General features: G+C 35.6%; 110 protein-coding genes and 1 pseudogene (2 of these 111 cut by a window edge). 24 read left to right on the top strand and 87 right to left on the bottom strand.

The window, feature by feature from the left end; translation table 11 throughout:
• On the top strand, positions 1-749 hold the 3' portion of the coding sequence (locus ACLBXA_RS16935) for a DUF3900 domain-containing protein (RefSeq protein ID WP_000345047.1). 343 nt of this gene lie to the left of the window's left edge; the window shows 749 of its 1092 coding nt (coding positions 344-1092); its start codon lies beyond the left edge, outside the window; it ends in the stop codon at positions 747-749.
• 253 nt (positions 750-1002) lie between these two features.
• Here ACLBXA_RS16935 and ACLBXA_RS16930 read toward each other — a convergent pair whose 3' ends face one another.
• The 9 genes from ACLBXA_RS16930 to ACLBXA_RS16890 form a co-directional block, all read right to left on the bottom strand.
• Positions 1003-1350, bottom strand: a complete 348-nt coding sequence (locus ACLBXA_RS16930; protein ID WP_000566111.1) for a hypothetical protein — start codon at positions 1348-1350, stop codon at positions 1003-1005.
• A 31-nt stretch (positions 1351-1381) separates the two neighbouring features.
• The gene (locus ACLBXA_RS16925; RefSeq protein WP_000387294.1) at positions 1382-1543 is read right to left on the bottom strand and encodes a hypothetical protein; all 162 of its coding nucleotides are present in this window, start codon (positions 1541-1543) and stop codon (positions 1382-1384) included.
• 192 nt (positions 1544-1735) lie between these two features.
• Positions 1736-2581, bottom strand: a complete 846-nt coding sequence (locus ACLBXA_RS16920) for an exonuclease (protein ID WP_000786425.1) — start codon at positions 2579-2581, stop codon at positions 1736-1738.
• A 187-nt stretch (positions 2582-2768) separates the two neighbouring features.
• A complete protein-coding gene (gene cspB / locus ACLBXA_RS16915; RefSeq protein WP_001179150.1) occupies positions 2769-2969 on the bottom strand; it encodes a cold shock-like protein CspB in 201 nt (66 codons plus the stop codon).
• A gap of 215 nt (positions 2970-3184) precedes the next feature.
• Positions 3185-4084: a WD40/YVTN/BNR-like repeat-containing protein gene (locus tag ACLBXA_RS16910; protein WP_000449483.1), complete on the bottom strand. Its 900-nt coding sequence runs from the start codon at positions 4082-4084 to the stop codon at positions 3185-3187.
• Positions 4085-4100: 16 nt separating this feature from the next.
• A complete protein-coding gene (locus tag ACLBXA_RS16905; RefSeq protein ID WP_001062758.1) occupies positions 4101-4544 on the bottom strand; it encodes a flavodoxin in 444 nt (147 codons plus the stop codon).
• A 308-nt stretch (positions 4545-4852) separates the two neighbouring features.
• Positions 4853-5473, bottom strand: coding sequence for an acetate uptake transporter (locus ACLBXA_RS16900; protein ID WP_000070938.1), 621 nt, complete (start codon positions 5471-5473; stop codon positions 4853-4855).
• A gap of 86 nt (positions 5474-5559) precedes the next feature.
• Positions 5560-5955 (bottom strand): NUDIX hydrolase, encoded by a 396-nt coding sequence (locus ACLBXA_RS16895; protein WP_447617328.1) that lies wholly within the window; start codon positions 5953-5955, stop codon positions 5560-5562.
• Entirely contained in the window at positions 5952-6293 is a 342-nt protein-coding gene (locus ACLBXA_RS16890; protein WP_001268365.1) for an ASCH domain-containing protein, read from the bottom strand. The genes ACLBXA_RS16895 and ACLBXA_RS16890 overlap by 4 nt, the downstream gene beginning before the upstream one ends.
• A gap of 110 nt (positions 6294-6403) precedes the next feature.
• Here ACLBXA_RS16890 and ACLBXA_RS16885 point away from each other — a divergent pair, with 110 nt between their 5' ends.
• The gene (locus tag ACLBXA_RS16885) at positions 6404-6961 is read left to right on the top strand and encodes a CatB-related O-acetyltransferase (protein ID WP_000966311.1); all 558 of its coding nucleotides are present in this window, start codon (positions 6404-6406) and stop codon (positions 6959-6961) included.
• Positions 6962-7010: 49 nt separating this feature from the next.
• On the opposite strand, the gene ACLBXA_RS16880 is transcribed toward ACLBXA_RS16885, so the two are convergent.
• Complete coding sequence (locus ACLBXA_RS16880) at positions 7011-14483, bottom strand: DUF7507 domain-containing protein (protein ID WP_447617327.1); 7473 nt, start codon at positions 14481-14483, stop codon at positions 7011-7013.
• Between the two features lie 116 nt (positions 14484-14599).
• Here ACLBXA_RS16880 and ACLBXA_RS16875 point away from each other — a divergent pair, with 116 nt between their 5' ends.
• Complete coding sequence (locus tag ACLBXA_RS16875) at positions 14600-15349, top strand: (S)-benzoin forming benzil reductase (protein ID WP_001271058.1); 750 nt, start codon at positions 14600-14602, stop codon at positions 15347-15349.
• A 35-nt stretch (positions 15350-15384) separates the two neighbouring features.
• Here ACLBXA_RS16875 and ACLBXA_RS16870 read toward each other — a convergent pair whose 3' ends face one another.
• From ACLBXA_RS16870 to ACLBXA_RS16845, 6 genes are all read right to left on the bottom strand, one after another.
• Positions 15385-16218 (bottom strand): GNAT family N-acetyltransferase, encoded by an 834-nt coding sequence (locus ACLBXA_RS16870; protein WP_000615511.1) that lies wholly within the window; start codon positions 16216-16218, stop codon positions 15385-15387.
• 66 nt (positions 16219-16284) lie between these two features.
• Positions 16285-17793 carry an argininosuccinate lyase gene (gene argH, locus ACLBXA_RS16865; protein WP_014895313.1) on the bottom strand — a complete coding sequence of 503 codons (1509 nt, stop codon included), beginning with the start codon at positions 17791-17793 and terminating at the stop codon, positions 16285-16287.
• Between the two features lie 101 nt (positions 17794-17894).
• On the bottom strand, positions 17895-19004 hold the full coding sequence (locus tag ACLBXA_RS16860; protein ID WP_081143774.1) for a serine hydrolase: 1110 nt from the start codon (positions 19002-19004) through the stop codon (positions 17895-17897).
• Between the two features lie 117 nt (positions 19005-19121).
• A complete protein-coding gene (locus ACLBXA_RS16855) occupies positions 19122-20054 on the bottom strand; it encodes a nucleoside hydrolase (protein ID WP_000756464.1) in 933 nt (310 codons plus the stop codon).
• Positions 20055-20176: 122 nt separating this feature from the next.
• A complete protein-coding gene (gene panF / locus ACLBXA_RS16850; protein WP_001104822.1) occupies positions 20177-21610 on the bottom strand; it encodes a sodium/pantothenate symporter in 1434 nt (477 codons plus the stop codon).
• 3 nt (positions 21611-21613) lie between these two features.
• Positions 21614-21892 carry a YhdT family protein gene (locus tag ACLBXA_RS16845; RefSeq protein WP_000656243.1) on the bottom strand — a complete coding sequence of 93 codons (279 nt, stop codon included), beginning with the start codon at positions 21890-21892 and terminating at the stop codon, positions 21614-21616.
• A 273-nt stretch (positions 21893-22165) separates the two neighbouring features.
• Here ACLBXA_RS16845 and dhaS point away from each other — a divergent pair, with 273 nt between their 5' ends.
• Positions 22166-23650 carry an aldehyde dehydrogenase DhaS gene (gene dhaS, locus ACLBXA_RS16840; protein WP_000080306.1) on the top strand — a complete coding sequence of 495 codons (1485 nt, stop codon included), beginning with the start codon at positions 22166-22168 and terminating at the stop codon, positions 23648-23650.
• A 50-nt stretch (positions 23651-23700) separates the two neighbouring features.
• Here the strand turns inward: dhaS and fabG are convergent, their stop codons facing one another.
• Positions 23701-24441, bottom strand: a complete 741-nt coding sequence (gene fabG / locus ACLBXA_RS16835; protein WP_000395038.1) for a 3-oxoacyl-ACP reductase FabG — start codon at positions 24439-24441, stop codon at positions 23701-23703.
• Positions 24442-24573: 132 nt separating this feature from the next.
• Here fabG and ACLBXA_RS16830 point away from each other — a divergent pair, with 132 nt between their 5' ends.
• Entirely contained in the window at positions 24574-24723 is a 150-nt protein-coding gene (locus tag ACLBXA_RS16830) for a YfhD family protein (protein ID WP_001035815.1), read from the top strand.
• 73 nt (positions 24724-24796) lie between these two features.
• Here the strand turns inward: ACLBXA_RS16830 and ACLBXA_RS16825 are convergent, their stop codons facing one another.
• The 17 genes from ACLBXA_RS16825 to fdhF form a co-directional block, all read right to left on the bottom strand.
• Positions 24797-26650: a terpene cyclase/mutase family protein gene (locus tag ACLBXA_RS16825; RefSeq protein WP_000928149.1), complete on the bottom strand. Its 1854-nt coding sequence runs from the start codon at positions 26648-26650 to the stop codon at positions 24797-24799.
• Between the two features lie 99 nt (positions 26651-26749).
• Positions 26750-27175, bottom strand: coding sequence for a divergent PAP2 family protein (locus ACLBXA_RS16820; protein ID WP_000447819.1), 426 nt, complete (start codon positions 27173-27175; stop codon positions 26750-26752).
• Between the two features lie 79 nt (positions 27176-27254).
• A complete protein-coding gene (gene rarD / locus ACLBXA_RS16815; protein WP_000535541.1) occupies positions 27255-28196 on the bottom strand; it encodes an EamA family transporter RarD in 942 nt (313 codons plus the stop codon).
• Positions 28197-28288: 92 nt separating this feature from the next.
• Positions 28289-28537, bottom strand: a complete 249-nt coding sequence (locus ACLBXA_RS16810; RefSeq protein ID WP_000871349.1) for a DUF1294 domain-containing protein — start codon at positions 28535-28537, stop codon at positions 28289-28291.
• A gap of 182 nt (positions 28538-28719) precedes the next feature.
• Entirely contained in the window at positions 28720-29118 is a 399-nt protein-coding gene (locus ACLBXA_RS16805) for a hypothetical protein (RefSeq protein WP_081143771.1), read from the bottom strand.
• Positions 29119-29160: 42 nt separating this feature from the next.
• A complete protein-coding gene (locus tag ACLBXA_RS16800) occupies positions 29161-29385 on the bottom strand; it encodes a hypothetical protein (RefSeq protein WP_000752380.1) in 225 nt (74 codons plus the stop codon).
• Positions 29386-29400: 15 nt separating this feature from the next.
• Positions 29401-30450, bottom strand: a complete 1050-nt coding sequence (locus ACLBXA_RS16795; RefSeq protein WP_081143770.1) for a P-loop NTPase — start codon at positions 30448-30450, stop codon at positions 29401-29403.
• A gap of 72 nt (positions 30451-30522) precedes the next feature.
• On the bottom strand, positions 30523-30759 hold the full coding sequence (moaD, locus tag ACLBXA_RS16790) for a molybdopterin converting factor subunit 1 (protein ID WP_000628473.1): 237 nt from the start codon (positions 30757-30759) through the stop codon (positions 30523-30525).
• 4 nt (positions 30760-30763) lie between these two features.
• Positions 30764-31228 carry a molybdenum cofactor biosynthesis protein MoaE gene (locus ACLBXA_RS16785; RefSeq protein ID WP_081143769.1) on the bottom strand — a complete coding sequence of 155 codons (465 nt, stop codon included), beginning with the start codon at positions 31226-31228 and terminating at the stop codon, positions 30764-30766.
• Positions 31209-32516, bottom strand: coding sequence for a molybdopterin molybdotransferase MoeA (locus ACLBXA_RS16780; protein WP_000442187.1), 1308 nt, complete (start codon positions 32514-32516; stop codon positions 31209-31211). The genes ACLBXA_RS16785 and ACLBXA_RS16780 overlap by 20 nt, the downstream gene beginning before the upstream one ends.
• Before the next feature lie 17 nt (positions 32517-32533).
• Complete coding sequence (locus ACLBXA_RS16775; protein ID WP_447617326.1) at positions 32534-33550, bottom strand: molybdopterin-synthase adenylyltransferase MoeB; 1017 nt, start codon at positions 33548-33550, stop codon at positions 32534-32536.
• 24 nt (positions 33551-33574) lie between these two features.
• Positions 33575-34354: a formate/nitrite transporter family protein gene (locus tag ACLBXA_RS16770; RefSeq protein ID WP_000863998.1), complete on the bottom strand. Its 780-nt coding sequence runs from the start codon at positions 34352-34354 to the stop codon at positions 33575-33577.
• Positions 34355-34545: 191 nt separating this feature from the next.
• Entirely contained in the window at positions 34546-35562 is a 1017-nt protein-coding gene (moaA, locus tag ACLBXA_RS16765; RefSeq protein ID WP_000844115.1) for a GTP 3',8-cyclase MoaA, read from the bottom strand.
• Between the two features lie 16 nt (positions 35563-35578).
• Entirely contained in the window at positions 35579-36376 is a 798-nt protein-coding gene (fdhD, locus tag ACLBXA_RS16760; protein WP_000802662.1) for a formate dehydrogenase accessory sulfurtransferase FdhD, read from the bottom strand.
• 16 nt (positions 36377-36392) lie between these two features.
• Complete coding sequence (locus ACLBXA_RS16755) at positions 36393-36737, bottom strand: DUF2294 domain-containing protein (protein ID WP_000039580.1); 345 nt, start codon at positions 36735-36737, stop codon at positions 36393-36395.
• 115 nt (positions 36738-36852) lie between these two features.
• Entirely contained in the window at positions 36853-37335 is a 483-nt protein-coding gene (locus ACLBXA_RS16750) for a DUF1641 domain-containing protein (protein ID WP_000729897.1), read from the bottom strand.
• Positions 37336-37347: 12 nt separating this feature from the next.
• The gene (gene fdhF / locus ACLBXA_RS16745; RefSeq protein WP_000999389.1) at positions 37348-40287 is read right to left on the bottom strand and encodes a formate dehydrogenase subunit alpha; all 2940 of its coding nucleotides are present in this window, start codon (positions 40285-40287) and stop codon (positions 37348-37350) included.
• 298 nt (positions 40288-40585) lie between these two features.
• Between fdhF and ACLBXA_RS16740 the strand changes: the two genes are divergently transcribed.
• From ACLBXA_RS16740 to ACLBXA_RS16730, 3 genes are read left to right on the top strand one after another with little or no spacing between them, the layout of a single operon-like run.
• Entirely contained in the window at positions 40586-42124 is a 1539-nt protein-coding gene (locus ACLBXA_RS16740; RefSeq protein WP_000534546.1) for a spore germination protein, read from the top strand.
• Positions 42121-43218: an endospore germination permease gene (locus tag ACLBXA_RS16735; RefSeq protein WP_000166526.1), complete on the top strand. Its 1098-nt coding sequence runs from the start codon at positions 42121-42123 to the stop codon at positions 43216-43218. The genes ACLBXA_RS16740 and ACLBXA_RS16735 overlap by 4 nt, the downstream gene beginning before the upstream one ends.
• A complete protein-coding gene (locus tag ACLBXA_RS16730; RefSeq protein ID WP_001250481.1) occupies positions 43219-44355 on the top strand; it encodes a Ger(x)C family spore germination protein in 1137 nt (378 codons plus the stop codon).
• A gap of 77 nt (positions 44356-44432) precedes the next feature.
• Here the strand turns inward: ACLBXA_RS16730 and ACLBXA_RS16725 are convergent, their stop codons facing one another.
• From ACLBXA_RS16725 to ACLBXA_RS16705, 5 genes are all read right to left on the bottom strand, one after another.
• A complete protein-coding gene (locus ACLBXA_RS16725) occupies positions 44433-44567 on the bottom strand; it encodes a hypothetical protein (protein WP_001116178.1) in 135 nt (44 codons plus the stop codon).
• A 57-nt stretch (positions 44568-44624) separates the two neighbouring features.
• Complete coding sequence (locus ACLBXA_RS16720; RefSeq protein WP_447617325.1) at positions 44625-47987, bottom strand: tubulin-like doman-containing protein; 3363 nt, start codon at positions 47985-47987, stop codon at positions 44625-44627.
• Positions 47988-48066: 79 nt separating this feature from the next.
• Positions 48067-50166 (bottom strand): vWA domain-containing protein, encoded by a 2100-nt coding sequence (locus ACLBXA_RS16715; protein ID WP_447617324.1) that lies wholly within the window; start codon positions 50164-50166, stop codon positions 48067-48069.
• A gap of 257 nt (positions 50167-50423) precedes the next feature.
• Positions 50424-50762: a VOC family protein gene (locus tag ACLBXA_RS16710; RefSeq protein WP_000511532.1), complete on the bottom strand. Its 339-nt coding sequence runs from the start codon at positions 50760-50762 to the stop codon at positions 50424-50426.
• Between the two features lie 71 nt (positions 50763-50833).
• Entirely contained in the window at positions 50834-51169 is a 336-nt protein-coding gene (locus ACLBXA_RS16705) for a hypothetical protein (protein WP_000842916.1), read from the bottom strand.
• Between the two features lie 136 nt (positions 51170-51305).
• On the opposite strand from ACLBXA_RS16705, the gene ACLBXA_RS16700 reads away from it, so the two are divergent.
• A complete protein-coding gene (locus ACLBXA_RS16700) occupies positions 51306-51698 on the top strand; it encodes a hypothetical protein (protein WP_000555008.1) in 393 nt (130 codons plus the stop codon).
• A 40-nt stretch (positions 51699-51738) separates the two neighbouring features.
• On the opposite strand, the gene ACLBXA_RS16695 is transcribed toward ACLBXA_RS16700, so the two are convergent.
• The 10 genes and pseudogenes from ACLBXA_RS16695 to ACLBXA_RS16650 form a co-directional block, all read right to left on the bottom strand.
• Positions 51739-52458, bottom strand: coding sequence for a class I SAM-dependent methyltransferase (locus ACLBXA_RS16695; RefSeq protein WP_447617323.1), 720 nt, complete (start codon positions 52456-52458; stop codon positions 51739-51741).
• An 82-nt stretch (positions 52459-52540) separates the two neighbouring features.
• On the bottom strand, positions 52541-54235 hold the full coding sequence (locus ACLBXA_RS16690; protein WP_000823460.1) for a peptide ABC transporter substrate-binding protein: 1695 nt from the start codon (positions 54233-54235) through the stop codon (positions 52541-52543).
• Positions 54236-54608: 373 nt separating this feature from the next.
• Positions 54609-56341 (bottom strand): annotated as a pseudogene (locus ACLBXA_RS16685) (peptide ABC transporter substrate-binding protein).
• Positions 56342-56649: 308 nt separating this feature from the next.
• Complete coding sequence (locus tag ACLBXA_RS16680) at positions 56650-58353, bottom strand: peptide ABC transporter substrate-binding protein (protein WP_000730154.1); 1704 nt, start codon at positions 58351-58353, stop codon at positions 56650-56652.
• A 349-nt stretch (positions 58354-58702) separates the two neighbouring features.
• Positions 58703-59965 carry a dicarboxylate/amino acid:cation symporter gene (locus ACLBXA_RS16675; RefSeq protein ID WP_001216974.1) on the bottom strand — a complete coding sequence of 421 codons (1263 nt, stop codon included), beginning with the start codon at positions 59963-59965 and terminating at the stop codon, positions 58703-58705.
• Positions 59966-60164: 199 nt separating this feature from the next.
• Positions 60165-61202: an LCP family protein gene (locus tag ACLBXA_RS16670; protein WP_000526731.1), complete on the bottom strand. Its 1038-nt coding sequence runs from the start codon at positions 61200-61202 to the stop codon at positions 60165-60167.
• A 21-nt stretch (positions 61203-61223) separates the two neighbouring features.
• Entirely contained in the window at positions 61224-62210 is a 987-nt protein-coding gene (locus tag ACLBXA_RS16665) for a hypothetical protein (RefSeq protein WP_000376636.1), read from the bottom strand.
• A 12-nt stretch (positions 62211-62222) separates the two neighbouring features.
• A complete protein-coding gene (locus tag ACLBXA_RS16660; RefSeq protein WP_000864724.1) occupies positions 62223-62756 on the bottom strand; it encodes an RNA polymerase sigma factor in 534 nt (177 codons plus the stop codon).
• A 195-nt stretch (positions 62757-62951) separates the two neighbouring features.
• On the bottom strand, positions 62952-63758 hold the full coding sequence (locus ACLBXA_RS16655) for an ABC transporter permease subunit (protein ID WP_001041417.1): 807 nt from the start codon (positions 63756-63758) through the stop codon (positions 62952-62954).
• Positions 63751-64644, bottom strand: coding sequence for an ABC transporter ATP-binding protein (locus tag ACLBXA_RS16650; protein ID WP_000626558.1), 894 nt, complete (start codon positions 64642-64644; stop codon positions 63751-63753). The genes ACLBXA_RS16655 and ACLBXA_RS16650 overlap by 8 nt, the downstream gene beginning before the upstream one ends.
• Before the next feature lie 155 nt (positions 64645-64799).
• Here ACLBXA_RS16650 and ACLBXA_RS16645 point away from each other — a divergent pair, with 155 nt between their 5' ends.
• A complete protein-coding gene (locus ACLBXA_RS16645; RefSeq protein WP_003309799.1) occupies positions 64800-65402 on the top strand; it encodes a TetR/AcrR family transcriptional regulator in 603 nt (200 codons plus the stop codon).
• Positions 65403-65494: 92 nt separating this feature from the next.
• Here the strand turns inward: ACLBXA_RS16645 and ACLBXA_RS16640 are convergent, their stop codons facing one another.
• Positions 65495-66463, bottom strand: a complete 969-nt coding sequence (locus tag ACLBXA_RS16640; RefSeq protein ID WP_044783433.1) for a helix-turn-helix transcriptional regulator — start codon at positions 66461-66463, stop codon at positions 65495-65497.
• 59 nt (positions 66464-66522) lie between these two features.
• Here ACLBXA_RS16640 and ACLBXA_RS16635 point away from each other — a divergent pair, with 59 nt between their 5' ends.
• A complete protein-coding gene (locus tag ACLBXA_RS16635; RefSeq protein WP_447617322.1) occupies positions 66523-66966 on the top strand; it encodes a VOC family protein in 444 nt (147 codons plus the stop codon).
• 56 nt (positions 66967-67022) lie between these two features.
• Here the strand turns inward: ACLBXA_RS16635 and ACLBXA_RS16630 are convergent, their stop codons facing one another.
• The 8 genes from ACLBXA_RS16630 to ACLBXA_RS16595 all read right to left on the bottom strand — a co-directional run bounded on the left by ACLBXA_RS16630 (position 67023) and on the right by ACLBXA_RS16595 (position 78165).
• The gene (locus ACLBXA_RS16630) at positions 67023-68054 is read right to left on the bottom strand and encodes an oxidoreductase (protein ID WP_000719768.1); all 1032 of its coding nucleotides are present in this window, start codon (positions 68052-68054) and stop codon (positions 67023-67025) included.
• Between the two features lie 406 nt (positions 68055-68460).
• The gene (gene parC / locus ACLBXA_RS16625) at positions 68461-70884 is read right to left on the bottom strand and encodes a DNA topoisomerase IV subunit A (protein ID WP_001147460.1); all 2424 of its coding nucleotides are present in this window, start codon (positions 70882-70884) and stop codon (positions 68461-68463) included.
• 1 nt (position 70885) lies between these two features.
• Positions 70886-72850 carry a DNA topoisomerase IV subunit B gene (gene parE / locus ACLBXA_RS16620; protein ID WP_001062195.1) on the bottom strand — a complete coding sequence of 655 codons (1965 nt, stop codon included), beginning with the start codon at positions 72848-72850 and terminating at the stop codon, positions 70886-70888.
• A 375-nt stretch (positions 72851-73225) separates the two neighbouring features.
• Entirely contained in the window at positions 73226-73639 is a 414-nt protein-coding gene (locus ACLBXA_RS16615) for a CoA-binding protein (protein WP_000151394.1), read from the bottom strand.
• A gap of 79 nt (positions 73640-73718) precedes the next feature.
• On the bottom strand, positions 73719-74960 hold the full coding sequence (locus tag ACLBXA_RS16610) for a S1C family serine protease (protein WP_000542642.1): 1242 nt from the start codon (positions 74958-74960) through the stop codon (positions 73719-73721).
• Positions 74961-75163: 203 nt separating this feature from the next.
• Complete coding sequence (locus ACLBXA_RS16605; protein ID WP_001044679.1) at positions 75164-75841, bottom strand: response regulator transcription factor; 678 nt, start codon at positions 75839-75841, stop codon at positions 75164-75166.
• A gap of 18 nt (positions 75842-75859) precedes the next feature.
• Positions 75860-76312 (bottom strand): anaerobic ribonucleoside-triphosphate reductase activating protein, encoded by a 453-nt coding sequence (gene nrdG / locus ACLBXA_RS16600; RefSeq protein ID WP_000867078.1) that lies wholly within the window; start codon positions 76310-76312, stop codon positions 75860-75862.
• Positions 76309-78165 carry an anaerobic ribonucleoside triphosphate reductase gene (locus tag ACLBXA_RS16595; RefSeq protein ID WP_000940083.1) on the bottom strand — a complete coding sequence of 619 codons (1857 nt, stop codon included), beginning with the start codon at positions 78163-78165 and terminating at the stop codon, positions 76309-76311. The genes nrdG and ACLBXA_RS16595 overlap by 4 nt, the downstream gene beginning before the upstream one ends.
• Positions 78166-78390: 225 nt before the next feature.
• Between ACLBXA_RS16595 and plsY the strand changes: the two genes are divergently transcribed.
• Complete coding sequence (plsY, locus tag ACLBXA_RS16590; RefSeq protein ID WP_000258974.1) at positions 78391-78987, top strand: glycerol-3-phosphate 1-O-acyltransferase PlsY; 597 nt, start codon at positions 78391-78393, stop codon at positions 78985-78987.
• Between the two features lie 108 nt (positions 78988-79095).
• A complete protein-coding gene (locus ACLBXA_RS16585; protein WP_001054452.1) occupies positions 79096-79386 on the top strand; it encodes a HesB/YadR/YfhF family protein in 291 nt (96 codons plus the stop codon).
• Positions 79387-79412: 26 nt separating this feature from the next.
• Here the strand turns inward: ACLBXA_RS16585 and ACLBXA_RS16580 are convergent, their stop codons facing one another.
• On the bottom strand, positions 79413-79832 hold the full coding sequence (locus ACLBXA_RS16580) for an acyl-CoA thioesterase (RefSeq protein WP_000495808.1): 420 nt from the start codon (positions 79830-79832) through the stop codon (positions 79413-79415).
• Between the two features lie 109 nt (positions 79833-79941).
• On the opposite strand from ACLBXA_RS16580, the gene ACLBXA_RS16575 reads away from it, so the two are divergent.
• Entirely contained in the window at positions 79942-81234 is a 1293-nt protein-coding gene (locus ACLBXA_RS16575) for a glycosyl hydrolase family 18 protein (RefSeq protein WP_000614855.1), read from the top strand.
• An 86-nt stretch (positions 81235-81320) separates the two neighbouring features.
• On the opposite strand, the gene sspN is transcribed toward ACLBXA_RS16575, so the two are convergent.
• The 4 genes from sspN to ACLBXA_RS16555 all read right to left on the bottom strand — a co-directional run bounded on the left by sspN (position 81321) and on the right by ACLBXA_RS16555 (position 83420).
• The gene (gene sspN, locus ACLBXA_RS16570; RefSeq protein WP_000527987.1) at positions 81321-81455 is read right to left on the bottom strand and encodes an acid-soluble spore protein SspN; all 135 of its coding nucleotides are present in this window, start codon (positions 81453-81455) and stop codon (positions 81321-81323) included.
• Positions 81456-81498: 43 nt separating this feature from the next.
• A complete protein-coding gene (locus tag ACLBXA_RS16565; protein WP_001254699.1) occupies positions 81499-81642 on the bottom strand; it encodes an FbpB family small basic protein in 144 nt (47 codons plus the stop codon).
• Between the two features lie 139 nt (positions 81643-81781).
• The gene (locus ACLBXA_RS16560; RefSeq protein ID WP_000528760.1) at positions 81782-82729 is read right to left on the bottom strand and encodes a 3'-5' exonuclease; all 948 of its coding nucleotides are present in this window, start codon (positions 82727-82729) and stop codon (positions 81782-81784) included.
• Positions 82730-82844: 115 nt separating this feature from the next.
• Positions 82845-83420 carry a redoxin domain-containing protein gene (locus ACLBXA_RS16555; RefSeq protein WP_000269061.1) on the bottom strand — a complete coding sequence of 192 codons (576 nt, stop codon included), beginning with the start codon at positions 83418-83420 and terminating at the stop codon, positions 82845-82847.
• A 252-nt stretch (positions 83421-83672) separates the two neighbouring features.
• Between ACLBXA_RS16555 and ACLBXA_RS16550 the strand changes: the two genes are divergently transcribed.
• A complete protein-coding gene (locus tag ACLBXA_RS16550) occupies positions 83673-83930 on the top strand; it encodes a hypothetical protein (protein ID WP_001083890.1) in 258 nt (85 codons plus the stop codon).
• 32 nt (positions 83931-83962) lie between these two features.
• Here ACLBXA_RS16550 and ACLBXA_RS16545 read toward each other — a convergent pair whose 3' ends face one another.
• Together ACLBXA_RS16545 and acnA are read right to left on the bottom strand one after the other, a co-directional pair.
• Complete coding sequence (locus ACLBXA_RS16545; protein WP_097825796.1) at positions 83963-85603, bottom strand: ABC transporter ATP-binding protein; 1641 nt, start codon at positions 85601-85603, stop codon at positions 83963-83965.
• Positions 85604-85720: 117 nt separating this feature from the next.
• Positions 85721-88444 (bottom strand): aconitate hydratase AcnA, encoded by a 2724-nt coding sequence (gene acnA / locus ACLBXA_RS16540; protein WP_000238552.1) that lies wholly within the window; start codon positions 88442-88444, stop codon positions 85721-85723.
• A 291-nt stretch (positions 88445-88735) separates the two neighbouring features.
• Between acnA and sspO the strand changes: the two genes are divergently transcribed.
• Entirely contained in the window at positions 88736-88885 is a 150-nt protein-coding gene (gene sspO, locus ACLBXA_RS16535; RefSeq protein WP_000518060.1) for a small acid-soluble spore protein O, read from the top strand.
• A 41-nt stretch (positions 88886-88926) separates the two neighbouring features.
• On the opposite strand, the gene pdaB is transcribed toward sspO, so the two are convergent.
• A complete protein-coding gene (gene pdaB / locus ACLBXA_RS16530; protein WP_000917689.1) occupies positions 88927-89652 on the bottom strand; it encodes a polysaccharide deacetylase family sporulation protein PdaB in 726 nt (241 codons plus the stop codon).
• A 46-nt stretch (positions 89653-89698) separates the two neighbouring features.
• A complete protein-coding gene (locus ACLBXA_RS16525; protein WP_001146295.1) occupies positions 89699-89962 on the bottom strand; it encodes a hypothetical protein in 264 nt (87 codons plus the stop codon).
• Positions 89963-90083: 121 nt separating this feature from the next.
• Here ACLBXA_RS16525 and ACLBXA_RS16520 point away from each other — a divergent pair, with 121 nt between their 5' ends.
• Together ACLBXA_RS16520 and ACLBXA_RS16515 are read left to right on the top strand one after the other, a co-directional pair.
• The gene (locus ACLBXA_RS16520) at positions 90084-90206 is read left to right on the top strand and encodes a small acid-soluble spore protein P (protein WP_000042142.1); all 123 of its coding nucleotides are present in this window, start codon (positions 90084-90086) and stop codon (positions 90204-90206) included.
• Positions 90207-90330: 124 nt separating this feature from the next.
• A complete protein-coding gene (locus ACLBXA_RS16515; RefSeq protein ID WP_000516758.1) occupies positions 90331-90711 on the top strand; it encodes an Hsp20/alpha crystallin family protein in 381 nt (126 codons plus the stop codon).
• Positions 90712-90759: 48 nt separating this feature from the next.
• Here ACLBXA_RS16515 and ACLBXA_RS16510 read toward each other — a convergent pair whose 3' ends face one another.
• Both ACLBXA_RS16510 and ACLBXA_RS16505 read right to left on the bottom strand, forming a co-directional pair.
• Positions 90760-91998 carry an MDR family MFS transporter gene (locus tag ACLBXA_RS16510; RefSeq protein ID WP_002082353.1) on the bottom strand — a complete coding sequence of 413 codons (1239 nt, stop codon included), beginning with the start codon at positions 91996-91998 and terminating at the stop codon, positions 90760-90762.
• A gap of 69 nt (positions 91999-92067) precedes the next feature.
• Complete coding sequence (locus ACLBXA_RS16505; protein ID WP_000965134.1) at positions 92068-92475, bottom strand: hypothetical protein; 408 nt, start codon at positions 92473-92475, stop codon at positions 92068-92070.
• A gap of 137 nt (positions 92476-92612) precedes the next feature.
• On the opposite strand from ACLBXA_RS16505, the gene ACLBXA_RS16500 reads away from it, so the two are divergent.
• Positions 92613-93815, top strand: a complete 1203-nt coding sequence (locus ACLBXA_RS16500; protein ID WP_017763506.1) for a serine-tRNA(Ala) deacylase AlaX — start codon at positions 92613-92615, stop codon at positions 93813-93815.
• Positions 93816-93859: 44 nt separating this feature from the next.
• Here the strand turns inward: ACLBXA_RS16500 and ACLBXA_RS16495 are convergent, their stop codons facing one another.
• Entirely contained in the window at positions 93860-94303 is a 444-nt protein-coding gene (locus ACLBXA_RS16495) for an NUDIX hydrolase (RefSeq protein ID WP_000432582.1), read from the bottom strand.
• A 104-nt stretch (positions 94304-94407) separates the two neighbouring features.
• Here ACLBXA_RS16495 and ACLBXA_RS16490 point away from each other — a divergent pair, with 104 nt between their 5' ends.
• Positions 94408-94989, top strand: a complete 582-nt coding sequence (locus ACLBXA_RS16490) for a DUF6434 domain-containing protein (protein WP_001247749.1) — start codon at positions 94408-94410, stop codon at positions 94987-94989.
• 8 nt (positions 94990-94997) lie between these two features.
• On the opposite strand, the gene ACLBXA_RS16485 is transcribed toward ACLBXA_RS16490, so the two are convergent.
• From ACLBXA_RS16485 to ACLBXA_RS16460, 6 genes are all read right to left on the bottom strand, one after another.
• On the bottom strand, positions 94998-96089 hold the full coding sequence (locus ACLBXA_RS16485) for an acetyl-CoA C-acyltransferase (protein ID WP_097825798.1): 1092 nt from the start codon (positions 96087-96089) through the stop codon (positions 94998-95000).
• Positions 96082-97545, bottom strand: a complete 1464-nt coding sequence (locus ACLBXA_RS16480; protein WP_079245825.1) for an acyl-CoA synthetase — start codon at positions 97543-97545, stop codon at positions 96082-96084. The genes ACLBXA_RS16485 and ACLBXA_RS16480 overlap by 8 nt, the downstream gene beginning before the upstream one ends.
• Positions 97546-97610: 65 nt before the next feature.
• Entirely contained in the window at positions 97611-98186 is a 576-nt protein-coding gene (locus tag ACLBXA_RS16475; protein WP_447617320.1) for a biotin transporter BioY, read from the bottom strand.
• Between the two features lie 123 nt (positions 98187-98309).
• Complete coding sequence (locus ACLBXA_RS16470; protein WP_136804238.1) at positions 98310-99923, bottom strand: long-chain fatty acid--CoA ligase; 1614 nt, start codon at positions 99921-99923, stop codon at positions 98310-98312.
• 168 nt (positions 99924-100091) lie between these two features.
• Positions 100092-100880 (bottom strand): helix-turn-helix domain-containing protein, encoded by a 789-nt coding sequence (locus ACLBXA_RS16465; RefSeq protein ID WP_000505609.1) that lies wholly within the window; start codon positions 100878-100880, stop codon positions 100092-100094.
• Between the two features lie 442 nt (positions 100881-101322).
• Positions 101323-101577, bottom strand: coding sequence for a hypothetical protein (locus tag ACLBXA_RS16460; protein WP_003260719.1), 255 nt, complete (start codon positions 101575-101577; stop codon positions 101323-101325).
• A 101-nt stretch (positions 101578-101678) separates the two neighbouring features.
• Here ACLBXA_RS16460 and ACLBXA_RS16455 point away from each other — a divergent pair, with 101 nt between their 5' ends.
• Both ACLBXA_RS16455 and ACLBXA_RS16450 read left to right on the top strand, forming a co-directional pair.
• Positions 101679-102491: a GNAT family N-acetyltransferase gene (locus ACLBXA_RS16455; protein WP_136804239.1), complete on the top strand. Its 813-nt coding sequence runs from the start codon at positions 101679-101681 to the stop codon at positions 102489-102491.
• Positions 102492-102653: 162 nt separating this feature from the next.
• Positions 102654-102866: a CsbD family protein gene (locus tag ACLBXA_RS16450; RefSeq protein ID WP_000160410.1), complete on the top strand. Its 213-nt coding sequence runs from the start codon at positions 102654-102656 to the stop codon at positions 102864-102866.
• A gap of 22 nt (positions 102867-102888) precedes the next feature.
• Here the strand turns inward: ACLBXA_RS16450 and ACLBXA_RS16445 are convergent, their stop codons facing one another.
• Genes ACLBXA_RS16445 through ACLBXA_RS16435 form a run of 3 tightly spaced genes read right to left on the bottom strand, consistent with a single transcriptional unit; the run spans position 102889 to position 104446 of the window.
• Positions 102889-103137, bottom strand: coding sequence for a DUF2164 domain-containing protein (locus tag ACLBXA_RS16445; RefSeq protein ID WP_000981064.1), 249 nt, complete (start codon positions 103135-103137; stop codon positions 102889-102891).
• A gap of 19 nt (positions 103138-103156) precedes the next feature.
• A complete protein-coding gene (locus tag ACLBXA_RS16440) occupies positions 103157-103609 on the bottom strand; it encodes a peptidoglycan recognition protein family protein (protein WP_000403998.1) in 453 nt (150 codons plus the stop codon).
• A gap of 15 nt (positions 103610-103624) precedes the next feature.
• Entirely contained in the window at positions 103625-104446 is an 822-nt protein-coding gene (locus ACLBXA_RS16435) for a protein phosphatase 2C domain-containing protein (RefSeq protein WP_002162635.1), read from the bottom strand.
• Positions 104447-104572: 126 nt separating this feature from the next.
• On the opposite strand from ACLBXA_RS16435, the gene ACLBXA_RS16430 reads away from it, so the two are divergent.
• A complete protein-coding gene (locus ACLBXA_RS16430; protein ID WP_000251344.1) occupies positions 104573-105382 on the top strand; it encodes a YitT family protein in 810 nt (269 codons plus the stop codon).
• A gap of 19 nt (positions 105383-105401) precedes the next feature.
• On the opposite strand, the gene ACLBXA_RS16425 is transcribed toward ACLBXA_RS16430, so the two are convergent.
• Positions 105402-105773 (bottom strand): VOC family protein, encoded by a 372-nt coding sequence (locus tag ACLBXA_RS16425; RefSeq protein ID WP_000800779.1) that lies wholly within the window; start codon positions 105771-105773, stop codon positions 105402-105404.
• A gap of 236 nt (positions 105774-106009) precedes the next feature.
• Here ACLBXA_RS16425 and ACLBXA_RS16420 point away from each other — a divergent pair, with 236 nt between their 5' ends.
• The gene (locus ACLBXA_RS16420; protein ID WP_000087650.1) at positions 106010-107542 is read left to right on the top strand and encodes a BA3702 family sensor histidine kinase; all 1533 of its coding nucleotides are present in this window, start codon (positions 106010-106012) and stop codon (positions 107540-107542) included.
• 43 nt (positions 107543-107585) lie between these two features.
• Here ACLBXA_RS16420 and ACLBXA_RS16415 read toward each other — a convergent pair whose 3' ends face one another.
• From ACLBXA_RS16415 to ACLBXA_RS16385, 7 genes are all read right to left on the bottom strand, one after another.
• Complete coding sequence (locus ACLBXA_RS16415; protein WP_000975496.1) at positions 107586-108194, bottom strand: alpha/beta hydrolase; 609 nt, start codon at positions 108192-108194, stop codon at positions 107586-107588.
• 24 nt (positions 108195-108218) lie between these two features.
• On the bottom strand, positions 108219-109157 hold the full coding sequence (locus tag ACLBXA_RS16410) for a ring-cleaving dioxygenase (RefSeq protein ID WP_000163260.1): 939 nt from the start codon (positions 109155-109157) through the stop codon (positions 108219-108221).
• A 340-nt stretch (positions 109158-109497) separates the two neighbouring features.
• On the bottom strand, positions 109498-110976 hold the full coding sequence (gene putP / locus ACLBXA_RS16405) for a sodium/proline symporter PutP (RefSeq protein WP_000687593.1): 1479 nt from the start codon (positions 110974-110976) through the stop codon (positions 109498-109500).
• 298 nt (positions 110977-111274) lie between these two features.
• The gene (locus ACLBXA_RS16400) at positions 111275-111763 is read right to left on the bottom strand and encodes a cytochrome c biogenesis protein CcdC (protein WP_001183916.1); all 489 of its coding nucleotides are present in this window, start codon (positions 111761-111763) and stop codon (positions 111275-111277) included.
• Positions 111764-111875: 112 nt separating this feature from the next.
• Positions 111876-113450 (bottom strand): glutamate synthase-related protein, encoded by a 1575-nt coding sequence (locus ACLBXA_RS16395; protein WP_242297594.1) that lies wholly within the window; start codon positions 113448-113450, stop codon positions 111876-111878.
• Positions 113451-113517: 67 nt separating this feature from the next.
• Positions 113518-114645 (bottom strand): alkene reductase, encoded by a 1128-nt coding sequence (locus tag ACLBXA_RS16390; protein WP_000204594.1) that lies wholly within the window; start codon positions 114643-114645, stop codon positions 113518-113520.
• A 563-nt stretch (positions 114646-115208) separates the two neighbouring features.
• Positions 115209-115343, bottom strand: partial view of a CarD family transcriptional regulator gene (locus ACLBXA_RS16385; protein ID WP_170264802.1) — the 3' portion only. It continues 327 nt past the right edge of the window; only the last 135 of its 462 coding nucleotides appear in the window; the start codon falls outside the window, past its right edge; its stop codon occupies positions 115209-115211.

Raw genomic sequence — 115343 nt, 5'->3', positions numbered from 1 at the left:
TTGACACAAGCGCTGTACGCGGTGGTGTATTTTTAATTGCTCAGGCAAAACTACGCAAATACTTTGATGATCCATTCGTATTTGTAATGAAATGCGACTTCGAACCAAAGGTGGCTTCTATTTCTGATGAATCAACACTGATTCGTAACGTTGAAATGGCCATCACAACAAAGAATATGAAATCTATCCAATATCCGTACATGCCTGAAGAAGGTATGGTCGAAGTGGGCGAATTAAAAATTCACCAAGCATCACACGCCCGCTACTTTGAAGACTTCTTAAAATTCGTCGAATATGAACGCTCTATGCCTGAAATTATGAAAACACAAGTAATGGACATGGTATACGACCAAATTGAAGATGTATTTGAAGAAGGTACAGAAGAACGCGAACAATTCGACCAAGCGATGGAAGTATGGGCTGCCAGTCCGAAACGCGAAATTATGGAACAATTTTCAACCGAAGAAGTAATGGAAGCTACCGCTCAAATCGTTGAGCATGCTCCTGAAGTGGAATTAAAGCTAAAAGCAGACCATATTTCTGTGAAGGCGTTACTTGCTGATTTCGGGGATCAAATACATATTGCGAAGGTAAATGACCGATATGTACTTATGATTGAAGCAGACACACTTACATTTGAAAAGGGCTTCTCTCCTATTGAGTTTCTGAAGCCAGATGAGCTGCAAGATGTGATTGAGCGGATTGAGAATAAGCAACAGTATTCGTATGATCCGAACGGGATTGAATAAATCCTTCCATATATCTGTTTTTATTGGGCGCTTTTAATAAGCGCTCTTTTATTTTGAGCTTAGTTGATGTTTATATTAAAAAACGATTCTTAATAGAATCGTTTTTCCTGATTTATAACAAAAATATGCTTATTTTTAAAAATTATTATTGATTCAAGATATCAATTGTCGCAGAATCAAGTAAATTCCTTCCTTGTTGTGCAAGCGTATTTCCATTAGAGTAGTCACTATGTATGTTGGTAAAATGAAAACTTCACTTCACTACCTCAAATTTATTATACTCGTAAAAAGATAATTGAAAACGATATTCCGGATGCTCTCTCACCCAATCGTAGGCTTCTTCTAAAATTTCCATTTTGTTTTGCAAGTCATTAAGTTCACTACATTTGTCCTTTTTCTGTTTGCACAGAGGGCAGAATCCATTTACTATGTCGGCACTTGTCGCCCTAATAGTTTTACTTTTTAAGTCAACTACTAAACGAAGAAGAAGAGAATGCTCAGCTTTTGTAGTCACCGTCATTTCAGCAACCCCATCCTCATTCCAAAAGACACCGTTTAATTCCATCTGTACGGTGACGTCTTTAATATCCAAGTCTATCACTATCACACCTCCCTTGTATAAAACTCATATTTTACTCTTCGATTTTAATCTTTAATACACCACGCTTTAAAGATATATTAAGCTTTTTCCAATTCTTCTTCTTTGCTATGAAAGGAAGTATAATTACTGCTGATAGCGTGGTAAATATTATCCCCAAAACTACAACTGTTACAATGTTAAAGATTGCTTCCATTTAACTGTATCCTCTTTCATTTCTATGGGCTCTAATTTTATGAATGTATTTAAAAATTCTTACCGCCCCTTAATTTTCAAAGCAATTATAATGGCCCAATCACAACAAATCAATTCCTATTTAATATGAATACTTTATTCATCCATCAATATAATGATGTTAAATTTATGTAGCTAGAAATAAAGGAGAATGTCATTTAACCTCTACATTCTCCTCCATCTCAGCCAAATACCTAATCTGCCGTTCTGCTTTTCGCACTGCCGTACGAAAATGTTTTTTCAGCAGTTCTACTGTATTTTCACTTATATAATATCTTTCCGTAATACTTTCCCACGTGTCACTACTTTCAAATGTACTCCATTCAAAAGAGCGTTCTGTATTTTTCTTTAGTTCTTTAAACACCCATTTTCGCATCTTTTTTTTCGCTTTTTCCGTTAGTTTCCCGTCCTTTACAAGTTCCAGTTCGCCATGTCTTTTGTACCGTTTATGAATATCTCTCTCGCTATATACTTTAAGAAGTATATTTGCTGTATTCTCAGCATCTGCTAGAGCTCGGTGCTGTTTCCCTTCCCATGTTAAACCGAGCTGTTCTACTGCAAATTGTAAACTTGGCGTATGTTCAAATAATTCTTCATACGCTTGGAAAACAAATTTTTGCAAATCAATTCTATTTTCTTTTTCTATACTTGGGCATTCAACACCATGTAATGCACAATCATGAGATAGAAAGCGATAATCTTCTTTTCCCCATGAAACAAATATACAATCTTCGCCGATGAACTGAATAAATTTCTCTACAATTTGAGGGAATTTTTCTACACCAATTAAATCTTCCTTTGTAATTCCAGTCAATTTTGTCGTATGACGAGTTAATCGTGCACTTGGTTTTACTAACTCCGAAAACTCTTCAATTATCTTCATTGTACCTATTTTTATTTTTACAGCTCCGATATCAACTATTTCTGACGGATCTTCTGATTTATACGGTCTGAAATTCCTCTCAATATCAAACACAATGAAATGTGTAGCGTTTTTCAATTTATTTACCTCTTTCTAAATTCCTTTTCACACAAACACTCTATTTTCAGTATTTATTTATTCATGTACTTTATACAAAAATACTCCGAATAAATAAATGAAAATTCAGTCTCGTTATGATATGTAAGTAGGAGGACATCTATAAAAATGCAAAAAAAAGAAGGGCGAGCCCTTCTTTTTTCAAAAATTACTTCTTGTTTACGTTAGTAGCTTGAGGTCCACGGTTACCTTGTTCTACTTCGAAAGTAACTTCTTGACCTTCTTCTAAAGTTTTGAAGCCTTCGCCTTGGATAGCTGAGAAATGAACGAATACGTCTTCTCCGCCTTCAACTTCGATGAAACCGAAACCTTTTTCTGAGTTAAACCATTTTACTTTACCGTTTTGCATGAAAAAAATCCTCCTACAATGTACCTATATGTACATATTCATTTTCAACCACCTTACAATAATAAGCCAGATATTAAAAAACTGCAACCCCTGAGGAGATTTAACATTGCTATCCTCCTCGGAAGTTACAGCTCATTTAAATCTCTATATTATTAAAAGTAAAATGGTTTAAATACACTATATCATATCAATATAATAAAAGTAAAGTTTTTTTCTTAAATTATTTTTTGTTCCCACTGCATTGCTTTTAATTCGCCTGATCCGGCTACTACATAACCATCTTTTTGATTAACAATGCGCCATCCGTGCCCTTTAACTGAATCACATACTGTAACAATACCTTCGTCAAGAAGCACACGGCACACACTACTAATACCCGCCTTATTTTGTGTTGAAGTTGTATATAAAACATGTTGATCTACACTTAAGTCTAAATAACTACTTGCTTTCTGCTCACTTTGACATGTATGCCAATATATTTTTTCACTCGCAATACTTTCATCTATTTTACAATAAGAAATATTCCCGCTAACTCCCTTGCACGATCCACTTGCCGCTACTAAATAAGAATTGTGTAAAGTCAACGCGGAGATCATTTGATTCATCGCAATTTTAATCCTCTTTAATTTACGTGTCTTCAAATCAAAGAGCCAAACACCACCATATTTAGCATGTATTTTCGTACCAATAAATAAGTAATGCTTATATAAAAATAACGATCGAATAGACGGTGCCGCACTGCCATACTCAAGAAACGGATGAATAGTCTCCCATGTCGAACCGAAATTATTAGAAAGATACAGCGTTTTTTCTCCATGAGCAATGACAGTTCCTTGTACATTGCTACATACATTCCAACTCGTTGCTTTTGTTGGAAAACGCTGAATTGTCCAGTTCTCTCCACCATTCATACTACGAATAAAAATCCCTTCGTCACCTACACCATAAACTACATTATCTTCGCTATGTAAATCCCTAATTCGTTTTTGAAAACCATTTAAAATTCGTTTCCATTCTCCGTCTTGTTCAATAAATAAGCCATTATATGTAGTAGCTAACAACAGTTTTCCATCTCTTAACTTTGCAATAGCAGTTGCACTTAACATTGTCTCCACGTTGACACTCCCATTCTTAGAACTTCTCAGCAAATGCAATTGCAAAATTACTGCATTTTTCAACATCCTCTTCATCTTCTGGAGCTAATTCAATTTTCAGCCCTTCTTGTACAAGCTCTGCACCGCGTTCTACAAGACGTTCTTCAAATATCGTTACCGCTTCACAAAATAGTTCATACGCCGTATCACCTGATCCGAATACCGCTACCTTTTTCCCAGCTAAATCTATATTTTCTAAGTCCTCATGAAAATCTTCCGCTTCAAATGGTAATTCACCATCGCCCCACGTATAAGATCCTAAAATGATTCCATCATAAGCTAATAATTCTTCAGCATCCATGCCTTCCATTTCTTGCAATACTACTTCATGATCAAAAGCATCTAAACTAACTTTAATTAAATCAGCAATACTCTCTGTATTTCCTGACATACTTGCATAAGCTATTAAAATTTTTGCCACTTTGGCATCCCCCTCTAACAATAAATGATTCTCATTCTCATTATATTAATAATGAGAATCAATTTCAATTGATTTTTTCTACTTTTATTTATATTACTTATTTCAAATAAAGTGAAACTTTAATGAGTGGGAGTTTTGTTCATCCCCCACTCATTATTAGTTGAACCAATCGGACTTTTACGGGCAGCAGGGCCCTCACCTAACTTCTTTGCTTCCACTGAATTTTGAGGTGGGGGGTCTTACTGCCCGGCAAATAGCGGGATAAATAAAAAAGCACAGATGACTATACAATCATCTGTGCTTTTTTATTACTTTTTAAAAATACCAAAAGGCTTTCCTACTGGTAAAACAACTTTTCCAAAGTGTGTATTTAACACTGCTGCTGCTGAACCGTAGAAAGATAATAATGAAATAAGAAGTTCAGAATATGCTGCTAAATTATGCATTGCGTGCGGCATAACACCTAAAGTACTTAATGAAAGACCAATAAATAAGAAATCAATAAGGACAAAGATCATAAATAATACTTTATGTGTTTCCATTGCACCAATCGTCATAAAGATTGTGAAAATCAAATATCCGATAAAGGCTACACCAAGCTGTTTTGAATCTGCAGCTTGTGCTAATTTTTCGCCAAATACTCCAAGTTGAATTAACCAAGTCATTCCAACACCTAACCAAAATAGGCCGTACGCACCAAATGCTGTCGTACCGAATGTATTGTTATGCTTTGCATCGTGAATGCAAGCAAAGATTTGTGCAAATCCTCCTAAAAAGATTGCCCATGGTAATACAAGTGAAACGCCATCTGTTAAGCCTAACTTTTGAGATGATGCTACAAGTGTTACCATTGCTAATCCAAATAGACCAATTCCAGATGGATCCGCTGTTGTCATTTTCACATGATGTGTAGTAGTTTGATTGCTCATATAAACCTCCTGATTATAAACATACTCGAATACAATACTTAAATCAGAAGCCTATGTCAATGGTTTTTTTTGTATGTTGTCAGACGTTATATTTTATAATGATTAAATATATTTCCGACCACTTCATAAGGTTTTATATTCACTTTTTCCAACTCGTTTATCGGTAGCCATAACGGAATATAACTTCCTCTACCTTCCCGCTGAAATTCCTCAGCTGTTCCACTTCCGAACACTCCGCCTGTAATATAGGCACCATAATAATATTCATTTCCTTTATATTTTACCTTTGCAATAAGGTGCTCCACTTTTATATGTAGCCCTAATTCTTCATATACCTCTCTTTTCGTTGCCTCTTCAGGCGTTTCACCTTCCTCAACCCCTCCGCCAGGAAAAACATAATATGTTTCCTCTTCTCGAATACGTTTTATAAGAGCAATTTTCCCTTCGTGTACAATGATAGCCGCCCCGCGATTTCTTATCATTTTATTTCCTCAATACGAATCGCGACTGTTCCCCACTCTTTTTCTTGTTCTTTCGTATATATTTTGTATGTACTTTCTAACATTTCCTCTAAACTATCATTCTCACAATCCAATAATTTTTTATCAATTTGTTCATACATAGATTTAAAGCTCTCGTATCGCTTTATTTCCGTTACTTTTACCGTCATCATTTCTGTCGTCGTAAGATTCGTAAATACGATTTCATCGCCTTTGTTTATTAGTTGACGTTTTTTATCGTATAGGCGTACTTCATATACTTTTTTTCCTGATTGAATTGACTGAAACGGTTTATTATATAAACCCATTTCGTATCGCATACATCCCACTCCCTTTTTTTCATTTCACCTATTAATACAGTTCACATTACTACATCTTGCATATAATATTCCATACGTATCGCTTAATTGAGAAAGGAGGCTGAAGAAGCATGTTATATTTAAATCAAAAACCTGAATATAATAAATATGATATTGGTGATTATACTTATAGTAAAGTAGGGCCAACCATTTTTTCTTGGAACGATGAAACAAAATTAAAAATAGGTAAGTTTTGTTCATTAGCAGAAGAAGTCGTTTTCATACTCGGCGGTGAACATCGCGCAGACTGGATAACAACTTATCCATTTAATGCACTTTTTGATGAAGGAGCACATATTACTGGTCACCCTTCTTCAAAAGGTGATATCGTAGTCGGCAATGATGTATGGATCGGTTATCAATCCTGCATTTTATCTGGTGTTACAATTGGTAACGGGGCCATTATCGGCGCCAGAAGCGTTGTTACAAAAAACGTACCCCCGTATGCAATTGTAGCTGGTAATCCTGCAAAATTTGTTCGATATCGTTTCCCACAAGAAACGATTGACAAACTAGAGAATCTCGCATGGTGGGACTGGGACATTTCTGTTATAAAAGGAGCCATTCCATTACTACTCTCCGACAAAACCGACGAATTTTTCACCTCACCCGAAAATGAATCTATATGATTAAAACAGAAAGAGCATCCAATTATTTTTCAGGATGCTCTTTCTGTTTTTATTTTTTATGTCCATGCAAATGATTACACGGAGAACATTGAAATGGAATTTTATCTAAGCAATTAAAGTTTGTTTCACAAATTTGTTCAATCGTTGGAACAAATGGAATGACAACTATGTTACTTTCTACTATTTGTGTAACAGGTGGCAATACTGTGCCTACTTGATGTTCAAAACGAATACTCGCTTGATTTATATAATTTCCTGAGCCATTTGGCGCGCTCTGTACTGCTACTTGGAACGAAACTGTCCTTGCTTCACCAGGATTTAAAATTCCGATAAGAAACCCTACTGCCGGGCTTACATTCGGCACTGGCCTATTATCAACCGTTACACTTCCAGGAACAAATCGAACACTACTATCTAACATATCTTGAAAACGAATATTTTGCATTACAGTATCACCCGTATTTGTGATGACTGTCGTAAACGTAATGACATCTCCAATTGTTGCTGCCTGTAAATCTGCCGTTTTTACGACTGTCGTTGAGACATTTTGAGGAATAAACGGGATAACAACTGTATTACTATCACCTTCAACTACTACTGGCGGCTCATTCGGATTTACAGTTGCGAGCCCATTCGCTGTAGCGGTATTTGTAACTAAATTATTTACTTGCCCTCCTGTTATTACAACTTGGAAATTAATAATTGCTGCATCATTTGGCTGAAAATCACCTAACGGAATACCAGTATTCGGATTAGCAAATGGAAGAGGTACATCATTTACCGTTACCGTACCATTTATAAATAGCGTATTCGGATCAATGATATCTGTTAACACAATATTGGTCACAGGAACTGTACTATCATTTATAACAGCGATTCCGTAAGTGACAACATCCCCTATCATTGCTACTTCAAAGTTTGCTCCTTTTGCAACAAATAAGATTGCAGTATTTACCGTTACAATAACTGTATTGCTCGTGTCCATCACTGTAACTGGCGGCTCTCCTGGTACTAAAATATATTCTGCTAACGCTCCAGCAACGTTTACTACTGTTCCACCATCCGGAAAACTTGTAATCGTAGCTTCATATGTTACAAGTGCCGTCTCACCAACTGGTATATCAGGTATCGTAAATCCAATCTGCGGATTTAACCCCGGTTGCGGAACCCCATTTATCGTTACACTATTTGGAATGAAATCAGCTTCCTGAGATAGCACATCGATAAATTGAACATTCATTGCATCAGCAGTACCAGTATTTAATATACGAACAGTATACGTTACCGTTTCTCCTACACCAACAACTGAATGGTCTACTTCTTTTAGCATATCTAAGCTGCCTCTATTTACCGGCGTAACCGTCGTATTACTTGAATTTGTAATTGTAGACGGAGGTTCTCCTGGAATCAATTCGAAATCTCCCGTTACTCTTGCTGTATTCATAATGCTACTAGAAGGCGGAACTGCGATTACATTTACTTCAAATGTAATTAATACACTATCCCCTACTGCAAGATCAGGCAATGCAAAGCCTACAAATGGATCTAAACCTACTTGCGGAACCCCATTTATTTGTACACTTCCAGGAACGAATTCTAAACTAGGTGATGGAACATCGATAAACTGAACATTCGTTGCTGTTACCGTTCCCGTATTTGTAACTTGCACACTATACGTTAACGTATCTCCTAATCGTGTCGCTTCTTTATTTATAGATTTTATAACGCTGAATCGTCCTCTATTCACTCTAGTTATCGTCGTATTACTCGGCTCTGTTACTATAACTGGTAGTTCTCCTGGCACTAAAGTAAAGCTTCCTGTTATATTTGCAACGTTCGTAATTGTTCCTGATGACGGGATGTTTGTAACTGTCGCTTGAAACGTCACTATGACTGTTTCACCTACCGGTATATCTCCAACTCCAAATCCAGTAATTGGATTTAAGTTTGGTTGCGAGGCTCCATTTATCGTTACACTATTTGGTACAAATGACGCCCCTGCTGAAATGGTATCAACAAACTGAACAGCATTAGCTGTTACTGTTCCTGTATTCGTTATTTGAACCGTATACGTTAATATATCTCCAACGAGAGTAGCAACCCTATTTACTTGTTTAATAACATTAAATTGCCCTCTATTTACAGTTGTAAGTGTTGTATTGCTCGGCTCTGTTACTATAACTGGTGGTTCTCCTGGTACTAATACAAAACTTCCAGTTACATTTGCCGTATTGGCAATTGTTCCGTTTGATGGCGCACTAACAACGGTTACTTGGAAGGTGACTTCTACACTTTCACCTGGATTTATATCTGGAAGCGGGAATCCGTTATTCGGATTGAATCCAGGTTGTAACACACCATCTATCGTTACACTGTTCGGCACGAATGCTATAGAGGAAGGTAATACATCACTATATTGAACATTCGTTGCTGGCACTGTTCCTGTATTTTGAACTACTGTTGTATATGTGATTGTATCGCCTACTGCAACAACCGGCTGACTCACTGATTTTAAAACATTCAAACCAGGCTCATTGATTTCTGTTAATGTCGTATTACTTGTCGTTGTTTCCGTAATAGGCGGTTCTGTTTCACTTACAGCAAATGTAGCTGTAACGTCTACAAAATTAACAATCGTTCCACCTTCTGGTATGCTTGTAACCACTTCCTGATATGTGACAAGTACAAAATCATCGACAGGTATATCTGGAACTGTAAAACCAATGAAAGGATCTAATCCTGGTGCTGGTACCCCGTTTATGCTCACACTTCCTGGTACAAATGCTACACCCGCGGAAGTAGTATCGATAAATTGAACATTCGTCGCTGGCACTGTTCCGAAATTAAAAATCAATACATCATACGTTAATATTTCTCCTACCGTCGCTACTTCTTTATCTACTAGTTTCAATGGAAAAATAAACGCTATATTAATTGTCGTAACGACTAAATTTGTTAATATCGTTTCCGTAATCGGTGGTTCCTGCGGATTTGGTTGTGAAGTAAATGTAACATCTGCATCATTTAATATGACTTCATTATCTGGAATTTCTGTAATCGTCACTTGGAATGTGACCTCAATACTTCCACCAGCGATTAATAATGGAGTAACTGTAAATCCTATTTCTGGATTTAAACCAAGTTGCTGCACTCCACCTATCGTTACACTATTGTCAACAAACGTCGTTCCTTCTGGTATGACATCTTGGAAGAACACATCTGTAACAGGGATAATTCCTACGTTTGAAATGAGCACAGTATACGTTAATACATCCCCAACGGCCCCAGTTGCAACATCAACTGTTTTTGTTGCTGTTACTTCACCAGGAGGAGGTAACGGTATTGTAACTACCGTTGTATTACTTGAATTCGTGGTTGTTACAGGTGGTTGTAAAGGATTTAATAAGAAAGTGGCTGTAGCAGATGCTGTATTTAATACTGCTCCACGTGTAGACGGTGCAACTACCGTAACTTGGAACGTTACTGTCAATGATGTTCCAGCAGCAATATTAGGAAGCGGGAAACCAACATTTGGGTCAAATCCAGGTTGTAGCGTTCCATTTATCGTTACACTGTTTGCTACAAATGTTGTTTCTAAAGCAATTGGATCAAGGAAAGAGACATTCGTTGCTGTTACTGTACCGTTATTCCGAATGACAACAGAATACGTGTAAGTTTCTCCAAGTGCTGCTTGTTGTACAGATGAAGATTTTTGTATATTTAACTGTGCTGTGTTTACTTGCGTCACAACAAAATTACTATTTGTAACAGTCGTTATTGGAGGGTTTGCTGGATTTATAAGAAAACTTGCAGTAACGTTCGATTGGTTTCTTATATTTCCACCGCTCGGAACACTCGTCACTGTAACTTGAAACGTAATCGTAGCCGTTTGCCCGACCGGAATATTTGGTACCGGGAAACCTAGCATAGGATCCGCACCTTGCTGAACAACTCCATTTATCGTCACACTATTTGTTACAAACGCAGTACCAGACGGAATTGGATCTTGAAAAACAATATTTGTTGCAGGAACAGTTCCTGTATTTTGAATAAGAATCGTATACGTTAACGTATCTCCTACACCGGCTTGTGGTGTATTTACACTCTTCATTACATTAAGTGATCCTACATTCACTCGCGTCACAACAATATTACTAATCGTTACAATTGTAATTGGTGGCTGGAGAGGACTTACTTGGAAATCAGCAGTTACATTCGCATTATTCGGAAGAACTCTATTTGGTGGTACACTCGTGATTGCCACTTGAAAAGTGACCGTCACCATACCTCCTACTGGAATATTAGCAAGTGGAAATCCAATTGTCGGGTTTAAACCTGGTTGAGGTGTCCCGTTTATTGTTACACTATTCGCTACAAAAGTGGTTCCAACTGGAATCGGATCAAGGAATGATACATTTGTCGCTGTCACCGTTCCACTATTTTGTATACGAACTGTATACGTTAACGTATCTCCTACACCGGCTTCAGTAGCACTTACACTTTTCATTACATTTAACCCTGAAGAATTCACAATCGTCATAACAGTATTACTTGGTACTGTTACAGTAATCGGTGGCTCTGTTGGATTTACAAGGAAATCTCCAGTTACATTCGCATTATTTACGACATTATTCCCTTGGGGAATTTCATCAATTAATACTTCAAACGTAACAATAACACTCGCGCCAGTAGGCAAATCATTTAATTGGAATCCAAGTTCTGGATCTGCCCCTTCTTGTAAAACACCATTCACAACTACACTATTTTCAATAAATAATGTCCCTTGTGGAATTGAATCTTGGAAAAATACATTTGTAGCTGGTACACTACCTGCATTTATAACTTCGATTGTATATACTAAAATATCCCCTACAGTTGCAACAGCCGTATTCACTGATTTCACAACTTCAAAGTTCCCTGTTTGTACTGTCGTATTCACAACATTACTCGGAACATTGATGGTTACTGGTGGTTCACTCGGATTCACTTGAAAACTTGCTGTTACATTTGCTTGATTTAAAATATCTTCATTTTCTGGATCCTGTACAATTAATACGTCAAATGTGACTACAACTGTTTGAGCCGCAGGAATATTCGGAAGAGAAAATCCTGTATTCGGATTCAATCCACTTTGCGATACTCCATTAATTGTTACAGAATTTGCAACAAATGAAACAGCAGAAGAAATAGGGTCTTGGAAAAATACATTTGTTAACGGAACGTTTCCTGTATTTTGGACGGCAATTGTGTATGTTAAAGTATCCCCTACCGCCGCTTGCGTTGTATTCACTTCTTTTATTACATTTAAACCGCCTGTATTAACTTGTGTCACAACTGTATTCGTTTGTCTATTAATTGTTATCGGTGACTGATTCGGAATAACGACGAAATTAGCAGACACATTTCCGCGATTCGCAATCGTACCTCCCGATGGTGTAGATGTAACTCGTACTCGAAATGTAACAGTCCTACTTCCGCCAGGAGATATATTAGCTACTGTAAACCCAGTTGCTGGATTTGCCCCAGGTTGTGAAACCCCGTCCACAGTCACACTATTTGCGATAAATGTCGTTCCAATTGGGGTCGGATCTTGAAAAATAACGTTCGTCGCAAGTACATTTCCTGTATTTTCAATTGTAACAGTGTACGTAAGAACATCATTTACCGTCGCAAAAGCTCTATCCACTGTTTTTCTCGTTCTTATATCAGCTATGTTAACGGTCGTAACTACAGTGTTACTTGTCGCTTGCCCTGAAACTGGTTGTTGACCAGGCACTGGAGTAAAGGTAAATGTAGCACTTGCACGATTGGGAATTGGATTGACAAGAGGATTAGATGTTACTCGAACTTGAAAGCGCACTATAGTCGTTTGCGAAGCATTAATACTTCCAAGATTTATACTACTTGCTGGATTCGCTCCTGGGCGTGCTACTCCATTCACTGTAACGCTATTTGGAACAAATGTTGTTCCAGCAGGTATACTATCAACAAAAATAACATTGTTTGCAGTAACGTTCCCATTATTTGTGACATTAACTGTGTACGTTAATACATCATTAAGCGTTGCCGTCTGTAAATCTACAGATTTTTGCATACTTATAGTCGCTTGATTCACTGTCGTTTGTACTGTGTTTGAAGAAGACGTACTTGTAATAGGAGGACTACTAACGAAAGGACGGAATTGATATGACACCATTGCACGATTTAAAATAGGATTTGGGTTCGGAAACGATGTTATTCGTACTTGAAATGTAACAATTCTTTGCGTGTTATTTGGGATTGTGCCTAAATTAATTCCATTAGCAGGGTTCGCATTCGGCTGTGTTACTCCACCTACTGTTACACTACCTGTAACAAACGTCGTTCCGTTCGGAATACTGTCTTGTAATATAACATTTTCTGCACTTCCTGTACCTGTATTAGGAACTGTAATTGTGTAGGTAAGAATATCTCCAACTCCTGCAACTGTTCTATTGACCGATTTAACAGGATTAATAATTGGCCCCGTTGCATCAATTTGAACCCCAAAACCAGCTGCAGCGTATCCATCTCCATTAGTAACGAATCGAACCGTTGCTGATGTTTGATTGTTTACTAAAGATGAGGAGGCATCTACATTTGTAATATCCCACCCCTGTCTTCGGACGGCCAAAGCTATCCCTAACGGCTGATTCAAATCTCCAAACGTGCCACTCGTATCTAAATTTCCACTGTCATTACAAATTTGTGACTGAAAAAAATTATTCGCAGGATTTCTCGGTCCGAATAATGCAACTGTAGCATTTGCATTCGGTCCAAAGCGAAGTTGATCTCCAACAATGTTAGAATCACCTTCTTGAGCAGTTACGAGCACTCGTCCTGTTACAGCTCCTGTAGCTGGAGTAGCAAATCCTGAAATAGTGGCATCAACTGGTGGTGATGAAGCATCAATAATTTCTTGACCTGCATATACTGACAAATTTCGAAGTGGTAAATTGGCATTTTGATACACAACCTCAAGCGTCCATCCAGCTGAACGACTGATTGTTGGGTCGGCTGAAGTTCTTGCAGCTGGCACAGCACCCGTTGTATATGTTCCTGCTCCACCTGCACTAACAAGATTCGTTACATTGGCAGAGCGAGCATAATAAAACTGGTTTCCTACTGAACCTTGCTGCGCGGTAACAGGATCTGGCGTAACAGAAAACGTCCCTGCTGGCGTTGTAAATGTAATGTTATCATTTAAAAATGATAACACATCTTCCGTATCAGTCCGGAACGTACCAGCCCAAACTAATTCTGCATATAACACACTGCTTCCCGCTGGAAGATTTAAAATTGCACTTGAAGAATTCAATTCCCATTCATCTGTTGTCCCTGCTGGGAATCCTGGTACTTGCAATGCTGTATTTACTGTCGTAAACACAGCAAGTGTACCAAAAATATTACCTGGTGCAGGTGATGTAGGACTAAGTCCCAGTGTATTCCCAGTGAACGTGACGGCACCAGGTACTGTTGTCGTAAAACGATTTATAAAAGGCACACAATCATCTCATTTCATTTATAGTAAAAAGTGCTCTATACTATAAAATGTAGACAACCTATGGGATGTACGTTGTCCAACAAAATTCCGCACATATGAGAGGAGTTTATAAAACTATGCGCTATGTTATTATAACAGGAACTTCACAAGGTTTAGGGGAAGCTATTGCCACGCAATTATTAGAAAAAAATACAACTGTCATCTCTATTTCTAGAAGAGAAAATAAAGAGCTTACTAAACTTGCAGAACAATATAACAGCAATTGCATTTTTCATTCCCTAGATCTTCAAGATGTACATAACTTAGAAACTAACTTTAAAGAGATCATTTCATCTATTAGAAAAGAAAATGTATCCTCTATTCATTTAATTAATAATGCGGGTACAGTTGCACCTATGAAGCCAATTGAAAAAGCTGAAAGCGAACAATTCATTACGAACGTTCACATTAATTTACTTGCACCTATGATTCTTACATCTACGTTTATGAAGCATACGAAAGGCTGGAAAGTAGATAAACGCGTTATTAACATTTCATCTGGTGCAGGAAAAAATCCTTACTTTGGCTGGGGCGCTTATTGCACAACGAAAGCTGGTGTAAATATGTTTACACAGTGCGTAGCAACTGAAGAAGTAGAAAAAGAATATCCAGTAAAAATCGTCGCTTTTGCACCTGGTGTTGTTGATACAAATATGCAATCACAAATTCGTGAAACAAATAAAGAAGATTTTATAAATTTGGACCGCTTCATTGCATTAAAAGAAGAAGGAAAACTATTATCACCTGAATATGTTGCGAAAGCTATTCGTAACTTACTAGAAACTGAGGACTTCCCTCAAGGCGAGGTTATTAGGATTGATGAATAATAAAAAGGCGTGCTATTTTAGCACACCTTTTTGTTCTACTTCTCTAAAAATATAAGCACAGACTCCGCAATTTGCTCATAACCGATTTCTTGATAAATTTTATTAGATGTCGGATTCGCTAGATCAGTATATAACGTAGTCGTCTTGTACCCTTCATCTAACATACATTGACTAAGTGCCGCTACACAATTAGATGCGTATCCCTTTTTCCTTGCTTCTTTCGGCGTATATACAAAATTAACTGTTATATTATTTTTAGTTGGTCTCGTTTTTGCAGCTACAGAAACGAGTTTCCTATCCACTTCCAAACCAAACAGTCGATTTGTAGTTATTAATGTATGCGCAGTTTGTTTTGCTTCTTCTTTCGTAGTAGGAAGCTTTACATCTTCACAAAATTGATATATCCACTGTTCTATTAATGGTAATTCATCATTATTTACTGCCCGGAAAAGTCCGTTCGCATTACACCTCTTCTTTACTTTGTTCAGCTCATACACACCTTGCTCCATTGCAACATTCGTTTTCTTATTTTCTAATACCGCAATCTCTTCCGCTAATTTCTGTACAATTTTCTTATTACCGATCAATCCAGGAATATCCGGGTATACTTTCGTTAACTCTTTTGCAAGTTCCTCAATAGCTACTCCTGCAATTTCAGAAGTTGCAACAATGATTTGTTTCTTCTCTTCTGTTTGCAGAAATACAACGGCAATTTCTTCTCCTTGTTTCGCTATCCCCATAAATATCGGTTCTTGGACCATTTGTAATACACCTAATATGAGATTGTTTTCCTGCTCATTCTTTTCTAGAAATGTTGTAACATCTTCTTTAAAATGAAAAATCTCTTCATATACATATAATTGAATCATCGACAATCTCTTCTCTCTATTTATAGTTTCATAAAGTATTGGCGATTAATTCACTAAATTCCTCTTTTACGATTCAACAATATTCAAAGTTAATGAATTCAAATTCGTTTCAGCTTGTAAAATTCTTTGTTTTTCCCTTTCAAATACCTCTTCTTCATTTTGAAATGACTCTTTTCGATTTTTAATCATGCGCTCCATTTCTTTTTTACTCGGTCCACCGTATACATTTCTTTTTTGAATAAAAGCTTCTGGCGATATAATTTCTTTCCACTCTTTTTCTAATAAATTTATTTTAAAATGTTCTTGCAAATACATATTTACATCTTTGAAGTGTAATTCATGTAGTTCTTTTTTCTGCTCCAATGACATATTTGCAATAGCACTTGCTGCATGATGAGCATGCCGAAATGGAATGTCATAATTTTTTGTTAAAACATCTGCGAAATCAGTTATCGTAATTGCATGTTTATAGGAACGACTTTTCAACGTTTCTTCTTCTACTTTCATCGTTCGAACAACTGCATTCATCATACAAAAAACACGAATGGTCTTTTCAATTCCTTTATATAAATACGGCTGCAAGTCATCTTCCGTATCGACAATATCACCAAATGGCGTATTATGGATCATTTGAAATACTGTAAATGCTTCTCCTAAAGCACCACTCGTAATTGCACGAGCGTGTTCAATTGAAACTGGATTTCGTTTTTGCGGCATTATACTACTGATTTGTACATATGGCTTTGCAACAGTAATACCGTCATATTCTTTCGTTGCTAACAACAAAAAGTCATGAATCCATCTACTCGTGTTCGTCATCATTACCATAAGTAGCGAGCTAACTTCCAATAAATAATCCGCCCCGGCAACAGCATCATATGAGTTCTCAATTACATTTGTAAATCCAAGTAGATGAGCAACTCGTTCTCGTTTAATCGGGAAACTTGTTGTAGAGAGTGCAGCCGCCCCCATTGGAGACTGATTTAAAAGTTGGTACGTTTTTTTCATTCGTTCTAAATCTCTTTGCATCGTATCATAAATTGCTAAAGTATAATGACCAAATGTTGTTGGCTGTGCTGGTTGTGTATGTGTATAAGCTGGCATAATCGTTTCCTTGTGATTATCGGCAAGTTGTAATATACTTTCTTGCAATAACAAATGATGCTCCATTAACCGTAGTACATATCGCCTTAAACTCATGCGATACATCGTTACACCCATATCATTTCTACTCCTACCAATATGCATATTACTTACAAAATCGCATTTCGCTTCTTGAGAAATTAAATGTTCGACTAAAAAAAAGAGGTCTTCATGCTGCTCTGTATATACCAATTTATCTTTTGGTATTCGCTCTACTTTTCTAAGTGCGTTTAATATAACTTTAGCTTCTTCTATTTTCATTAAACTTTCTTCAGTCAACATCGTAATATGTGCTTTATGCACTTGAAACATATCTTTCAATAAGTAATTTCGTTGAAAATCAAATACATGTTGTAATACACAATCCACATATGTTTTTCCAGGGAAATCAGCGCCTTCACTCTTTATAAACTCTTCCTTACTCTGTTTCATCACCTTTTCCCCTCTCACCTAAGTATTACTACCCATCATACCCAGAGATAGAAAAAAAGTGCTTGTACATAAAAATAAACTCGGTGCTCTCTGCACCGAGTTTATTTAATAAAAGTCGCATCATACTTATCACTTTGCAACACTTGGAAATGTAAGTTTGCTAAATGTTTCCGTATTTCTGCACTATCGTCTTCATTTAAATTATTCGCTAAAAACACAATTTCTGTACAGTTTCCACGTTTATCCATAGCGTAAACTGCTTTTGTCACCGTCCATGGTGTGTAACCATTCTTTTGCCCAGCATGTCTAAATGTTTTACGGTATTTCTTGGCACTCATGTCTGTTTCAACGATATTTGCCCATACTTTTTCTTCAGCCTCTGTCAAGCCGCCTTTATGGTTTGCTTTTTGAAGTAATACCATATAATCATTTGCGGAAGCTGCTGGTAATCTATCTGACCAAATTTTGTCGTAACGTTCCTCTAAATAAAGCGGAATTTCCTTCTGTAATAATGGTCCCTTCTTCTTTAAGCGTTCATGAATATTCATCGCATATTCACGATATTGCTCTTGAGACATTTCTTTTAACTTTTTTTCTATTTTATATTTTGGAACATGCAATTCTTTATGCAAATATCCCGGGATATATAAAGATGAAACGATTGGAAATAGTGGTTGATGTGCAGGAAGTGATAAACTTTGTAAATTCCGATTAATGTTATCTAATCCTAACAATTCCATTAAGTATTCAGCATTCGCATTCGAACTAAACTTAACCATTCCTTTTGCCACTTCTTCTAAAGAAACCGCTCCTTCAGTTATCTTGCCTGTCTTCTCCAAATACTTTTGCCATCTATCTTGTGCACCTCCATCTGTATTCGGAACATAATAACGATTCACATCATTAATCGAAACTAAACTAGACGAATCAATTTTCCCTTCAGTAACTTGTTTCGTATATTCAAGCGCCACAATTAATTTCATCGTACTAGCGACTGGCAATACAACATTGGGATTTACAGAATAAACAACTTTATCATTTCTCTTTACTAGAAGTGCACTATTTTTTTCATCTTTATGTTCTTCAATAAAAGATGCAATATACTGTGCATCATCATTATTTGAACTCCATACTTTTTTCACTAAAAAGTTACCCGATATTAGCAAAACGAAAATACCCACAATTACTGCGCATACTATAGTTTTTTTCAAGTAAAATTCCTCTCCTATTGTGTAACTCTTCTCTATTTATCATTAAAAAACAAATTAATGGAGATGGTCATTTAAATAACCATCTCCATTATTTTAACTTGTATGCTCCCATTATGTCTACGTCATAAATTTCACAAAATCCTCAAGAAACTTTTTATAATGTAACGACCAACCAATTCGCACCCAATTTTTTAATGCTTTTGCATCAGGTTGAGGCCGAAAATCAGCAATACTCTCTCCTTTTGCAATTCCAACTGTATCTACATCGACACGACGATATACATAGTCTAAAAGGGATGGATTTGCCGCAACCATCATTGTAACGACGTCATGTACTGGGCTTCCTTTTATTTTCGGATTTAACTTTCTATAAGCTTTATAATAATACGTAAATATCGGCTCGATTAACTTATTAAAACTCGTTTTAGAGTGTTTCGTAATATATTTTACCATTTCCGGCGTAATAATTGCTTCAGATGTAACGTTAAGTGGTACTAATGTCACATTTTTAGCATTTTGCATAACTAATTGCGACGCAATCGGATCACCATGAAAATTCGCCTCTGCGACTGGTGTTACATTGCCAGGCATTAAGAAAGCACCGCCCATTATATAATATTCTTTCACATACTTCATCATCGGCTTTTCTAAAATAAATGCCGTCGCTAGTGTTGTTGATCTACCAGCATCGACTATTATTAATTCCCCTTTATATTTTTCAAGAAGATCAAAAAATGCACAAAAAGGCTTTATATTTGGCAAAAAAGTTTTTGGAGGTTTAATTGGCCCTAAACCGTCTGCCCCATGAATTTCTGGATAATACGTTGTAACATCTCCGGATAAAGGAATTTTCGCACCATTAATAACAGGTATATCTTCCCGTCCTGCCATTTGCAATAAATATGCGGCATTACTTGTCGCCTTTTCTTGTGTTACATTTCCATATCCCGTTACTACCCCAACAATATCAATATCAGGATGCAACAATCCATACATAATTGCTAAAGAGTCATCAATGCCTGGGTCTCCTAAAAATAACACTTTTTTCATCGACCTCAACTCCATCCCCTCAGTTGTTATTAATTTATGAATAAACGTGGATATACAGAATAAAAAAGAACAAATTCATACGAAAAAACGCAGTCCTATAAGGACTACGTTCTTCAGCTAACCTATACTGTTTTTTTTACAGCACTCATACTTCCAATAACATAAGCGATAAACGCAAAACAAATTGGGAAGACAACTGTATGTATACCGAACGGATTTGGATAGAAAAGATGAATACACATATATGAACCTACTCCAACGAAAATGGAAGCAAGCGCTCCTGTAGCATTTCCTTTCCTCCAATATAACCCTAATACGATTGGCCAAATGAATGCTGCTTCTAATCCACCGAAAGAAAATAAATTTAGCCATATTAAAAAATCTGGTGGTTTAATCGCCGCTGCATAAACGAGTAGTCCTACAATACCAGTAATCCACAAACTTCCTTTTTTTATCGTACTGTCTGCTGCATCTTTCTTTATGTAATTTACGTATATATCTTTAATAATTGACGAGCTTACAAGTAATAATAAAGAGTTTACTGTAGACATAATCGCTGCCATTGGTGCGGCTAAGAAAACTCCAGCTAACCACGGTGGCAACACTTCCATCGCAAGTAGCGGCATTACTTTATCTGGTACCGTTATACCTGGAAGTACTACTCTTGCAAATACACCTGTTAAATGCATACCGATCATAATTGTACCAACGACAACTGTTCCAATTATTAAAGCTTGGTGCATAGCTTTTGAATTTTTATAAGACATGGCACGCACGCTAATTTGCGGTAAACCTACAACGCCAATTCCAATTAAAATCCAAAATGATGTAACATATGATTTCGTTAAACTGCCATCTGCTCCGAATGGTGTAATTAAATTTGGATTAATTTGAACAAGTTCCTGCATAATCTTTTCAATTCCACCACCAGCAATGACAGTAGCAATTAAAATGATTGTCGTTCCAACTAACATAATGATTCCTAATAATGTATCTGATAGCGCGACTGCACGAAATCCACCAATTAATACGTACACAAGTACAGAAAAAGTAAATAAAAATAGTGCTGTTGTATACGATAGACCCGTTAGTGACTCAATTAATCGTCCACCGCCGACCCACTGGGCTACTGTCGCCGAAAATAAAAAGATAATAATACATAACGCAGAGAGTATAACAACTGCTTTATTATTGTATCTCCCTTTTAAATAATCGATAAGAGTAATTGCTTCCATCTTCCTAGCGATAATTGCAAACTTTTTACCGATAACCGTTAAAACGATATACCCTGTTACAACTTGAATCGCAGATAACAGTACCCATCCAAGCCCCATATTGTAAGCAATACCAGGGCCACCAATAAAGCTACTTGCACTACCGTACGTAGCAATCATTGTCATCGCTAATAATAAACCGCCTAGCTCACGCCCACCTAGAAAATATTCTTGTAAAAATTTATTATGAGCAGTTGCTTGCACGCGTCTTGAAGCATATACACCAATTAAAAATACAACGATAAACGAAATTATCATTGGAATGATTACATACCAATTCATCTATTATTCCTCACTTTTTTCTTCCTCATCGAGTGAAATATCTTGAAATACAAAACGAACAACTAAACTAAGTAAAATAACCATAACGATAAATCCAACGATACAGCTATAAAAAAACCATGTGGGAAAACCGAATACATATGTATATTCACTCGGATTTTTACTACCAAGCCCATAAGCGAATCCGTACCATATTATAAAATTAATAATAGCAAGTCCAAGACCAATTAACGCTTCTCTATGGGCTATTCGAAAGCGTGGATCATCATGATAATCTTTCATTTTTCCCCCTCCTCTCACGATGTATTATTGTACCATTGTTCTTCTAGTTTTTCCTACTAGAAAGCAAAAACAAGCAGGATTTTTTACAATCATATAGAAGGTTCTGTTACATTACATATTTTTTACAATTGTAACACAAATGAAATTTGAATTTTCAGTATTTATTAATTATGATTTTAATTAGAGGCTTTCCATCTAGTTTCCACATCCTTGATTTCGGAATAAGCGCCGTCTCGTACTGCGTTTACATTATATTTTCAAGGGGGTTATACAATGAGTCAACTAGCTGTAAATCTTCATGAAAAGGTAGAAAATTTTCTTCAAGGTACAAAAAAGTTATATGTGAATGGATCTTTCATTGAAAGCGCTTCCGGAAAAACATTTAAAACACCTAACCCAGCAACTGGTGAAACACTTGCCGTCGTTTCTGAAGCTGGTCGTGAAGATATTCATAAAGCTGTAGTCGCAGCTCGTATGGCTTTTGACGAAGGTCCTTGGTCTCGTATGAGCACTGCTGAGCGAAGCCGTCTCATGTACAAGTTAGCTGATTTAATGGAAGAACATAAAGAAGAGCTTGCACAGCTCGAAACATTAGATAACGGAAAGCCAATCCGTGAAACAATGGCAGCAGACATACCACTTGCAATTGAGCATATGCGCTATTACGCTGGCTGGGCTACGAAAATCGTTGGTCAAACAATTCCTGTTTCCGGTGATTACTTTAACTATACACGCCATGAAGCTGTTGGTGTCGTTGGTCAAATTATCCCTTGGAACTTCCCGCTTCTTATGGCAATGTGGAAAATGGGAGCAGCGCTTGCTACAGGATGTACAATCGTTTTAAAACCTGCAGAACAAACTCCACTATCTGCTCTATACTTAGCTGAATTAATTGAAGAAGCTGGATTCCCGAAAGGTGTTATTAATATCGTACCTGGATTCGGTGAATCAGCTGGACAAGCTCTCGTTAATCATCCACTCGTTGATAAAATTGCATTTACCGGTTCTACTCCTGTCGGTAAACAAATTATGCGACAAGCATCCGAATCATTAAAACGCGTTACACTTGAGTTAGGCGGTAAATCACCAAATATCATCTTGCCAGATGCTGATTTATCTCGCGCGATTCCTGGTGCACTTTCTGGTGTTATGTTTAACCAAGGACAAGTATGCTCTGCTGGATCACGCTTATTTGTTCCGAAGAAAATGTATGATAATGTCATGGCTGATCTCGTCCTTTATTCTAAAAAATTAAATCAAGGCGCTGGTCTAAGTCCAGAAACTACAATCGGTCCTCTCGTTTCCGAAGAACAACAAAAACGTGTAATGGGCTTCATTGAAAAAGGGATTGAAGAAGGCGCTGAAGTACTTTGCGGAGGAAATAATCCATTCGATCAAGGCTACTTCGTTTCTCCTACAGTATTCGCTGACGTAAATGACGAAATGACGATCGCAAAAGAAGAAATTTTCGGTCCAGTTATTTCTGCAATACCGTTTAACGATATTGATGAAGTAATTGAACGTGCGAATAAATCTCAATTTGGCTTAGCTGCTGGTGTATGGACAGAAAATGTTAAAACTGCACACTATGTTGCAAGTAAAGTACGTGCAGGTACAGTATGGGTAAACTGTTATAACGTCTTTGATGCAGCATCTCCATTTGGAGGATTTAAACAATCTGGTCTCGGCCGTGAAATGGGATCTTACGCATTAAATAACTATACAGAAGTGAAGAGCGTTTGGCTTAACTTAAATTAATGAGAAAGAACCTGACTTACCTGGTCAGGTTCTTTTCATTATGTATTCCTTTAAACTTGCAGTCCTCCGCTCACATTTAATACTTCACCTGTAATATAAGATGCGTATTCTGATGCTAAAAAGGCTGCTGCGTTCGCAATATCTTCTGGCGTTCCAATTCTACCAACTGGAATAGCGCCCACCATCTTTTCTTTCACTTTATCTGGTATCGTTTTTGTCATATCTGTATCCATAAACCCCGGACAAATCGCATTACAAGTAATACCGAAACTTCCAACTTCTTTCGCTGCTGTTTTTGTTAATCCTACAACTCCTGCCTTTGTAGCCGCATAATTTGCTTGACCTATGTTTCCTTCTCTACTAATTGAAGATATGTTAATAATGCGTCCATACCCTTGTTGTCTCATGTAAAGAAGCGCTGGTTGCATACAATAAAAAACTCCAGTTAAGTTCACTTGTAATACTTGTTCCCAAGCAGACTTCTCCATTTTATGTAACATTGCGTCTCTTGTAATTCCAGCATTATTCACCAAAATATGTAATGTACCAAATTTTTGAACCGCATATTCAATTAACGACTTTGCTTCATTTTGATTACTCACATCACATCGATATGAGCACACTTCATATCCTTCATCTGATAACTCACGTGTCGTCTTTTGTAGATTCTCTTCATTTACATCGCTAATTAATACTTTCGCCCCTAGTTTTGCATAAACCCTTGCAATCTCTTTTCCAATTCCCTGTGCAGCTCCTGTTACAACAGCTGTTTTCCCATTTAAAAACTCCATTCCTATCCCCCATTTCTATTACTTATACTGTATATTTCGGCTTTTTGCTTTCCAATTCCTCTTTGTATAAAAAAGTCTATTTGTGTCAAACTAACTTTGCAACGTCGCATAAACGCAAGGAGATTGTGTCGAATGAACAAAAAGAATTTCAAACAAAGCAAAGCAACTGATGGCATTGATGTTGAGTTCTCTCGCGAACTCGCTGACCACAATGACTTAGAAGCAAACGCACGTGCAAATGCCGCTGATGCACGTCAAAAACGCCAGTCAACCGAAAAATAAGGTACATCACAACCTTATTCTTTTCAAAAGGGACCTACTACCCAACAAAATAAACCGAGAGACATCTCTCGGTTTATTTTCTATATTTTTTTGTATAATGAGCCAAAGTAAGCAACGGATATATATGAGCATAACTATGATAACGAATATAAAACCCACCTGGTAAACCTGTTCCAGTAGGATATTTTTCATTTACATAAGGGTTGGAGAGCAAATATGAAATACCTTTTCGAATGATTGGTGTTTCTTTTTCATAGTAAGAAATGAGAGCATCTAACGCCCATGCCGTTTGTGATGGTGTACTAAACGGCAAAGTAACAAATCTTTTTTCCACACTACTTTGGCAAGATTCTCCCCAGCCACCATCTTCATGCTGTATATGTTCAAGCCATAAAGCTGCTCGTTTTAATGATGGATCGCTAGATGGTATTCCTAGTGACCGTAAACCAGTCAACACTGCCCATGTACCATATATATAACAAATTCCCCATTTCCCATACCATGATCCATTTTCCTCTTGTACATTCATTAACCAATTTATCGCACTTTGTTTTTGTTTCTCGGGCAATTCATTTTGCGCATATGTCCCAAAAAACTCTAGCACTCTTCCTGTAATATCTGGTGTAGAAGGATCTGTAATCATATCACTTGCATTTTCGATTGGTAAATTTGCTAATATACGGCTCGTTACCCCTTTTTCAAAAGCTCCCCAACCACCATCATTATTTTGCAATCCTTTAACCCAATTAACCGCTCTCTTCCAAGCATTATCTACATTTTCGTCCCCTCTACTTCGCGCCAGTGCTCTTAACACAGCAGTTGTATCATCAATATCTGGAATCATCGTATTCACATCCGAAAAGCCCCAACCACCTGGGAATAGATTCGGTGCATGTACACTCCAATCTACTTTCTTCGTTTGCTGTTTTCTTAGTAAATACGCTGATGCATTTTGAATCACTTTACTTGCTTTCGGAACTTGAGCTTCTTGCAAAGCATAACTGAGTAAAGCTGTATCCCATACAGTTGACGGAGAGTTTTGCAAATGGCTCCCTCTCTCCATCTTCCATATATAAGATGCGATTCCCGTTATAGCCTTCTGAATAATTGGCGATTGAATAGAATGCCCTAATGCAAGTAAAGCATAAATCATATAAAACGAGGCAGTTGCGTAACTATATAATGTTCCATTTTCATCAATACGCTCTTTCATAAAACGTTCTACTTCCTCATATCCTTTATGATGCAAAGAAAGTGGATACGTTATAATTTTCTTCACCTCACTTAATAACGTTTGAAAAACTGGAGACCGATCCTCCCGAAACCATTCTCCGCCCCCGCCTGCAATGTGATTTAAATTTGGCAATAACTTTTTCCCTACTCGAAATCTTTTATTTAAACACAACATCATCGGAATTAAATGGATACGTGCTGAGCTACTCAATTCAAATATACTGAGGGGGGAATCGTTCTGCAGAAACATTATTGGTGTTGGCAAATGAAAGAGAGAAGGATATTCATATTCTCCATGAATCGCTAATAAAAACTTCGTCATAAAATGAGCACGCGCCACCCCCCCGCGCTCATTTATAAACATTTCCGCTCGCTTCATATTCGCATCTTCTTTTGTATATTTTTCCGATGCAAGTAAGGCAGCATAAGATTGAATTGTAGCAGATAAATTACCACCCACTTCATCTTCATACAATTTCCATGTTCCTTCATTTGTTTGGAGTGATGCTAATCTTTTTACAAACGGTTCTATCTCTTTATCTCTACCTAATAATTTTAATAAAAAAATCATATGACAATCTGTTAGTGGCGCTCCTTCAAAACAAAACCGCCACGTACCATCTTGCCGTTGCATCGTTTGAAGTGCAGTTGTTCTTCTCGCTATTTCTTCATGCACTTTTTCATATAATAACAAGTTACTCACCCACCCTTTCGAAATCCGTATAACGATATTCAAAAAGGTAGCTGAATATGTATGAAAACAAAGAAAAGCAGAACATATAAAATGTTCTGCTCATAAACAATATCCTACTCCGACAATAATCCCTAATAAAGCACCGACTACTACTTCATACGGTGTATGCCCAACAAGTTCATTTAACTTCTTATATTCTGTTTCTCTACCGTGAAAAAAGTCATTCAATATTTTTGCTTGTTTACTTACTGCAAGCCTTACTCCTGAAGCATCATACATAACAATAATGGCAAAAATAGCAGCAACCGCAAACATCGAGCTTTCCACACCTTCCACAACTCCAACTCCTGTAGCAAGCGCTGTAACTGTTGAAGCATGAGAACTTGGCATCCCACCTGAAGCAAAAAACTTTGCAAAATCAAATTCACCCGTTTTAACTAATTTAAAGACTACTTTCGTTAATTGTGCTAAAAACCATGAAATTACAGCTGCCATAAGCGGATCATTATGTAAAATTGTTTCCATGTTCTCAGCTCCTTACTGACTATAATGGAAATTCTATATAATATAAGTATAAAGAAAAATGCGTAGAAAATACTACGCATTATGATACTTTTGCTGATTTATTTTTTATAAATTTCGGTTGTTTCTGCACTAAAAACTTTGTTTTCGCTACCGAGAATACAAATAAAGCAACCCATATACAGAAAAATGCAATCATATGTGTAGATGTGAAATGTTCACCAAATACAAATACACCTAAAATTAAGCTAATTGTTGGCGCAATATATTGTAAAAATCCCACCATATAAAGCGGAATAAGTTGCGCTCCTTTTGCAAAATAAAATAGTGGTAATGCTGTTACAATACCTGCTCCTATTAAAAGTAACGTTGATAACATTGAAATAGATCCAAATGAGCCGAAACCATGTGCTCCTGTCATAACAAGATAAATGATCGCAAACGGCGTCACTAACATGGTTTCCATCGTAAGTCCAATTGTAGCATCATAGTTTAATAGTTTTTTCGTTAATCCGTATAATCCAAATGAAAAGGCAAGTGAAAGAGAAACCCACGGAATAGATCCGAAACGTACTGTTAAAATGACAACCCCTACTCCTGCTAAACCAACTGCAACATATTGCCAAAAGTTTAACTTTTCCTTTAAAACGACTGTACCAAGTAAAATACTAATAAGCGGATTAATATAATAGCCAAGACTCGCTTCAATAACATGATTATGATTAACGGCCCATATGTAAACAAACCAGTTTCCGCTAATCAAGACTGAAGCTATTGTTAATGACATTAATAATTTAGGTCGTTTAAAAAGATTCACAAATTCCCCAATAAACTGGCGAAACCTCTTCGTAACACCTAATACAAGTAACATAAAAACAAATGCCCAAACGATGCGGTGCGCTAATATTTCATCTGCTGGAACTTCCTCAACCCATTTCCAATAAATCGGTAGAATTCCCCACATCGTGTAAGCACCAGCCGCATATAGTATCCCTTTTTTTTGCTCTGCTGATTGACTCCCCATCTTCCTTTTTCTCCCCTTCTCATTTTTTCTCCATTATACGGTCTCACATGCTCACTTTACCAATAATCAATCTGCATTTCTTTCGACATTTCTCATACAACGAATAATAAACATACCGTTATTACAACAAGTAACGGTATGCCGAAAACAAATTTCTTTTTATGAGTTTTATGATGAAACATATACATGCCGATCCAAGCTCCAACTGCTCCTCCAGCTGCCGCCGATAAAAACAACGTACTTTCTGGCGTTCTCCACTGTTTCTTCTTTGCTTTTCGTTTATCAAGCCCCATAAGGCTAAAAGCTATAACGTTAATAATAAGAAAATAAATCCATTTCATCGCTTTCTCTCCTTATGAAAAATTCGATTAATAGTAACACGAAAAAACGACGGAAACAACTGAAGAACTCTTTTTATCCAACTAGTTTCATTCCTTTTTCTTAATTAATTGCCTTCATATTTATATAACCAACTAAAATCGCAATTAAAGCATTTAAATAGAAAAACGTTATGAGCAGAATCTTATATTTCATTACATTCACCCACTACCATATCATCAAAAAAATTGCTCTCAATCACTTTCTCATCAAAATGAAGAACTACAATTAGCCCTACATATAAAGAAACAAAATTTAGAAACCATTCCCCATTCTCATCTTTCTTAGCTAAGCATTTAAATATCTCTTGAAATTGCATACGCTCGTCTGCAGCAACAACCAGACGCACACCAAAATATTTCAATACGAGATTCAGCTTCAGCTGCACGGATAATGATAAAATATATTTTAATAACTCCGTATACTCTGCACAATCTTTTTGACTATACAACTTCACAAGCTTTTGATGTAAAGTAGAAATCGATAATTCTTCGTCAGTCACTTTAGTTGCTTCTACCATTTCAATCATCTTTTTCATATTCATTACATTCACCCCTTCTGAAAAAATTCTAAAGCCAAAGAGTACTTAATTCAAAATGTACAATAATTGTGCGTTTCTCGTCTCTCGTTCTTCCTCACTGACTAAATCATACTTTTTTAGGAGGTGAAAAACATCATTTAATAATTTCTGTGAATGAATACCTTGCAAAAAACTCTTTAACTCTTTAAAGATCCCTTCAGGTAAAAAACTCTTTTGACTTTCAAGCTTATTCATCACATCTTCAATAGAATGATCAATGTTACATGCCATATTAAACTTCCCCCTCTATCCTCTATAAATAATATCCTCAGCTAACGATGTAAACACTTCTCCTACAAGAGAGTCTTCATCATATACAGATGAACCGTTATTTTCTTCTCGTTTTGCAAAAGGTATTTGCGCGATCACTTCTGTTTGCAATTGTTCTGCAAGCATTTCGCCGCCACCTTTTCCGAAGAGATAGTTTTTCGATCCATCTTGCTCTTCATAATAAGCCATATTTTCTACAATCCCTAAAATCTCGTGTTTCGTATGCTTTGCCATAACTCCTACTCTAGATGCTACGAACGAAGCTACATTGTGTGGTGTTGTAACGATAATTTCTTGCGCCTGCGGGATCATTGCTGCAACATCAATAGCAATATCTCCTGTACCAGGTGGTAAATCAAGAAGTAAATAATCTAATTCTCCCCAGTGCGTATTCGCAAGGAAATTTTGAATCCATTTATTTAACATCGGTCCGCGCCACATAACCGGGTTATTTCCTTCCGTAAAAAATCCCATCGACATAATTTTAACACCGTGACTAACGACCGGAATTGCTGTTTGATCAATCATCGTTGGTTTCTTATTCGTTTCCATCATAGCTGGAATGCTAAAACCATATATATCTGCATCTAATATCCCCACTTTTTTGCCCATACGAGCTAGTGCAGTTGCAAGATTAATTGTCACCGTTGATTTTCCAACTCCACCTTTTCCACTCGTTACAGTAATAAACCGTACTCCTGAATCAAGGCGAAGCATGCTCGGCATACCAGTTTCTGTTCTACTATTTTTCTTTAACTTCTCTGTTAAAGCTGCACGTTCTTCTTGTGTCATAGAACCAAATGTTACATCCACTTTAGAGGCACCAATTGGGTGAAGTGATTCTTCAATATCTTGTTGAATTTTTGCTTTTAACGGACAACCTTGTATTGTTAGTACTACTTCAAGTTTAACCTCTGTTCCGTTCATTTGTATATTTCTAACCATATTTAATTCTACAACACTTTTGTGTAACTCTGGATCCTCTACATGTTTTAATGCATTTATTATTTGTTCTTGAGTAAGCATAGAACTCATCCCTTCTCTTATTCTAATTTATATACAACATCTTCTCGGCGCTTCATCTGTTGAAAAAGCTTATTACCCTCCGCTAACGGGCGGGATTAATGCGACTATATCTCCTACTTTTATCATCTCTTCATTCGTTACAAACTCTTCATTAATTGCAACCATTACTGTATCCAAGGATTGCAAATGATAACTATCTTTCAACCATTCTTTTAATTGCCCAACAGTCATTTCTTGTTTTTCTGAAATTATTAATTGATCCAATCCGACTTCCTCACGCAAATTTGCAAACAATAAAATTGTAATCATTTTCTCATTCTTCCTTCTTTGGTTTTCCTTCTGGATATGGTGTGTTTTCAAGTTGATCTCCAACCCACATCGTTCCATCTTCCCGAAATTCTTTTTTCCAAATTGGAACGATTCGTTTTATACGTTCAATCGCGTACTCATTCGCTTCATAAGCTACTTTACGATGCGGTGATGAAACTGCAATGACTACCGCAATATCCATGATTTCTAGCCGCCCTACACGGTGCGTAATTGCTACTTTTGCATCCGGCCATCTTTCACTAATTTCTTCACCAATTCTCATAAGTTGTTTTACTGCCATCGGTTTATATGCTTTATACTCTAAATGTAGCGTTCGTTTTCCTTTTGTAAGTTCTCTCACGGTACCAATAAATGTTGTAATCGCACCCACTTCCCTTCTTGCGACTTTATTCGTTACTTCTTCAACTAAAATCGGATTATCTACAATCTCAAATAACACTTGTCCCATTAGAACCACCTCTCACTTTATGAAATGTCCAAGGCCATTCACTACCTTCGTTATCTTCTAATAAAAGAACATCGACAAACATATCTTTTTTATATCCTCTTGTCCCGCCCGGCAATACGATAAACACGTTTGATTCTGCCAATGAGGAAACTGAGCTAGATTTATCAAAACCTGATGGATAAGCTATTAATTTCCCCTCATCATATTGCAATTTCGCTCGTACAAATCTTGTAAATGGATTCGGTTTTAGAAAATCTTCTCCTAATAACGCTTTTTCTCTTTTTAAATGTACTTTTTCACTAAACATATACGCCCGAATACACGGTCTTACGAATAATTCAAACCCTACATAACAAGCTGATGGATTTCCTGATAAACCAAATAATAACTTGCCATTTAATTGTGCTACAGTCGTAACACTCCCTGGCCGCATTGCAACTTTATTGAAAAGAACAGAGGCACCTAACTTTTCGTAAATAGCTGGTAAATAATCGTAATCTCCTACTGATACACCGCCCGTTGTAATTAACATATCCACTTGCCCAAGCGCTTCTTTCACAGCTGTAAAACATGTATTAAAATCATCACTAAACTTCCCAAAATATTTTACTCTGCCGCCTGCTCTTCGAATTTGAGACAATATCATATACGTATTACTATTTCGGATTTTCCCTGGCTGTAATGAATCATCGACATCAAGCAATTCACTCCCAGTCGCTAACAGTCCAATTACAGGCTTTCTCGCAACTGGCACTTCACTATAACCGAATGTAGCAAGAAGAGCTGAAATACCTGGATTAATGTACGATCCTTTCTTTGCAAGAACCGTTCCTTTACGAGCATCTTCACCTTGAAAAGAAATATTGTCGCCCTTTTTGAATGATCGCTTCACTTCCATATAATTGTTGCCATTCTTCTCATATTGACGAGTCAGCTCTAACATAACAACCGCATCACACCCATTCGGAATTTGTGCTCCCGTCATAATTCGAACTGCTTGAAACGGACCTACTTTCTCATGAAATAGCGATCCTGCACCAATTTCACCCACTACTTCAAATACAATTGGCGTTTCATAACTTGCTAAATTAGTATCTTCTGCTCGAATAGCAAATCCGTCATACGGCGAACGATTAAATGACGGTACATCATGGTCAGCTATTAAATCCTCTGCTAATATACGTCCATAAGCTAATTCAATTGGTAATAGCTCCTTTAAGCCTTTATCAGCAAATCCCATCACTTTACGAACAGCTTCTTCAACCGTAATTGGCACTCTTCTTTCCATTGTTGACACCCTCTCTATTAACCGAATACGCGATAATATAGTTGTTTCGCTTTCGAAATATCATTTGTACCATGAATAAAAACACGACCATCTCGAAAAACAACCACGCGGTAATCATCGAATTGGCAAGATAGTAAATACGGATTCCGATCTACTTTCCCCAGTTTTTGTAATACTTTTTCTATATCATCAAAATTGTATTTCCTATTGTCTACTGTTCTAATTTGAACTGTATTTCTTCCGCATAAAACAGCTGCTTTCGTTTGATTTTCGTATGATAAATAAGGATAAGTTCGATTCAAACCGCATGAGAGACAAGCGTCTGTTTTTATTTTCCCTAATTTTATAAAATGATTTTGATTACTCCATATATCAAACATGAAAAATGTTTTTCTAATTGCTGAGAAATCTTCCACTAAAATTTTGAGTGCTTCTGCCAATTGATATGCTGCGACGATTTGAACAGTCGGGCTAATAATTCCAGCGGTATCACATGTCACACCTGTAACAGGAATATTTTTCAGCATACAATGTAAACACGGTGTCTCTTGCGGAATAATTGTATAACTCATACCATACGATTCAACGCAAGAACCATATACCCAAGGAATATTATGTTTTTGTGATAAATCATTTATTACAAATCGAATATCAAAATTATCTGTTGCATCAATGATTACATCTACATTTTTTAATAGACCTTCCATATTTTCTGAAGTTGCATCCATTACGAAAGCATGTATTTGTACTTCCGAATTAATTTGTTCTAACCGATTTTTTGCAGCAATTGCTTTCGGCATTTTCTCTCTCGCATCTTGTTCAGAGTACAATTGTTGCCTTTGTAAATTACTCCATTCAACGTAGTCACGATCAATAATCGTCAACTTGCCAACACCTGCACGTACGAAACTTTCGGCACTTGCACTTCCTAATGCGCCTGCCCCTACAATTAACACATGTTTATTTCGAATTTTTTCTTGTCCTTTACTCCCAATTGGTTTGAACAACTGTTGTCGTGAATACCGATCAGCCATTACATACCCTTCCTCTCAAGAACTCTATTTCATATTAGAATGTTGTTTCTGATAACAAGCAAAGTAAGCAAAACCAACAAACCCAGCTCCTCCAATTACATTTCCGATAAAAACAGGAACAAAATTTTTAGCCAAATCCATCCACGTTAGATGACCAGCAAAAATAACAGCGGAAATGACAAACATATTTGCTACTACTTGCTGAAATCCAATCACTACAAATGCCATAATTGGAATCCAAATTCCGATGATTTTTCCGACAAAATCACTCGTCCCGTAAGCGAGCCAAAGAGCAAGACAAACGAGCCAATTACAACCAATTGCTAAAATTAAAGTTCTTCCAAATGATTCATGTAACTTCCCTTCCGCTATCGCTACTGTTTTATTTAAATACTCTCCCTCTGTTAATCCGCCAAGATGTCCAAAGCAATACGCAACGAAAATTGCCCCAATAAAATTCATGAGAGTAATCCAAACCCAGTTATTCAGTACACTTATCAATGTAATTTTCTTTGCATAAAGCGCCATAGACAGTGACATCATATTTCCCGTAATTAATTCTCCTCCTGCTAATACTACGAGCATAAGTCCAACAGGAAATACCGCTCCTCCTAAAACATTCACTAGACTCCCCCAGCGCTCAGGTAAATTCCCTAAAACTCGAATGTTAAGTAAAAAACCTATCGCAATAAACGCTCCTCCTAAAAAACCGAGAATAAGCATCGCTGGCAATGTCTGTCTTACTTTTTGAACACCGGCCTCAATGACAAGCTCAGCAATTTGTTCCGGCTTATGAAATGCCATTACCCATTCCTCCATTTTCTCCAAATAAAAAAGCAGCTTCAAAAAACCTCCTCAAAATAAAGGTTTTTGAATGCTGCTTAATTTCTCTGCACATCTTTTACAGAGATATCAATCATCACTTTTACTATAAAATAGAAAATCCACAACTCTTGTAAATTCCCCATTTTTCACTATGACGCTAGCTTTATATATTAACCACCGATATGTGACATTTCAATTTTAGGTATTGTATTCTTATTTTTATGATTTAAGCGTTCATCTGAATAACGATCTTCCCTATTATTCCATATATCGCGTACTACATCTGTAATGTCCTCATCTGTATGTTCAGAACGAAGCAATTCTCTTAAATCATTTCCTTTAGAAGCAAATAAGCAAGTATATAATTTTCCTTCTGCAGAAATACGAGCTCTCGTACATGATGAGCAAAAAGAATCTGTTACCGATGAAATAATACCTATTTCCTCGTCGCTTCCTATATAACGATACCTAGTAGCCACTTCACCAGAATAATTTGCTTCTATCCGTTCTAACGGCATAACTTGATGAATCGTATCTACTATTTCTTGTTTAGAGACGACCTCTTTTAAATCCCAACCATTATAATTTCCAACGTCCATATACTCAATAAAACGAAGAATATGCTTGTTTTCCTTAAAGTATTGCGCCATCTGCAAAATGTCCTGTTCGTTTTTTCCCTTTTGAACGACCATGTTTATTTTAATTTTCATTCCAACTTCAGCTGCAGCCTGTATTCCTTCCAGAACCCTTTGCACTTTGCTCCTATTACCATTTAAATAGAAAAACCGCTCTTCTTCTAAGGAATCTAAGCTAACTGTTACACGTGATAGTCCCGCCTTATATAAATCAGGAGCAAATTTTTTAAGTAACGATCCATTGGTTGTTAAACCGATATCTTCTACACCATCTATTTTATGAAGCCGCTCAATAAGCTTTGGAAGCCCTCTTCTAAGTAACGGTTCTCCGCCTGTAATCCGTAATTTTCTCACACCTAAAGAAACGAAAATACGTGTTATCCTTTCAATTTCATCAAAAGATAAAATTTTGTCATTAGACAAAAACGAGTAATCAGGACCAAATATTTCTTCTGGCATACAATATCGACAGCGAAAATTACAGCGATCAGTAACTGAAATACGTAAATCCTTTAACGGACGTTGCAACTTGTCTAATGTAACTGATTTCATCTTCATTGCCTCACTTTTATTTTATATTTAAAACACGCTCTGGATGGGTATACACATTTAAGGAGTGATTACGAATAAATCCTATTGTCGTAATACCTAAATCTTCCGCTAGTTGCAAAGCTAACTCAGTTGGAGCTGATTTTGATAGTATAATTTCACAACCGATTTTTGCAACTTTCAATAATATTTCCGAAGAAATACGACCACTAAAAACAATGATTTTATCTTTTATAGAAATATCGTTTTTTAAACAATAACCGTAAATTTTGTCTAGTGCATTATGCCTACCAATATCCATTCGGCTTAAAATAATACCATTCACATCACATAAAGCTGCATTATGAACCCCGCCAGTATGATGAAACGTATCCGCAGATTGCTGCATTTCTTTCATTAACCGAAAACAATCATCGGCAGCAACCTGTACATGGACACCCTTCATCTTTTTTGCACTTAGTGCATCATTTGCAAAAACAAATCCTTGCCTACTCATACCACAACAAGACGTAATATATCGTTTATTTTGCATTTGTTCATAATACGGATTTACTTTTGTCGTTGTTACATGTACAAATCCTTCTTTCTCCTGCACCCATACACTATCAATATCTTCATACTTTCGAATGATTCCTTCAGATGCTAAGAAGCCTATTACCATATCTTCTATATATTCTGGAGTACTAACCATTGTAACAAACTCCTGTCCGTTCATTTTAATGGTGACAGGAAACTCTGTTACAATGCTGTCCTCTATATGCTTAAATACCTCTTGTTCATAACGAAAGATTTCTCTTTCTACCTGTATCGGTTTCACGATCAGTATCCTTCTCTCACGTTATATTTTTATCAAAAACAAATACCGAAACTGCAATATCTTCTTCTACTTTCATATCTGAAAACAAATTCACTAATTTCGCGCCAACAAGTTCCTCCAAATGTTCACGGGAATTCGCAGCATACACTTCTTGAATCATTTTTGTTCTAGCCAGATGAACCATTTCCGCACCGTCCATCGTACTTGAAATAAATTTTTCAGTAGGTGTTAAGTTTCCATAAAGAGTCGCTATAGCCATATTTTCTGCAAAAACAGTATGAATTCGTTCCGGTCCTTTTCCGAAAAGTTCCTTTCGAAGTTTTCGGATCATATCATTAAATTCATGTACTTTTTTTGACATACAATTATACCTCCCAAAAGCCTCATTTTACTTTATTATATATTTTACCAAAATGAGCCTTCCGCCCAAACTATTTCGTACAAATATTTGGGCGAAAAGGTTCACTTCATGAAGTTTATTCGTCTTTTAACCCTTTCCCCATTCCTTTTAAGAAATGAAGCCCAAACCCGATCGCACGGTTAATATCTGGGTCTTTCAATACTTTCATAAGATCGAATACCCCTACTTTTTTATTACTTTCTAGATGTTCATTACCTTCTTCTAGCCCGACTAATAAACTACCTATAAGCTTTTTCGTAAGTTCTGGGTCAAGTTCAGTTAACGCACCTGCAGCGCCCATCATATTATTAATTAAATTTGTAACAGGCTCACGAGTTACTTGACCTAGAACAATCTTCGCAATTGGTTCTTTCGCTTTTAGCATAGAATTTGCAGCTTCTAGCATTCCAATGTCATTTAATTCCCCTACTATATTAAACATCTGATTTAGAGCTTCTTCATTATTAGTTAGAAGCTCTTTTAAATCATCTAACTTTTGCTGTTTTATTTCTTCCTCAGTTAATTCTTGTTTTTGAATCATTTTTATAGGTGCAGCCATAGTTTTCTCCTCCTACTTATCCGTTAAATGCACATACCCTGTACGTGCCCACTTACGATGTACCTCAATTCCAGCTTGAGGGTGACGTTTTTTATTGCGTGGGTTCGCTTTTGGCATCGGATTTTCGCCATCAACTTCTAACACTTCCATACGTACTTTCGTTTGTTTATACGCAGGTGTATTCGTACGTACATCCACAGCAGGACCTGTTAAGAAATTAATTGCCGTTTCGTTATCTGTAGAGTTCATCGGTAAATATAACTCATTCGCTTTTACACGATCTGTAACGAGTGCACGTAATTTTAATGCTCCAAAAGGAGAGACAAGACGAACTAACGAACCTGTTTTTACGCCACGTTCTTTTGCAAGGTCTGGAGAGATTTCAACGAAAACACCAGGTACTTTCGTTTGAATACCTGTTGATTTATTTGTCATATTCCCTTCATGGAAATGCTCAAGCATACGACCGTTGTTAATGTGAAGGTCAAACTCGGCTGGAAATTCAGCTGGACGTACCCAGTCAGCAATCGCAAAACGAGCTTTTTTATCTGGGAAGTTAAATCCATCTTGGAACAGAAGTGGTGTATTCGTTCCATCAAAACTTCCCCAATGGAAACTGTTCCATCCTTCAAGCACTTCATAGTTCGCTTGCGAGAACAATGGTGATAAACTTGCCATTTCAGCAAAGATTTCACTTGGGTGGCTATAATTCCAGTTTGCACCTAGTTTATTCGCAACTTCCTGGACGATCCACCAGTCTGGTTTCGCATCTCCTAGCGTAGGAAGAACTTGATATAATCTTTGGACACGGCGCTCTGTATTTGTGAAAGTACCTTCTTTCTCAAGAGATGGCGCTGCTGGTAATACAACATCTGCATATTGAGCAGTTTTAGAAAGGAAAACATCTTGCACAACGAAGAAATCAAGGCTCGTTAACACTTCATGTACATGATTTGCATTAGAATCTACAAGAGCCATATCTTCTCCGACAAGATACATTGCTTTCATTTTTCCTTCGTCAATTGCGTGAAGCATTTCAATATTATTAAGACCTGGTTCACTATCAATTTTCACTCCGTAAGCAGTTTCAAATTTCGCACGTTCCATTTCGTTAGTAACGTGCTGATATCCTGGAAGCCATCCTGGTAAAGTACCCATATCACAAGCACCTTGTACGTTATTGTGACCTCGAAGTGGGTATGCACCTGCTCCTGGACGACGATAGTTCCCTGTTGCAAGAAGTAAGTTTGAAATCGCAGCGGAAGTATCAGAGCCACCTGTATTTTGCGTTACTCCCATCCCCCAAAGGATACATGTACCATCTGCATCACGAATCATTTCAGCCATTTGAATAAGTGTTTCTTTTGAAATACCAGTCATTTCTTCTCCATATTCAAGTGTATATTCTTTCAGGCTCTCTTTGAAATCTTCAAAGAAGTTTACATTCTCATTAATAAATTCTTGATCATGCCAACCTTGATCAATCATATATTTCGTAACAGCCATTAACCATACTTGATCTGTTCCTTGTTTTGGACTAATAAAGACATCTGATCGCTCTGCCATTTCTGTTTTACGAAGATCAGCTACAATTAACTTTTGTCCGTGTAATTTATGTGCACGTTTAATACGTGTAGCTAAAACAGGATGACCTTCTGTCGGATTACATCCTACAATAATAACAAGACCAGATTGCGCAATATCTTTAATCGTTCCTGCATCACCGCCCATACCAATTGTACGGAACAAACCATCCGTTGCTGGTGATTGGCAATAACGTGAGCAGTTATCAATATTATTCGTTTCAAATACTTGTCGGGCTAGTTTTTGAATAACGTAATTGTCTTCATTCGTAATTTTAGATGAAGAAATAAAACCGATAGCATCTTTACCATACTCTTCTTTAATCGATCCTAATTTACTTGCAACTACATTCAATGCTTCTTCCCATGTAGATTCAACAAACGTTCCATTTTTACGAATTAAAGGTTTTGTAATTCGTTCTTTAGAATTTACGAAATCCCAACCAAATTTCCCTTTTACACAAGTGGAAATTGCGTTAACTGGTGCATCTGAAGATGGCTGTACTTTAAGGATTTTACGCCCCTTCGTCCACACTTCAAACGAACAACCTACACCACAAAATGTACATACTGTTTTCGTTTTCTTCGTACGAGTATCACGCATGGCCGCTTCCACTTCTGATACCGCAAAAATACCGCTATATCCAGGCTCAACTTCTTTAATTAAATCTACCATCGGTTCAAGAATATCTGGTTTTAATCCCGTCATAAATCCAGCTTCACCGAGCATCGTTTTCTCCATTAAAGCGTTACAAGGGCAAATCGTTACACATTGACCACAGCTAACGCATGAAGAATCATTAATATTTACTCCTTCATCCCAAATAACTCGTGGGCGTTCCGCTTCCCAGTCTATCGATAACGTTTCATTTACTTGTAAGTTTTGACACACCTCAACGCATTGACCGCATGCAATACATTGATTAGGGTCATAGCGATAAAACGGATGCGTCATATCAACTTCACTTACATCTACTTTCGGTTCATAAGGATATTTTTGATGTTCGATTTCCATTAATTCTGCTGTATTATGCAGTTTACAGTTCCCATTGTTATTGTCACATACTGTACAGTATAATAAATGATTTTCTAGTAACCGATCCATCGCCTCTGTTTGTGCTTCTTTTGCGCGAACAGAAGCACGTTCAATGTCCATACCTTCCGTTGCTATCGTCGAACAAGAACGCATTAACTTTCCGTCAACTTCTACAATACAAGTGTCACATGTTTGAATAGAATCTACTTCTGGCACGTAACAAATTTGCGGATGTTCAATCCCGTTCTCATTAATCACACCCAATATCGTTGAACCAGGCTCCGCTGCATACTTTTTTCCGTCAATTGTAATATGAACCATGTTGTCATTCATGGTCTTTCCCCCTTTTTGAGAATAAAAAAACTCCACCACGAAAATATACGCACCACATTTTTGGCACGCTATTATCATGGTGGAGTAGTTTATTAGCACATCTTGCTAAAATACCAATCCATTTATTCATAAATAAAACGATAGATTCATAACAGGTCATATCACGATTCCATCTTTAACACTATAATTATAGCGTTAAATGTACAAATATACAATATAAATTTTAAACTGCGCATATGTCTGTATGTAACTATCCATAATAACCCATATAAAGTTCAACGAGGAATAAGGTGAATATATGGGTTCTTTTCGAAAATGGATAAGGGGCGAAAAATCTTTCTCTACACACGAGCAATCTGAAACTGTATTACATAAAGAAATTTCTTCCTCCATGCCGCTTAATCTTAAACACTTATCCAAATTATTTAGTGGTATTCCAGAATTAATTACACGCACTTTCCCGTTAAAAAACGGAAAAGAAGCTGCTCTTATATATATGGAAGGACTTGTAGATAAAACTGTTATTAATGTAGATATTCTTCGGCCTCTCTTATTTAAAGAATGGAATGAAGACGATTTTTGGGAATCTTCTGTTTCTATAGGGAATATTAAAAAAGTTCAGAAGTGGATAGACATTGAGCAATCTCTCTTACATGGCAAAAGTATTTTATTTATAAACGGTCAATTATCGGCTTTAGAACTAGATACACAAGCGGCGCCAAAAAGGAGCATTGAAGAACCTACAACAGAGACTTCCATAAAAAGCTCACACGAAGGATTTAATGAAGTGGCAAGTGATAGTATCGCACTTATTCGTCGCTATATTCCAAATCGCGAATTAAAAGTGAAGGAATTCACTGTTGGCGAACGAGCAACCTCTAAAGTTTTTTTACTTTATCTTGCAGATGTTGCAAACGAAGATGTTGTACAAGATATGGCATGCCGCATCGAATCAATCAAAGTAGATGCTATTCTTACTACCGGTGAATTAGAAGGATTTGTTGAAGATAATTCCTATACTCTCTTCCCACAATTGTCTATCACTGAACGTCCTGACACAACGGCACATCATATTTTGAATGGGCGAATCGCTGTTGTTGTAGATCGCTCACCAGGCGTATTAATAGGACCTATGACCTTTTCATCCTTTTTTCAGACGATAGATGATTACAGCTTCAGACCTATGATTCCATCTTTTATACGACTTCTTCGTTTCACTGGGCTATTTATTGCAATATTTGCTCCTGCTCTTTATATTGCTATGATTTCCTTCCATTATGAAGTAATTCCGCTCAAATTGTTGTTAACGATTGGAGAATCTCGAGCCAAAATTCCTTTCCCCCCCATATTAGAAGCTTTATTAATGGAATTAGTTCTCGAAATGCTCCGAGAAGCAGCGATTCGGCTTCCTGGGCCTGTTGGACAAACAATCGGCGTCGTAGGAGGAATTGTAATTGGACAAGCTGCGGTTCAAGCTGGGATTGTTAGTAACGTTATGGTTATCGTCGTATCAATTACTGCGGTTGCCTCTTTCATTATTCCTAACTTAGAAATGTCAGCAGGAATTCGGCTTCTTCGATTCCCAATGATGATAGCAGCCTCTTTATTTGGCGTCATTGGAATTATGGTTGGAATGGCAATCATTATCATCCATATTCTTTCTATGGAATCACTTGGTGTGCCATATGGTAGTCCTTTTTCTCCGTCATATGCCTCGGACTTAAAAGATACCCTTGTACGTTTCCCATGGAAAATCATGAAGAAACGGCCACTATCTCTACAATTAAAACAAAATAACCGGCAAAGCGATGTTGAGGAAAAGGAGGAGAATAAGTGACAAAACGTGCAAAGAGGGAAATCACTTTATTTCAATACATTTTAACTATTAGTGGTGTTCAAGTCGGATTCGGCGTACTTACACTCCCGCGTGAAGTTGCACAAGGGGCGAATACAGATGGCTGGATGTCTATTATTATCGGATGTGTCATTACTACTTTAGTCAGTCTATGTATTGTAAAAATTATGGAAAAACATCCAGGATATACTTTACTTGATGTGCTGATACGCTATCTTGGAAAATGGCTAGGAAGAGTAGTAATGATTTTTTGGATTTTATATGCTGTACTCGCAGCTGTTTCCTTAATTTTTTCCCTCTTATACGTTATTCACATTTGGATTTTACCTAGATCTCCTATGTCTTTAATTATGATTTTGCTATCTATTCCAATGCTTATGCTTGCATGTAAAGGAGCACTTATTATTAGTCGTTTTGCTGTTTTCACTGTCATCTTTACACTTTGGATGCCATTATTATTATTTATTCCTCTTAAAGATGGGCATTTTATATATCTACTTCCTCTTATCAAGGAAGGATGGCTACCAATTATAAACACCGTGAAATCAACTATCATTGCGTTTCTCGGATTCGAGTTTTCGTTTGTCCTTTATCCTTATTTAACTAACAAAGCATCTGCAAAAAAAGGAATCGTTATTGCGAATTTGATTACGTTATTTATTTATCTTCAAATCACGTTCGTTTCTTTTATTTATTTTAGTCCAGATGGTATAACAAAGTTTTTATGGCCGACACTTTCTCTTGTTACACCGTTTCACTTCTCATTTCTTGAGCGATTTGAAATTATCTTTTTGTCATTTTATCTCTTTATTATTTTTGATTCCTGTATTCCTTATATTTTCACTGCTTCAGATGGAATTAATCAATTACTTAACAAAAAAGGCAGTTCATTACCTATTTATTTTTTATTATTCGGATGTATTTTCATCTTATTCTTTTATATCCCTTCTTCTTATCAGATAAGTGCGTTGCGGGAATTTTGGGGAACTGCTAGTTATTTTATCGTTTTTCTATTCCCAGTGGTATTTCTCTTATACATGACACTTTATCAGCATTGGAAAAGGAGAAAAATTTAAATGAGACGTTGTATTCATTTTATTATATTTTGTTTCCTCATAATTTTTTTAGTAGGCTGTGAAGATCGGCTTGATTTAGAAAAACAATCCATCTCATTAATTTACGGTTTTGACGCAAAACCAAAAGGAAAATTAATTGTGTATCACGTAAACCCTATTTTTAATGAAGATGTAGAGAAAAAGTACGAAATTCATGAAGCGAAAGTACATACACCCCGAGAAGCAAAAGATACGTTTAACAGTTCAAGCAGCGGTTTAGTGTCCACAGAAAAGTTACAGCTCATATTGTTTAGCACAAATTTTTTAAAACAAGAAGGAGCTATGCCTTATCTGGATGTTTGGTATCGCGATCCTAAAAATACAGGAAATATGCGCATGGTTGCAGTAGATGGCCCCATTTCTTCTGTTATATATAATAATTTCAAAGATAAGCCTGCTCTTCCTGAATATTTAACAGATTTAATTAATACGAACAAACTATACAATCGGACCGTGTTTACGACATTCCATGAATTTCATAGACAAACTTTTAATAAAGGCGTAACTCCTGCTATTTCAGAAATAAAAAAAGGGAAGAAAGATGTTATTGTTACCGGTTCGGCACTATTAACTTCTCGTGGAACTTATAAGATGTCTTTAAATCGCTATGAAAGTGCCCTTCTTCTTATGGTGCAAAAGAAAGCTAATATACCCGTTTCACTTACAATGAAAATCCCCTCTAATTTAGTTGAAAGTAATAGCCATCTAAAAGATACAAAAGGCGACGATTTCATAACAATAAACGTTCTTAGTATGAATCATGATATCGATACAGACTATAGCGATAACCGCTTCAAATTTAATATTAAAATGGATTTAAAAATTGCCGTATCTGAACTTACATTCAACATGGATATAGATAAAGATAGAAAGAAATTAACTTCTCTTATTACAAAACAACTAAACAAAGATTTAAACGAATTAATCTACAAAATTCAAAAACAGCAACTCGATCCATTCGGATTTGGTGATTATGCGAGAGCATTTCACTATAAAGAATGGAAACAAGTTGAAGATGATTGGCCACGTGCCTTTTCAAAAGCTAATGTGAAAGTAGCACCAACTATTAAAATTTTAGAAAATGGGATTATTAAATAGAAAAAACACGCTACTTGCTCTTATACGTTTAAAGAGCAAGTAGCGTGTTATCATTTTTTATTTTGAAGCTTATGCAGTTACGCTTCTGTTTCTGGTTCTTCGTTTTCCGCTTGTTCCAACCTTTGCTGCTCCGCAAGTTCAGCTGAAATCATTCCATAATAAATTTCTGGATATAATCCAAATATTTGATATACACTTCCTAAAAACGGCATCAGAATCCCTCTTTTCTAAAGTTGTATTGCCACTTTTAAGGATTCCCTTTTCATTCATTATACATTCGTTTTTGGCGTTTCTTCTTCATCTTGAACACTTAATAAATTTTGCCATTTTTTATACGGAGCGCTATTTGGATCTACATATCCTTTTGCATGCGAGCGATCCCACAATTGTTTAATAAACATTTCTTTCTCTTTCTTTGCCACCATATCGGCACCTGTACCGTAATAGTTCTGGAAATACAACTCGATTTCATCAAGGAATAGTCTTAATAATTCATCTGATGTTTCTTCTAACGTCGGATCATACTTCGCTTCACGGTCATACATTAAAATCATGTCTAAAAGATTGTGGACATGTTCTTTTCTAAGCCATCTTACATCTTGGGCTCCTAATACGAACGGATGTGTATATAAATGTCCACCTTGTATCATCGCCTTTTCTTGCTCTTCTTCAAATCGTGACAAGATGTTTTCATAAATAAACGGATTATGAAGCAATGCTCTGTGTAATTTATAACTTTCGCTTGAAATATTTTTCCCCATCGACTGAATTAAAAAGCTACGTCCCACACCGTTATATTGATACACAAACTGTCCATCAACAGCAACTAAACTAATCCAGCGATACATATATGCGTATAGTAATGCACGATTACATTTATCATAATCTAATTTTGTTTGAGTCGCGTTTAAATCTGGCATAAAGGCTGGTAAGTGCCAATACTTATCTAAATGCGGCGTTAAACTAGATTTTTTACTATTTAATTTGTTTACACGGCGATAATACGATTGGAAATAGTCACCTTTATCATTCATAAATCCGTTTGAAATATGTCCTGATGATAATTTAGGAAAGTCTTGCAGCGATAAGCCGTAATGTGCTCGATAACAGATCACTTCAAATGGCGAAAAGGCTTCATGTACTGTATCTTTTTCTTTAAACATTTCTTGAATTAATTCCTCTTGCAGCTCTTTCTTTAAAGAAGGATGTATACCCCAATATTGTAATTCCCTATGATGAGCAACTTTCGGAACGAATGGACTCGCTAAATGGAACAGGTCTTCAATTTTTTCACGAACGTATTCATCGCGATCACGTTTCTTATAATCCGCTTCTTTTCGCAACGCCTCAATGATATTCAGTTCTAATTTATCACGATAGCGTACTTGCAGTTCGTCATAACAATAGCTCAGTATATGTTCTCGGTAGAAATCCTCTACCTTTTTCGACTGAATCTCTTCTGTTTTCGCATCACGACAATATTCCCCGTACAAACTCATATAAATTTCCGCTGATATATCTTTCGGTAGTACACCTAAATTTAAATGTTGCTGCATATCTTGCCATATCTTTTCTTGCAGCTGTTCCTCAGCTAATACATATACATTCGTCGGGTTTGTTTTCCCTTCAAATTCCTTACTGCGCTTTTGGATTTCAAACAATAAATTTTCACGTGTTTCATGTAAATTATCAAAAAACCTTTCCCAATATTGAATCATTTTATTAACTGTTTGATATAGCGATTGATACACAAGTTCTAATAGCATTTCTTTTCGATATTCATTTAATTTGTGTACATATTGCGTTACGATGTCTTCAAATTCTCTTTTGAATAAACGTTGCTGATTATTAATCATTTTTCCAAACCAGCCTTGTTGTTGAGCAATTTCTACTCGGCGTACAGCCGTTACCGTTCCATCGATATTACCCACATTAAATTTTTTATCGTAGTTTTGAATTACATTACGCTTTTGTTCATTATTTTCATGTAGTCGATTCATTTTTTCTACTAACTGCTTTCGAATTTCATATAACATAAAACGTGCTGCTACTGGGTGAACTGGATCTGTTTTCTTTAAAAACCATGTATTTAGTTGATAGGACTGCCCTTCAGAACCACTTGGTGAAAAGCGGTCTGATTCAATCATGTCATATAAAAGTGTCGTTACATGTTCATGTACACGGCTCGGAATCGCATACGCATATAAACGCACCGCATGATCCACTCTTGCCACTTCACCTTTCATTTGTTCCATCATTTTCAGCTTCGCAGCTGAAATTTTACACTCATGTTGCAGACGATTTAATTCCTCATCTTTTTGCACCGTGCGTTGTACATAACTTTCTACAGCTTCTAAAAACAGTTTTGATTTCGCAACTCCGAGCTTACCACCCTCTGCTCCTTCACGCGTTTCATTGTACATTTGTCTATAGAAAATATGAGCTTGCTCTGGACGGGTAGCAAGATGTTCCAAGTCCTCTAAATAACTTTTACCTCTCTCCGGCTTTTCACGCTGCATCCCACGTTTTACATCTTGGTCATATCTTTGCTTCTTCTCTTGAAACAGTTGATCTAAATGAAGCCACGATTCATCTAAACCTTGCACAGCCCATTTTAAAGCACAATATTTTAACACATGCTCATACGGATAAATGAGTTTTGCCGTTCCTGCCCCGCAATATCGTCCTTTTCCGCTTGATTCTGCTAATTGCTGAATTTGATTGTCTTCCTGTGCAAAATGATTTGTAGACATCGGGCTAAATAACTGTAAATAAATTGTATTTGCCATTTGCTCCATATAATCTGATAAATTGTGCAAATGGTGTCCATGTAGGTTTTCGTAGTCGTATAAGAAACAATAATTGTACGGTAAATGATGTTGTTTAATTGTATGATTCGTTCTTCCGTCTTCATCTACTTGATCAGGGCGATACTCTAATTCAATTGTTACCCCGCCGCGTTTTGATAATTCTCCAGTAGAACCGAGCGTAATAGCATGTAATTCTTTTAACGATGCATATCCGTTTGCTTGCACCGTCTCAAACTCTTTCGCACTAACTGTTCTCGTCTTTACTAAAACATCAGGCATTAAAAACGCACCGCGTATTAAAATGTTATGATGCTGCAATTTTTTCCGAAGCATTTCACGTAAATATAATGCAATTTGTAGAAACATCCCCGAACCTGTTCCGCCTGCTAGTGATGTTACTATAATGACACGCACACCATATTCTGTTTGATCACTTGTAACTGGAAAAATTTTCTCGATTTCTTGCCAAAAAGAGGTCAATTTATCTTCTTTCATCGCAGCACGTAACGCTAAACGTGAAATGACACGTAACTGTCCTGCTCCTTCTGTTAATGGTTTATCAAGTATAGTCGGATCCATCGGAAACCACTCTGGAATCGTTGGATCTCCCGCAATATACTCCCTAGGCGTTTTACTAGAACTTGTTTGTGTCTTAAACTTTCGAATATGATCAAATTTACTCAAAGTATTCACATCTGTATCAAATACGTGCATTGCTACCTTTTTTCGGCGCTCTTCAGGCAGTTTTCCATATATTTGATGCGTCACAGTACTACCGATTCCACCTAAACCAATTAATATTGTTGGAACTTGTAATGTCATGTGAACCACCTTCCTATTCTTGCTTGTTTGAAAAAAGGGAAAGAGAATCAATACTCCATCCCCTTCTTTTCCCTATCTACTATTCACATTCGTATTTGTAAATCTCCTTACCATATCCTCTATCAATTAGTAAAAGTTCATTTGGATATAGTGTCTTATGCTCCATTCCTACTTCTTCCTCTGTTATAAACATCCCATCAATAATCATTCCTACTACTTGTGACTCTTTCGCTACAAAGACAGATTTCGAACCTTTCTTGGCTATAAACGTAACGGATTGCACAGTTTTTCTTTCTGCTCGAAATGGGATACCAAAATAATGTTTCCACCATTTATTTCGAAGTAATTCTGGTTCAGATTGATATAACCAATCTTTCGCTACTTCTTGATCCCATTCGTAATACAATAGCGCTTTCCGGTGAAATCTTGGACGAACAATCCATCCTAAAACGATTATGCCTACTACTAGCAGCAATAAAGTGATAGGAATGACAAACTTAAAAATAAGCGCATACTTTTCATAAAACGGCGCACTTTGAATATGGAGTGATATTTGCTTCTTTACTTCTTGTAATTTCGCATCTTGTATAACGATGGTAGCTTCTACGGTGCCAGTATCTGTGAAATTGAATGTGTCGGAGTAATAAGGACGAGGATAAACGTAAATTTGATTACCACGTTGTTTTATTTCATAGTTGATTGATTGTTTAGATGTGACACCAGTAGATTTTAATAGTTTCTTTACAGCCCCTTCTGTCATCGGCTTACCATCTAACTTTGGTTGTAAAATAAACGGTTTACTATTCTCTAAATTCGTTACTTTTTCTTCATAATCTTTCGTAACAGTTTGAAGTGATAATTTTGGCTTTTCTGTTGTTTCAATTTTGAATTCTTTCGTCTGTCTGTAAAATCCCTTTATATTCATATGAACTTTTCCACGTACTAACCCTTTACCAATCTTCGTTTCGTAATAAAACACATGCCTCTTATCGTTCCACTTCATCGGATATTGTTTTCCGTCTATTTCTACTTCTGCTTGAAAGTAAGAAGACTGAATTGGTAACTCAGTAGGCTTTGCTTCAATAACAGCAGTAACACCTTCGTACATTTGTTCAACATTTTTTTGACTATTATCATCTTTGTCATAAGTAGAAACCGTATAGTTAAGCGCTGGTTCAACAAGTACTTGCAATTCTTCTTTCTCAATATCCCGATCCACTTCTATCGTATATGTTCCTGGTTTAATGACTTCCTGATTTTCCGTGCTTATATGAACTATATTTCCGAATAATTTCGCTTCTCCGGGTGCATGTATGGAAAAAGAAGACTGTAACTGTAATGGTTTCGAAATTTGTGTGACCTGATAATTAGACAGCGAAGGCGATTGTCGTACAAGCGTCATACGCTTTAATGGGAACGGCGTTGTAATCTCTACTTTCTTTCCTACTACTTTCGTTTTTACAATCGATTCAACGGAGGAGAATGGATCACGATTCGCAACTAATGCTGCCACTTGATTTACACTTTTTACAATGCCATCCTCTCCGCTTGACGGCATCGTAACTCCGTTTATCTCTTTCTTCCATATTTCCTTGAACGTATTTAGTTGTTCTTTTTCTTGTTGTCCTAAATCTTCTTCCATCGTAATTAAGACTGGATGTAACGATATCTTTTTTGCATCCATTTCTTTCTTAAACTGGGCTAATTTCTGTGTAATTTGTTCTTTTCCGCCAACTTTATCTTTTTCTAGATCATTAAATGCCCCGTCAGTTAATACAATAAGCCAAAATTCACGTTTTCCATCTATATCTGCTTCCTTTTTTATAGATTGCATCGCCGTCTCTACTGCGCTAAAAGGAGTATTTAAATACGTTTTCCACGCTCCAATTCCTTCAATTTCTGTTTGCCTTTTATCCTTCGTTAACGAAATGTTTAACGGATTATTCGGCTTGCTCATTGGAACATAAGAAAATGTATCTTTTTCATCTAATAGCGCAACTAAACTTTGCAAAGCGTAATTGGCATATTTCCAGCGATCGTTATTTCTCATGCTGCCCGAATCATCATATACAAGTGAAACGACCCTTTCCTTTGCCTCCTCTCCTTTTGCAAAAGTCCAATAAGGATGTAACCATATAAATAGAAACAACATGAATGTGGCACAAATTCGAATTTTCATGATGAGGCTTCGCCACCTTTGTAGACAAATTCCTATGTTTAAATTTATGAGAGGAAACAAGATATATGACTTGTATTTTAGGACAACTAACCCACCATAACTTTATTATGTAAACATATATATACACTTGGTAATATTCTTTATAGCATTTTCTATCCAATTATATAAGCAAAAAAGCCTGTCTAAGCTTCATACTTAAAACAGACTTTTCCTACTTTTCATATTAAAAACACACAACAAAAAGTTTGATTTTTCAATTAGCACATTACTTCAATTGTAAATCCACCAGGTGCTTCAACGTAAAATGTATATGCATGGGCATGCTTAGGAGGCTCCACCAAAAATCCATCTTTCTTCAATCTTTGATTTATCTTATCTACTTGTTCTTCACTTCCTTGTGGAAATCCTACATGAAATGTTTTTGGATACTGAACTTCTTTTCCCTTCATTAAAGTTAGTATAAATCCATCATTATCACGCATAACTACAAAGGCATTCCCCCTTGTTCCACTACAAATTAAACCAAAATACCTCTCTAAAAACTCTCTAGATGCTGTTACATCTGTAACTGTTAAATTAAGATGTTTAATTCCCAATCCTCCACCTTCTTTCTCAATTTTCTAATATTTTATCATACAAATAAAAAACACGCCTTTCACAGCGTGTTTCATTGCTTCACATATACTTCAACAATTGGATTATCTTTGTTATCTGCATGTAAGCGTATATTCGCTTCACTCGTATTATAAATGCTGGCTAATAGCATAATTGTTAACAAATTAGGAGTCTTAGCATCACTTCCGTATTTTCTTTCAAGCGCTTCTTTATATTCAAACTCTAAATCCCCCTGTATATATGTATACACTTCAAATCCATCCTCTAAATTGCAAACTACTGTATCAATAATATCCGCTCCTACTTGTTTCTTCATTTCATCTCGCAATGCTTCTATAAATTCTTTCCACGGTACTTCGTATGTTTGAAACTGATCTGTAGATTTCATTGCCTTTCCCTCCTTACTATATCCTTTCTCTATATTTCCCCTTTCATATAACAATTATGATAGGTAGGTCATTCGTACAAGCCGCACTTGTCCCCCTTACATATCGTATTACTGTAAGGGGGAAGGAGGACAGAACATGCATAGACAAAGATGTTATGATACGTGCCGACGTTATTTCGGTAAAGTTGTTCGAATTGAAGATCGCGATGGTCGCATTCATTTAGGCAAAATAATCGATGTGACAAATGAATCTGTATGGATCGAACCAATGCAACAGCGCTCATCTTTTGATACAGGATTCGGATACTATGACGCATATGCAAACGGTGGTTGTGATCTTTGCGGCGGCATTAGCAGGTGTGATAGTTGCGGATTTGGTTGCGGTGGTGGATTCAGTAGCTGTGGATGTGGCGGTCGTGGTTGCGGTAATTGTGGTGGCGGCGGCTGTGGTGGCGGTTGTGGCTGGGGCGTTGAACTTGGATTTGGTTTCATCTTCGGAATTACTTTAGCTGCATTATTTTTCATTTAACATAGTAAAGAGTTGACTACCTTTAGCCAACTCTTTTTCTTTATTTTTCACATATAAAAATACGATGCCCTAAAATATGTTGGTACATAAGCCGTACATTTTCATGCTGTACCCATGCCTCATATAACTCATTCGGAATATATGTTGATACATTCCATTCCGGCTCTTCTATATAGCTAGATATCGTTTCTGCAATTGTACCACCGCCAGCAATTGTAATTTTTTTGAAATTTGCTTTCTGAAATAGTTGTACCCACTCATTCTCAGTTAATAATTCTTTCATGCCATATAATTGGGCAATTTTTTCTTCCTCACTCTTCTCAATATGTGTATTAATAATCATTTCAATGACAACAAGCTTACCATCCTTCTGTAATACACGATAGCACTCTGATATAACCCTTTCTTTATCTGTAAAAGCGAGTATCGATTCCCCAAGCACAAACTCAAATGAATCATTTAAACAAGGTAATCGCTCTGCATCACCTTGAATCAATTGTACATTCAATCTTTCAAACAACCATCTATCTTTCGCTTTTTGAATCATAATTTCATTCTTTTCAACCGCTGTTACTTTATAACCGAATTCTTTTGTCATGTAAGCCGCTGTTTTCCCTGTACCACAACCTATCTCAAGGACATCCGCTCCTTGTCTAAGAGGCAGTTGTGCTAGCAATTGTTTTGTTAACGTAAAACCACCAGGATGAGCACTTCCTATTCCGTAATAAGCTAAGAAATCGATGTAAGTATTTCGTTCCATGGGATTCTCCCTTTTTTATTTTATATATTCAAGGAAGAATGAAAAGTGCATAAAAAAAGGGCGCATCACGCGCCCCCTCAGCTTATTTTTCCTCACCGATATATGCCCATTTGTAGCTGTAATCTCCACCAACTGGGTGGTGAACAATTCCTTTTACTTTTGCTCTTTGAACAATTGCATCACCACGTTGATATAATGGTGCAATTGCTGCATCTTCCAGTAACATTTTCTCCGCTTTCAGTAAGCTATCCCAACGATCTTTCGTTTTCGTTAATAGCTCGCCTTTACCTTTTTGCACAATTTCATCATATTTAGGATTTGAATATCCTGTTTGGTTATGAGGCCCATTTGTAACGAACATATCAATGAACGTCATTGGATCTAAGTAGTCAGGGCCCCAACCAGCGTAAGATAAATCATAATCTAGATCTGATTCTAATTTTAACTTTTGTTTAAATGGCTGGTTTTTCAAATTCACTGTTAAGCCTGGTAAGTTTTTCTCAAGTTCTCCTTTTAAGAACTCTCCTACTTTTTTCGCACCATCACCATCATAGTTTAATAGTTCTACTGTAATTGCATCTTTTCCAAGTTCTTTTTTCGCTTTTTCCCAATGCTCTTTTGCCTTTTTCACATCTGTTTTTAAAATATCTCCATTTTCTTTACGGAAGTCTTTTCCATCTGGGCTCTTAGCAAATTCTTTTGGTACTAAGTAATCTGCAGGTGTAGAACCATCATTTAAAATTACATTCGTTAAGCCTTTTTTATCATACGCTTTTGCAATCGCTAAACGTAAATCTTTGCTCTTTAGCACTGTATCTTGCCCACCACGTTTTTGGTTTAAGCGTAAGAAGTACGTTGACGGTGTTTTTTGTGTAAAGAAATCGGGGCTTGATTTATATTTGTCAACAAATTCAGATGTAAGTCCTGAGCGATCAATTTGTCCACTTTCATATAAATTGACACGTGTACCGCTATCTTTTACCACATTAAAGTTAATTTCTTCCAACTTAACTGTTTTATTATCCCAGTATTGTGCATTTTTCTTTAACTTCCAACCTTCTTCATGTTTCCAGTCTGTTAATGTAAATGGTCCGTTGTATAACGTTGTATCTGCTTCTAAACCGTACTTTTCTCCTTTTTCTTTTACAAACTTCTCGTTTAATGGATAAAATGTTCCAAATGAAGTTAATTCTACAAAGTAAGGAACTGGATTTTCTAATTCTACTTCTAACGTATAGTCATCTACAGCTTTTACTCCTAACGTATCTAGCTCAGCTTTTCCTTCATTAATCGCTTGTGCATTTTTTAAATCAAACATAATGTATGCATATTCTGCTGCTGTATTTTTATCTACCGCACGTTTCCAAGAGAATACGAAATCTTTTGCTGTTACAGGCTCTCCATTTGACCATTTTGCATTTTTATTCAATGTAAATGTATATTTTTTACCATCATCACTCTTTTTATATGATTCAGCAACCCCTGGTGTTGCTTTATTATCTTTATCAAGTCTATACAAACCTTCCATTACGTTGTTTAAAGCGAGAAACGATACTTGGTCTGTCGCTTTAGCAGAGTCCATAGATGGAATCTCTTGAGACTCTGTTAAATTAAGCACTTGCTTCGCCGCTAGCTTTCCGCCTTCTTTTTCACTGCTTTTTGGTGTTGTGCTTGCTTTATCTTTTTCCCCAGATCCAGAGCAAGCTGTTAATGCCATACTCATTACTAAAACTGGTGCTACTACCGCTGTTAATTTTTTCATCTTTTTTCTCTTCATTTTTGTACCCTCCCCAATTATATGTACGCTATTAACATTTAGAGATTCCCTACTAACTTTCGTTATCAGAAAATTCTTATTAATTAATATTCTACTGTTTTTTCTAGTTTTGTAAAGTATTTTTGTAAATTTTCTAAAAATTTATTTTTTTATGATAGTAACTTGTTGTTTTAACTACTATATGAATTATCCCCCGTCTACTATATGTAAACATCCATTCCCTTATTCCACTCTATTACTACGTTCTATATTTTTCTTATTAGCATGAGGTCTCTTACTATCATTCATCTTTCTTACTACTTACTGACCTCTCTAATTTCCTCGGATAGAACCTTCTTTATTACCTATCCGATTCTCAATAGGCTAACGAGATTTATTCCCTTATACATACTAAAAAGCATTTCACTTTATTTTTTCCGCCATCCTCAGTTACATACGCCCACTTAAAGCTATATTCTGAACTGATGTTATGTTTCACAATTCCTTTTACATTCGGTTTCATTACGTACGATCTTCCTGTTTGATATAAAGGAACTAACCCTGCATCTTCTTCAAGGAATAATTTCTCAGCTTTCCCTAACGTTTCCCAGCGTTTTTTCGCATCACTCATTAATTCATTACCTGCTTTTCCTACCATTTCATCGTATTTTGGATTTGAATAACTCATTTGGTTGTACGGGCTCTTCGATTCAAACATATCAATAAATGTCATTGGATCCGCATAGTCTGGACTCCAACCTGCATAAGAAATTTCATAATCTTGCGCAGTTTCTAATTTTAATTTTTGTTTGAACGGCTGAATTTTTGTATTAATTGTTACACCTTTTAAATTTTTCTCAATTTGATCTTTTACATAGTCAGCAATCTTTTTCGCAGTTCCATCATCATAGCTTAGCAATTCAATTGTAACTTGATCTTTTCCAAGTTCTTTTTCCGCTGCTTCCCAAGCTGCTGCACCTTTTTTCGGATCATATTTTAGACCATTTTTAAATGCACCTTGGTAATCTTTACCACAAGGACCTGTCGCAAGCCCTTTTGGTACTAATTGATCTGTTGCTTTTGAACCGTTATTTAAAATAACGTTCGCTAAGCCTTTTTTATCAACTGATAATGCAATTGCTTCACGAAGTTTTTTGCTCTTTAAAGGCGTATCTTGTCCGTTACGTTTTTGATTTAAACGTAAGAAGAATGTACTTGATTCCGCATACTCACCATATTCTTCTTTGTTCGATTTATATTTATCTACAAACTCTCCTGATAGTAATGTAAAATCAATTGATCCTGTATCATATAAGTTTACTTTCGTTGCAACCTCTTTTACTACACTATAGTTAATTTCTTCTAATTTCACAGTCTTTTTATCCCAGTACTTATCATTTTTCTTTAGCTGCCAACCTTGTTCATGTTTCCATGAAGACATAACGAACGGTCCGTTATACAACGTTGTATCTGCTTCTAAACCGAACTTATCTCCTTTTTCTTTTACGAACTTTTCATTTAAAGGATAGTACGATGGGAATGCCATTAAATTCAAGAAATACGGTACTGGCTTTTCTAATTCTACTTCTAGTGTATAATCATCTACCGCTTTTGCTCCTAAATCTGTTAGAGGTTTTTCACCTTTATTAATTGCTTCTGCATTTTTAATATAGAAAGCGATAAACACATATTCTGCCGCTGTATTTTTATCAAGTAAGCGTTGCCATCCATATACGAAATCTTTCGCTGTTACAGGATCACCGTTTGACCATTTTGCATCTTTACGTAGTTTAAATGTATATTTTTTGCCATCCTCGCTTTTCGTACTAGACTCTGCCGCAGCAGGAATTGACTTATTATCTTTATCAAGGCGATATAGGCCTTCCATCGTGTTCCCTAAAATTTGCGCACCTAATGTATCAGTAGATTTAGAAGTATCCATCGTCGGAATTTCTTGGTTTTCCGTACGATTTAATACTTGTTTCGCTGCATATTTAATATCAGATTTTTTTCTTCCCCACTATTTGATGTAGTAGTCGTTTTCTTTTCCCCACCTGATCCAGAACATGCTGTCAATGCAACACTCATCGCTAAAACTGGTATTACAACTGCCGTTAACTTTTTCATTTTTTTCTCTTCATTTTTGTACCCTCCCTAATTATATGTACATTACCAACCCTTGAGAGACCCCTTACTAAAGACTTTTTTTTAGAAGATTACAACTAATGTCATTCTACTCTTTTTTCCGTAATTGCAAATAGGTTTATTTTAAATATTCTGTTTTTTATTTAGTAGGATTTATCTTCTATCTACTATATGTACATACTATACACCTTATTCTCCTCTATTTAACCATACTAAAAATTAGTATTTTAAGCTCACAAAAAAAGCATTTAAAAGTAGCTAAGCCACTTTTAAATGCTTTTTCAACTCTATTATTTTTCAGTAACATATGCCCACTTATAGCTGTATTCTGGGCTAATATTATGCTTAACAACACCTTTTACATGCGGTTTCATAACATAAGATCTAGCACTTTGATATAAAGGTACAAGAGCTACATCTTCTTGAAGAAGTAGTTTCTCTGCTTTTCCTAGTTCCTCCCAGCGTTTCTTCGCATCACTCATTAATTCCCCACCAGCTTTTTTAATTATTTCATCATATTTCTGATCAGAGAAACTCATTTGGTTATGAGAGTGCTTACTTTCAAACATATCTAAATATGTCATTGGATCCGCATAATCTGGGCTCCATCCACCATATGAAATATCATAATCTTGATCTGATTCTAATTTAAGTTTTTGTTTAAACGGCTGCAGTTTAATATTTACTGTTACACCTTTTAAGTTTTTCTCAATTTGATCTTTTACATATTCCCCAACTTTTTTCGCATTACCAGTATCATAGTTTAAAAACTCAATTGTAACTTGATCTTTTCCAAGTTCTTTTTTCGCTTCTTCCCATGCAGCAGCTGCTTTTTTCGCATCTGGTTTAATACCGTTTTTAAACGTTTCTTGGAAGTCTTTCCCATCAGGTCCAGCTGCTAAGCCTTTCGGCACTAAATAATCTGCAGGTTTTGACCCATCATTTAAAATAACATTTGTTAAATTCTTTTTATCAATTGATAGCGCAATTGCTTCACGTAATTTCTTGCTCTTTAATGGTGTATCTTGTCCACCACGTTTCTGGTTTAAACGTATAAAGAACGTACTTGGTTCGTTATACACCCCATATTCCTCTTTATTATTTCTATATTTGTCAACAAATTCACCTGTTAATAAGGAGAAATCAATTTGACCACTATCATATAAATTCACATTAGTTGCTGGCTCTTTTACAACACTATAGTTAATTTCATCTAATTTCACAGTCTTTTTATCCCAATATTGATCATTCTTCTTCAGTTTCCAACCTTGCTCATGCTTCCAATCAGTAAGAACGAACGGTCCATTATATACAGTTGTATCAGATTCTAAACCGTATTTATCCCCTTTTTCTTTTACAAATTTCTCATTTAATGGATAGTACGATGGGAATGCTACTAAGTTTAAGAAGTATGGTACTGCTTGTTCTAATTCAACTTCTAAAGTAAGGTCATCTACTGCTTTAACTCCTAGTTCTGTTACAGGTTTTTCACCTTTATTAACCGCTTCTGCATTTTTAATTGGGAATGCAATGAATGCATACTCAGCAGCTGTTTTTGGATCTAATAAACGTTGCCATGCAAATACGAAATCTTTCGCTGTTACAGGATCACCATTTGACCATTTTGCATCTTTACGTAATTTAAATGTATATTTTTTACCATCCTCACTCTTCGTGCTTGATTCTGCCGCAGCTGGGATTGGTTTATTCTCTTTATCTAAACGGTATAAGCCTTCCATTGTGTTCCCTAAAATTTGAGAGCCCAAAGTATCTGTACTCTTCGACGTATCCATTGTTGGAATTTCCTGATTTTCTGTTTTATTGAACACTTGTTTCGTTGCTAATTTTTCCCCTGACTTACTATCTCCACCAGAGCTAGAATTTGTGCTTGTCTTCTTATCTCCACCTGATGTAGAACATGCTGTTAACGCCATGCTCATTGCTAAAACCGGTGCTACAACTGCTGTTAGTTTTTTCATTTGTTTCTTTTTCATTTTCTGTACCCTCCCTAATTCTAAACGATAGCTATTCAAGAATTTTCTGATAATTCTGTTTTTCTCTATATATTTATCAGACGATTCTTACTACTTCTTATTCTACTAATTTTTTAAAATTTGTAAAGTATTATTATTGAAAATTTTTAAAAAATTATTTTCTTACAGTAATATTCATAAAAATTCCATATGATCTTCAAATTCTATTTCTCTTTCATATAAATGTACCACTTTAATGGTATTTATCATATTTACACATTAAATATCTATGAGCTCTTGTTAATAAATAATGTATATTTTTAGAAACTCCTTTCCTACAAAAATAAAAAAAGTCAGCAAAACTGACTTTTTACCCGGCTATTTTTTCTCTTTTCATTTCCTCTATTACTTTCGTATACTTCTCATCATCAAATTCATTTTCACTTTTTGCAACAACTACAGTTGCAATACCGTTACCAATTAAATTAACGATAGCACGTGCTTCTGACATGAAACGATCTACACCAAGTAATAGCGCTAAACCTTCTAATGGGATAACATTCATTGCAGATAAAGTAGATGCTAGCACAATAAAACCTCCACCAGTTACTGCTGCTGCACCTTTAGATGTAACTAATAAAATAGCTATTATAGTTAATTGTTGACCTAGTGAAAGATCGACATGAAAGACTTGAGCTAAAAATATAGTAGCCATCGATAAATAAATTGTCGTTCCATCTAAATTAAATGAGTATCCTGTCGGAATGACTAAACCTACTACTGGCTTCGAACATCCCAAGTCTTCCATCTTTGTCATCATTCGCGGCAGTACTGATTCTGATGACGATGTCCCGAGAACAATGAGTAATTCTTCTTTAATGTGAGCTAAATATTTCCACAAACTAAATTTGTACAGTTTACAAATAAAATTTAAAACAATAAAAACAAATAATGCCATTGTCGCATATACACAAATCATTAATTTGCCAAGTGGTATGAGCGTGCTTAAACCATACTTCCCAATTGTAAATGCCATCCCACCGAATGCTCCAACCGGTGCTAATTTCATTACAATTGATAAAATGTTAAAAAATACTTTCGATAATCTTTCAAAAAAGTCAATAACCGGTTGTCCATTTTTCCCTAACATCGTTAACCCTGCGCCGAATAAAATGGAGAAGAACAGAACTTGTAAAATATCACCTTTGGCGAATGCTTCAAACATGTTAGACGGCACGATATGTAAAAAGAAATCCATCCATTTCATTTCTTGTCCGCTTTGTACATATTGCGAAACATCTCCGCCCTTTAGTTTTGAGGGATCTAATCCGTCTCCAGGACGCACAACATTCGCTACGATGATACCAATAATTAAAGCCGCTGTTGTAACAATTTCAAAATATAATAGTGCCTTCCCACCAACACGGCCTACCTTTTTCATACTTCCCATACTTGCAATACCGAGCACAATTGTTAAAAAGATAATCGGTGCAATAACCATTTTAATCATATTGATGAATGTTTCACCAATTGGCTTCATTTGTTGTCCAACACTCGGCCAAATTGCCCCTACTGCAATACCACAAATAATGGCCACAATAACTTGGAATGTTAAATTCTTTGCAATTCTCATTTTTGCTACTCCCCTGTATTTTCATTTCTCCCAAACTATTTTAAGCAATAACATTTATTCTATGTGATAGCCCCCTTGCTATTTAACTTAAACCACAATTTTATGTTACACTATTATCTTTAATTTGAAAATAGTATATAACATTTAAGAATAAATGACATACTATTATACACAATAAAAAGCAGACATTACGTCTGCTTTAATTCTCCTCAATTTGCTTTTCACTTAACCCTAGATGTGTTCTAAGAGTATTACTCAAACTCTGCAAATCTTTTTTATTAGGATTATAATAATATACACGTTGCCCATTTGGACCATTAGGTAAATATAAATCATCACCAGCTAGTTGTATTTTTTCAACTGAACCGTTTAAACCGTATTTATAAAAAGATAAAATATCATCCATTACTAAGTTTGTTTTAAAATCGTCGTCAACTGCCTCAACTATTTTTTCTAGCTTCGTAATCGATCCTACACTTTTTAATTTACTTAAAATCGATTCAATAACAAGTTGTTGCCTCTGCCCTCTCATCGCATCACTATCAATATGGCGCGTTCTTGCTAGTGCAAGTGCTTCTTCCCCATTTAATTTTTGCAATCCTTTTTTCAAATGAATCGCATCAGGTTCATCTTTACTATTTTGCTCCGTAAATTCAACTGGGACATCTACTTCAATACCATCTAACCCATCAACAATTTTAGTAAAGGAACCAAAATTAAATTTCACAAAATAATCAACGGGCACTTGTAACAATTTTTCTACCGCTTCCACAGAAGCTTGCGGTCCTCCATCTTTACCATTTTTAACGAAACCACTTCCATATGCATGGGTTATTTTATCTTTTTTCTTTTCAACTGGAACGTATGTATATGTATCACGCGGTATGCTCGTTAATTTCACTGTTTTATCGTCTTTATTAAAAGTCGCTAACAATAATGCATCTGTATGAAATGCACCATTATACTCCTTTTGTCGTTCTTGATTTTCATCAATTCCCATAATTAAAAGTGAAACATGATTTGCAATTGGCTTTACAGATTTCTCACGTAAATTGGATTTTTCACCTCGTGCTAAATTCAAATTAGATTTTTGTACGAGACTAGAAGTTTTCATATATACATAGGCTCCATAGCCAATTCCACCAAATAGCAATACCGCTAGTAGTAAACTTATTATCGTTTTCTTTTTATATTTTTGCTTATTTTTCTCTTCTCTTAAAGATGAATGATTCCCCATTTACTCTCCTCCTGTTTCTATTCATCCAATATGTTTTTCATATTTAGCGCTATCCTTTTGAAACATACTTTCTTTCAATCCCTTATCTATTTGTATCCATTCTGTCGTAAGTGAATATTGAATCAAGCCTTCTTGAAAACTAAGAAATTTCAACATAATCCCTGTATTTTTCTCCACAACCATTTCGAATTTCCCTCTTAAATCTTCAGAGGTGCTAACAGGCATCTCTATATTGATGACTCCTTCAATTTTGTAACAATCTAATCCAAGATATTTCGTTTCTTTATAATTCCAATCTTTATATCGAATTAACAAATCTGCGAATTCTGATTGAATACTATATTTCGCTAGTCCTACATATTCATCATCATATCGCTTTTTTTCACCTGATTTTCTCAATAACCTTTCCGTAGGATTTAACTTTAATAATTCATTGTTTCTTTCTTTCGGGTTCCATTTTGTCTCTTTATAGGTATACTTCTCATCATCAAACTCTTTTTTCTTGCCCTCGTTATATATAATTGTTCGTTTTTTCGCTAGTTTATCTTCTTTCGAAGAGATACCTCTTTGTTTTTCCGTATCAATTGCATACTTATATGTTGTAGCAATTCTTGATGAGCTAGAATATTCCTCAAATTGTCCTGAACTATTTTTAAAATAATCAATAGAATCTAGCATCTTTTGATGAATCTTTTCTTTATCTGGATAATGTACATTTGATTTTATTTCTTCTTCATTTTCATAATCAGAAAACGCTTTTTTCTTTACATATTCAAATACTCCACCGTTTTGCGCAAAACTTTGTATAGAAAACTCAGACATAGATACCACTGAAAGTATACAAACCGCTGCACTAATTATCATCATATGGATTTTGTAACTCTTCTTTTTTACCTGAAGATTATGTAGTGTACCATTAATCTTCTCATTTAACTCTGGAGGTACTATAACATTTTCATTTTTTATTCTCTTTTTTAATTTCTCATCAAATAATTTTTCACTATCCACCCTTTACACCCCCTATTCCATCTTTAATCGTTTTTGTAGTTGTTCCCTCGCACGCGATAATCTTGATTTCACTGTTCCTTTCGGTATTTCTAACAGCTTCGCAATACTATCTTGATTCATATCTTCATAGTAATAAAGCACCGTAACAGCTCTTAATTCTTCATGTAACGATTGAATCGCATTATACAAATCTATATCTTCATACTGATCACACGCACTCATATTGTAATCATTCTCTTCTGTCACAATTACATTTTTATACGCTCTAATAATATTGTTACACTCATTCATTAAAATTCGAATTAACCAAGTTTGAAAAAACTCTTCTTTTTTTAGTTTTTTTATATTTTCATAAGCTTTTAAAATTGTTGTCTGTATCGCGTCCTCTATATTTGTCTCATCACGTAACATCGCCTTTGCTATTCGATACATCTTCACTTTTTCTGTATGTATAAGCGTTATAAAGGCTTCATGATCGCCTTTTTTCGCTAAAGAAACATCGGTTTCTTCTTTTATAATCATTTTATATAAAGGGATTACTTTCACAATTGCTCCTCCTGTTTCATCCTCACTTCAAATTTAACTTTACATGTATTAGACGTAGGAACCTAGGAAAAGGTTCATTTTTTTGAATATTTTTGTAAATAAAAAGATAAATATCCTTTATAAGTGTTATGTAATAAACATACTAGATTTAATTTACAAATAAAAAAAGCCCACTTTCTCAGTGGACTTTCTACTTTACAACGGTAAATCCCTCTTCTTAAAAACTACAATTGCTACTATGAAAATACAAAGTGCTCCAGCAGTTAAACCTATACTTACCGGCCATATATTATACGTTCCTTCAGCAATTTCTTTCGGATGAAACAGCGTGAATAATGATAGACTTCTCATCCACTCTAACTTATCACTTAATTTACCTACCATATCCAATACGAAAAATAAGATAGTTAAACTCGCTGAATAACTTAGTGCCTTTCTTTCGTCATTACATATACAAGAAAAGAAAAATGAATACGCACTAACGACTAAAAATATGAGCCCTCCGACTACATTTATCTTCAAAAATAATTCTTTATTTAAGTTATTATCTTGTAAAAACCATTCTGCACCTACTAACCCAGCTACATACGTAACAGATACAATAATCAGAAGTCCCAATATGAGAACAGCAGCTTGTGTAATAGCAATTTCCACTCTAGATACAGGTGTTGCTAACAAGTATGCCATTGCTCCTTTATCTACATGACGAGCAATTAAATGTGTTGCAACTGTTACACAAAAAATTGTTAAAATGATAATAAACAATAGACTATAGTATTCACCAGCTAAAAAATCCATTACGTTTTGAATCGGACTTTCCATACCAACGATTTTTTTCACACTATCAGGCATGGCAGCTATTAGTTCATTTAGCCCTTTCGCTGATACCATTGACGGGAATATCCAAATTAATAACCACAAATATAAAGCCGCACCAAACGCATAACTCAAAATATTTTTTTGTGTTTCTTTCAAACTAGCTAAAAATAATTGCTTATTCATGCGTTACCCCTTCTTTCTTATCGTAATAATGCATAAATAAATGTTCTAAATCCATCGCTCTCGTTTGAAGTGCCGTTACATTATAGTTTGAAATTGTTTGTAAAACAGTTTGATAGTTTCCTTGTACAATGATAGATGCCTCTCTACCTTTTACCACTTCAAATTGCAAATTACACTTTGTAAGAGATTCAATCTCTTCTTGCGATGATACGGTTACATCTATTACCTGTCGTCTCATACTTTGTAAATCGTGAATATTTTCAACCGTTACGAGTCGACCATCTTTAATAATCGCTACTCGATCACACGTACGCTCAATTTCAGTGAAAATATGTGATGACATTAGGATTGTTTTTCCTCTTTGCTTTTCCTCTAATATTAATTCTATAAATACTTGCTGCATAAGTGGATCAAGTCCAGATGTTGGTTCATCTAAAATTAACACCTCTGGATCGTGCATAAATGCAGCAACTATCCCCACTTTTTGCTTCATTCCTTTAGACATTTTGCGAATCGGTGTTTTCACATCAAATTGCAGACGATCTATCAGTTCATCTCGTCTTTTCGTATCCTTTAATCCACGCATTCCTTGCATTAATTTTAAAAACTCTAATCCGTTCATTCCTTCAATAAAAGAAATTTCACCCGGTAGATAACCAACTTCCCTTTGAATTTTCGCTGCTTCATTCCAACAATCTAATCCAAAAATTGTCGCTTTACCAGCTGTCGGTTTTATAAATCCCATTAAATTACGAATCGTCGTTGATTTCCCGGCACCATTCGGTCCTAAATAACCGAATACTTCTCCCTCTTTTACATCAAATGTAATATGAAACAAACCTTTTCCATTCAAAAACTGTTTTGTGACATCCTGAACTGAAATCATAATTCCACCTCATTTTTTGAAATATTTAATATGTGATATTTCAAAATCATTGTACTCCTCATCTTTCATATTCGCAACAACTTTTTGAAATATTTATTAGTCCATATTTCAAAATTATTGTTTTCCATTATTTTTTCTTGTATATTTTAAGTGAGGTGATTGCATTGAACGGATTTGAAAGAGTAAAAGAAAAGAAAAAACGTGCCATTAAAGAAGCAGCATTCGTATTATTTTCAGAACGTGGATTTAATGAAGTGAAAATAGAACATATCGCAAAAGAAGCGAACGTTTCTCAAGTTACAATTTATAATCATTTCGGAAGTAAAGATGCGTTATTTAGGGAGCTTATACAAGAATTTATCATATCTGAATTTCAATATTATAAAGAGCTTGCAGAAGAAAAATTACCTTTTCATGATATGATGCAAAAAATGATTGTAAGAAAAATGAATACTGGCGGGTTATTTCAACCTGATATGTTACTACAAATGATGCAAAGGGACGAAGAACTCCGGAAGTTTATTTATAGTTATCAAAATGAAAAAATCCTGCCCTGGTATTTAGAAATATTAGAACGAGCGCAGCGCAAAAACGAAATTAATCCTCACCTTACTAAAGAAATGATGTTACTTTACATTCAAATGTTTACAAAATTAGGTGATGAATTTGGAGCACAACTTCTTGAAGGAGATCGTGAAAAACATATACAAGATATCGTTACGATGTTCTTTTATGGACTCTCCGTCCCAGAAAAATAATTTTTCTAAAGAACAAATAGAATTACCAAAAAGCCCTTTGGATATTTAAATCGCAAGGGCTTTTTCATATCAAAAAATGTCTAAAACTAACTTTATCTTAAAGAAGTTAAATGCTTCTTTATAGATAACACCTTATTATAGATTAACTCTTTTAGCATAACAGGCTGAATTGAAATAATCGTTTCACCGAAATTCAGAAAATAATTTGAAATAAAATCAAATTCTTGCTTGTTAAAATAGCCTGTTATAATGTAATTTTCATTTTCCTTTTGCATCCTCATGGAAGGGTAATTCTCTTTATCAAAAATGTCTTTTCCTTTTTGATTAACAATGACGCTAAAATTAATTGCATCAGGCTTTCTGTGAAAAGTAGTAAGATAACTTAATAATTCTTCAAGATTTTTTGGATTAATATTGCTCGTTTCCACAATAGAAAGAATTTTATCACATCTAATTATTTGAACATTATTCGTCTCAAAATTAAAGATTTTAGCATACCACTGGCCAAATTTAGATTCTATTCGAATAAATTGGGCAACCAATGCTTTCTCCTCACCTTTTTTTAAATATGTTAAATGATAAACTCGCTCAGCAAAAATCCCCTGTAAAATTTCTTTTAAGAACGGACTAAAATTACTATGATTTGTTACTTCAAAGGAAAGCGTTCGTTCCATAATTGAAATATTTTTACTCACATTATCAGGTAATACATGTTTAAATTTATTTTCAAGCGCAATACTTTCTATATTAAATGGTTTTGTCTTGTATCCATTTAGCGTAAGAATTGAAAAATATAAGGCATACATTTCATCCACACTAAAATAAATTGGTGATAAAACACTATTTTCTATAATTTTATAACTTCCATTTCTACCCAATTCAGAATATATGGGTACACCTATTTCTTCCAATGATTGAATATCTCGCAAAGCGGTACTTTTAGAAATATCATATCTAACCATTAAATCTTTTAAATTAAAATATCTTTTATTATTTAAGAAAATAAGCATATCATTTATTCGTTCCGTTTTTTTCATATTTCCCTCCCAAAAAGGTGTCATGTATTGAAACCCTTTTAATCTATATTATAATTATCAACTAATAAAGGAGTTATATATTTATGACATTAGAAATAGCTATTTTTCTTTCAATGAATGGGCAAGCAAAGGAGGCGATTAACTTTTATACACGTCATTTAGAAGCCAAAAAGTTAATGGTTGTTACGTATGAAGAACTGGCGAAAAGAGATAGTTCTTTTAAAATTAAAAGTGAAAATAAAGATCATATTGCTCACTCTGTTTTACAAATTGGGAATACAAAGCTAATGATAGCAGAAGATACAATGAAGCATAATGAACGTTATAACGTTGGAAATAACATGTCACTTTGCATTCAAAGCGCTAATTTAGAAGAAATACAAAGGTTTTATAATAATTTAATTTCCGATAAGCATGTGAAAATAATCTCTCCCCTAGAAAAAAATATATTTAGTGAAGCATATGGTATTATTGAAGATCCTTATGGCATACAAATCCAATTAATGTATGATAAACGACTAAACTAAATAATTAATCATATTCACATATTCCTAATAAAAAAGACACGAATTTCGTGTCTTTTTTATTTTATAGAAATGACTCTACCCTTTTCACTGCTTTCAATCGCTAATTGAATCAGTTTAATAACATCTAAGCCTTCTTTTGCTGTTACAGGTAGTTTCTCACCATTTAATATACTATCTCGTACACCTTTATAATAATTATCATAACAACCGACTTCTGTTGGAATGCGCTCTAAGCTTTCTTCTGTTTCTAAAGTAGCAAAATTCTCTTCATCGTCTACTCCATAACCATTATCACCTGGCTTCATTCCATTTTTTAATTGCTCTTCCTGCGAATCCATACCGTACTTCACGATAGAACCTTTCTCTCCATGCACTATAAAATGCGGTCCAGCTTTTTTCACATAACTGCTACTACGTAAAATGACACGTTTAGCTCCGTAATGCAGTACTATGTGGAAATAATCATCCACCTCTGCACCTGGTCGTTGTTTTATTACATCTGCACTTATCGCATCTGGTTTTCCAAATATTGATAACGCTTGGTCAATTAAATGCGATCCTAAATCGTATAATATACCGGAACCTGGTAGATTTTTTTCTCTCCATCGATCACGCACATGTGGACGGAAACGATCAAAATTTGATTCATATGCGTATACATTCCCTACTCTGTTTTCTCCTAACAATTTCTTAATTGTTAAGAAATCATTATCAAAACGACGATTATGATATACGCTTAACATTACATTATGCTGCTCTGCTAATGAAATAAGCTCTTCCCCTTCTTCAATTGAAACAACAAATGGTTTTTCTACAACAACATGCTTACCGTTTAAAATTGCTTCTTTTACATATGGAAAATGAGTTGTATTAGGTGATGTAATAACAACTAAGTCAACATCAGCTCGCTTCACCAATTCATCAATTGTACTAACAACATTAGCGTTTGGTAATGTTTCTTTTACTACCTCTTCTTTTGAGGATAATACAGCACGAATATCATATTCTTCTATTGTTTGTAATAGTGGGATATGAAATGTCGTACTAGAAAAACCAAATCCTACAATCCCTACACCTATTTTTTTCATGTTGCCCCTCCATTTGTCCCGCTTTAACGGGCAGTAAGATTCCTAACTCAAAATCCAGCGAAAGCTAAGAAATTAGGTGAGGAGTCAACTGCTCGTTAAAGCCCGATTGGTTCAACTAATAATCAGTGGGGATAAAGAAAATCCCCATTGATTAAAGTTTCACTTTATGAGAACGATTTCATTCAGTTATTATAACAAGATTATTATTATTTACATAATAAATTGCCTAGAAAAAAGCATCTTGCTACTATTCATAGCAAGATGCTTTTTTTAACCCGCTTTAACGGGCAGTAAGGCTCCCGACCGCGAAGGAGTTAGATGGGAGACCAACTGCCCGTTAAAGTCCGATTGGTTCAACTAATAATCAGTGGGGATGAACAAAATCCCCACTGATTATAGTTTCACTTTACTCCGGTCGTTTTTTCGTCCACGTTTCTACTACTTCACCAGTATCATTAACATCTAGCACTAGGCTACCATTACTATACCGGTCTTTATTTCGATACGCTTTCGGATCAATCTCTTCTACAATATTTTTTTCTGTCTTCATATAAACTAATTCATCGTCCCGAACAATTTCAATACCGACAATGCGGTATGGATTACGTTTTAACTCTTTGAAAATAACAAGACCTCGTTTCGCCCTCGTTGATTTCTCAATTTCTGATGCTTTTAGACGTTTTACAGCACCGCGCTGCGTTACGAGAATAAGTTGATCTTTGTCACCATTTAACGGTTTACCAGAAGCGACATAGTCATCTTCTTTTAAATTAATTGCTTTCACACCAGCAGCTCTTACACCGACTGGACTTACTTCATCTTCATGGAAAATAAGTGCATATGCACCATGTGTAGCAAGAACGATATCACTCGTTCCATCTGTCGCAAATATATCGACAACTTCATCACCTTTTTTCAAGTTTACAGCAACGAATGCCCTTGAATAACGCTGAACTTTATATTGATTTAATTCTGTTTTCTTTATCATACCATTTCGTGTTACAAATACGATAAATCGTTTTTCTTCCTCAAAGTTCGGTACAACCGTTACCCAAATGATCGTTTCATCTCGGTCGAGTGAAACGATATTTGCAACGTGCTGACCTAAATCTTTCCAACGAATATCTGGCATTTCGTATACTGGAAGATATATATAGTTCCCTTTACTTGTGAATAAAAGAACTGTTTCAGTCGTATTCGTATCGAATCGTTCAAGTAAGATGTCACCCTCTTTCATACCGAAGTCTTTGCCGTTTGATGCATTATGTGAGCGCCATCCAGTACGTTTCACATATCCTTCTTTCGTTACAGTAACGATGACATCTTCTTGTGGAATCATCACTTCTACGTCTATTTTAATTTCTTCAATTTGTTCTTCAATAATAGCACGGCGATCATCACTATATGTTTTCTTAACTCTCTTCAAATCAGTTTTAATGACTTGAAGTAATCTTTTTTCACTTTGTAAAATTGACTGTAGCTCTAGAATTTTCTTATTAAGCTCATCTGCTTCTTCTTGTAACGCCGTAATGTCTGTATTCGTTAAGCGATATAATTGCAAGGATACAATTGCTTCTGCTTGTGCTTCTGTAAAGCCAAATTTTGCACTTAAATTATCTTTCGCATTACGTTTATCTTTTGAAGCTCGAATTGTCTCGATTACTTGGTCTAAAATCGATAATGCCTTCTTTAAACCTTCTACAATATGTTGACGATTTTCTGCTTTTCTTAATTCATATTGTGAACGTCTCGTAATAACCTCTTTTTGATGTCCAATATAAGCATCCAAAATTTTCGGTAATGTCATAAGTGTTGGACGGCGATTATTGATCGCTACCATATTAAAGTTATATGGAATTTGTAAATCTGTATTTTTATATAAATAATTTAAAATACCTTCGGCGTTTACTTCTTTCTTTAATTCAACAACGATTCGTAAACCAGTACGATCCGTCTCATCACGTACTTCAGCAATGCCATCTAACTTTTTATCTAGACGTAATTCATCCATTTTCTTTACAAGGTTTGCCTTATTCACTTCGTAAGGAATTTCAGTGATTACAATTTGTTGTTTCCCACCGCGCACTGTTTCAATTTCTGCTTTTCCGCGAATAATAATTTTACCTTTTCCTGTTTCATACGCCTTTTTAATACCATCAATCCCTTGAATAATACCGCCTGTTGGGAAATCTGGTCCTTTCATAACTGTTAATAAATCATCAACAGTACTATTTGGCTTATCAATACGCATCATTGTAGCGTCAATAACTTCTCCAAGATGATGCGGAGGAATTTCTGTTGCATAACCAGCGGAAATTCCTGTAGATCCGTTTACTAATAAATTCGGGAACGCTGCTGGTAATACAACCGGTTCTTCACTCGTATCATCAAAGTTTGACACGAATTCAACTGTTTCTTTATCAAGATCACGTAATAATTCAGATGCGATTGGTGATAAACGAGCTTCCGTATAACGCATCGCTGCCGCTGGGTCCCCATCAACACTACCGTTATTACCATGCATTTCAACTAAAACATTACGTACTTTCCAAGTTTGGCTTAAGCGAACCATTGCTTCATATACAGAGGAATCTCCATGTGGATGATAATTACCAATAACATTACCTACTGTTTTAGCTGATTTACGAAACGCTTTATCATGTACATTACCTTCTACATACATAGAATATAAAATACGTCTTTGTACTGGCTTTAAGCCATCACGTGCATCTGGAAGTGCACGATCTTGAATAATATATTTACTATAACGTGCAAAGCGGTCACCTAACACGTCTTCAAGCGGGAGGTCATGAAACTTCTCTGCTTGCATGTTATTCCACCTCCGTCTCCATAATCATTTCATTTTCTAAAATATTTCCTTCTTCTTGCATACCAAACTGTACATTACGTTCAATCCATTTACGGCGCGGTTCTACTTTATCGCCCATTAATGTTGTAACGCGACGCTCTGCTCTTGCTGCATCATCAATTTTCACGCGAATTAATGTACGCGTTTCAGGATTCATTGTTGTTTCCCATAATTGATCCGCATTCATTTCACCAAGTCCTTTATAACGTTGTAACATATAGCCTTTGCCAACTTTTTTCGTTACACCGTCTAATTCCTCATCTGACCAAGCGTATTCAATTACCTCACTCTTACCTTTCCCTTTACTTACCTTGTATAAAGGAGGAAGTGCGATAAACACTTTACCGGCTTCGATAAGTGGCTTCATATATCTGTAGAAGAACGTTAATAACAATACTTGAATATGAGCTCCATCCGTATCTGCATCGGTCATAATAACAACTTTATCGTAGTTAATATCTTCAACAGCGAATTCATTTCCTACACCGCCGCCAATTGCATAAATAATTGTATTAATCTCTTCATTCTTAAAAATATCAGCAAGCTTTGCTTTCTCCGTATTAATTACTTTACCACGCAATGGTAGTACCGCCTGAAAACGACGATCTCGCCCTTGCTTTGCTGAACCGCCAGCCGAGTCACCCTCTACTAAATACAATTCGTTTTTCTGAGGGTTACGTGATTGTGCAGGTGTTAACTTCCCGCTTAAAGTACCTTCTGATTTTTTCTTTTTCTTACCACTACGTGCTTCTTCTCTCGCTTTACGAGCAGCCTCACGTGCTTGCGCTGCTTTAACTGCCTTTCTCACAAGAAGTGTAGCTACATCCGGGTTTTCCTCTAAAAAGTAAGCTAGATGCTCTGATACAATGGCATCAATAGAAGAACGAGCTTCACTTGTACCAAGTTTCCCTTTCGTTTGTCCTTCAAACTGCAGTACTTCTTCTGGTACACGTACAGAAACGATAGCCGCTACACCTTCACGAATATCTGTACCTTCTAAATTTTTATCTTTTTCTTTTAATAATGAAACTTTACGAGCATACTCATTGAACACACGCGTCATTGCTGTTTTAAATCCAGCTTCGTGTGTTCCACCATCTTTTGTACGTACGTTATTTACAAACGAAAGAATATTTTCTGAGTAACCATCATTAAACTGGAATGCTAGTTCTGCTTCAATCCCGTTTTGTTCACCAGTGAAATATACAACCGGGTGAATTGAATCTTTTTCTTCGTTTAAATATGAAACGAAAGCTTCAATTCCTGTTTCATAATGAAATATATCTTCTAAATCATTACGTTCGTCTTTTATTGAGATTTTCATTCCTTTTAATAAGAATGCAGATTCACGTAATCTCTCACATAATGTTTCATAATTGTAATTTGTCGTACTAAAAATCGTTGTATCTGGTTTGAAATGCATTGTTGTACCAGACTCTTTTGTTTTCCCGATTTTCTCTAACGTTGTTGCAGGAACGCCACCATTTTCAAAGCGTTGTTCATAAATGTTACCATCACGTTTAATTGTTACTACTAACCATTCTGACAAGGCGTTTACAACTGATGCCCCAACACCGTGTAAACCACCACTCGTTTTATAGCCACCTTGACCAAACTTACCACCTGCATGAAGTACAGTTAAAATAACTTCAGGTGTAGGTTTCCCAAGTTTATGCATTCCCGTAGGCATTCCTCGCCCTTTATCTATAACGCTAATACTATTATCTTTATGTATTACGACAGAAATTTCGTCGCCAAATCCCGCTAACGCCTCGTCAACGGAGTTATCTACTATTTCATATACTAAATGATGCAATCCACGGCTATCCGTACTCCCGATATACATACCCGGGCGTTTTCGAACGGCTTCAAGTCCTTCTAACACTTGAATCGCATCTTCATTATATTGGAACTGATGCTTCGCCAAACTCCTTGCCCCTTTCCTAATCCAAAATCAGAACATATGTTTCTATTATAGAATAACGCCTCGACTATAGTTTTGGCAAGTTATCTTATCTCTTTTATATACCATTTTCAATAGAAAAATCCTTGTTTTCTCACAAGGATTCCTCTAGGCTACTATTTCAGAAAAATAATCGTTTGTCAACGAGAAATGGATATGTATTCCAAGATTACACATTCCAAACCTTTATTATGATCCAAATGATCAAAATCCAAAATGGGATTACAAATAACAATCCCCAAAAACAGCCTTTAAAAAATCTCATGATGAACACCTCGTTCATCGGCCCTACTTATCTATAATGAGGGCTGAATCAATCTTTCTAACTTTAAGTCTATACTATTTTGTCATCGCATGTTCTACTTTAATACAACGATCCATTATTACAGTATAGTCTTTTTCTTTTAAAAGTTTATATGTATCTTCATCTTGTACTCCTAATTGTGCCCAAAAAACATCTGCATCAATCTCGACAAATTCTTTTGCAACATCCATTAAAAACTCTGAGCGACGAAATACATTTACAATGTCAACGTGTTCCTTAATATCCTTTAGTGAAGAAACTGCCTTTTCTCCAAGCACCTCATTTACTGTTGGATTAACTGGAATAATGCGGTATCCAGCATCTTGCATTGCTTTTGAAACCATATACGATGTACGTTCTGGCTTATCTGATAATCCAACAACCGCAATTGTTTTGCTTTTCTTTAACACTTCACCAATTTCCGTACGAGTTGGGTTTTCAATTGTCATAATTAATCCCTCCTATTCCTTTAGTATAGCCGATAAAGAAAGTCTCTTTCAATATGAAAGAGACTTTCTTTTATTTCGATTATTGATTCTTTGTAGCTGAATTATCTGCTAAAGTAGCTGTTTTCGTCATTTTTTGACCGTTACGGTAGAATGTGACTTCTACTTTCTCGCCTACTTTTTTCTTTTCATATAAATATTTACGGAATTGAAGTGAATTTTCTACTTTTTGATCATCTAATGCTACGACAATATCATATTGCTCTAAACCAGCTTTTTCTGCCGGTGATATTGGGTAAATTTTACCTAATACAACACCATTAGTTACTTCTTTCGGTACTTTCAATTGATTGACTGCATAAGCTTGCACATCTTCTAACGAAACGACACCTACTCCAAGAGCTGGACGTTTTACTACTCCGTCTTTTTCAAGTGATTCAATAACTGGCTTTGCGATATTAATTGGAATAGCAAATCCAATTCCTTCAACTTCTTGTTGTGCAATTTTACTTGAATTAATCCCAATTATTTCACCGTTTTGGTTAAATAATGCACCACCACTGTTACCAGGATTAATCGCTGCATCTGTTTGAATAACTTGTGCTTGCCAATCTGGGCGTTTATCCCCATCAATATCAACTGGGATTTCGCGTTCTTTACTACTGATTATACCTTCCGTTACACTTCCGTCAAATCCAAGTGGGTTACCGATTGCAATCGCTTTTTCACCCGCACGAAGTTTACTTGAGTCACCTAAAGTTGCAACTTTATTTACATTAGCCCCATCAATTTCAACAACAGCTAAGTCTAACCAAGGATCTTTCCCTACTAACTTTGCATCTACCTTTTTACCATCACTTAGCTTTACAGCAAGTTTATTCGCTCCATCTACTACGTGGTTGTTTGTTACAATATATGCTTTATTTCCTGCTTTTTTATAAATAACACCTGATCCTGAACCAGCTTGTTGTTCTTGACCTGTCGGTTGCATTGCAAATGGATCAACGCTTTGTTGCATATTAATAACGCCTACAACAACATCTTTCGCTCCTTCAATCATACCAGGTAAATCAGTTTCATTTTTCGCTTTATTTACAACAGGAACTACAGTACCTTCTACTTTTGAATCCGAACTAAATGATGATACTGGTGCTCCATTATTTTGAGCCCATGGCATATATGGTGCTGCAAAACTAATCGAAACCGCTCCGACTACAGCTCCCACTAAACCTGTGAAGAAATAGCCTTTTTTACTACCTGATTTTCTCACTTCTCTCGTTTCACTATGCTCTTCATTTAAATTTGGTCCGTCGTAATATCCCATGTTTTATTTCCCCTCTCTGGTGAATTCGTATTTTCAGTATAGTCACGTTTTGTGTCCTTCTTGTGAACTCATCGTGAAATCCAATTAAAAAAATACTCCTATCTAACATTGTAGACAAGAAAAGTATTTTTTGTACATTCTACCTTCAAAAGAGAGTATAAAATTGCCATTTTCCTAGGCTAAATTACACAAATTGTTCTAGATTATTCTTCAAATTTATAACCAACTCGAATAACAGTACCGATATGCTTCGCTTTATCTCCTAACTTATTTCGAAGTTTTTTAATATGGGTATCAACCGTTCGGTCATCACCGTAATAGTCATATCCCCATAACTGGTCTAATAAATGTTGACGTGATAATACGATTCCTTTGTTCTCCATTAAATAAACGAGAAGTTCAAATTCTTTATGTGTCAATATAATTTCTTCTCCATCTACTAAAACAGTTCTAGATAGACGATTCACTTCAATTCCAGCTAAAGACATAGCATTTTCTTCCGCTACTCCTACCGCGCCATCCGCACGTTTCAATAACGTCTTTGCACGAGCTACTAACACTTTCGGACTAAATGGTTTCGTTACATACTCGTCTGCACCTAATTCGAAACCTAGCAATGTATCATCCTCATCCGAACGTGCTGTCAACATAATAATTGGTACTGCTGATTCTTTTCTAATTCGTCTACAAACAGACCATCCATCTATTTCCGGTAACATAATATCTAACATAATTAAATCAATTTCATGCTCTGCAAATAACTCTAACGCTTTCTTTCCATCTTCTGCTTCGATTACTTCAAAGCCTTCATTACGAAAATAATCACTAACAATTTCACGTAATCTTCTTTCGTCTTCAACAAGCAATACTGTTTTATTCATATAATCTATCCCGCCTTTTTACTCTTTCAATCGAATAATACGTTGATTGGAGCTTCCGCGAAATGGAAGTGTTAAATCTTTTTTCTCAATTTCAAACCTTCCATCGACTAAAACATCCCCATAATGTAACAACTCTATCATATCATTATTTTGGGAACTCTGTATCTCTTCTAACGTATAACCTGTATACATCCATAGGTTTTTTTTCAAATCTTTCACGATTTTTGCTACCTTTTTCACTTCAGCAGCTTGAAAAAATGGATCTCCACCTGAAAATGTTACATCAGTTAATGGATTACTTGCAATCTCTTTCACAATTTCTTCTACTGTCATTTCCGTTCCGTTGCAAATATTCCACGATTTCGGATTATGGCAACCGACACAACGATGCGGACAGCCCGCAAAAAACACGACTGTCCGCAATCCTTCTCCATCTACTACACTATCATGAATAATATTCATCACTTTCATTTATGTTTCACCCGATCTATCTCTTCACTACGTTTCGCACTATTCCACTTCGACATATCTCCTACAAGATAGCCTGTTATACGGCGAATTCTTTCTATATTAGCCTCATCTTCATTCCCGCAACTTGGACATTCATTTCCAATAACCCCGTGATAACTACAGCACTTACAACGGTCAACAGGATGATTAATTGAACCGTATCCAACGCCATGTTCTGCCATGGCTTGTATAATTTGTTTTAATGCCTTTTTGTTATGCATCGCTGCTCCGTCCAGTTCAATATACGTAATGTGTCCTCCATTACAGAGAGCATGGAACGGGCCTTCTAAACGGATTTTATTTATCGCTTGAATGTTATAATAAACTGGAATATGGAATGAATTCGTATAGTAATTATGGTTCGTTATACCGCTAATCACGCCAAATTCTTCTCTATCTTTTTTCACAAACTTTCCTGATAATCCTTCTGCTGGAGTTGCAATTATCGAGAAATTTAGTTGATGTTCTTCTGTCGCTTTATCCATTCTATCTCTCATAAAGGAAATAATTTCGTACCCAAGTTTCCATGATTCTTCATCTTCCCCATGATGCTTTCCTGTTAAAGCTACTAAACATTCCGCAAGACCGATAAAACCAACACTTAACGTCCCTTGTTTTAAAATCGAAGCTACGGAGTCTTCAGGCTGCAATGCTTCTCCACCACGCCATACACCTTGTGAATATAAAAACTGAAAATCTCTTGCTCGCTTCTTACATTGATACGCAAATCTTTCTAATAACTGCTTAATTCCTAAATCTAAATAGTAGTTTAGCGCTTCAAAAAATGCTTCTTTTGAACCACTAATTAACGCTAATTTCACTAAATTGATAGACGTAAATGATAAATTCCCTCTACCAATCGCTGTTTCTTCTCCATGTATATTAGACATAACACGGGTACGACATCCCATGTAACATACTTCACTTTCTGGTCTTCCATCATAATGCACTGTATTAAACGGAGCATCTAAAAATGAAAAGTTAGGGAATAATCGCTCTGCAGTTGTCTCTAATGCTAATTCAAATAAATCGTAATTCGGATCACTTTCTTCAAAATTCACACCTTTTTTCATCTTGAAAATTTGAATCGGAAAAATTGGTGTCTCTCCTTTACCAAGTCCAGCTTGTGTTGCTTTTAATAGTTGTTTAATTAACATTCTTCCTTCTTTTGATGTATCTGTTCCGTAATTAATAGAAATAAACGGTACTTGTCCTCCGCCCCTACTATGCATACTATTCGAATTATGAACGAAAGCCTCACACGCTTGATACGTATCATTTTCCGTTTCTTTCCATGCAAATTCTTCTATTTGTTCTTTCGTAAGCGGATATGATTGTAATCGTTTTTTATGTCTCTCAATTGTTTTTCGTACATAAGGTGCTAAATCAATATCAAAGAGTGCAAACGATTGACCGCCATGCTGCATATTTTGATTCGCTTGAAAAATAATAGACGAAAGAGCCAATGCACTTTTAATGTCTTGTGGTTGTCTCATATGTCCATGTCCAGTATGAAAACCGTTAGCAAGCATTTGCGCTAACGGAATTTGCGAACAAGTCGTCGTTCCTGTCGCATAAAAATCTAAATCATGTGGATATAATATATTTTCATTTATCGCTTTTTTCACTTGATCTGACAATAAATTCTCAACAGCATAATATTTTGCACTCTCAGATGCGAACGTTCCCATTACACCCATTGGAGAGCGGCCGTCTACATTTGCATTTTCTTGCATTAAATCTTGTTCATTGCCGTGGACTATCGTCTCGAACACTTTCATTAATTCTTCTCCACGTGTATTATTTTGTAACATTTATAACCCTCCACCAATATGTTGTTGTCTTTTGATTAAAATGTTACTACATATAGTCTTGCTGTTTCTGTGAGAAATGTAACATTACTGTGAAATTTTTTTCACGAAATAATGAATTTTTCATTTACAAAAAAGAAATGTGCTCTTTACAAATGTATGGTACAATATACGGGAAAAACTCTTTTTACCCTTTATCAACACATTTGAATAAAGGAGACTGAACTTATGGTTACTACATATCTTTTATTTATCGTTGCCTACTTGCTTGGCTCGATTCCATTTGCACTAGTTGTTGGAAAAATTGGCTACGGAATCGATATTCGTGAGCACGGGAGCGGTAATCTAGGCGGAACAAACACATTCCGTACATTAGGGAAAAAAGCAGGTTTTACCGTTACAATTGCTGACATTTTAAAAGGGACATTAGCAACAAGTCTACCAATGATTTTCGGATTAGATATTCACCCACTATGGTTCGGGTTAGCGGCTGTTCTTGGACATGTCTACCCGATCTTCGCGAAATTCCGTGGTGGTAAAGCAGTTGCAACTTCTGCTGGGGTGCTATTATGCTATTCACCAGTTGTTTTTGCAATATTGGCTGTTGTATTTTTCACCCTTTTATTTACAACAAGATACGTATCACTTTCTTCTATGGTAACAGCAGTTGTTGCTGTTATTGCATCCATTGTTAGCGGGGATAAAATCTTCATTATTGCGATGTGTTTATTAGCAGGTATGGTTATTTATAAACACCGTGCAAATATCGGACGAATTATAAATAAAACTGAACCAAAAGCAAACTTTTCAAAAAAGCAAAAATAAGATCGTAACCCACATAACGCAAAAAGAAAACGTGAAGCATATTAATAGCGTCTTTTTGCGTTATTTTTTATACTAAAGAAAAAGCAACATAACTTGGAGGAACTATACATGAATCTTTCCGTAACAAAAGAAGCAGCACAATGGTATAAAAATGAATTAAACTTACAATCAAATGAAACACTACGCTTTTTCGTACAATACGGTGGTTGCAGTACTGTGCAAAAAGGACTTTCTTTAGGTATTCGTAAAGATGATCCTGCACACCCTGCTGTTCAAATTCAAGAAGAAGGTATTAACTTCTTTATTGAAGGCGATGATGAATGGTTCTTCGATGGACATAATTTATCTGTTACACTTCATGAAGGTGACGACTTCCCACAATTTAATTATGAAAAATAAAAAAGCGCGGCTTCTGCCACGCTTTTTTATTTTTTCTTAATTTCCTCATATTTCGCATACCACTCAGGATATAACTTTTTAAATGATACAGGGCGGAACCCTTCTTTTTTCGCACAAATATTCGTCGTACTTGCAGTAATACAAAGATCACCATCACCATTATATATTTCATATCCATATACAACGCGAAGCGGGCTCACAGTATCGACCCATGTTTTTACGATTGCCTTTTCTCCATAACGCATCGCTTTACGATATGAAATTTGTAAATCTAACACAGGAGAAATAATTCCTTCTTTCTCCATTTCAACATATGAAAAACCTAAATCTTGTATAAGTTTCGTGCGACCTAACTCAAGCCACACTAAGTAGTTTGAATGGTAAACAACACCCATTTGATCTGTTTCCGCATAACGGATTTCAACTTCATGTTCTGCTACAAACATATGTATTCGCCTTCTTTCACTTCTGCTACCTTGCATACATTTAATCATAATACAGTAACATCAAAAATAAAATAAAAACAGTGAATCTTTTACTGAAAGGAGCCAGCATATGATTCAAATTGTAACTGTTCGTAGTGGTGATAGCGTATATAGCTTGGCATCAAAATATGGATCAACACCTGACGAAATAGTAAAAGACAATGGACTAAATCCAGCTGAAACGCTCGTTGTTGGTCAGGCACTTATCGTTAATACGAAAGGAAATAATTATTATGTACAGCCTGGTGACAGCCTATATCGAATTTCTCAAACATATAATGTCCCCCTCGCTAGTTTAGCTAAAGTTAATAATTTATCTTTAAAATCTATTCTCCATGTCGGACAACAATTATATGTACCAAAAGGCACAAAACGAGCTGTAGAATCCATCGCTTACTTACAACCTTCAACTATACCGATTAAAGAGAGTTTAGTTAATGCGACACGCGCCATCAATCCATTTTTAACATACTTAGCCTATTTTAGTTTTGAGGCAAAAAGAGATGGCACATTAAAAGAACCTACTGAAACAGCTAAAATTGCTAATATTGCAACGCAAGGTAAAACAATCCCTATGCTCGTTATTACAAATATTGAAAATGGTAATTTCAGTGCCGATCTAACATCAGTTATTTTACGCGACGCAACGATTCAAAACAAATTTATTACTAACATTTTGCAAACAGCTGAAAAATATGGCATGCGAGACATTCATTTCGATTTCGAAAGTGTAGCACCTGAAGACCGCGAGGCGTATAATCGCTTTTTACGAAATGTAAAAACACGCTTACCTAGTGGGTACACATTGAGCACAACTCTCGTACCGAAAACAAGTTCCAATCAAAAGGGCAAATTTTTCGAAGCTCATGATTATAAAGCGCAAGGGCAAATTGTTGATTTCGTCGTCATTATGACATATGACTGGGGATGGCAGGGCGGGCCACCGATGGCGATTTCTCCTATCGGTCCAGTGAAAGAAGTACTTCAATATGCAAAATCTCAAATGCCTCCACAAAAAATTATGATGGGGCAAAATTTATACGGGTTTGATTGGAAACTTCCATTTAAACAAGGAAATCCACCTGCAAAAGCAATTAGCTCCGTCGCAGCTGTTGCACTAGCTCGTAAATATAATGTTCCTATTCGTTATGATTTCACAGCCCAAGCTCCTCATTTTAATTATTTTGATGAAAACGGCGTGCAACACGAAGTTTGGTTTGAAGATTCACGGTCTGTTCAAAGTAAATTCAATTTAATGAAAGAACAAGGTATAGGTGGTATTAGTTACTGGAAAATCGGTTTACCATTCCCGCAAAATTGGCGTTTACTCGTTGAAAATTTCACGATTACGAAAAAGGGCTGACAAAAGTCAGCCCTTTTTTTCATATTACTGCTAAAAACTCATCTTTCATTTCCTCACAAAAAAGAAGAATGATAACATTCTCCTTTTTAACCGTTATCAACAATCGGTTGTTTACCTGTTTGATCTTGCATTTGCTTTCCTTTATTTCCACCAGCTTTTTTCGATTGTGTTCCAATATGATTTGGTGCAAAGTCTTTTGAATTTTTTTTCGGATTACCCATTACTATCGCCTCCTTAACACTAGTATCGTACTAGTGTTAAGAATTATTCAGCTTGCTTAAAAAGTTTCATTTCATAACGTTTTTCGATGCGCTCTTCAATGCGATCAATTGCATCACGATCGCTTAATAATTGTTGTTTATTTTCATTTACAAGTTCTTCAAACGATTTACGGCGACTTCTTCTCATGTTGTTCACCCTCTCTCCTTCGCTTTCTTATTACATAGTATGAGCAAACGAAAAACTCTTTAATCAGATTTGTAAGAAAATTTTATGTTTTAGTACTCCTAAAAAAACTCCGTGTACAATATATTGCACACGGAGTTTTTCATACCATAATATTTAAATACTCTTTCAACTTTTCATCTGCATTCATTTCATTTTCTTTATAATCATGAAGCGCCTGTAACACAAAATCATACTGTTCTAAAATATAACTTTCTAATTTCATAACATCCTCTAAGCTATTAAGCATAATTCTCGTATTACCAACTTCACTTTTTAACGCTGGTTCACATTTTAAGCTTGTACATATTTCTTTCACATCATCTTCTAATATTTCTGTTAATACATATTTCTTTCGCCCTTTTACCTTTACTCTCATAACTGGATAAAAAGCTTTTATATCTAAATAACTTCCTACATTCATACAACGTAGCCATTCTACATTACGTTTATTACATACAAGCATTTCTTTCACCGCTTCGTATACCGCAGTTTCATCAAGCACAGCCTTATTTACTTTTCGGTTCCCTTCTTCTTCAATAGCTGCACACTTTTGATAAACAGCGGCACACGTAATACAATCGTCAAATGCATTATGAGAACTTAAACGAATGCCAAGCATTCGCTTTAACGTTTCAAGTTTATGATTAGGCGCATGCTTCATGTATTTCTTCGCTAAAAATACAGTATCAATTACTTTATTTTTAGGTTCAGGTAGCCCTAGCATATTTACATTACTTTTCAAAAAGCGCATATCAAAAGAAGCATTATGGGCCACAATAACATTTGTATGTAAAAATGCTAAAAATAAAGGTAACACTTCTTCAATCGTCGGTGCATCTGAAACGCGATAATTAGTAATACCTGTTAAACTCGTTATTCGGTCCGGAATTGGCCGCTCTGGATTCACGTATGAAACAAATTGATCTACTAATTCATGATTACGATATTTCACTGCTGCAACTTGAATAATTTTATCATTATAAGGGTTAAATCCTGTTGTTTCAAAATCAATTACAACATAATCTAACGGTAAGGATACATTCCCCACTCCATACACTCCTTTATCTCTAAACGTTTATATTTCTTACATCATATCATGAAGTTATTACTACTTGAAAAAGAAAAGGCAGAAATGGGAACTCTCCACCTCTACCTTTTCACCATTATTTTAATTTAGCAACTCTTTTCTCCATCTCTTTTTGCGTCATCGGCCCAATAAACTTATCTTGAATGACACCTTTTGTATCTATAAAATACGAAGTTGGAATCGTAATTACTTTATACGCTGTTGTCACATCAATGTTCTTGTCCAATAAAATAGGAAAAGTAATTCCTTTTTCTTTAACAAAATTGCTTACCTTTTCTACTCCCCCACCTTTTTCTGAAGGCGTATAATTTATTGCTAAAATTTCTACGTTCTCTTTATGTTCTTTATAGAAAGCTTCCATATCCGGCATTTCTTGCTGACATGGTCCACACCACGTTGCCCAAAAGTTTAAAATCACTTTCTTTCCTTTTAAATCCGATAACTTTACATTCGTTCCATCTAACTTCGTTAATTCAAAGTTTGGCGCACTCTTCCCTATTTCGATACCATTACTTGCAATCATCTCTTTCATAGCAGCTTCACTTTTTTCTTGCTCCCCTTGTACCGCCTGATCTTTTTTACCAAATTGTTCATAAGCTGCATATCCCGCTAAACAAAGTAACACTACAATAATCGTAAGCTTCCGCCACATTTTATATCACCCTAACGTATTTATCTTCTTATTAACCTAATTACCCAAATACTATATACCTTATTTTAGCTTATACGGACGAGCTTGGAAATATTCACAGTCGAAATAATTAGAATATTCTTATTTAAAGTGAAATTTTTTCCTTTTTATCATATAATTAGAAAAATAAATGAAGTGTTGCTTATCTTCTTATGGACCCATTCACCTTTTTACTCTCGTAGTTATAAACCTACAACAAAAGGGGGATTTTTTATGAATTCATTCGAAAAAACAACATTATATATTCTTAGTTTTCTTTTATACCCAGTCGGTATTATTACATGGATCATTTCACTCTTTAGTAAAGACCTTAAAAAAAAGAAAGTAGGGCGTATTTGTCTCTACGTCTCTCTAGTCTCATTCGTCCTTTTCTTAATTCTTGGAATTGCCACTTTCCTTACGACCGCTACCTTTAACGTTGATCTGAATCATTCAGAATCTATCGAGTATCAAATAAATGATGCTGAATAAAGATAAGAGCAGTACTCTTATCTTTATTCACATCACTTGCAAAACGAATGACTATTTATTAATTTTTTAGGACTTCCACATGCAACAATACGTCCTTCTTTCATTATGACAACACGATCTGCTAGTATCGCTTTCTCTACATCATGTGTTGCCACAATTCTCGTGACCTCTCTTCCTAATCCTTCTATCATATTCCAAATAGTTTCTTGGTTGCTCGGATCTAATCCCGCAGTTGGTTCATCTAAAATAATAAGATTCGGATTTGAAACAATGGCACGTAATAATGCAAGACGTTTTCTTTCCCCCCCCGAAAACTCTTCACCGCTTTTATGTAGTACAGTTTGAAGCCCTTCCGATAAACCTCTAATTATCGGCTTCACATTTACAAGCTCAATATTTTTTTCTAACTGATTTTCTAAACCCTCTTCCTCGAAATACATATTCTCTTTTACTGTCGTCCGAAAGAAACGAGGTTCTTGCCACACTGTAGTCATACGAGCCTCATCACCATAATAAACAATGTTACCATTAGATGGTTTATACAACCCTGTCATTAATTTTAAAAGCGTTGTTTTTCCTGCGCCACTATCTCCTACAATAATAACGAGTTCACCTGGATTAATTTGCAAATCAATATTATGAATTCTGCATTTCTCTTCATCATTCTCCTGAAATGAAACATTTGTTACTGTCATCCCCATCGCTCTTTCTACCTTACTATCTGCCACTCGTTTATCTAAAAAGGAAAAAATTCTATTTGCCGAAGCGACTGCAACTTGTGTCATCATTAATAAATCGCCAACGTAACGGACTGGAAAAAAGAGCATTTCAATTGTGGCTAACACGGCAACAATTGAGCCAACTTCCATTTCTCCCTTCATTATTTTTTGCGCGCCTATAATGAGAACAACGATATATGCCCCTGTTTCAATCACTGTTCCAACTACTCCAATGCAGTGTTGCATCATCGTCTTCTTTACTTCCGATTTATAAGATTGTGCCGTTACTCCTTTAAATAAGCGAATAGCCCATTTTTCTTTTTGTAAACTACGTAAATCTTGTATACCCTTTACAAACTGTGACACCATCTCTACAACACTCGATTGATTTTTTTGAGCAACGCTTGCAATATCTCTTACCTTTTTTCCCATCAGTATTGGAACAATTGTACTTAAAAATAAAAACGGAGTTACCCACAATATAAACTGTATATCTATATGTTGTAGTGCTATGAAAGCTCCAATAAATTGGGCAATAGCGTGTATATACTCTATTAATATAAAGCCATATAATCTGATCCAGTTCGGAATATCAGATACGACCCAAGTTTCTAACTCCCCTTGCTTGATCTTCTCACTCTCTTCAAACGGTAATGAGAAATAGTGACGCAATAATTCTATACGTTTCGTTTGTAATATACGTTGACTCGCTTTTGAACTTATATAATCAAATAAAAGATTGTTCGTCCACATTAAAAAGCGAATACCCGCAAACAAAGCTATATATAAATACGCACCTTTTAGCTCCCTTTGAATAAGATTGTCTACAATTAATCCCATGAAAATTGGGCGTGATAAATTTAAAATGGCAGCAATTATCCCACTACATACAGCTGCCATTACTAATATTTTCTCTTTTCGTAACGGCCACAATATTCTTTTATATTCTTTCATGACGTTCCCTCCACTTTTCGTAGTAAAAAGAAAGGGATGAAACCATATGGTTTCATCCCTTTCCATAAAATAAGGAAGCTAACTATTGTTAGCTTCCTTATTTTTCATTTCAATTATTTAGTTTGACACTTTTGACTCTTCGATTTTCTCACGAAGAACCATTTGCAGAATACCACCGTGACGGTAGTAGTCAATTTCTACTTCACTATCGAAACGAGCTACTACTTCAAATTGTTTTTCGTTGCCATCTAAATCAGTTGCAACTACTTTTACAAGATCGCGCGGTCTAACTGTTTTGTCAATTTGAATTTCAAATGACTCGTTACCAACAAGACCTAACGTTTCAGCACTTTCGCCATCTTTAAATTGAAGTGGTAATACACCCATTAATACTAAGTTACTGCGGTGAATACGTTCGAAGCTTTCTGCGATTACTGCTTTAATACCTAATAAGTTAGTACCTTTCGCAGCCCAGTCACGAGAACTTCCCATACCGTAATCTTTACCAGCAACAACTAGAAGACCTGTTCCATCTTCTTTATATTTCATAGCAGCATCATAGATTGATGTTACTTCACCAGTTGGCCAATATGTTGTATATCCACCTTCTGTTCCTGGTGCGATTTGGTTTTTAATACGGATGTTTGCAAATGTACCACGCATCATAACTTCATGGTTACCACGACGAGAACCGTAAGAGTTAAAGTCAACTGGTTGTACGCCGTTTTCTAATAAATAGCGTCCAGCTGGTGTGTGCTTACCAATTGAACCTGCTGGTGAAATATGGTCTGTTGTTACAGAATCACCAAATTTACCAACTATGCGTAAACCTGATAACGTTTCAACTTCACCTGGCTCTTTAGATAAACCTTCAAAGAATGGTGGGTTTTGAATGTATGTTGAATCATTATCCCAAGTATATAAAGCTTCGTTTGAAGTTTGGATTTCATTCCAACGCTCATTGCTGTTAAATACTTGTGCATATTCTTTCTTGAACAATTCAGATGTAACAACGCTTTGAACTACATCTTCAATTTCTTTAGCTGATGGCCAAATATCATTGAAGTAAACAGCATTGCCATTTGCATCTTTACCGATTTCATCATTTTTCAGGTCAATATCAACAGTACCTGCAAGTGCATATGCCACAACAAGTGGTGGTGATGCTAAGTAGTTTGCTTTTACAAGAGGATGAATACGACCTTCAAAGTTACGGTTACCAGATAAAACAGATGTTACTAGTAAGTCGTTTGCTGCGATTGATTCTTCTAATTCTGGCGCTAATGGACCAGAGTTACCGATACAAGTCGTACAACCGTAACCAACTGTTTGGAAACCTAATTGATCTAAATATGTTGTTAAACCGGATTTATCTAAGTACTCAGTAACAACTTTAGATCCTGGTGCTAATGATGTTTTTACGTACTCAGGTACTACAAGTCCTTTTTCAATTGCTTTCTTCGCAACTAGACCTGCTCCAATTAATACGTATGGGTTTGATGTATTTGTACAGCTTGTAATTGCAGCGATTGCAATTGCACCTGTTTTCATCGTTACTTCTTTATCTTCTAATGTAACCTTCACTTCTTTATCGAACTCTTGCTCATTAAATCCAAGTCCTTGTGTTCCAACTGGTGCTAAAACAGCTTTGTGGAACGCATCTTTCATATCTGAAAGTGGAATTAAATCTTGTGGGCGTTTCGGTCCAGAAAGGTTAGATTCGATTGTATTTAAATCAATTTCAACAAGATCAGTGTAGATTGGATCTTTACTATCTGCTGTATAGAATAAACCGTTCGCTTTACAGTATTCTTCAACAATACGAATTTGCTCTTCATCTCTACCTGTTAAACGTAAGTATTCTAATGAAATATCATCGATTGGGAAGAATCCACAAGTTGCGCCGTATTCTGGTGCCATATTTGAAATTGTTGCACGGTCAGCTAAAGGCATACTCTTTAGTCCATTACCGAAGAACTCAACAAATTTACCAACTACACCTTTTTGACGTAATACTTGTGTTACTTTTAATGCAACGTCTGTTGCCGTAGTACCACTTGGAAGTGTGCCAGTTAATTTCACACCGATTACTTCAGGTACTGGGAAGTATGAAGGCTGTCCAAGCATTCCTGCTTCTGCTTCAATACCACCAACGCCCCATCCAAGAACGCCGATACCGTTAATCATTGTTGTATGTGAGTCTGTTCCAACTAATGAATCTGGGTATGCAACTAAGTCACCTTCAGCATTTTTCACAGCATGAACAACTGGTGCTAAATATTCAAGGTTTACTTGGTGTACAATGCCTGTAGCTGGTGGAACTGCACGGTAGTTATCAAATGATTTTTGTGCCCAGCTTAAAAATTTATAACGTTCTTCATTACGTTTAAACTCTAAGTCCATGTTGAATGCAAGCGCGTCTGCCGTACCCGCTCTATCAACCTGTACAGAGTGGTCAATTACAAGGTCTACAGTAATTTCAGGATTAATTTTGTCAGGATCCCCACCCATGTCTGCCATTGCTTTACGAAGCGAAGCCAAATCAACAACAGCTGGAACACCAGTGAAATCTTGTAAAATTACACGAGATGGTTTAAATGGAACATCGATATCTTGCACATCTTTCGTTCCCCATTTCGCTAAATTTGTAACATGCTCTTCTGTGATTACACGTCCGTCTACTTGACGAAGTACTGATTCAAGTAAAACTTTCACGGAATATGGTAATTGAGATACGTTGCCAACCCCTGCATTTTCAAGCGCTTTCAAATCATAATAATGATACGTTTTTCCATCTACTTCAAAAGTTGCACGTGATTGAAATGGATTATGTTTGACCATTATGTTTCCCCCCTGTTAAACGTGACTAAGTTGTCTGAATATAAAATGTAGACAAACTTTTCAATACCTTACGATAATATCTTATTACAACTTTCTAAATAAGTAAATAATAAGAAACTTATAGATTATCATAAGTTTTCTTTATGTTTCTAAATTTGAATAGCTTTCATGCTCCTTATGAATACTATTATCATAAAGTAAAGTGCTCTATCAGCGATTTACTTACAGTTCATACATACTATGAACTGCTCATCATTCAACATACAAAAAATGTTATAGAGGTGAAATAAAATGGGTAAAAGAAAAGCAAATCATACTATTTCAGGAATGAATGTTGCATCTGCACAAGGACAAGGAACTGGTTACAATGAAGAATTTGCAAACGAGCCTTTAACTCCAGCAGAGCGACAAAATAATAAGAAACGTAAAAAGAACCAGTAAAGAAAAATCCCAAAAGGTCTATTTTCCTTTTGGGATTTTTTCTAATGTTTATAACGTAGTAATTCCGAAACCGTTACAAATCGATAGCCCTGCTTTTTCAACTCAGGTAAAATTTTTGCTAGCGCTGCTACCGTTTGACTACGATCATTTCCTCCATCATGTAACAATACAATATCGCCACTTTTAGCATTTTTCACTACATGATTTACAATGGATTCAACCCCTGGATCTGCCCAATCACGTGGATCTTGATGCCATGACCATAGAACAGTTTGATAACCAGCTTCTTTCGCTGTTTTAAATACAGCATCGTTAATATATCCACCAGGAGGACGGAATAGCAAAGGTTCTTTCACCCATTTTTCAAAAAATTTCTTTCCATCTAAAATATCATTTTCTAATTTTTCATCTGACGAATTACTCGCATACAAATGATTCATCGTATGATTTCCAATTTCATGTCCCTCTTTTAACACTTGGTTCACTAAATATGGATTGCGCTGAACTCGAAATCCAATCATAAAAAATGTCGCTTCAGCCTTATATTGACGTAATAAATCTAAAACTTGCGGTGTATATGTTGGATCTGGCCCATCATCAAATGTAATTGCAATAATTTTTTCATTATTAGGTACTTCCCATGTTACATAACCAGTTGGTTCTAACTCTTTTCTGAGCAACATTTTCGCTTCCACTTTTTCCACTTGAAATATATGTACTGCGCATAATAAAGAAAAAACTATTAAAAGAATTTTCTGTTTTAACATAACGTTCACTAAAGCAGCAAGGTTGTCGAATAGACAACAACCTCATTTACTTTTCTAATTGATCTACATTTCGCATTATATTTTGGAGATTATTTTCATATTGCTCAAGTTGTGGACGTTGTGTTTCTGAAGCTACCTCTAGTGCATTTTGAATTTGTTCATATGCTTCCTGAACCTCTTGGCGTAACTCTTTTAAATCATGACCATAGTTAGGGTCATTCTTCACAATATTATTAAATGCATTCTCTGCTTGTGTAACTCCTTGCTGTGCCGCTTGAAAGGCTTGTTGCTTATCTTTATGATATGGCATTATATAATCCCCTTTCTATAATAGTTAGTCCCCTTTATCTTTACCTTTTTTTCTAAAAACATTCTTGTATAAAATCGTCAACTTCTCTCATTCTAAAAAGAAAGAGGAGGTGTCACATATAATGAGTAAAAACAATCGTGAATCTAAAGAAAAAAAAGGACAACCTGAGCCATTAAGCGGATCTCATAAAGTAAAAAACCGTAACCATTCACGCCAAAAAAAACATGCACATCATGATATGTAATAAAAAATATTCACATACCGTGCACATTCAACATAAAATGTTTGTATTTCATCATTTATTCTTCACCTCTGTTTCATTCATGCATAACATGATATGAATTGATATTTTACGGAGGGTGTCTTACATGGGCAAGAAAAAGAAGAATTGTCTTTTTCATGTTGATGGTTTCGAAGAATGGATGGATCAATTTTGTTCCGATTCTTATAGTAACTTTAGCTTTCCAAATCAAATTCACATCGACCTTTGCGAAACCGAAGAAGAATATATTTTGGAAACAGATGTACAAAATGTCACTGAACAAAATGTACTCATTAAAAAGTTAGAGACAGGCCTAGCTATATGCATACTTCATAAAAACATTTCCTTACAACGAACAATCCCTTTACCTACTACTATCATTTATAAAAAGATGCTAGCCTGCTTAGAAAACGGATTTTTAGCCATTCATATTTCCAAAAATGAAGTTGCTGATAAGCATGAAAAAAAAGTTCTTTTTTCAAATTAAGAGTTAATATAATATAAACTAAGCCCCAGTTGGTTACTGGGGCTTATGTTATTTCGCATGCATTTCTATATTAGAATTTGCATCATATCTTTTTTTCGATAAACCTTTTGTAACTAAAAGCACAGGAAATGCCACAGTTGAAAATATAGCTAGTGCTGAAAATACTACAAACCCATTTTGGTAGCCGTAGTAGTCGAGAAGTACTCCTCCAAACCACGGACCTATTACTGCTCCAATTCCCGAAAAGCCCATCGCACCGAAGTATGTTCCTTTTAGATGCGCAATAGCAATATCATCAATAAATACATCCGTCATCGAAAACATTAAGACTTCTCCAATTGTAAAAATAATTGTACAAACGGCAGCACTTAGCATAGATTCTACTATTCCAAAGCCAAATAATCCTCCGCTTACAAATAAAGTCCCCACCATAATTGATGTTAACGGTGTATACTTTTTGCACATTTGAATAACAGGGTATTGGATAATCACTACAACAATCGCATTTAAAGCTAACATATATGAAAATAATTTCACTCCATCCTGAAATATATGTGCATTTGCAAAATATTGAGATACTGTTGTCGTTAAGTGAGAAAAACCACAATTACTCAAAATAATACCGACTAAAGCAACTAAAAATACGACATCCTTTCGCAAAATGCGAATTGCATTTAACATTGTGACAGGTTTTTCTGTATTTATTTTCTTTTTTTCAATTGGATACTTCTTAAATTGGAATGCTAATATAGCTGTATATAGAATGTACACTCCAGCTGCTACTAAAAAAGGAATTGTAGATTTTGCGCTTCCAATCTGTAATCCGACAAGAGGGCCAATCGCCACTCCAACATTGATTGCACCGTAACGCAAATTATATACGAGTAAACGATACTCTGGTTTCGTTAAATCTGATAATAATGCTCTTGATGTTGGCTCAAAAAACGACCTACATAATCCATTTAAAGCGTTTAATAAAAAGAAACTTAAAACATGATCCGCAAGTGAAAAACCTATAAACACAAAAATCCAAACAATCATGGACCAGAGCATAATCGTTTTCCGGCCAAATCGATCTGATAAATTCCCTCCGATAAAACTAGCAAAAACACCAACAAGTGCACTCGTTCCGATAATAGCACCTGTCATTCCAGCTGATACACCTTTAACAGTCGTTAAATAAATTGCTAAAAAAGGAATGCTCATTGACGTGGCGAACCTCGCAAATAAAGTCCCTATTATAATTGTCATTCCTAACGGATGAATATTTTGTAACTTCCCCTTCATCACTAAACCTACTCTCCCCGTTCTTACATAAAAAAAAGAAAGCAAAGGATCTGCTTTCTTTTCCTTTTTCTATACTTGAGCTGTTGATACCCGAGTTGTTCTCGTTATGTCCATATCAATTCCATATGTGAACTGTAATTCTTTACACACATCTTTAATTAAGATTGCGACATTATACTTTTCATTAAATTGTAAAACTATGTTTTCTACTTCTTCATATGTATACTTATATTCCCCTGTAATGACACTTTTTAAATCAAAGCATTCATTTATACAAAGTTGCACAAGTAGCTGGTCATATTTCTCTATTACATCTTCTTTCTTCCACAGTAACTCTTTTACATATAACCGATCAAACTTCACACTTTCTCGATTACAATCCGTTAAAATCCGGGTCATTTCATTTAATTCTCGATACAATTCAGAAATATTTTTACTTAAACTAAGAAGTTTATCTACACCGTTTTCATATAACATATTCATTCCACCCCCGCATTTTCTTTTTCTTATTATAGCAAGAAAATTCTAAAAATAGTTTCTTTCTTCTGAAATATTAGGAAACTAATTTCAATTGCTTTACAATGAAACTAGTGAACGCGAAAGGGGAAAGAAAATTGGAGCAAAAATTATATTACACTGACGCTTATAAGCAAGACTTTACTACAAAAATTATAAAGCAAGATTATGATAAAGACGGTAACTTATACGTCGTTTTAAACGAGACCGCATTTTATCCGACAGGTGGCGGACAACCGCATGATACTGGCACATTAAATGATATCGATGTAATCAATGTAGAAGAGATACATGGGGAAATTCGTCACTTCATTGTAGAAAAATTACATACAGAAGAAGTAGAAGGTAAAATCAATTGGGAGCGCCGTTTTGATCATATGCAGCAACATGCGGCTCAGCACATTTTATCTGCTGCTTTTTGGGATCATTTTAACATACCTACGATTGGATTCCACCTTGGTAAAGAAACGGTAACAATTGATTTAGAAATAGAAAATCTTCATACAGAAACGGTTGAAAAAGCAATAAACATTGCCAACAAAATTGTTTTCGAAAACCATCAAATCCATATCGAATGGATGAACTTAGAAAAAGCGAAAACATTCCCCCTTCGTAAAGAACCGACTATAACAGAAAATATACGGGTTGTTATTATCGAAAACTTTGACTACAACGGCTGTGGTGGAACGCATCCGAAACGAACTGGTGAAGTAGGTCCTATTCAAGTACTAGGGTGGGAGCGCAATAAAGGTGGCATACGATTAACATTTATCGCTGGTTGGCGCACACTAAATTTAATGGGCAAACAACAACAAATTATGAAAGATGTTTCTAAACAATTAAACAGTAGCGAGAGTGATATCCCAGCAAAAGTAGCACAACTTCTTACTTCTCAAAAAGAAAATGAAAAAGCAATACAAACAATGAATGAAAAATTATTATTTGCAGAGGCAAATGAACTACTTCTACAGCCCATAAAAATTCATGCTGACATACTTATTTCTAAAGTATTTACAAATCGTTCTATGCAAGAAATCGCAAAGCTTTCCGCTATTATTACAGAACAACAAGAGCATGCAATTACGTATTTCGTCATCGAAAATGATGACAAACTACAATGTATTCTCGCTTGCGGAAAATCAGTATCACTCGATATGAATGCTCTTTTAAAAGACGCTCTTCCTACAATCGAAGGAAAAGGTGGCGGAAATAAGAAGAGTGCTCGCGGTGGCGGGAGAGCAATTATGAGCGGAGATGAATTTTTAAATCAGCTTGTTTCTTCTTTACAGTCGGCGGTGTAAAGCATTTTTAGTAAGGATAGCTAACAGCTATCCTTACTCTATACTTACAAACCAATATTTTGTTTCAAGCCTTGATAACTCCCTGCACTTGCAAAACCTTCACTTATAAGAGTGATAAAAGTTTCCGAAAAACCATATTGACTTAAATCTTTAATCGGTACCATTTGCACATCATGAATTGGATTATGATCAAATTCATTAGAGGGTAACATAATTTCCCCTGTAAGCTTTTCAAGTAGAAATGTAATATGTAATAAAGATAGACTGGCATCCGGTTTATCACAAACATAGAGTAGCTTCTTAATTTTAACTTCTAATCCCGTTTCTTCTCTCATTTCTCTAATCATCGCCTCTTCTAACATTTCACCATTCTCCACTCTTCCTCCAGGTAAAGACCAATTCCTATTAGCAACTTTTTGCTTTACTAGCAATAATTTTTCACCTTCAATTAAAATTCCCGTAACACGAACTTGCATTACATTTTCCATATGTAATCTCCTCTTCCCATTATATTTACAAATTACCCCTTCCATAAAAAGAACGTACGTTTTATAATTGAAGAAAATTATGGAAGAAAGTAGTTGTTACATTCATGCGTCCACCTTTAACAAAGTCTATATCACTTGAAGATTTCCAAAACTATTATTGGTTAAAAGCAGAACTCCAAACATTTTGTCGTGAGAATGGGTTGCCAGCTAGCGGCTCTAAGATTGAAATAACCGATTGTATCTCACATTATTTAACTACGGGGAAAGTCTTAAAAAACAGCTCTGGGCAAAAAGTGCGTAAAGCTTCCCTCTCTTATAAAGACCTTTCTCTTCAAACGATTATTACTAACAATCACCGCTGTAGCGAAGATGTTCGTGCTTTTTTCAAAGAAAAAATCGGAACAAACTTCCGCTTTACAGTAGCTCTTCAAAAATTTTTCAAAGAGAATGTTGGAAAAACATATGAAGACGCGGTAGCTTTTTGGCATGAAGAAAACGAACGAAAAAAAGACCCTACATACAAAACAACTATCGGTGCACAATTTGAATACAATCGCTTTACTCGTGACTTTTTCGAAGATCCAAATAATAAAGGGAAAGCAAAAGCTGATGCGATTGCTGCTTGGAACGAAATGAAAGCGAAGCCTGGTAGCAATATTTATGTTCCTCAAAAAGTAGAAAACTAGTTACCTCGCTAGTCTTCTACTTTCTCAAATAATAGCGCAATCCCTATCCCGCCTCCAATTCCTAATGTAGCAATTCCATATTTCATAGACTCTCTTTGTGCCTGATAAAACAAACGTGTTACAAGCATAGCACCAGATGCACCGTACGGATGACCGAGCGCAATTGCTCCACCATTTACATTTACTTTTTCGTACGGAATTTGTAACTCTTTTACGCAAGCAACAACTTTTGAGGCGAATGCTTCATTTATTTCAAAATAATCGATGTCCTCTACTTTTACATTCATTTCGTTTAATAATTTGTTCACCGCAAATATCGGACCAGTCCCTGGAAGCTTGGGATCCACTCCCACTACAGCACTACGAACGAAACGAAGGACAGGTTTATAACCTAACTTTCGGGCTTGTCCCTCTTCCATTACAAGAACGGCACATGCTCCATCATTTACACCGCACGAATTACCTGCCGTTACTGTTCCATTTTGTAAAAATGCGGGCTTTGTTCTTTTAATGATTCGTTCATAATTCATTTCTAGCTTTATAGATTCATCTAATAATCCATTAAAAGAAAATATTTCATCATGTATATATCCTTTTTCTAACGCTTGCAGTGTCCGCTTATAACTAAGACAAGCATACTCGTCTTGCATTTCTCTCGTTATGTTATAACGCTCCGCAACATATTCAGCCGCTACTCCCATGTCAGGATCACCAATTGTTTCAGGTGAAAATCGTGCTCTTTTTTGAAAAGGTGACGTACTTGTACTCTCTACTCCCCCGGCGATATAACACTTACCTGCCCCGCCTTGAATGAGATGACACGCAGTTCGAATTGCTTCTAAACCAGCACCACATTGCCGATCAATCGTTACACCAGGAATATGATAGCCAAGTCCCGCCTCTAAAGCAGATAATCTCGCAACATTCCCTCCCGGCCCCACAATATTCCCTAACATGACATCGTCTATTTCTCTCTCAATTCCTTTACTTAAAAACGTAAGAAGCGGCGTTACTAATTGCTGAGCTTCATAATCTTTCAACATCCCATTCTTCTTACCAATAGGTGTCCTTTTTGCTTCTACAATAACCGCTCTATTCATATATTTTCTCTAGGTTTTCAATCATATTTTTTGCTGCAATACGAGCGATTTTCCCGCTATTTGTATACGGTATTTCATCTACAAAATGCCATTCTTTCGGTATTTTAAACGAGGATAATCGTTGTAAGCAAAAACTTTTTAATTGTTGCTTCGTAGCACTTCCTTTTACGATGGCGACAGGTTTTTCACCCCAATAACTATCTTTCACGCCAACTACAACTATTTCATCAACAGCTGTATGTTCATGTAATACACTTTCTATTTCTTCTGGGAAAATATTAATTCCTCCAAATAAAATCATATTCTTCTCTCTACCTACTATATATATAAACCCTTCTTCATCTTCATAACCTACATCTCGCACTGTCATCCAGCCATCCGCAGTCAACTCTGGAACTAAAACCTTATCCAATATGTAGCCCATAAAAAACTGATCACTTTTCACATAAACAGTTCCTATCTCGCCTTTCTGTACTTCTTCTCCTGCTTCATTACATATTCGAACTTGCACATTATGACAAGGTTTTCCTACTGAATTTGGCCTTCTTTCGCTTTCTGCATCGACTAGTGCTGTTACAAAACTTAACTCTGATGCACCATAAAATTCATATCTTTTCGCATAAGGAAATATATTCTTTATTTTTTCTTTCGCTTCAGCTTCCCATTTCGCTCCTGACGAAATAATTTTCACTTTATTTTCTATTACTCTATTTTCTTTATATAAAGATTCAAGCATTGTCGGAACTGTATACATAACTGATATATTTTCAGTTTCTAACTTATCTAGTACTTGATTTGGAATGAACTTTCTCATAATGTACACCGTTTGCCCTACATATAATGCACTTATTGCCCCGTATAAGAAAAGAGAATGAACGAGCGTCCCAGCTATTAAAATCGAATCCTCCCTTTTCATATGAAAGTCATGTACATTACAATCAAAACTATGAACCCACGATTGTTGTGCACGTAAAAATGCTTTTGCTGTTCCTGTTGATCCTGATGTAAATCCCATATAAAAAGGAGCATTTTGTAAACTTTCTACAGGATTATATGTAGGAAGATAGTTCTCTATCATTCTTTTCCACTCATCAATTTCAATTACTCTTCCTTCTTCATCCGGTAGATCATTTACCTTATATCGCTCTGTCACAATCACATCCGGATTACTAATTGCAATTCTTTCTTTGAGCTCATCCTCTTTCCACTTTATATCTAACGGCACACAAACCCATCCAGACATCGCAGCCCCAGCAAATAGTTGTAAAAACTCCATACTATTTTCTAATACAATTGCTATCGTTTTATTCTTCGATTCTTTTTCATTCAACCAGTTTGCTACTTTACATACTGACTCAAACCACTCTTTATATGTTAATACTCGATCATTTTCCTTTATTGCTATTTTACTTGATAGTAAAGAGGCATACTTTTTATATTCTTTTGTAATCCCCATTTGAGACGTCCTTTCTTTACAAAATAATAAAAAGAAACACGCAATGAACGTGTTTCTTCTCTTTCTTATCCCGCATTTGTATATTTCCCACTCTTTAGAGCAGGCGTAATAATATGTTTCAATGAACGATGTAATTTCGTTACAAGAATTGCTGCTATAATCGCTTTTATGCAATCACTTGGTAAAAATACGACACTCACTTTCATCGTCTGCCATATAGAAATATCCATTACGAATGCTTGTACAATGATACCAAATACATAAACTACGAAAATACCACCAATTATATTAATGCATAATACTTTTATAATAGAAACTTCACGTAAACGCTCAATTAAATAACCAATAACAAATGCTCCTACAATATAACCAAGTAAATATCCTGCGCTTGGCCCAACAAATATACCTGGACCACCTCGTCCACCTGCAAGTAATGGTGCCCCAACTCCAATAATAAGTAAGAAAATAAGCTGACTTAACGCACCAAGACGTGATCCTAACAATCCACCAGCAAGCATAACACCGAGTGATTGTAATGTAATCGGAACTGGTGTAATAGCAAGAGCAATTGGAGGTATTAACCCTAACACTCCCATAATAGAACTAAATAAAGCGACGAAAACTAAGTTTTTTGTATTCATATTTGCTTCTCCTATTTGTAAACTTAAAACGATTTTTAGATAACATATTATAGGAGTTATATTATCTTTCTATTTAGCATTTGTCAACTTATTTTAAATATAGGTTTACAATTATTTTTTCAATTATTTCTCCTTATGCAAATGCTCAAGTTCTTTCCGAAGCGCCTGTTTTAAAAACTTCCCAACAGATGTTTTCGGAATTTCCTGCATAAATACAATATCGTCTGGTAACCACCACTTTGCAAACTGTGGTTTTAAAAATTCATATAGTTCTTCTTTTGTAACAGTGCTATTTGCCTTTTGTACAACGCAGGCAACTGGACGCTCTTGCCACTGCGGGTGTGGAACTGCAACAACGGCCGCTTCAAATATAGCATCATGTGCCATTAAAGCATTTTCAAGGTCAACTGAGGAAATCCATTCTCCCCCGCTTTTAATAACATCTTTCGTACGATCAACAATTTTCACGCAGCCTTCCTCGTCAACTGTAACAACATCACCAGTATATAACCAACCGTCTCGGAATCCTTCGACAGTACGATCATCGTTATAATAGCTTTCAGCAATCCAAGGTGCTCGTAAACATAACTCTCCCATCTCAGTACCATCCCACTTCACTTCACCGTTTGTACCGACTACTTTCATCTCTACACCAGGGACAAGATATCCTTGTTTTGAGCGGATTTCTAATTGCTCTTCATATGATAATTCTGTTTCATAACTTTTTAAACGTGCAAGTGTTACGAGTGGGCTTGTTTCAGTCATACCATATGCATGTACGAAAGGAACATTATATTTTTGTTCAAATGCTTTAATAACGCTTTTCGGTGCAGCAGCACCACCGCATAATATTCTCGTTATACTAGATAAATCGTAACTATTATTTTCTAATTCTTGTAATACACCGAGCCAGATTGTCGGCACACCTGCTGCTATCGTTACTTTTTCAGCTTGGATCATCTCTAATAAAATTTTTGGAGTAAACATTGGTCCTGGCAGAACTTGTTTAGTTCCAAACCAAGTAGCTGCAAAAGGAAGTCCCCAAGCGTTCACATGGAACATCGGTACAATTGCCATCGCCGCATCACTTTCCGATAAAGCAGTTGTATCCGCTAAACCGAGTGCCATACAATGCAGTACAGTACTACGATGCGTATATACAACACCTTTTGGATTCCCTGTAGTCGCTGACGTATAACACATACCAGCAGGTGTATTTTCATCAATATCTTTTACAAATTGGAAATTTGGATCGCCTTCTTCTAATAGTTTTTCATAATGATATACAGGTTCTAGCGTAGTATTTGGAAGTTCATCTTTATCAGTCATAATAATGTAGGCTTGTACAGTTGATAATTGTGATTGAATATTTTCAACGAGTGGTACGAGATCTTCATCTATAAGTAGAATGTGATCTTCTGCGTGCTGAATAATGTATGAAATATGTTGAGGAGATAAACGAATATTAATTGTGTGCAAAACAGAAGCAATACCAGGAATAGCAAAATAAGCTTCCACATGTCGATGATGATTCCACGCTAACGTTCCTATACGCTCGCCTTCTTTAATTCCTAATTTTTTTAACGCACTAGAAAGCCTTCTCGTCCTTTCACCTAACTGCTTATACGTTAACGTCGTAACTGTATCATGTGTCCGTGAAACAATTTCTTTCTTTGAAAACAGTTTTTCTGCTCTTTCCATCATAGAACTAATTGTTAGCGGTACATTCATCATCATATTGGTTATATCCCCCTTTAAAGCGTTTTTATTTTTCGTTCATTATAACAGACTTCTACAAATGATTACGACATTTTTCTGTATTTTCTGAATTATTTCTTTGGAAATAATTCAGAACGATAAAAAACATGTTTTGAATACATTGATTCGAAACATGTTTTTTATTTTTTATAAACTATCTACCTTTTTCCTTACTTTCTTTTTCAATTTAAAAATAAAACGATTACTGTATTCCTTATTTTCTACTAAAATCCGATACGTCTCTAACACTCCTAACACACGTACAAAAAGATAAACTCCGATAGCAATAAGTACAACACAATAAGGGTAATACTGCACTAATTCTCCTGAAGTTATATGCTTTTTCTCAAACAAAAACGGAATCGCTCCTGCTGCAATAAAACAAAATCCAACGATCACTACTGACGCATACTTCTTCTTAATAGTCGCATATCTTTTTGTCAATTCTTTTAGAAAGTTTTGATCAAATAGTAGTTCTTCCTTTTTCAATACATTGTATCGACTCTCTTCTATCGTTACAGGTGCCATCATTGCTCCGATCCCAAGCACTGCAATGATAATGACAAGAAACGTAGACATTGTTGCATTTTCTTTAAATAATAAGTACGGTATTGTAGATAAAATAAGCAAGCTAAATCCTAATGCAATATATTTAGAAATTTTTTGTCCATACACTACATACCCTTCTGCCATTTCCTTACTTACATAATAACCATTTTCCTTTTCGTTACTTTGCTCAGCAGTTTCTTTTAATAAATAGTCAAGTGATACTTCAAATACATTTCCAATCATTATTAACTTTTCAGTTTCAGGAAAACCTTGACCGTTTTCCCATTTACTAACCGCTTGCCTTGTTGTGTTTAATTTTTCAGCTAATGCTTCTTGAGAAAGGCCCTTTTCCTTTCTTAATTTAAAAAGCTTTTCACCAAATCCCATATGTGTGTCCCCCTTTGTTTTCTTACCTAAATTGTATGTAAACATTGCCTTTATCTCTATCTTCCCGCGGTTGCACTTTGTCAACTTACGGTTGCGAATGTGTTATATAGTAGTTTTGTATACGATTTAGCTATTATTCTTCTATGATTATGGCGTTAATAAACCACCTCTCTCAATAACCAATTATAATAATTAAAGGTAATTATTGTTATAAAAAAACAAAAAACTCCTTTATTCATTTAAAGGAGTTTTAAATATGAAATATTCCAAGAGGAGCTGTTTTTTCTTCCTCCTACTGCCTCACAATTTCTTCTATATATTTTTATGTGTCATATAACGAACCATGTACAGTATATGTTTTCATCTCTTTATCTGAGGCATACTCATATATATGTAAAATATTACTCTTATTAACTTTTCTAATAAAGTCACTTCCCAATAATCATAACGGCTTCTGCTTAAACTTTTCATAATGTCGTACTTTTAATAGAAGGATATTCCCGCAATCTGTACAAATATAAGCATCCACCGGTGAAGATGTGAACATCGTTTCCTTTTTCCGTATTTGTGCATATCCGACAAACTCACCTTCTCCTATGTTTTGAGAACCACAATTAGAGCATGCCTGCACGGCTTTTTGTTTCATGAGAGCACCACCTTTAATCTGTTTCCACTCCCTTCGACAGCTCACTTCCATTTCCCTTCCAAAAAACCTCTTATTCTCTCACATTTCAACAGGAATCTCAAAACAAAAATCGTATATATACCATGAAATATATTTATTAATGGAGGAATTTTATGACTACTGTTATAACACTCGATATAGCCACAGAAATTGAAAACGCAGAAATACATATGCTCTCTTCTAGACTAAAAGCATTACAAGCATTAGCTGAAAATCCAATGCAAGTACAAATGAAAAAGTTCGGGAGTGCCACTGCCTTTTCATCAAAAATAATTGCTGGTCCAGCTTTTAATACGGTAAAAGGTATTACATTTACAAATACAGATGAGGTAGATGAAATCGTCTCTTATTATCAATCGCTACAAATCCCTTGTCGTTTTGAAATTACACCCGCTCAAGGTACAGCCAAATTATTTCAATACTTATCTCAAAGAGGATTTTACCAATCCAGCTTCCATACCGCTTTATATAGTATACCGAGAGAAGACCCTTCCCTTCTTCCTTCTAACATTTCAGTACGCGAACTAAAAGAAAATGAATTTCATATTTTTGCAGACATATACGTACGCGGATTTAACATGCCATCCTTTACAAAAGATGGCGTCCATCAAAATAACGAAATTCTCTACAATAAACCTGGCTGGCATTTTTTCATAGCCGAAGTTCAAAACACTCCTGCGGGTATTGGTGTCCTGTATATAAATAATGGGATTGCATCATTAGCTGCTTCTGCTACTTTGCCAGAATTTCAGCGTAAAGGCTGTCATACTGCATTAATTCAAAAACGAATAGAGACGGCTATTGAATCCAACTGTAACTTAGTAGTTGGACAAGCAAAGTTCGGTAGCAGCAGTCAAAATAATATGGAACGTGCCCATATGAAAATTGCTTATACGAAATCAATATGGACTGCAAAAGACATGTAATTTACATTCTTTCTCTTCTCATTACAATTTTATGACACTTTCTTTTCTATCCTATTAATCATTTGAATATTCAAACTATATTTGTTACGCTATTACTAGATACATCATTCAACTTGCACTATGAAAAGAGAATTCTAATCAAACTACAAGGAGGAGAAATGTATGACTAAACATGATCATGGTTTAAAAGAAAAAGTAGAAGGTGCTATTGATAAGGTAAAGGGTGAAGTAAAAGAAGTTGTTGGGAAAGTAACTGACAATAAGAAATTACAAGCTGAAGGAAAATGGGATAAGGTGAAAGGCACTGCTAAAGATACAGTTGGTAATGTGAAAGAAAAAGTACATGAATATAAAGAACATAAGAAAGAAAAATAAAAAAGAGCCCATCGGCTCTTTTTTATTTTCCTTCATTCTTCTCTAACACGTATAAATCTTCTTCAATATTCGTTAATTTCTCACTTACAAGCTTTCTTGCATCTCCAATTGCTTGATTGTATGCAAATGGTCCAACTAATTTAATCATCTCTTCTATTAAACGCTCTGCTTGGAAACGTCCAATTTCATCTAAATCTTCTTCCATGAAAAATTGCTGAATTTGTGCTACAAGCTCTTCTTTTTTATCATTTGGTATTTTTATATTCATCATCGTTGTTACTCCTCTATATTTAAGATAATATCTTCCTTAACTCTACCATAGAAAAACGATTACCAGGACAGCTTTTTGTAACTCCTTCTAACTCCCTATGACCGAGTATATTCTCTTTCTTTATAGCAAATTGCTTCATAAATATTTTACATAAAGAATATAATGCATTCACTTGTGCAGGAGTTGGATCGTATTTATCAAAATTTCCCGTCATACATATCCCAATTGTATGGCGGTTATGATCTTTCGCATGCGCTCCAATATGTAAACCTCGTCCTTCCACTACAGTTCCGTCCTCTTCGATAAAATAGTTGTAACCAATCCCACTCCACCCTTTTACAGTTTGATGAAATTCATGCGTTTTATACACGTCCCATCCATCTTCAGCTGTATGGTGAATAATCAGTTTGTTTACTTTTTCTAAAGGAACTAATTCATCTTGAAATGTTAGATTGACACGTTTAATTTCCATTTGAACTGCCTCCTCTTAAAAATCAATCATAATAATCGTTTTATCATCTGGTCTTATTCTCTTTTCCCCTTCCAGCTCTTCAATGATTGCTACATATTCGTTTATACTATTCTTTCTTATATATGCAACTGTTTGTTCGAGTGGCCAATCTGGGTGAAATAACCCGTCTGAACAAATAAAAATTCCACTCACTTCATCTATATGTAATTCACCATGTTGTAAATAATGTATCGCTTCTTTCATTCCATTTGCAACTGAATAACCATTTGGCATATTTGCAAGATAACGATTGTACTTTAACTGTTCTCGAACATCTTGAAAAACATGTTCCTCCGGGACAGATAAACCTTTCTTACGATCTTCTTCCCTCTTCCTTTTTGCTCGGTTACTAATTCCTTTAACTGTGTCTTTCGTTAATACTTGCATCGTTCCATTTTGAAAAGTTGCGACAATCATACAGTCCCCAAGCTGCGCATATTCAATTTTCTCACCATCTATTTGAACTGCCGCAATACATGTACACCACAAATGATCTTTCTTTCTCGTATCTACTTTATATTCCAACATTTTGCTTTGCAATGCTTCATTTGCTTTTGCAACTGCAAATCGTAACCTATGATTCTCTCGTAATGAAGTAAAATAACTTGCAAATAAATGCGAAGCGATGTATGCTCCATTATGTCCATTTTCATCACCAAACGGGACAAGTGGTGTTGCACCGTCACATACACCATAAATCTTTTTTTCTTTATTACAAAAATAAGAATCCTCACATTCTTGCTTCAACGGGCTTTTCTGTTGATATGTTTTTATCTTCACAACTGTATCCCCTTTCAAATAATAAAATACTCAAATTCTTTTGATTAATCTAATTTACCGAAATAAACTGTTTTTACCCAAAACTTTCAATATCATATATAATCTTGAAATAATATGAATTTTTCAGTGAAGGACGGGAAAGAAATGGTCAGATTCCTTGGTGTTATTATCGGTTCTATTATTATTGCGGTTGCCTTTAATCTTTTCCTTATCCCCCACAAAATTTTAAGTAGTGGAATTGGCGGAATTGCTATTATTTTAGGAATTGTAACCCCTGTAAACACAGGCATTATTAACTTTGTATTAAACTTACCTATCCTTATTTTAGGGTACATAGGTCTTGGAAAAAAAGTAATTTTTAACACAGTTGTCTCTGTAGTTGTATTATCTGTTGCATTATACTACGTTCCAGTAAAAGTCGTAGCAACAGATCCATTGTTATCTTCTATCTTCGGAGGTGTCATCGCCGGAGCTGGTATTGGTCTTGTTTTTAACTGTAATGGATCCACTGGTGGATTTGATATTATCGGTATGCTTTTATCCCGCAAGCGAGACATTAAACTTGGCGGATTCCTTATTATTTTAAATGCAGTCGTTGTAATAATCGCAGGATTCTTCTTCACCTGGGATGTTGCACTTACAAGCTTACTTTCAATTTATGTAACTGGTAAAGTAATTGATGCTGTTCATACAAAACATCGTAAAGTTACACTTATGATTGTAACAAATGAAGCAGAAAAAATGAAAAAACAACTTCTTTCAACTGTTGTACGTGGAATAACGTTACTTGATGGCGAAGGTGCTTATTCAAGCGAGAAAAAGCGTGTACTTATGACCGTCGTTTCTCGTGAAGAATTAGCAAGTATGAAACTAACAATTTCTGAAATCGACCCGAATGCATTCGTTAATATTACAGAAACTGTAGAAGTATTAGGACTTTTCAGAAGAAGTTAAAGACTAGGTGGGAATCCACCTAGTCTTTATTTTGCATAAATTCAATTCGGTTTCCAAATGGATCTGACACGTAAAATCGAATTACATCTGGCCGTGCATAATCATCAATCACTTTAACACCTTGCTCTATAAGTGTTTGCTTAAATTCATTAATTTCATTCACATAAAAAGCTGGATGAGCCTTTTTAGCTGGTGTAAAGTTCCGCTCCACACCAATATGGATTTCTTGATTTCCGCATTTAAACCAACATCCACCTCGTTTTTTCAACTTTTCTGGCTTTGGAATTTCTTCCATACCAATTGTATTCCCATAAAAATCACGCGCCTCTTCTTCACACCCTACAGGTGCAGCTACTTGCACGTGATTAATCCCTTGAATATAATTTTTCATTTTCTCTCCCCCTCCTCTACCCTAATGTTATACGGAAAACAGCCGTCTGTAACTTACAAGAGGTTTATAAAACAATATAAGCTCCCCTTATTAACATCCTGCATTCACCTTGCAAAAAATAAAAAAAACAAAATTTATTCTATAACTTCCATTTTTTATAGAAATACACATTACATCTATATTATAGTTATGAATAGACAAATCTTTTTAGATGCTATTTGTACGGAGGAACTATTATGAGTCGTAAAAAATATTCACCAACTCAAAAAAAACGTCATCCGAACATTTCTAGACGTTTGCGAAACCATATACAAGATCGTTCATTAACAGAAATGTACGCATCTCTGTTCGAACACAATCCTGATAGTATTATTTCATTAAATTTAGAAGGAGTTATTCTACATATAAATCCTTCTGCCGAAAGAATATTAGGTTACACTTCTTTAGAATTAGAACAGAAAAATATTACCTCTATTTTAGAAGCCCATATTTCTGAGCAAGTATTACAAAATATAAAGAATACTGAAGCGGATAATCAACAAGAGTATATCTTATCTATTTATCATAAAAATGGATTCTTATTAGATGTTGTGACAAAACTAGTTCCTATTTTTGTTCAAAATCGTCTTACTGGCGTATATGCTATTATGAAGCCGCTTGAAAAATCAGAAAGAATTGAGAATATGCTAAAAGAAAGTGAGAAGAGATTACGTACATTAGTAAACTCCATGCCTGCCTTTGTTATATTTAAAGATCATGAAGGGCGCTGGCTTGAGGCAAATGACTACGCACTTTCTTGCTTCAATTTCCATCATGTACCTTACCATGGGAAAAAAGATAGCGAACTCATTCAATATAATGAAGCATACCGAGAAGCTTTTTTACATTGTGAAGAAATTGATGAACTAGCATGGCAACAAAGACAAATTCTTCATGGCGAGGAATTTATTATACATAGAGATGATTTCGATCTAATCTTAAGTATATCAAAAGTCCCGCTTTATCATCCTGACGGTTCTCGCAAAGGTCTTATCGTGATGGGGAGAGATGTTACTGAGCTAAAAGAAACTGAAAAGTTATTACGAAAATCTGAGAAGCTCGCAGTAGTCGGACAACTGACAGCTGGAATTGCCCATGAAATTCGAAATCCACTCACTTCTCTAAAAGGTTTTCTAACGTTGCTCCTCCCTGAAATAAATGAGGAGCAAAAATGGTATATCGATGTTATGTTAAGTGAGATTTCACAAATGGAATCCATCACGAGTCAATTTATGGCGATGTCTAAGCCACAAGTATTATCTATCCAAACTTGTAACATACAAACTTTAATTGAAGAGGTAGTTACATTTATTTTACCGACTGCAATTATGCATAGCGTTCATATCATCATGGATCATTTTGATTACGTATATGATATTCAATGTGACGGTAACCAATTAAAACAAGTTTTTATAAACATATTAAAAAATGCGATAGAAGCGATGCCAAATGGCGGAAATATTTTCATTCAAACAAAACCATTAGAGGATAATTTCATCTTAATACGAATTATCGATGAAGGTTGTGGCATTCCAGAAGATCGTATCTCCCGTCTAGGCGAACCTTTTTATAGTTTAAAAGAAAAAGGCACAGGACTAGGATTAATGATGTGTTACAAAATAATTGAAGAACATCATGGTAAATTACACATTTCAAGCGAATTAAATAAAGGTACGATTGTTGATATTGAGCTACCACTTTCTTCATCTCATCTTGCAATCCAGTCTTAAATAAAAAAGAAGCATCTGCTAATCGTTAGCAGATGCTTCTTTTTTAAAATGCTTTGTCATACCACTCTTTTGCTTTTTCTACTTCACCCATCGTTAATTGATGCCCTCGATTTTCCCAATGTATTGTTACATTCGCGTTTGCATTTTCTAATAGTACCTTCAATTCCTCGGACTCTGCTGATGAACAAATTGGGTCATTTGTCCCAGCAGCAATAAACACAGATTTCCCTGCTAAATTTGCTAATTGCATTCCTCTTCTTGGTACCATTGGGTGATGAAGCACAGCACCTTTCAATGCATTTTCGTAATGGAATAATAAGCTTGCTGCGATATTTGCCCCATTCGAATAACCGATAGCTACAATGTTATTTCTATCGAATTTATATTCTTTAGCCGCTTCATCTAAAAATTCATTTAATTCCTTCGTACGGAAAATTAAATCCTCTTCATCAAAAATGCCTTCTGCTAATCGGCGGAAGAAACGCGGCATCCCATTCTCTAACACATTTCCCCTAACGCTTAATACCGACGCTTCCGGATCAACTATTTCTGCAAGTGATAGTAAATCTAATTCATTACCACCTGTGCCATGAAGTAATAACAACACTGGTTTTGACGTATCTTTTCCTTTTTGAAAAACATGTTTCATCATAATCCTTTTCCCCCTTCAATCACTTTAATCTAAATTTCTCACTTCAAATGGTAAAAGCGTTTGTTCAATCTGTTTTCTATGTTGTTCATATTGTTCCGGTAACTTTAATTCCTCACCCATCGTCTCTAACGATTCATCATGAGCGAAACCAGGAGGATCTGTTGCAATTTCAAATAAGATTTCACCATGTTCTCTAAAATAAATCGCGTTAAAATAATTTCGGTCTTGTACAGGAGTTACGTGATATCCAAAACGAGTCATATGCTCTTTCCAGTCTAGCTGATCTGCATCGTCACTCGCTCTCCAAGCAATATGATGAACTGTGCCAACGCCCATTTGGCCACGACCGATTGTTGATAATTTCAAATCAATAATATTTCCAATGTCAGCAGAAGAACGGAATCGAACAAATTCACCCTCTTCTCCAATTTTCTCAAGACCCATAATATGTTCTAACAATTCAGCTGTTTTTTGAGGCTGTGCAGATAAAAGAACAGCACCTCCAAACCCTTTAATTGCTACTTCTGGTGTAACTTCTCCAAAACTCCAATTATTTAATTCGCCTTCTTCTCTTTCAACTAATTCTATATGCAAACCATGCGGATCATCAAATTCTAAATACTGTTCTCCAAAACGAGTCATTTTTGTATACGAAACATCGAATTTTTCTAATCTATTTTCCCAAAACTCCATTGCACCTTTTGGTACAACGTAAGACGTAATTCCTACTTGACCATCTCCAATAATACCTTGACGAGCACCTGCCCATGGGAAAAACGTAATAATTGTTCCAGGCTTTCCTCCTTCATTTCCAAAATAAAGATGGTACGTACCTGGATCATCAAAATTCACTGTTTGTTTCACTAAACGTAACCCCAATACACCAGCATAAAAATCTACATTTTCTTGTGGATGTCCTACGATTGCTGTAATGTGGTGAATTCCCATCGTTTTCTTTGTCATTTTCTCCGCCCCTTTTTATTTCATTTTAAAAACTTTTATTCATTAAAACTCATTATTCATTTTGTCCATACTGAAAAGTAAAATCCGTCATTATAATCTTATCTCGAATTCGAGATATTAATTATAATATCACACTTGAATGTCTACTTTATCAAAATCATCTCAAATTCGAGATAATTCTCAAAAAATATTTACTCTATTTAAAATCTGTATTCATAACATAAATTATCTTGAACTCAAATTTATTATAAGTTACTTACTTTTAGTTGTCAACGAATTCCGTATTTTCATTTTAAATAAAAAGAGAGTAAACGCCAGTTTCGTTTACTCTCTTCGCTAATTATTTCGTTTCCTCTTCCAGCACTGCTTCCATCTCATTAAATTCACGATGAACTGCCTTAACGGGTTCTTTCGTTAATAAACTTACAACGATAACAGTTAATAAACTACAGAAGAATCCAGGTACCATTTCATACATAGTCGCTTTTAAACTTGGAATTTGTACCCATGCTATAACAACTACTGCACCAACAATCATACCTGCAAGAACGCCCCACTTATTCGTCCTTTTCCAATATAAACTTAATAAAATAGCTGGTCCGAATGCTGAACCGAATCCAGCCCAGGCATAACCTACAAGTGTTAAAATTGTATCACTTGGATGATACGCTAAAACAACTGCGATCATAGCTACTACTAATACTGATAATCTACCGATAAATACAAGTTCTCTGTCACTTGCGTTACGACGGAAAAATGTTTTATAAAAGTCTTCCGTTACTGCACTTGAAATAACAAGTAATTGTGAGGAAATACTACTCATAATCGAAGCCAAAATAGCTGATAATAAAAATCCTGTAATGTATGGATGGAATAAAATATTTGAGAATGTTACAAAGACCATTTCTGGATCTTGTAATGTCGCATTATTTTTAGCATAATAAGCGATACCAATTAGACCAGTAAGCATTGCACCTATAATTGAAATCGTCATCCAACCGATACCGATTCTACGAGAAGTTTTTAAATCTTTAATAGAGGTAATTGCCATAAAGCGGACAATAATATGTGGTTGACCAAAATACCCAAGACCCCATGCTAAAAATGAAATAATACCAAGTATTGTAGTCCCTTTAAACATATCTAAATGTGATGCATCAACTTGCTTAATCGTATTGAATGTTTCTGTTACACCACCGACATCCGTAAAAGCAACAATTGGCACTAGTACAAGCGCAATAAACATAATACACCCTTGCACAAAGTCCGTCCAACTTACGGCTAGAAAACCACCAAATAGTGTATACGCAACAACGACACCCACTGTTACAAATAAACCAATTTTATAATCAAGGTTAAAAGAATTTTCAAACAAACGTCCACCTGAAACTAAACCAGCCGACGCATAAAATGTGAAAAATACTAAAATGACGATAGCGGAGACAAAACGAAGTATTTTCGTACGATCTTTAAACCGATTTTCTAAAAAGTCTGGAATCGTAATTGAATCATTTGCCACTTCTGTATACGTTCGTAAACGCGGGGCAATGATTAAATAGTTTGCATAAGCACCTATTAATAAACCTATCGCAATCCATACACTTGATAATCCTGTTGCATACATCGCACCAGGTAATCCCATTAGCATCCAACCACTCATGTCAGAAGCACCAGCTGATAAAGCTGTAACTGCTGGACCGAGTCCTCTTCCGCCTAACATATAATCTGATAAATCGGATGTCTTCTTATAAGACCAATATCCGATATACAACATACCTGCCATATAAATAGCAAGCGAAACCATAATTTCAATCTTCACCAAATCTCTCCCTTAGCCCATAAGCCATTCAAAATTTCGAAAAATGACTTTTTCTATTTTCTTGTATTCGCTTATGGTTCCCTACCTTAACAAACATTTTTTGTTCTTTCAAGTGAACGAGCACTTTTCATTACATGTGAAAACCTTTATAAACGCCTTTATCCCAGTGGATTACAATGATTTTTCAAGAAATTCAAGTAAAAATATTCAGAAAATTAAACGATGTTTTTTTCACACCTTATTTTCATTCGTTTACCCGATAAATTTTAAAAGAAAAAGCCATACAAATGTATGACTTTTAGCTTATTGACATCTCAATTTTCTCTTTCTCTACATATACTTTACGAAATTTCATATAGCATCCAATACGCCAGGGTACTATATAACAAACCGCAAGAGTGTAGAAAAGAATGCCAATTGACTTTGGATCTAAACCTTGTAAATGTCTTCTAAAATAAGCACGTAAAAGAACGATAACTAAAAATGTAGCAATAAAAGCGATACTTTTTTTCGCATAAATTTGGCCATCTTCTCTAACTTCATACCCACTTAAAATAATAAGTGGAATTGACAATAACAGACCGATCCCAGCAGCTATACCAATTTGCCAACCAACAAGTTGTATCGGTGCAGCATATAAAGAAAAACCTGGTAACAAGAAGAATAATGGCAATAGTAATCGTCTTCCTTTATTTTTAATTGGTCGATTCATAGAACGCATGCGTCTAAATATAACGAGCCCTATGACGAGTAAAAAAATTGTAATACTGTACGAACCTTGCTGCAAGTAAATCTCTCCCTAAAAATAGTCATTTTTAAAAACACTTCCCTATTATACTCCTAATTTTTCCAAACAATATGATTATTCCTCTGAAAAATCTTACATATCAAATATACTTTTAGATTTGATTTACTATAGGAAACAATTCCGAAAGAGGAACTACTCTCCCCATCTCGTCTTTAAACACAATATGCTCTCTAGTTAAATGGCGCGGGCTCTTCACTCCCGCTGCCGCTGCTAATGAAAATAAACTATATCTCATACTAATAATATAATTCATGACTCGCCACTTCTTCTCATACGGATCTAACGCTTTTTGATAATGCGGATTCGTCGTGGCTACACCAGATGGACATTGGCCAGAATTACATTGAAGGGCCATAATACAGCCGCTTGCCATCATAAATCCGCGGGCTGAACTTACAGCATCCGCTCCAATCGCTAAAGCAATCGCCACTTTATCTGGTGTGATTAATTTCCCCGATGCAAACACTTTGAATTTGTCCCGAACACCATAATGATTCGCTGTATCAATACATGTCAGTAACGCTGGAATAAGCGGCATTCCCATACTATCTGCCATCGATTTATACGTCGCTCCTGATCCACCTTCTGAACCATCAATTGTAATGAAATCTGGATAGATATTTAACTCTTTCATCGTTTTAAATAAATCTTCCAAAGGCTCCTGCTGACCAATTACAATTTTCATTCCAACTGGTTTACCGCCGCTTTCTTGCAACTGTTGAATAAAACAAAGTGTATCCGTTGCATTCTTTAAAAATGAAAATCGATTCGGTGAATTAATCGTCTCTCCCTTTCTGACGTTGCGAACAGAAGCAATTTTCTCATTTACTTTTTGTCCCTCTAGATGACCACCACGTATTTTAGCACCTTGCCCAAATTTCAATTCGAATGCTCTAATATTACTTTCTTTTGCTTTCTCCCTGAATTTTCCCATTGAAAAATTACCGTCCTCATCGCGGTATCCAAATAACCCTGGACCAATTTGCGCAAGGATATTTGCTCCTGTATGTAAATGTTCTGGAATAACGCCACCTTCACCAGTATTAATCCACGATCCGCCTGCCATTTTTGCTCCAAAACCACTCGCTAAAATATAATTTTCTCCAATCGCGCCGTAAGAAGTCGCAGATGCACCAAACATACCATGTAGCTTCCACGGATATTTACGGTTCTCACCGACTATAATTGCATCATCTTCTTCGTACAGCCAAAGATTCGTTGTATCCGCTGTCAATTTTTCTCTTCTTGAAAATAACCCTTCTTTATGAATCACGTACTTTTTACCTTCTCGCTCTTGCGTGAAATTCACACTTAATTCCTCAGTCAATATCGGAAATAATGTATTAGCAATATAATAGCCAGAAGCTTCAAAATCTCGTTTTGATCCAAAACCAAGTATTTCAGAGCGATATTTCGCTAAAAACATAACACTTTGAAAATCATAACGTGAGAAAGGCTTTCCATCCGTATCATGATCAAACCAATATTGTCGAAATTCAGGCCCTATCTTTTCCAGTAAGTAGCGCATTCTTCCTAAGTATGGATGTAACTTTAAAATAGAATGATGTGTTCGTTTTTTTATAAAAAATGTAATGATAAAAAAGACGATTAAAAGCAACATTAAAAATAGTAATATACTAATAATAACGAGTAGCGTTTCACTCATCCCGCTTCCCCCTATAAAATCCCATAATAAAAGGAGAACACTCGATGTGTTCTCCTTTTATCTTTATTCATACTAACGTAACAAGATGCTCTTTCGCGTCATATTCAACTAAACTTTCAGCATGTTTAATTCGATGAACAAAGTCTGGATTAGCAATTAACGGTCTGCCGAATGCCACTACATCAATCGTTCCTTCTTGCAACGCTTCTTCGGCCTCTTTCGGATTTAAATTACCAACCCCAACAATTGTACCATCCCAATATTTTCTTACTAGTTGATGAAAATTCTTTCCGTCAGCAATTTCTTGCGTATAATTCATCGTTGAAGGATGGATCATCGTTAATCCAACTTCTTTGAACATATTTACGAACGTTTCAATTGCAAGCTCAGGATTTTCCCACATATAAGTAGGATTATCACCTTTGAAAGCAGAGAAGCGAAGAAGTGTTTTATTAGCTCCAACAGCTTCTATTACAGCAGCCGTTACTTCTTTCATAAACGTTAACCTTTGTTTTAAATTACCGCCATATTTATCTGTTCGCTTATTCGCAGAGTCATACGTAAATTGATCAATTAAATATCCGTGTGCACCGTGAATTTCTATTCCATCAAATCCAGCTTCGATTGCATTTTTCGCAGCTTGTGCGTATTGACCAATCACTTCTTGTATTTCTTCTAACGTCATTGCTTCTGGCGTATCAAACGGTTTACGAAAACGTGGAACATTTCCCTCTGCAGCGATAGCAGATGGTGCTTGCGGCATTTGGCCACCAATTATTTCATGATGACTCATACGCCCAACATGCCATATTTGAGCAATAATCGTCCCGCCTTCTTTATGTACTGCCTCTGTAACAGGTTTCCAAGAATCGATTTGTTCTTGTGTATAAATTCCTGGTACTCCTGGATTCCCTTTCGCTCTTGGACTAATGACAATTCCTTCTGTAATAATTAATCCAACTCCGTCAGCAGCACGCTTTCTATAGTATTCCACTACATCAGCACCCACTGCTCCAGTCTCATTATCTGCAAAGCATCTTGTCATTGGTGCCATTGCTATACGATTACGAAGAGACCAAGCTCCAATTTGAATTGGATCAAACAACTTTGTTTCTTCAACGTTTTCAAAAGATCCCCCAGCGTTTACATTTGTTCCTTCATAAATACTCGCTGCTTTATTACTTGAACTTGTCATCTTTCTTCCCCCTAAAAAATCTTACTATAATCGCATCATACTTACTTTTAGATAGTAACGTCAATTTTTACGACTTTACAATAAAAAATTCGAATATAGAAAAAATAAAATGCTATAAATAATATTAAAAAGGTTTCCTTAGAAGGAAACCTTTTTTGTTGAACATATATGGTTGTCAATTCATTTATCTCTTTAATATAAAAAATACCTTATCAATAGAAGTGAATATGGTTCAGTATTCTTCTAAAAATAATAACTTATATACCTAAAACAATGAAAGCCCTACCTCTCTTTCATCCTTACGGCTCCTCGTCCGTGCCAGTGTGAATCAGGATTGCAAAAATCAAGTAACTATTTTATCGAAGTATTCAATTAAACTTCGAACATTCATAAATGAAATTAAAAAATAAAAATGGATTTGATTGTAGTAATAACAATAGAGGTAATGCTCTAAAAGTGGTGTGAAAGAGTTGAATGTCTTTGAAATGATAAATTTTCTATAATTATGTTCCCAAAAAATTCAAGATCTTTTTTGGGATATAATACATTATTTGTAATGAACCTTAACAAAAGCTTTTTATCTGATTTTCTGTGATACCTTCAATTAATCCCAGCTCACTAATCAAAAATTCATATGCGTTATCTAACATCTTCTTTTCGCTTGCATTAAGTGCTTTTTCTTTCTGTATACGCATTAA

The organism is Bacillus sp. D48C (assembly GCF_053345735.1).
The sequence above is the reverse complement of the archived record's forward strand: the minus strand, read 5'-3'. Positions and strand labels throughout refer to the sequence as shown.

Coding starts and splice junctions, on each gene's coding strand:
- ACLBXA_RS16925 (WP_000387294.1), bottom strand. CDS start 1,543: ATGGAAGCAATCTTTAACATTGTAACAGTTGTAGTTTTGGGGATAATA.
- cspB (WP_001179150.1), bottom strand. CDS start 2,969: ATGCAAAACGGTAAAGTAAAATGGTTTAACTCAGAAAAAGGTTTCGGT.
- ACLBXA_RS16900 (WP_000070938.1), bottom strand. CDS start 5,473: ATGAGCAATCAAACTACTACACATCATGTGAAAATGACAACAGCGGAT.
- ACLBXA_RS16895 (WP_447617328.1), bottom strand. CDS start 5,955: ATGATAAGAAATCGCGGGGCGGCTATCATTGTACACGAAGGGAAAATT.
- ACLBXA_RS16890 (WP_001268365.1), bottom strand. CDS start 6,293: ATGCGATACGAAATGGGTTTATATAATAAACCGTTTCAGTCAATTCAA.
- ACLBXA_RS16885 (WP_000966311.1), top strand. CDS start 6,404: ATGTTATATTTAAATCAAAAACCTGAATATAATAAATATGATATTGGT.
- ACLBXA_RS16875 (WP_001271058.1), top strand. CDS start 14,600: ATGCGCTATGTTATTATAACAGGAACTTCACAAGGTTTAGGGGAAGCT.
- ACLBXA_RS16870 (WP_000615511.1), bottom strand. CDS start 16,218: ATGATTCAATTATATGTATATGAAGAGATTTTTCATTTTAAAGAAGAT.
- argH (WP_014895313.1), bottom strand. CDS start 17,793: ATGAAACAGAGTAAGGAAGAGTTTATAAAGAGTGAAGGCGCTGATTTC.
- ACLBXA_RS16855 (WP_000756464.1), bottom strand. CDS start 20,054: ATGAAAAAAGTGTTATTTTTAGGAGACCCAGGCATTGATGACTCTTTA.
- panF (WP_001104822.1), bottom strand. CDS start 21,610: ATGAATTGGTATGTAATCATTCCAATGATAATTTCGTTTATCGTTGTA.
- ACLBXA_RS16845 (WP_000656243.1), bottom strand. CDS start 21,892: ATGAAAGATTATCATGATGATCCACGCTTTCGAATAGCCCATAGAGAA.
- dhaS (WP_000080306.1), top strand. CDS start 22,166: ATGAGTCAACTAGCTGTAAATCTTCATGAAAAGGTAGAAAATTTTCTT.
- fabG (WP_000395038.1), bottom strand. CDS start 24,441: ATGGAGTTTTTAAATGGGAAAACAGCTGTTGTAACAGGAGCTGCACAG.
- ACLBXA_RS16830 (WP_001035815.1), top strand. CDS start 24,574: ATGAACAAAAAGAATTTCAAACAAAGCAAAGCAACTGATGGCATTGAT.
- ACLBXA_RS16820 (WP_000447819.1), bottom strand. CDS start 27,175: ATGGAAACAATTTTACATAATGATCCGCTTATGGCAGCTGTAATTTCA.
- rarD (WP_000535541.1), bottom strand. CDS start 28,196: ATGGGGAGTCAATCAGCAGAGCAAAAAAAAGGGATACTATATGCGGCT.
- ACLBXA_RS16810 (WP_000871349.1), bottom strand. CDS start 28,537: ATGAAATGGATTTATTTTCTTATTATTAACGTTATAGCTTTTAGCCTT.
- ACLBXA_RS16805 (WP_081143771.1), bottom strand. CDS start 29,118: ATGAATATGAAAAAGATGATTGAAATGGTAGAAGCAACTAAAGTGACT.
- ACLBXA_RS16800 (WP_000752380.1), bottom strand. CDS start 29,385: ATGGCATGTAACATTGATCATTCTATTGAAGATGTGATGAATAAGCTT.
- ACLBXA_RS16795 (WP_081143770.1), bottom strand. CDS start 30,450: ATGCTTACTCAAGAACAAATAATAAATGCATTAAAACATGTAGAGGAT.
- moaD (WP_000628473.1), bottom strand. CDS start 30,759: ATGATTACAATTTTATTGTTTGCAAATTTGCGTGAGGAAGTCGGATTG.
- ACLBXA_RS16785 (WP_081143769.1), bottom strand. CDS start 31,228: ATGGGACAAGTGTTATTTGAGATTGTAGATAATCCGATTTTAGTTGAA.
- ACLBXA_RS16780 (WP_000442187.1), bottom strand. CDS start 32,516: ATGGAAAGAAGAGTGCCAATTACGGTTGAAGAAGCTGTTCGTAAAGTG.
- ACLBXA_RS16775 (WP_447617326.1), bottom strand. CDS start 33,550: ATGGCTGATCGGTATTCACGACAACAGTTGTTCAAACCAATTGGGAGT.
- ACLBXA_RS16770 (WP_000863998.1), bottom strand. CDS start 34,354: ATGGCATTTCATAAGCCGGAACAAATTGCTGAGCTTGTCATTGAGGCC.
- moaA (WP_000844115.1), bottom strand. CDS start 35,562: ATGAAATCAGTTACATTAGACAAGTTGCAACGTCCGTTAAAGGATTTA.
- ACLBXA_RS16755 (WP_000039580.1), bottom strand. CDS start 36,737: ATGTCAAAAAAAGTACATGAATTTAATGATATGATCCGAAAACTTCGA.
- ACLBXA_RS16750 (WP_000729897.1), bottom strand. CDS start 37,335: ATGGCTGCACCTATAAAAATGATTCAAAAACAAGAATTAACTGAGGAA.
- fdhF (WP_000999389.1), bottom strand. CDS start 40,287: ATGAATGACAACATGGTTCATATTACAATTGACGGAAAAAAGTATGCA.
- ACLBXA_RS16740 (WP_000534546.1), top strand. CDS start 40,586: ATGGGTTCTTTTCGAAAATGGATAAGGGGCGAAAAATCTTTCTCTACA.
- ACLBXA_RS16730 (WP_001250481.1), top strand. CDS start 43,219: ATGAGACGTTGTATTCATTTTATTATATTTTGTTTCCTCATAATTTTT.
- ACLBXA_RS16725 (WP_001116178.1), bottom strand. CDS start 44,567: ATGCCGTTTTTAGGAAGTGTATATCAAATATTTGGATTATATCCAGAA.
- ACLBXA_RS16720 (WP_447617325.1), bottom strand. CDS start 47,987: ATGACATTACAAGTTCCAACAATATTAATTGGTTTAGGTGGAATCGGT.
- ACLBXA_RS16715 (WP_447617324.1), bottom strand. CDS start 50,166: ATGAAAATTCGAATTTGTGCCACATTCATGTTGTTTCTATTTATATGG.
- ACLBXA_RS16705 (WP_000842916.1), bottom strand. CDS start 51,169: ATGAAATCTACAGATCAGTTTCAAACATACGAAGTACCGTGGAAAGAA.
- ACLBXA_RS16700 (WP_000555008.1), top strand. CDS start 51,306: ATGCATAGACAAAGATGTTATGATACGTGCCGACGTTATTTCGGTAAA.
- ACLBXA_RS16695 (WP_447617323.1), bottom strand. CDS start 52,458: ATGGAACGAAATACTTACATCGATTTCTTAGCTTATTACGGAATAGGA.
- ACLBXA_RS16690 (WP_000823460.1), bottom strand. CDS start 54,235: ATGAAGAGAAAAAAGATGAAAAAATTAACAGCGGTAGTAGCACCAGTT.
- ACLBXA_RS16680 (WP_000730154.1), bottom strand. CDS start 58,353: ATGAAAAAGAAACAAATGAAAAAACTAACAGCAGTTGTAGCACCGGTT.
- ACLBXA_RS16675 (WP_001216974.1), bottom strand. CDS start 59,965: ATGAGAATTGCAAAGAATTTAACATTCCAAGTTATTGTGGCCATTATT.
- ACLBXA_RS16670 (WP_000526731.1), bottom strand. CDS start 61,202: ATGGGGAATCATTCATCTTTAAGAGAAGAGAAAAATAAGCAAAAATAT.
- ACLBXA_RS16655 (WP_001041417.1), bottom strand. CDS start 63,758: ATGAATAAGCAATTATTTTTAGCTAGTTTGAAAGAAACACAAAAAAAT.
- ACLBXA_RS16650 (WP_000626558.1), bottom strand. CDS start 64,644: ATGATTTCAGTTCAGGATGTCACAAAACAGTTTTTGAATGGAAAAGGT.
- ACLBXA_RS16640 (WP_044783433.1), bottom strand. CDS start 66,463: ATGACACCTTTTTGGGAGGGAAATATGAAAAAAACGGAACGAATAAAT.
- ACLBXA_RS16635 (WP_447617322.1), top strand. CDS start 66,523: ATGACATTAGAAATAGCTATTTTTCTTTCAATGAATGGGCAAGCAAAG.
- ACLBXA_RS16630 (WP_000719768.1), bottom strand. CDS start 68,054: ATGAAAAAAATAGGTGTAGGGATTGTAGGATTTGGTTTTTCTAGTACG.
- parC (WP_001147460.1), bottom strand. CDS start 70,884: ATGCAAGCAGAGAAGTTTCATGACCTCCCGCTTGAAGACGTGTTAGGT.
- ACLBXA_RS16615 (WP_000151394.1), bottom strand. CDS start 73,639: ATGACAATTGAAAACCCAACTCGTACGGAAATTGGTGAAGTGTTAAAG.
- ACLBXA_RS16610 (WP_000542642.1), bottom strand. CDS start 74,960: ATGGGATATTACGACGGACCAAATTTAAATGAAGAGCATAGTGAAACG.
- ACLBXA_RS16605 (WP_001044679.1), bottom strand. CDS start 75,841: ATGAATAAAACAGTATTGCTTGTTGAAGACGAAAGAAGATTACGTGAA.
- nrdG (WP_000867078.1), bottom strand. CDS start 76,312: ATGAAAGTGATGAATATTATTCATGATAGTGTAGTAGATGGAGAAGGA.
- ACLBXA_RS16595 (WP_000940083.1), bottom strand. CDS start 78,165: ATGTTACAAAATAATACACGTGGAGAAGAATTAATGAAAGTGTTCGAG.
- plsY (WP_000258974.1), top strand. CDS start 78,391: ATGGTTACTACATATCTTTTATTTATCGTTGCCTACTTGCTTGGCTCG.
- ACLBXA_RS16585 (WP_001054452.1), top strand. CDS start 79,096: ATGAATCTTTCCGTAACAAAAGAAGCAGCACAATGGTATAAAAATGAA.
- ACLBXA_RS16580 (WP_000495808.1), bottom strand. CDS start 79,832: ATGTTTGTAGCAGAACATGAAGTTGAAATCCGTTATGCGGAAACAGAT.
- ACLBXA_RS16575 (WP_000614855.1), top strand. CDS start 79,942: ATGATTCAAATTGTAACTGTTCGTAGTGGTGATAGCGTATATAGCTTG.
- sspN (WP_000527987.1), bottom strand. CDS start 81,455: ATGGGTAATCCGAAAAAAAATTCAAAAGACTTTGCACCAAATCATATT.
- ACLBXA_RS16565 (WP_001254699.1), bottom strand. CDS start 81,642: ATGAGAAGAAGTCGCCGTAAATCGTTTGAAGAACTTGTAAATGAAAAT.
- ACLBXA_RS16555 (WP_000269061.1), bottom strand. CDS start 83,420: ATGTGGCGGAAGCTTACGATTATTGTAGTGTTACTTTGTTTAGCGGGA.
- ACLBXA_RS16550 (WP_001083890.1), top strand. CDS start 83,673: ATGAATTCATTCGAAAAAACAACATTATATATTCTTAGTTTTCTTTTA.
- ACLBXA_RS16545 (WP_097825796.1), bottom strand. CDS start 85,603: ATGAAAGAATATAAAAGAATATTGTGGCCGTTACGAAAAGAGAAAATA.
- acnA (WP_000238552.1), bottom strand. CDS start 88,444: ATGGTCAAACATAATCCATTTCAATCACGTGCAACTTTTGAAGTAGAT.
- sspO (WP_000518060.1), top strand. CDS start 88,736: ATGGGTAAAAGAAAAGCAAATCATACTATTTCAGGAATGAATGTTGCA.
- pdaB (WP_000917689.1), bottom strand. CDS start 89,652: ATGTTAAAACAGAAAATTCTTTTAATAGTTTTTTCTTTATTATGCGCA.
- ACLBXA_RS16525 (WP_001146295.1), bottom strand. CDS start 89,962: ATGCCATATCATAAAGATAAGCAACAAGCCTTTCAAGCGGCACAGCAA.
- ACLBXA_RS16520 (WP_000042142.1), top strand. CDS start 90,084: ATGAGTAAAAACAATCGTGAATCTAAAGAAAAAAAAGGACAACCTGAG.
- ACLBXA_RS16515 (WP_000516758.1), top strand. CDS start 90,331: ATGGGCAAGAAAAAGAAGAATTGTCTTTTTCATGTTGATGGTTTCGAA.
- ACLBXA_RS16510 (WP_002082353.1), bottom strand. CDS start 91,998: ATGAAGGGGAAGTTACAAAATATTCATCCGTTAGGAATGACAATTATA.
- ACLBXA_RS16505 (WP_000965134.1), bottom strand. CDS start 92,475: ATGTTATATGAAAACGGTGTAGATAAACTTCTTAGTTTAAGTAAAAAT.
- ACLBXA_RS16495 (WP_000432582.1), bottom strand. CDS start 94,303: ATGGAAAATGTAATGCAAGTTCGTGTTACGGGAATTTTAATTGAAGGT.
- ACLBXA_RS16490 (WP_001247749.1), top strand. CDS start 94,408: ATGCGTCCACCTTTAACAAAGTCTATATCACTTGAAGATTTCCAAAAC.
- ACLBXA_RS16485 (WP_097825798.1), bottom strand. CDS start 96,089: ATGAATAGAGCGGTTATTGTAGAAGCAAAAAGGACACCTATTGGTAAG.
- ACLBXA_RS16480 (WP_079245825.1), bottom strand. CDS start 97,545: ATGGGGATTACAAAAGAATATAAAAAGTATGCCTCTTTACTATCAAGT.
- ACLBXA_RS16475 (WP_447617320.1), bottom strand. CDS start 98,186: ATGAATACAAAAAACTTAGTTTTCGTCGCTTTATTTAGTTCTATTATG.
- ACLBXA_RS16470 (WP_136804238.1), bottom strand. CDS start 99,923: ATGATGATGAATGTACCGCTAACAATTAGTTCTATGATGGAAAGAGCA.
- ACLBXA_RS16465 (WP_000505609.1), bottom strand. CDS start 100,880: ATGGGATTTGGTGAAAAGCTTTTTAAATTAAGAAAGGAAAAGGGCCTT.
- ACLBXA_RS16460 (WP_003260719.1), bottom strand. CDS start 101,577: ATGGAAGTGAGCTGTCGAAGGGAGTGGAAACAGATTAAAGGTGGTGCT.
- ACLBXA_RS16455 (WP_136804239.1), top strand. CDS start 101,679: ATGACTACTGTTATAACACTCGATATAGCCACAGAAATTGAAAACGCA.
- ACLBXA_RS16450 (WP_000160410.1), top strand. CDS start 102,654: ATGACTAAACATGATCATGGTTTAAAAGAAAAAGTAGAAGGTGCTATT.
- ACLBXA_RS16445 (WP_000981064.1), bottom strand. CDS start 103,137: ATGATGAATATAAAAATACCAAATGATAAAAAAGAAGAGCTTGTAGCA.
- ACLBXA_RS16440 (WP_000403998.1), bottom strand. CDS start 103,609: ATGGAAATTAAACGTGTCAATCTAACATTTCAAGATGAATTAGTTCCT.
- ACLBXA_RS16430 (WP_000251344.1), top strand. CDS start 104,573: ATGGTCAGATTCCTTGGTGTTATTATCGGTTCTATTATTATTGCGGTT.
- ACLBXA_RS16425 (WP_000800779.1), bottom strand. CDS start 105,773: ATGAAAAATTATATTCAAGGGATTAATCACGTGCAAGTAGCTGCACCT.
- ACLBXA_RS16420 (WP_000087650.1), top strand. CDS start 106,010: ATGAGTCGTAAAAAATATTCACCAACTCAAAAAAAACGTCATCCGAAC.
- ACLBXA_RS16415 (WP_000975496.1), bottom strand. CDS start 108,194: ATGATGAAACATGTTTTTCAAAAAGGAAAAGATACGTCAAAACCAGTG.
- ACLBXA_RS16410 (WP_000163260.1), bottom strand. CDS start 109,157: ATGACAAAGAAAACGATGGGAATTCACCACATTACAGCAATCGTAGGA.
- ACLBXA_RS16395 (WP_242297594.1), bottom strand. CDS start 113,450: ATGAGTGAAACGCTACTCGTTATTATTAGTATATTACTATTTTTAATG.
- ACLBXA_RS16390 (WP_000204594.1), bottom strand. CDS start 114,645: ATGACAAGTTCAAGTAATAAAGCAGCGAGTATTTATGAAGGAACAAAT.